This is a genomic window from Paraburkholderia unamae (assembly GCF_003268775.1).
In the GTDB taxonomy this organism is placed as follows: domain Bacteria; phylum Pseudomonadota; class Gammaproteobacteria; order Burkholderiales; family Burkholderiaceae; genus Paraburkholderia; species Paraburkholderia unamae.
The window spans coordinates 172,063-287,087 of record NZ_QLSU01000011.1 but is presented as its reverse complement, the minus strand read 5'-3'; the positions used below and the strand labels follow the sequence as shown (position 1 = coordinate 287,087).

The 115,025-nt window shown below is 64.9% G+C and carries 103 protein-coding genes (1 of these 103 running past the window's edge); 31 read left to right on the top strand and 72 right to left on the bottom strand.

Features of this window, described 5'->3' with window-relative positions; translation table 11 throughout:
• Positions 1-87 precede the first annotated feature (87 nt).
• The 3 genes from C7401_RS20230 to C7401_RS20220 are packed head-to-tail and all read right to left on the bottom strand — an operon-like array spanning position 88 to position 2,717.
• Positions 88-1,008: an aldose epimerase family protein gene (locus C7401_RS20230; protein ID WP_112173166.1), complete on the bottom strand. Its 921-nt coding sequence runs from the start codon at positions 1,006-1,008 to the stop codon at positions 88-90.
• Between the two features lie 21 nt (positions 1,009-1,029).
• Positions 1,030-1,968 (bottom strand): SMP-30/gluconolactonase/LRE family protein, encoded by a 939-nt coding sequence (locus C7401_RS20225; protein ID WP_373864448.1) that lies wholly within the window; start codon positions 1,966-1,968, stop codon positions 1,030-1,032.
• Positions 1,969-1,982: 14 nt separating this feature from the next.
• Entirely contained in the window at positions 1,983-2,717 is a 735-nt protein-coding gene (locus tag C7401_RS20220) for a ribonuclease activity regulator RraA (protein ID WP_112173165.1), read from the bottom strand.
• 524 nt (positions 2,718-3,241) lie between these two features.
• On the opposite strand from C7401_RS20220, the gene C7401_RS20215 reads away from it, so the two are divergent.
• From C7401_RS20215 to C7401_RS20185, 7 genes are all read left to right on the top strand, one after another.
• Entirely contained in the window at positions 3,242-4,549 is a 1,308-nt protein-coding gene (locus C7401_RS20215; RefSeq protein ID WP_373864447.1) for an MFS transporter, read from the top strand.
• Between the two features lie 69 nt (positions 4,550-4,618).
• Positions 4,619-5,443 carry an NAD-dependent epimerase/dehydratase family protein gene (locus C7401_RS20210; RefSeq protein ID WP_112173164.1) on the top strand — a complete coding sequence of 275 codons (825 nt, stop codon included), beginning with the start codon at positions 4,619-4,621 and terminating at the stop codon, positions 5,441-5,443.
• A gap of 276 nt (positions 5,444-5,719) precedes the next feature.
• On the top strand, positions 5,720-6,871 hold the full coding sequence (locus C7401_RS20205) for a branched-chain amino acid ABC transporter substrate-binding protein (protein ID WP_112173163.1): 1,152 nt from the start codon (positions 5,720-5,722) through the stop codon (positions 6,869-6,871).
• A gap of 228 nt (positions 6,872-7,099) precedes the next feature.
• The gene (locus C7401_RS20200; protein WP_181565633.1) at positions 7,100-7,654 is read left to right on the top strand and encodes an RNA polymerase sigma factor; all 555 of its coding nucleotides are present in this window, start codon (positions 7,100-7,102) and stop codon (positions 7,652-7,654) included.
• A gap of 19 nt (positions 7,655-7,673) precedes the next feature.
• Positions 7,674-8,720 (top strand): FecR family protein, encoded by a 1,047-nt coding sequence (locus tag C7401_RS20195; RefSeq protein WP_181565632.1) that lies wholly within the window; start codon positions 7,674-7,676, stop codon positions 8,718-8,720.
• 95 nt (positions 8,721-8,815) lie between these two features.
• A complete protein-coding gene (locus C7401_RS20190; RefSeq protein ID WP_112173160.1) occupies positions 8,816-11,242 on the top strand; it encodes a TonB-dependent siderophore receptor in 2,427 nt (808 codons plus the stop codon).
• An 8-nt stretch (positions 11,243-11,250) separates the two neighbouring features.
• The gene (locus C7401_RS20185; RefSeq protein ID WP_181565631.1) at positions 11,251-12,285 is read left to right on the top strand and encodes an alpha/beta hydrolase; all 1,035 of its coding nucleotides are present in this window, start codon (positions 11,251-11,253) and stop codon (positions 12,283-12,285) included.
• A 95-nt stretch (positions 12,286-12,380) separates the two neighbouring features.
• Here C7401_RS20185 and C7401_RS20180 read toward each other — a convergent pair whose 3' ends face one another.
• The 8 genes from C7401_RS20180 to C7401_RS20145 all read right to left on the bottom strand — a co-directional run bounded on the left by C7401_RS20180 (position 12,381) and on the right by C7401_RS20145 (position 22,476).
• On the bottom strand, positions 12,381-13,580 hold the full coding sequence (locus C7401_RS20180) for a porin (RefSeq protein WP_112173158.1): 1,200 nt from the start codon (positions 13,578-13,580) through the stop codon (positions 12,381-12,383).
• 136 nt (positions 13,581-13,716) lie between these two features.
• On the bottom strand, positions 13,717-15,468 hold the full coding sequence (gene araD, locus C7401_RS20175) for an L-arabinonate dehydratase (protein ID WP_112173157.1): 1,752 nt from the start codon (positions 15,466-15,468) through the stop codon (positions 13,717-13,719).
• Positions 15,469-15,512: 44 nt separating this feature from the next.
• On the bottom strand, positions 15,513-16,439 hold the full coding sequence (locus C7401_RS20170; RefSeq protein ID WP_112173156.1) for an ABC transporter permease: 927 nt from the start codon (positions 16,437-16,439) through the stop codon (positions 15,513-15,515).
• The gene (locus tag C7401_RS20165; RefSeq protein ID WP_112173155.1) at positions 16,439-17,320 is read right to left on the bottom strand and encodes an ABC transporter permease; all 882 of its coding nucleotides are present in this window, start codon (positions 17,318-17,320) and stop codon (positions 16,439-16,441) included. Before C7401_RS20165 ends, C7401_RS20170 begins: the two co-directional genes overlap by 1 nt.
• Positions 17,317-18,408, bottom strand: coding sequence for an ABC transporter ATP-binding protein (locus C7401_RS20160; protein WP_112173154.1), 1,092 nt, complete (start codon positions 18,406-18,408; stop codon positions 17,317-17,319). Before C7401_RS20160 ends, C7401_RS20165 begins: the two co-directional genes overlap by 4 nt.
• A gap of 106 nt (positions 18,409-18,514) precedes the next feature.
• Positions 18,515-19,654: an ABC transporter substrate-binding protein gene (locus tag C7401_RS20155; RefSeq protein ID WP_258397169.1), complete on the bottom strand. Its 1,140-nt coding sequence runs from the start codon at positions 19,652-19,654 to the stop codon at positions 18,515-18,517.
• 261 nt (positions 19,655-19,915) lie between these two features.
• Complete coding sequence (locus tag C7401_RS20150; RefSeq protein ID WP_112173152.1) at positions 19,916-21,496, bottom strand: aldehyde dehydrogenase (NADP(+)); 1,581 nt, start codon at positions 21,494-21,496, stop codon at positions 19,916-19,918.
• A 32-nt stretch (positions 21,497-21,528) separates the two neighbouring features.
• On the bottom strand, positions 21,529-22,476 hold the full coding sequence (locus C7401_RS20145) for a dihydrodipicolinate synthase family protein (RefSeq protein ID WP_112173151.1): 948 nt from the start codon (positions 22,474-22,476) through the stop codon (positions 21,529-21,531).
• A gap of 350 nt (positions 22,477-22,826) precedes the next feature.
• On the opposite strand from C7401_RS20145, the gene C7401_RS20140 reads away from it, so the two are divergent.
• The 4 genes from C7401_RS20140 to C7401_RS20125 all read left to right on the top strand — a co-directional run bounded on the left by C7401_RS20140 (position 22,827) and on the right by C7401_RS20125 (position 28,027).
• Positions 22,827-23,561: a gluconate 2-dehydrogenase subunit 3 family protein gene (locus tag C7401_RS20140; RefSeq protein WP_112173195.1), complete on the top strand. Its 735-nt coding sequence runs from the start codon at positions 22,827-22,829 to the stop codon at positions 23,559-23,561.
• The gene (locus C7401_RS20135) at positions 23,562-25,337 is read left to right on the top strand and encodes a GMC family oxidoreductase (protein WP_112173150.1); all 1,776 of its coding nucleotides are present in this window, start codon (positions 23,562-23,564) and stop codon (positions 25,335-25,337) included.
• An 8-nt stretch (positions 25,338-25,345) separates the two neighbouring features.
• The gene (locus tag C7401_RS20130; RefSeq protein ID WP_112173194.1) at positions 25,346-26,701 is read left to right on the top strand and encodes a c-type cytochrome; all 1,356 of its coding nucleotides are present in this window, start codon (positions 25,346-25,348) and stop codon (positions 26,699-26,701) included.
• A gap of 132 nt (positions 26,702-26,833) precedes the next feature.
• Positions 26,834-28,027, top strand: coding sequence for a porin (locus C7401_RS20125; RefSeq protein ID WP_112173193.1), 1,194 nt, complete (start codon positions 26,834-26,836; stop codon positions 28,025-28,027).
• 108 nt (positions 28,028-28,135) lie between these two features.
• Here C7401_RS20125 and C7401_RS20120 read toward each other — a convergent pair whose 3' ends face one another.
• Both C7401_RS20120 and C7401_RS20115 read right to left on the bottom strand, forming a co-directional pair.
• Complete coding sequence (locus C7401_RS20120; RefSeq protein WP_112173149.1) at positions 28,136-28,354, bottom strand: hypothetical protein; 219 nt, start codon at positions 28,352-28,354, stop codon at positions 28,136-28,138.
• A 67-nt stretch (positions 28,355-28,421) separates the two neighbouring features.
• Positions 28,422-29,228, bottom strand: coding sequence for an AraC family transcriptional regulator (locus C7401_RS20115; RefSeq protein ID WP_112173148.1), 807 nt, complete (start codon positions 29,226-29,228; stop codon positions 28,422-28,424).
• A gap of 113 nt (positions 29,229-29,341) precedes the next feature.
• Here C7401_RS20115 and C7401_RS20110 point away from each other — a divergent pair, with 113 nt between their 5' ends.
• Complete coding sequence (locus C7401_RS20110) at positions 29,342-30,292, top strand: DMT family transporter (RefSeq protein ID WP_112173147.1); 951 nt, start codon at positions 29,342-29,344, stop codon at positions 30,290-30,292.
• A gap of 60 nt (positions 30,293-30,352) precedes the next feature.
• Here the strand turns inward: C7401_RS20110 and C7401_RS20105 are convergent, their stop codons facing one another.
• Together C7401_RS20105 and C7401_RS20100 are read right to left on the bottom strand one after the other, a co-directional pair.
• Positions 30,353-31,351 (bottom strand): fatty acid desaturase, encoded by a 999-nt coding sequence (locus tag C7401_RS20105; RefSeq protein WP_112173146.1) that lies wholly within the window; start codon positions 31,349-31,351, stop codon positions 30,353-30,355.
• 49 nt (positions 31,352-31,400) lie between these two features.
• Entirely contained in the window at positions 31,401-32,444 is a 1,044-nt protein-coding gene (locus C7401_RS20100; protein ID WP_112173145.1) for a sugar ABC transporter substrate-binding protein, read from the bottom strand.
• Between the two features lie 187 nt (positions 32,445-32,631).
• Between C7401_RS20100 and C7401_RS20095 the strand changes: the two genes are divergently transcribed.
• A complete protein-coding gene (locus C7401_RS20095) occupies positions 32,632-33,666 on the top strand; it encodes a LacI family DNA-binding transcriptional regulator (RefSeq protein ID WP_112173144.1) in 1,035 nt (344 codons plus the stop codon).
• A 105-nt stretch (positions 33,667-33,771) separates the two neighbouring features.
• Positions 33,772-34,359: a flavin reductase family protein gene (locus C7401_RS20090; protein WP_112173143.1), complete on the top strand. Its 588-nt coding sequence runs from the start codon at positions 33,772-33,774 to the stop codon at positions 34,357-34,359.
• A gap of 74 nt (positions 34,360-34,433) precedes the next feature.
• Here C7401_RS20090 and C7401_RS20085 read toward each other — a convergent pair whose 3' ends face one another.
• Both C7401_RS20085 and C7401_RS20080 read right to left on the bottom strand, forming a co-directional pair.
• Positions 34,434-35,738: an MFS transporter gene (locus C7401_RS20085; protein WP_112173142.1), complete on the bottom strand. Its 1,305-nt coding sequence runs from the start codon at positions 35,736-35,738 to the stop codon at positions 34,434-34,436.
• Between the two features lie 43 nt (positions 35,739-35,781).
• On the bottom strand, positions 35,782-36,555 hold the full coding sequence (locus C7401_RS20080; RefSeq protein WP_112173141.1) for a putative hydro-lyase: 774 nt from the start codon (positions 36,553-36,555) through the stop codon (positions 35,782-35,784).
• A 190-nt stretch (positions 36,556-36,745) separates the two neighbouring features.
• Here C7401_RS20080 and C7401_RS20075 point away from each other — a divergent pair, with 190 nt between their 5' ends.
• From C7401_RS20075 to acuI, 4 genes are all read left to right on the top strand, one after another.
• Positions 36,746-37,678, top strand: coding sequence for a LysR family transcriptional regulator (locus C7401_RS20075; RefSeq protein ID WP_112173140.1), 933 nt, complete (start codon positions 36,746-36,748; stop codon positions 37,676-37,678).
• Between the two features lie 158 nt (positions 37,679-37,836).
• Entirely contained in the window at positions 37,837-38,853 is a 1,017-nt protein-coding gene (locus C7401_RS20070) for an SLAC1 anion channel family protein (protein WP_112173139.1), read from the top strand.
• Positions 38,854-38,911: 58 nt separating this feature from the next.
• Positions 38,912-39,547 (top strand): acrylate utilization transcriptional regulator AcuR, encoded by a 636-nt coding sequence (acuR, locus tag C7401_RS20065; RefSeq protein WP_112173138.1) that lies wholly within the window; start codon positions 38,912-38,914, stop codon positions 39,545-39,547.
• A gap of 46 nt (positions 39,548-39,593) precedes the next feature.
• Positions 39,594-40,577, top strand: coding sequence for an acrylyl-CoA reductase (NADPH) (acuI, locus tag C7401_RS20060; protein ID WP_112173137.1), 984 nt, complete (start codon positions 39,594-39,596; stop codon positions 40,575-40,577).
• 15 nt (positions 40,578-40,592) lie between these two features.
• On the opposite strand, the gene C7401_RS20055 is transcribed toward acuI, so the two are convergent.
• The gene (locus C7401_RS20055) at positions 40,593-41,489 is read right to left on the bottom strand and encodes a helix-turn-helix transcriptional regulator (RefSeq protein ID WP_112173136.1); all 897 of its coding nucleotides are present in this window, start codon (positions 41,487-41,489) and stop codon (positions 40,593-40,595) included.
• 191 nt (positions 41,490-41,680) lie between these two features.
• On the opposite strand from C7401_RS20055, the gene C7401_RS20050 reads away from it, so the two are divergent.
• Positions 41,681-42,565 (top strand): NmrA family NAD(P)-binding protein, encoded by an 885-nt coding sequence (locus tag C7401_RS20050; protein ID WP_112173135.1) that lies wholly within the window; start codon positions 41,681-41,683, stop codon positions 42,563-42,565.
• A gap of 66 nt (positions 42,566-42,631) precedes the next feature.
• Here C7401_RS20050 and C7401_RS20045 read toward each other — a convergent pair whose 3' ends face one another.
• Positions 42,632-44,335 carry a hypothetical protein gene (locus tag C7401_RS20045; protein ID WP_181565630.1) on the bottom strand — a complete coding sequence of 568 codons (1,704 nt, stop codon included), beginning with the start codon at positions 44,333-44,335 and terminating at the stop codon, positions 42,632-42,634.
• A gap of 457 nt (positions 44,336-44,792) precedes the next feature.
• On the opposite strand from C7401_RS20045, the gene pstS reads away from it, so the two are divergent.
• A complete protein-coding gene (gene pstS, locus C7401_RS20040; RefSeq protein ID WP_258397168.1) occupies positions 44,793-45,809 on the top strand; it encodes a phosphate ABC transporter substrate-binding protein PstS in 1,017 nt (338 codons plus the stop codon).
• 66 nt (positions 45,810-45,875) lie between these two features.
• Here the strand turns inward: pstS and C7401_RS20035 are convergent, their stop codons facing one another.
• Positions 45,876-46,070, bottom strand: coding sequence for a hypothetical protein (locus tag C7401_RS20035; RefSeq protein WP_224038810.1), 195 nt, complete (start codon positions 46,068-46,070; stop codon positions 45,876-45,878).
• A gap of 130 nt (positions 46,071-46,200) precedes the next feature.
• On the bottom strand, positions 46,201-46,443 hold the full coding sequence (locus C7401_RS20030; protein WP_112173132.1) for a hypothetical protein: 243 nt from the start codon (positions 46,441-46,443) through the stop codon (positions 46,201-46,203).
• Between the two features lie 475 nt (positions 46,444-46,918).
• Between C7401_RS20030 and C7401_RS20025 the strand changes: the two genes are divergently transcribed.
• Entirely contained in the window at positions 46,919-47,758 is an 840-nt protein-coding gene (locus C7401_RS20025) for a class I SAM-dependent methyltransferase (protein ID WP_146757957.1), read from the top strand.
• Between the two features lie 35 nt (positions 47,759-47,793).
• Positions 47,794-48,972 (top strand): GNAT family N-acetyltransferase, encoded by a 1,179-nt coding sequence (locus C7401_RS20020; protein ID WP_146757956.1) that lies wholly within the window; start codon positions 47,794-47,796, stop codon positions 48,970-48,972.
• A 26-nt stretch (positions 48,973-48,998) separates the two neighbouring features.
• On the opposite strand, the gene C7401_RS20015 is transcribed toward C7401_RS20020, so the two are convergent.
• From C7401_RS20015 to C7401_RS19900, 25 genes are all read right to left on the bottom strand, one after another.
• The gene (locus C7401_RS20015; RefSeq protein ID WP_112173129.1) at positions 48,999-50,351 is read right to left on the bottom strand and encodes an MFS transporter; all 1,353 of its coding nucleotides are present in this window, start codon (positions 50,349-50,351) and stop codon (positions 48,999-49,001) included.
• A gap of 125 nt (positions 50,352-50,476) precedes the next feature.
• Positions 50,477-50,917, bottom strand: coding sequence for a hypothetical protein (locus tag C7401_RS20010; RefSeq protein ID WP_112173128.1), 441 nt, complete (start codon positions 50,915-50,917; stop codon positions 50,477-50,479).
• A 94-nt stretch (positions 50,918-51,011) separates the two neighbouring features.
• A complete protein-coding gene (locus C7401_RS20005; protein ID WP_112173127.1) occupies positions 51,012-51,242 on the bottom strand; it encodes a hypothetical protein in 231 nt (76 codons plus the stop codon).
• A gap of 103 nt (positions 51,243-51,345) precedes the next feature.
• Positions 51,346-51,729: a hypothetical protein gene (locus tag C7401_RS20000; RefSeq protein WP_112173126.1), complete on the bottom strand. Its 384-nt coding sequence runs from the start codon at positions 51,727-51,729 to the stop codon at positions 51,346-51,348.
• A gap of 48 nt (positions 51,730-51,777) precedes the next feature.
• Positions 51,778-52,599, bottom strand: a complete 822-nt coding sequence (locus C7401_RS19995) for a hypothetical protein (protein ID WP_112173125.1) — start codon at positions 52,597-52,599, stop codon at positions 51,778-51,780.
• Between the two features lie 61 nt (positions 52,600-52,660).
• Positions 52,661-53,401: a lytic transglycosylase domain-containing protein gene (locus tag C7401_RS19990; protein WP_181565629.1), complete on the bottom strand. Its 741-nt coding sequence runs from the start codon at positions 53,399-53,401 to the stop codon at positions 52,661-52,663.
• Entirely contained in the window at positions 53,398-54,792 is a 1,395-nt protein-coding gene (locus C7401_RS19985) for an OmpA family protein (protein WP_181565628.1), read from the bottom strand. The genes C7401_RS19990 and C7401_RS19985 overlap by 4 nt, the downstream gene beginning before the upstream one ends.
• Position 54,793: 1 nt before the next feature.
• The gene (locus tag C7401_RS45020; protein WP_181565627.1) at positions 54,794-55,384 is read right to left on the bottom strand and encodes a hypothetical protein; all 591 of its coding nucleotides are present in this window, start codon (positions 55,382-55,384) and stop codon (positions 54,794-54,796) included.
• 3 nt (positions 55,385-55,387) lie between these two features.
• Positions 55,388-56,128 (bottom strand): TadE/TadG family type IV pilus assembly protein, encoded by a 741-nt coding sequence (locus C7401_RS19980; protein WP_258397164.1) that lies wholly within the window; start codon positions 56,126-56,128, stop codon positions 55,388-55,390.
• Positions 56,128-56,481 (bottom strand): DUF192 domain-containing protein, encoded by a 354-nt coding sequence (locus C7401_RS19975; protein ID WP_112173123.1) that lies wholly within the window; start codon positions 56,479-56,481, stop codon positions 56,128-56,130. Before C7401_RS19975 ends, C7401_RS19980 begins: the two co-directional genes overlap by 1 nt.
• On the bottom strand, positions 56,478-57,365 hold the full coding sequence (locus C7401_RS19970) for a type II secretion system F family protein (RefSeq protein ID WP_112173122.1): 888 nt from the start codon (positions 57,363-57,365) through the stop codon (positions 56,478-56,480). Before C7401_RS19970 ends, C7401_RS19975 begins: the two co-directional genes overlap by 4 nt.
• Complete coding sequence (locus tag C7401_RS19965) at positions 57,365-58,213, bottom strand: type II secretion system F family protein (protein WP_112173121.1); 849 nt, start codon at positions 58,211-58,213, stop codon at positions 57,365-57,367. Before C7401_RS19965 ends, C7401_RS19970 begins: the two co-directional genes overlap by 1 nt.
• A gap of 13 nt (positions 58,214-58,226) precedes the next feature.
• A complete protein-coding gene (locus C7401_RS19960) occupies positions 58,227-60,170 on the bottom strand; it encodes a TadA family conjugal transfer-associated ATPase (RefSeq protein ID WP_112173120.1) in 1,944 nt (647 codons plus the stop codon).
• A gap of 18 nt (positions 60,171-60,188) precedes the next feature.
• A complete protein-coding gene (locus tag C7401_RS19955) occupies positions 60,189-61,865 on the bottom strand; it encodes a type II and III secretion system protein family protein (protein WP_112173119.1) in 1,677 nt (558 codons plus the stop codon).
• A 67-nt stretch (positions 61,866-61,932) separates the two neighbouring features.
• The gene (gene cpaB, locus C7401_RS19950) at positions 61,933-62,952 is read right to left on the bottom strand and encodes a Flp pilus assembly protein CpaB (RefSeq protein WP_258397163.1); all 1,020 of its coding nucleotides are present in this window, start codon (positions 62,950-62,952) and stop codon (positions 61,933-61,935) included.
• 21 nt (positions 62,953-62,973) lie between these two features.
• Complete coding sequence (locus tag C7401_RS19945) at positions 62,974-63,186, bottom strand: hypothetical protein (RefSeq protein WP_112173118.1); 213 nt, start codon at positions 63,184-63,186, stop codon at positions 62,974-62,976.
• Complete coding sequence (locus C7401_RS19940; RefSeq protein ID WP_146757955.1) at positions 63,170-63,862, bottom strand: hypothetical protein; 693 nt, start codon at positions 63,860-63,862, stop codon at positions 63,170-63,172. Before C7401_RS19940 ends, C7401_RS19945 begins: the two co-directional genes overlap by 17 nt.
• A 5-nt stretch (positions 63,863-63,867) precedes the next feature.
• Complete coding sequence (locus C7401_RS19935) at positions 63,868-64,686, bottom strand: hypothetical protein (protein ID WP_112173116.1); 819 nt, start codon at positions 64,684-64,686, stop codon at positions 63,868-63,870.
• Positions 64,683-66,179 carry a TadE/TadG family type IV pilus assembly protein gene (locus tag C7401_RS19930; protein ID WP_112173115.1) on the bottom strand — a complete coding sequence of 499 codons (1,497 nt, stop codon included), beginning with the start codon at positions 66,177-66,179 and terminating at the stop codon, positions 64,683-64,685. The genes C7401_RS19935 and C7401_RS19930 overlap by 4 nt, the downstream gene beginning before the upstream one ends.
• Positions 66,180-66,212: 33 nt before the next feature.
• Positions 66,213-66,515 (bottom strand): Flp family type IVb pilin, encoded by a 303-nt coding sequence (locus C7401_RS19925; RefSeq protein WP_112173114.1) that lies wholly within the window; start codon positions 66,513-66,515, stop codon positions 66,213-66,215.
• 682 nt (positions 66,516-67,197) lie between these two features.
• Positions 67,198-68,004: an alpha/beta fold hydrolase gene (locus C7401_RS19920; protein WP_112173189.1), complete on the bottom strand. Its 807-nt coding sequence runs from the start codon at positions 68,002-68,004 to the stop codon at positions 67,198-67,200.
• A gap of 9 nt (positions 68,005-68,013) precedes the next feature.
• Positions 68,014-69,231 (bottom strand): pyridoxal phosphate-dependent aminotransferase, encoded by a 1,218-nt coding sequence (locus C7401_RS19915; RefSeq protein WP_112173113.1) that lies wholly within the window; start codon positions 69,229-69,231, stop codon positions 68,014-68,016.
• Positions 69,228-69,872, bottom strand: a complete 645-nt coding sequence (locus C7401_RS19910; protein ID WP_112173112.1) for an RraA family protein — start codon at positions 69,870-69,872, stop codon at positions 69,228-69,230. The genes C7401_RS19915 and C7401_RS19910 overlap by 4 nt, the downstream gene beginning before the upstream one ends.
• Positions 69,872-70,552: an RraA family protein gene (locus C7401_RS19905; protein ID WP_112173111.1), complete on the bottom strand. Its 681-nt coding sequence runs from the start codon at positions 70,550-70,552 to the stop codon at positions 69,872-69,874. The genes C7401_RS19910 and C7401_RS19905 overlap by 1 nt, the downstream gene beginning before the upstream one ends.
• 29 nt (positions 70,553-70,581) lie before the next feature.
• Entirely contained in the window at positions 70,582-71,241 is a 660-nt protein-coding gene (locus tag C7401_RS19900; RefSeq protein WP_112173110.1) for an RraA family protein, read from the bottom strand.
• A gap of 127 nt (positions 71,242-71,368) precedes the next feature.
• Here C7401_RS19900 and C7401_RS19895 point away from each other — a divergent pair, with 127 nt between their 5' ends.
• On the top strand, positions 71,369-72,334 hold the full coding sequence (locus tag C7401_RS19895) for a LysR substrate-binding domain-containing protein (protein WP_112173109.1): 966 nt from the start codon (positions 71,369-71,371) through the stop codon (positions 72,332-72,334).
• 34 nt (positions 72,335-72,368) lie between these two features.
• Here the strand turns inward: C7401_RS19895 and C7401_RS19890 are convergent, their stop codons facing one another.
• From C7401_RS19890 to C7401_RS19845, 10 genes are all read right to left on the bottom strand, one after another.
• The gene (locus tag C7401_RS19890; protein WP_112173108.1) at positions 72,369-73,352 is read right to left on the bottom strand and encodes an NAD(P)H-dependent flavin oxidoreductase; all 984 of its coding nucleotides are present in this window, start codon (positions 73,350-73,352) and stop codon (positions 72,369-72,371) included.
• A 40-nt stretch (positions 73,353-73,392) separates the two neighbouring features.
• Positions 73,393-75,204, bottom strand: coding sequence for an acyl-CoA dehydrogenase family protein (locus C7401_RS19885; RefSeq protein ID WP_181565626.1), 1,812 nt, complete (start codon positions 75,202-75,204; stop codon positions 73,393-73,395).
• A 41-nt stretch (positions 75,205-75,245) separates the two neighbouring features.
• Positions 75,246-77,153 (bottom strand): acyl-CoA synthetase, encoded by a 1,908-nt coding sequence (locus C7401_RS19880; protein WP_181565625.1) that lies wholly within the window; start codon positions 77,151-77,153, stop codon positions 75,246-75,248.
• Positions 77,154-77,232: 79 nt separating this feature from the next.
• Positions 77,233-78,021: a crotonase/enoyl-CoA hydratase family protein gene (locus tag C7401_RS19875; protein WP_112173105.1), complete on the bottom strand. Its 789-nt coding sequence runs from the start codon at positions 78,019-78,021 to the stop codon at positions 77,233-77,235.
• Between the two features lie 41 nt (positions 78,022-78,062).
• Positions 78,063-78,845, bottom strand: coding sequence for an SDR family oxidoreductase (locus C7401_RS19870; RefSeq protein ID WP_112173104.1), 783 nt, complete (start codon positions 78,843-78,845; stop codon positions 78,063-78,065).
• A gap of 14 nt (positions 78,846-78,859) precedes the next feature.
• Positions 78,860-80,035 (bottom strand): acetyl-CoA C-acyltransferase, encoded by a 1,176-nt coding sequence (locus tag C7401_RS19865; RefSeq protein ID WP_112173103.1) that lies wholly within the window; start codon positions 80,033-80,035, stop codon positions 78,860-78,862.
• 29 nt (positions 80,036-80,064) lie between these two features.
• Positions 80,065-82,143, bottom strand: a complete 2,079-nt coding sequence (locus C7401_RS19860; RefSeq protein WP_112173102.1) for a 3-hydroxyacyl-CoA dehydrogenase NAD-binding domain-containing protein — start codon at positions 82,141-82,143, stop codon at positions 80,065-80,067.
• A gap of 37 nt (positions 82,144-82,180) precedes the next feature.
• Positions 82,181-82,954: an enoyl-CoA hydratase-related protein gene (locus C7401_RS19855; protein ID WP_112173101.1), complete on the bottom strand. Its 774-nt coding sequence runs from the start codon at positions 82,952-82,954 to the stop codon at positions 82,181-82,183.
• A gap of 156 nt (positions 82,955-83,110) precedes the next feature.
• Positions 83,111-83,743 (bottom strand): response regulator, encoded by a 633-nt coding sequence (locus tag C7401_RS19850; protein WP_112173100.1) that lies wholly within the window; start codon positions 83,741-83,743, stop codon positions 83,111-83,113.
• Positions 83,740-84,873 (bottom strand): PAS domain-containing sensor histidine kinase, encoded by a 1,134-nt coding sequence (locus tag C7401_RS19845; protein WP_181565624.1) that lies wholly within the window; start codon positions 84,871-84,873, stop codon positions 83,740-83,742. Before C7401_RS19845 ends, C7401_RS19850 begins: the two co-directional genes overlap by 4 nt.
• 76 nt (positions 84,874-84,949) lie before the next feature.
• Here C7401_RS19845 and C7401_RS19840 point away from each other — a divergent pair, with 76 nt between their 5' ends.
• Together C7401_RS19840 and C7401_RS19835 are read left to right on the top strand one after the other, a co-directional pair.
• Positions 84,950-85,516, top strand: a complete 567-nt coding sequence (locus C7401_RS19840) for a TetR/AcrR family transcriptional regulator (protein WP_112173098.1) — start codon at positions 84,950-84,952, stop codon at positions 85,514-85,516.
• 237 nt (positions 85,517-85,753) lie between these two features.
• Positions 85,754-87,430: an MFS transporter gene (locus tag C7401_RS19835; RefSeq protein WP_112173097.1), complete on the top strand. Its 1,677-nt coding sequence runs from the start codon at positions 85,754-85,756 to the stop codon at positions 87,428-87,430.
• A gap of 66 nt (positions 87,431-87,496) precedes the next feature.
• On the opposite strand, the gene C7401_RS19830 is transcribed toward C7401_RS19835, so the two are convergent.
• Both C7401_RS19830 and C7401_RS19825 read right to left on the bottom strand, forming a co-directional pair.
• On the bottom strand, positions 87,497-87,964 hold the full coding sequence (locus tag C7401_RS19830) for a MaoC family dehydratase (RefSeq protein ID WP_112173096.1): 468 nt from the start codon (positions 87,962-87,964) through the stop codon (positions 87,497-87,499).
• An 81-nt stretch (positions 87,965-88,045) separates the two neighbouring features.
• Positions 88,046-88,792 carry an enoyl-CoA hydratase-related protein gene (locus C7401_RS19825; protein ID WP_112173095.1) on the bottom strand — a complete coding sequence of 249 codons (747 nt, stop codon included), beginning with the start codon at positions 88,790-88,792 and terminating at the stop codon, positions 88,046-88,048.
• 497 nt (positions 88,793-89,289) lie between these two features.
• On the opposite strand from C7401_RS19825, the gene C7401_RS19820 reads away from it, so the two are divergent.
• The 3 genes from C7401_RS19820 to C7401_RS19810 all read left to right on the top strand — a co-directional run bounded on the left by C7401_RS19820 (position 89,290) and on the right by C7401_RS19810 (position 92,855).
• Positions 89,290-89,709, top strand: coding sequence for an ester cyclase (locus tag C7401_RS19820; RefSeq protein WP_112173094.1), 420 nt, complete (start codon positions 89,290-89,292; stop codon positions 89,707-89,709).
• 115 nt (positions 89,710-89,824) lie between these two features.
• On the top strand, positions 89,825-91,408 hold the full coding sequence (locus tag C7401_RS19815; RefSeq protein WP_112173093.1) for an alpha/beta hydrolase family protein: 1,584 nt from the start codon (positions 89,825-89,827) through the stop codon (positions 91,406-91,408).
• A 271-nt stretch (positions 91,409-91,679) separates the two neighbouring features.
• Complete coding sequence (locus C7401_RS19810; protein ID WP_112173092.1) at positions 91,680-92,855, top strand: DegT/DnrJ/EryC1/StrS family aminotransferase; 1,176 nt, start codon at positions 91,680-91,682, stop codon at positions 92,853-92,855.
• Here the strand turns inward: C7401_RS19810 and C7401_RS45960 are convergent.
• From C7401_RS45960 to C7401_RS19790, 4 genes are all read right to left on the bottom strand, one after another.
• Positions 92,836-94,368 (bottom strand): methyl-accepting chemotaxis protein, encoded by a 1,533-nt coding sequence (locus C7401_RS45960; RefSeq protein WP_112173091.1) that lies wholly within the window; start codon positions 94,366-94,368, stop codon positions 92,836-92,838. The two genes, C7401_RS19810 and C7401_RS45960, sit on opposite strands and share 20 nt — an antisense overlap.
• Positions 94,369-94,540: 172 nt before the next feature.
• Complete coding sequence (locus tag C7401_RS19800) at positions 94,541-95,674, bottom strand: lactonase family protein (RefSeq protein ID WP_112173188.1); 1,134 nt, start codon at positions 95,672-95,674, stop codon at positions 94,541-94,543.
• A gap of 372 nt (positions 95,675-96,046) precedes the next feature.
• A complete protein-coding gene (locus C7401_RS19795) occupies positions 96,047-96,991 on the bottom strand; it encodes a helix-turn-helix domain-containing protein (protein WP_112173090.1) in 945 nt (314 codons plus the stop codon).
• 678 nt (positions 96,992-97,669) lie between these two features.
• A complete protein-coding gene (locus C7401_RS19790) occupies positions 97,670-98,695 on the bottom strand; it encodes a porin (protein WP_112173089.1) in 1,026 nt (341 codons plus the stop codon).
• A gap of 683 nt (positions 98,696-99,378) precedes the next feature.
• Here C7401_RS19790 and C7401_RS19785 point away from each other — a divergent pair.
• The 3 genes from C7401_RS19785 (at position 99,379) to C7401_RS19775 (ending at position 103,356) form a co-directional block, all read left to right on the top strand.
• Entirely contained in the window at positions 99,379-100,335 is a 957-nt protein-coding gene (locus C7401_RS19785; RefSeq protein ID WP_146757954.1) for a hypothetical protein, read from the top strand.
• Positions 100,336-100,515: 180 nt separating this feature from the next.
• Entirely contained in the window at positions 100,516-101,952 is a 1,437-nt protein-coding gene (locus C7401_RS19780; RefSeq protein WP_112173087.1) for an aldehyde dehydrogenase (NADP(+)), read from the top strand.
• Between the two features lie 129 nt (positions 101,953-102,081).
• Complete coding sequence (locus C7401_RS19775; RefSeq protein ID WP_112173086.1) at positions 102,082-103,356, top strand: MFS transporter; 1,275 nt, start codon at positions 102,082-102,084, stop codon at positions 103,354-103,356.
• Between the two features lie 56 nt (positions 103,357-103,412).
• Here the strand turns inward: C7401_RS19775 and C7401_RS19770 are convergent, their stop codons facing one another.
• The 10 genes from C7401_RS19770 to C7401_RS19725 all read right to left on the bottom strand — a co-directional run.
• A complete protein-coding gene (locus C7401_RS19770) occupies positions 103,413-105,308 on the bottom strand; it encodes a hypothetical protein (protein ID WP_258397162.1) in 1,896 nt (631 codons plus the stop codon).
• Positions 105,309-105,433: 125 nt separating this feature from the next.
• A complete protein-coding gene (locus tag C7401_RS19765) occupies positions 105,434-106,327 on the bottom strand; it encodes a type 2 periplasmic-binding domain-containing protein (protein ID WP_112173084.1) in 894 nt (297 codons plus the stop codon).
• A 64-nt stretch (positions 106,328-106,391) separates the two neighbouring features.
• On the bottom strand, positions 106,392-107,936 hold the full coding sequence (locus C7401_RS19760; protein ID WP_112173083.1) for an acetolactate synthase large subunit: 1,545 nt from the start codon (positions 107,934-107,936) through the stop codon (positions 106,392-106,394).
• Positions 107,937-108,794, bottom strand: a complete 858-nt coding sequence (locus tag C7401_RS19755) for an HpcH/HpaI aldolase family protein (RefSeq protein WP_112173082.1) — start codon at positions 108,792-108,794, stop codon at positions 107,937-107,939.
• A gap of 35 nt (positions 108,795-108,829) precedes the next feature.
• The gene (locus C7401_RS19750) at positions 108,830-109,813 is read right to left on the bottom strand and encodes a DODA-type extradiol aromatic ring-opening family dioxygenase (RefSeq protein ID WP_112173081.1); all 984 of its coding nucleotides are present in this window, start codon (positions 109,811-109,813) and stop codon (positions 108,830-108,832) included.
• A 189-nt stretch (positions 109,814-110,002) separates the two neighbouring features.
• Entirely contained in the window at positions 110,003-111,283 is a 1,281-nt protein-coding gene (locus tag C7401_RS19745) for an MFS transporter (RefSeq protein ID WP_112173080.1), read from the bottom strand.
• A gap of 89 nt (positions 111,284-111,372) precedes the next feature.
• Entirely contained in the window at positions 111,373-112,224 is an 852-nt protein-coding gene (locus tag C7401_RS19740) for an amidohydrolase family protein (RefSeq protein WP_112173079.1), read from the bottom strand.
• 44 nt (positions 112,225-112,268) lie between these two features.
• Positions 112,269-113,294, bottom strand: coding sequence for an amidohydrolase family protein (locus tag C7401_RS19735; protein ID WP_112173078.1), 1,026 nt, complete (start codon positions 113,292-113,294; stop codon positions 112,269-112,271).
• Between the two features lie 16 nt (positions 113,295-113,310).
• Entirely contained in the window at positions 113,311-114,288 is a 978-nt protein-coding gene (locus C7401_RS19730; RefSeq protein ID WP_112173077.1) for a PhnD/SsuA/transferrin family substrate-binding protein, read from the bottom strand.
• Between the two features lie 326 nt (positions 114,289-114,614).
• Positions 114,615-115,025 carry the 3' portion of a hypothetical protein gene (locus C7401_RS19725; RefSeq protein ID WP_112173076.1) on the bottom strand. It continues 3 nt past the right edge of the window, so 411 of the gene's 414 nt are visible here — the last part of the coding sequence; its start codon lies beyond the right edge, outside the window; it ends in the stop codon at positions 114,615-114,617.

Sequence of the window (115,025 nt, the reverse complement as noted above, 5' to 3'; positions counted from 1 at the left end):
ATTGTAAGTCATATGGCGAGCCGGTAGCGCGCCCGCGCCCCCGTCCAGCCCCGTTTTACGCCTGTTGCAGCCCGTTCGGGCGTGTTTTTAAGCCGCTTTACCAATTTGCGCGCTCACGCGCATGCGCAGCGCCGCCGTTTGCGTCTCGCCCGGCGCGAGCCAGCGCAGGCCAAGCCCCGTGTGAATCGCGTCGGGCAAGCCAAGCCACGGCTCGACACAGTAGAAGTCCGAATCGGGCGCGAGCGTCCAGGTCGTGACCGCATACCACGACGTCGAACCGGGCCGCCGCAGATCGATTTCGATCGCGCGTTGCTGCGCAGGCATGTCGATGCGCACGGGCGCATCGGGCTCGCCGTCGAGGCAATGAAAGCGGTCGATGATCTGCGGGTCGTCGAAACGGTAGTGCGTTGCGCCCGGTGCGGGCGCGGTCGTCGCGCCGTCCGGCAACTGGCGGCGATGGACGTTGCGCGGCAGCGTGATCGTCGTCTCGCCGCGCTGGCCGTGCGGCAGCGCGAAGTAGAAGTGATGGCCCGCGTAGTACGGCAAAGGCGTGTCGCCGGTGTTTGTCGTGGTCAATTCCACGTCGAGCGTCGATTCGTCTTCGAGCCGGTAAGCGGCCTCGAAGCGAAAGCCGAACGGGTAGACCTCACGCGTCGCGGCGTTATCGGTGAGCGTCATGCGCACGCCGTCGCCTTGCGGCGCGACCTGGGCGGCAAACGGCAGGTCGCGCGCGAAGCCGTGCAGCGGCACGTCGCGCACGACGCCTTGCGCATCGCGCCACCGGCCCATGCGGCCGTCCACCCAATGCCGCGCGATGAAAGGAAACAACAGCGGATTGCCGCCGCGGATCAGGCCCGGCCGGCTCCAGTCCGGCGCATCGGGCCAATGGATGATGTGCGCGCCGCCAATCGTCCACGAGAGCAGACGCGCGCCCGCCTGCGGCGCGACGAGCAGCCGCGAAGCGCCGCGCGCGAGTTCGATGACATCCTGGTTCTGAAACTGCGGCATGGTTCGCTCGATCGGAAGGAATCAGACAGCCGCGCGCAGCGCGCCCGCGAAATCGGGCTCGGGCAAGCCGCGCACGCCCGCGTCGATGGCGAACACCAGGCCGTCCTGCGCGCCGGGTTGCGGCGGGCAGATCGTCGTGACGTACAGCACGTCGAGGTTCGCACCGCCGAACGCACACATCGACGGCTTCGCAACCGGCACGGACACGCTGCGCTCCAGCCGCCCGGCGGGCGTGAAGCGCAGCAACCGGCCCGCGTCGTTCGCGCAGATCCAGTAGCAGCCATCGGCGTCCACCGCCGCGCCGTCGGGCCGACCCGTGTAGTCGTGCAGGTCGGCGAACACGCGCCGGTTTGCCGGCACGCCGTCGTCGATGTCGTAATCGAACGCCCAGATCACGCGGCTCGACGGATGCGAGTCGGACAGATACATCGTGCGGCCGTCCGGCGACCACGCGAGGCCGTTCTGCGTGCACAGGCCCTCGACCACGGGAGCGGACAAGCCCTCTTGCGCCGTGTAGCGATAGAGCTTGCCCGCCGGATGCGGTTGCGCGGCGTCCTGCACCATCGTGCCCGACCAGAAGCGGCCCTGGCGGTCGCAGCGGCCGTCGTTGAAGCGCATGTTCGCGGCGTCGTGCGCCACGCCCGCGAGCGCATGCACGCTCACCTCGCCCGTCCGCGCGTGGGCTGCCGGCTCGTGCAAGGTGACCGCGAAGAGTCCCGTTTCGAGCGCCGCGAGCACAGCGCCGTCACGCGCGAACGCGAAGCAGCCGATGCGCTCGGGCAGCGCCCACTCGGTGCGGCGCGACGTATCGAGCGCGTAGCGCACGAGCGTTTGCGCAGGTATGTCGACCCAGTAGAGCGCGTTTTCCCCGGCGCGCCACACGGGGCACTCGCCCACCGAGGAGCGGCGCGCATCGCGCGTTTCCAGCGCACGCGCCGCCATCGTCCCCACGTCGCTCATGATGGCTTGCGTGCTCAACGTTGTGCCTTCTTCCAGTCCTGATAGGCGGCGAGGGTCGCCTCGTTCGGCGGATACGTGCCCGGCAGCGCCGCGCCTGCCTCGATGCGCTCGGTGATGAAGCGTTCGAGCGTTTCCTGCTCGGTCGCGTCGCGCGCGACTTCCTCGGCCAGATGACGCGGAATCACGACCACGCCATCGGCGTCGCCCACGATGATGTCGCCCGGATACACGGCCACGCCGCCGCAACCGATCGGCACGTTCAGATCCACGGTGTGGTGCTTGCACAGATTGAGCGGCGCGGAGGCGCCCGCGCAAAAGACCGGAATGCCGAGCGCGGCGATGGTCGCGCTGTCACGCACCGGGCCGTCGGAGACCATGCCCGCCACGCCGCGCACCTTCATGCGCGTGGCGAGGATCGAGCCCATCGAAGCCGCATCGGTCACGCCACGGCAGTCCTGCACGAGCACCGCACCCGCGGGCACGGTCTCGACGCCCTTGCGCTGCGGATGCTCCGGGTTCTGGAACGCGCTCAACTGATCGAGGTCCTCGCGCGCCGGGATATTGCGCATCGTGAAGGCCGGCCCGACCAGGTTGGGCGCGCCCGACGCCGGTGCGGCGAGCGGCTTCACGCCATGCAGGAAGACGTTGCGCAGGCCGCGCTTGAAGAGTTGCGTGGTGAGCGTGGCGTTGGAAACGTGGCGCAGTTGTTCGAGCGCGGCGTCGCTCACGGGGATGGCGGGGGAATTCATCGTGTCTCGTCCGTTGTCGTGTGTCGTGGTGCGCGTGGCGCAAGCAGGCGGCTCGAAAAACTGTCGAGCAGATGGATCGCATTGTTGTAATACAACACGAAAATTGTCAACCAGCCATTGCGCTGCGGGCGAGCCTCGGATGTATGACGACTCGGTGCCGAAACGACCGGACGCGCCAGCCGCACCATCGTAAAAATCGTCCGCGAAAAACGTGCGATAGATCAATAAACATCGAGCCAACCCGAGCAGAGGCCGCGCCGGGCGTCCGACCCCGATCCGGCACCAGGGAAATCCCCAGCGCATCAGGATTTGCTTTACAACTTTACCGCAAATAGAATGATGTCTTACATGAAGGGTCCGGTTCACGCGCGGCACGACCCTTCCTCGCGGCCAGCAGGAGACCAGCGGCACAAGCAGCCAGCGGCCAGCACGGGGCGCCACGCACAGAAACACATCCATTCGGGCTCCCCTTCCGGCACGGCCACGCGCCGGAAGGGGAGCCCGCCAACAGCAGGAGACGAGCAGTGCAACGCAAGACAATCAAGGGGGTGCGGTGGTGGATCATCGGCCTCATCATGATCGGCACCATCTTCAACTACCTCGCGCGCAGCTCGCTCGCGGTGGCCGCACCCACGCTGACTGAAACGCTTCACATGACCACGCAGCAGTACTCGTACGTGGTCACGGCCTTCCAGGCCTGCTATGCCCTCGCCCAACCCATCGCCGGCTTCGTGCTCGACTCCGTGGGCATCAAGATCGGCTTCGCGATCTTCGCGTTCGGCTGGGCCATCGCCAACATGCTGCACGGCCTCGCCGGCAGCTGGCCCGCGCTCGCCGCGTTCCGCGGCATGCTCGGCCTGACCGAAGCCGCGATCTTCCCGGCCGGCATGAAGGCCATCAGCGCATGGTTCCCGGCCAAGGAGCGCTCGGTCGCGACCGGCTGGCTCAACACCGGCACGTCGATCGGCGCGATGCTCGCGCCGCCGCTCGTCGTGTGGTGCATTCTCAAGTTCAACTGGCAGTTCGCGTTCGTGCTGACGGGCGGCGTCGCGCTGATCTGGGTGGCGCTGTGGCTCGTGTTCTTCAAGATGCCCGCCGAGCACCCGCGCCTCTCGCAGGAAGAAGCCGAGTACATCCGCGAAGGCCAGACCGCAGCGCAGAAGTCCACGCAAGGCCGCCGCGCCTCGTTCAAGGAAGTGCTCAAGACGCGCCGCTTCTGGGGCATCGGCATTCCGCGCATGCTCGCCGAGCCGGCATGGCAGACCTTCGGCGCGTGGATTCCGCTGTACATGGTCACCGTGCGACACATGAACCTGAAGGAAATCGCGCTGTTCGCGTGGATGCCGTTCCTCGCCGCCGACCTCGGCTGCCTCGTGGGCGGCTACCTCGCGCCGCTTTTCATCCGCTGGTTCGGCTGCTCGCTCATCACTTCGCGCAAGCTCGTCATCACGACCGGCGCGGTGCTGATGGTCGGCCCGGCCTGCGTGGGGCTCGTGGCAAGCCCGTACGCCGCCATCGCCCTCTTCTGCGTCGGCACGTTCGCACACCAGACGATTTCGGGCGCGCTGTTCACGCTCGCCTCCGACGTGTTCGGCCAGCACGAAGTCGCCACCGCCACGGGTCTCTCGGGCATGTTCGGCTACCTCGGCGCGACGGTGTTTTCGCTCATCGTCGGCGCAGTGGCCAGCACGATCGGCTATAACCCGTTGTTCGTATGCCTGATGCTGTTCGACATCATCGGCGCCTGCGTGGCGTGGCGCCTGATCTCGAACGAACAGAAGGACAACGCGGCCAGTCCCGCACTCCAGCCCTCGCATAACGTGAAGGCTTGATCGACATCATCACTGGCCGGCGCCCGCGAGGGCGCCGGCTTTCGGCATTTCCATGTGAGGACAATCACCGTGAAGAAAGTTGCATTGACCGGCGCGGCCGGCCAGCTCGGCACCGTGTTGCGCAAAGGCCTGCACGAGCGCGGCGTGAACCTGCGATGCGCCGCCGGCTCGAAGCCGCTTGAACCGCTCTTCGCGGGCGAGGACGTGATGCACGGCGACCTGCGTCAGCCCGACGTGGTCGACCGCCTGCTCGACGGCGTCGACGTGCTGATCCACATGGCCGGCACGAGCGTGGAACGCCCCCTGCCCGAGATCATCGAAAACAATCTGCGCGGGCTCGTCGAAGTCTACGAAGGCGCGCGCCGCCACGGCACGAAGCGCATCCTGTTCGCGAGCTCGAACCACGCGATCGGCATGTACCCGGTGGAAGACAAGCTCACGCTCGACTGCGCGTTCCGCCCGGACGGCTTCTACGGCCTTTCCAAGGCGTGGGGCGAATCGCTCGCGCGCCTCTACTGGGACAAGCACGGCATCGAGACCGTGAACGTGCGCATCGGCAGTTGCCTGCCGAAGCCCACTGAGTTCCGCCACCTGAGCACGTGGTTCGGCCACGAGGACCTGTTCCATCTCGTCGATCGCGTGATCAACGTCGATGAGATCGGCTTCGCCGTGGTATGGGGCGTGTCGAACAACACGCGCAGCTACTGGATTCAGGAAGGCGCGCACGACGACGCAAAGCGCCTCGGCTACGAGCCGAAGCAGAATTCGGAAGACTGGGCAGCCGGGATTCTCGCGAAAGACAATCCGCTCGACGCGGTGGCGCAGCGCTACCAGGGCGGCAGCTTCGCGAGCTTCGATTTCACGCCGCCGGACCAACGCGGCAAGCGCGCCTGATCGCCCGCCTTCCAGCCTGTATGCAGAAGCGCCCATTGCGGGCGCTTTTTTTTCGCCTCGCAAAGCCCCGCCACCAGGATTGCCGGACAAGCCGGCGGCTGTCCGACTATGCCGAATTCGGCATCGCCGCTGTTTATTTCCTGCAAGACCCGGCAGCTTTTGGACTCTTATATTGCTCAAAGCCGACCGCGAGAACCGGAACGCGAGGGGCAGGTGCCCGCAGAACCGTCAGGGGTGCAGGTACTGCACGATCCATCATTGAGGAGCACAAATATAATGAAGTTCCGTACCACAGCCATAGCCGCCGCCGTCATCCTGGGTACAACCCTGGCAGGCGCATCGAGCGCCTTTGCCGCCGCGCCGGTCGAAGTGAAGATCGGCTTCGCCGCGCCGCTCACCGGCGGTCAGGCTCACTATGGTGCCGATTTCCGCAGCGGCGTGCAGCTCGCGATCGAGGACATGAACGCGACCAACCCGGTGATCGGCGGCAAGTCCGTGCACTTCGTGCTCGACGCCCAGGACGACCAGGCCGACCCGCGCACCGGCACGACGGTCGCGCAAAAACTCGTGGACGACGGCGTGGTCGCCGTGATCGGCCACTACAACTCGGGCACGAGCATCCCGGCCGCGCCGATCTACGCGAAGGCGGGCATTCCCGAAATCGCCATGGCCACGGCCCCGACCTATACGCGCCTCGGCCTGCCCACCACGTTCCGCCTGCTGACTTCGGACACGCAGCTCGGCAGCGTGCTCGGCGACTACGCCGTGAAGGGCCTCAAGTTCAAGCGCCTCGCGATCGTCGACGATCGCACCGCCTACGGCCAGGGCGTGGCCGAAGAGTTCACCAAGGCCGCGAAGGCGGCGGGCGCCACCGTGGTCGCGCAGGAATACACGAGCGACAAGGCCGTGGACTTCCGCGCGATTCTCACGAAGATCAAGGAGGCAAACGTCGACGCGGTGTTCTACGGCGGCGCGGACACCCAGGCCGCGCCCATGCTCAAGCAAATGCGCTCGCTGGCGATCAAGGCGCCGCTGCTCGGCCCGGACATGGTCCAGTCCGCCAACCTGATCAAGGTCGCGGGCGAGGCGTCGGAAGGCACGCTGGCCGCGTCCGAAGGCAGCCCGCTCGCCCAGATGCCGGGCGGCAAGGCGTTCTCCGACCATTACACCAAGCGCTTCAGCCAGCCGGTGGAACTGTACGCGCCGTACGCCTATGACGGCACGATGGCCGTGTTCAATGCCATGAAGAAGGCAGACTCGACCGATCCGAAAGCCTTCCTCGCCGCACTGAAGGCGACCAACATGAAGGGCATCACCACCTCCGAACTGTCGTACGACCAGTATGGCGACCTGAAGTACGGCGGCGTCACGGTGTACAAGGTCGTGGGCGGCGAGTGGAAGCCGTTGCAGACCGTGGGCACGAAGTAAGGGGTTCCGGTCAATCGCGCGCGGGCGGAGGTGGGTTCTCCGCCCGCGCGGCCGTTTACGGCCGGAACGTCGCGGCCAGAACCTTGCGGCCCGAATCCCGCCGATCCGGCAGGAATCACGCCGCTGGACTTGCACGAAAACGCATAAACGATAATAATTCTCATTCGTAAAAATCGTAAGCGACCTGAAACCCGCGCCCGGACAGCGGCGGCTTTCTGCCAACCATTCGTGCAGCCATCCTCCAGCCTCGCCCACGCGTTCGCCGCGCATTACCGTACGCTGCTTGCGTTCGCGCGGCGGCGCATGCGCTCGGCGGAAGCGGCCTCGGATCTCGTGCACGACGCGTTCGTCAAGGTTGCCTCGCTGCAAGACTCAGCCGAGATCCGGCAGCCGCGCGCGTTCTTCGTGCGCGTGATCGAAAACCTGCTGATCGACCGGTTTCGGGAAAGCCGGACGTCCTCGCACCTGCACGTCGACATGCTTGCGCACGACGACGATAATGACGCCTGCCCGGAGCTGGCCGTCGATCCGGTCGACCCCAGCCAGTTTGCCGAAGCCTCGCAAACCGCGCGGGCGCTCGAACAGACGGTGAACGCCCTGCCGCCGCGCTGCCGCGAGGTCTTTCTGCTGCGCAAGGTGCACGGGCTTTCGCACGAAGCTATCGCGCAGCGTCTGCAAATCAGCAAGAACATGGTCGAAAAGCATCTGCGGCGCGCGCTGCTGGACCTGCTCGAATTCGATCGCGACGCGCATGGCGCAGGCACGCCGTCCGACCATGACTAAGGATCATCAGCACGCGGGTATGCCCGATTCATTCCCAGCCGACCTCGCCGCCGACGCGCAAGCGGCCGCGCGCACGCGCCGCATTCGCGCGCAGGCCGCCGTGTGGATCGTGCGTATCGACGCGGGCCGCGCCCGGATAGACGACGCGCGGCTTGCACGCTGGTGCGCGCGCTCCCCGCAGCATGGCAAGGCCTTCGAAGCGGCGCTCAGGCAGTGGCGCGAGGCCGATGCGCTGCGCGCGACGGCGAATGCAAAGTGCGCCCCTGCGGGCAACATCGCGAAGCCGCGCACGAAGGCGGCTTTCCCGCGCTTTGCATTCACCGTGCCGCGCGCCGCGTTTGTCGCACCGTTTGCCACCGCGATCGCGGCGATCGGCATAGGCGCCGCGCTCTATGCGCACGCCCCCGACTACGCAACCGCACCAGGCGAATTGCGCACGCTCGCGCTCGCAGACGGCACCATCGCGAAGCTCGACGCGGACTCGGCCATCGACGTGCGCTACACGCCGAACGAGCGCAGCATCGTGCTCGCGCGCGGCCGCGCGGCCTTCGAAGTCCGGCACGGCGACCCGCGCCGCTTCGTCGTGCATGCGGGCGGCGGCGAGATCGTGGATATCGGCACGGCCTTCCAGGCGAGCACGCCGTCGCTCAATCCCGCGCGCACCGGCGACGTACTCGTGACGGTGACGCAGGGCCGCGTGGCCGTGCGCAACGCGGCCGGCAGCAGGGAAGCCGTGGCCGGTCAGAGCGTGGCGTTCGGCGACGGCGACCGTGCGCCCGCCACGGTGGGCGTGGACCTTTTCGCCGCCACGGCATGGCAGCGCGGCCGCATGGTGTTCACCGACGCGCCGCTCGGCGACGTGGTCGCCGCGCTGAACCGCTACTGGAACGGCCACTTCGTCTACGTGCGCGGCAGCGCAGCCGCCCTGCGCGTGTCCGGCAACTTCGCCATCGGCGCGCCCGCGCGAGCGCTTGCCACCCTCGCTGAAACGTTGCGTCTGCAATCAACGCAGATCGCGGGCCGCATCGTCATTCTCTCCGCGCCGGAGGCAGCGGCAACGCAGTAGCACGCACCGCGCAAAAAAATATTTTGCGCGAGACATCCGGTTTCCTGGCGCTCAAACGTCTATTCCCCCATCAGTAACAAAAACGGGGAATTTCGTTGTACTTACCACCATCATTCAAACCGCTCGCTATCTGCGCGGCGGCCCTCGCCCTCTTCGCCACCCTGCCCGTCACGGCTCAAAGCCAGACAGCCGGCCAGCAGAACACGGCCCACGGCAGCCCACGACTCGATTACCGCATCGCTCCCTCGGACCTCAACACGGCGCTCAACCAGTTCGCCGAAACGAGCGGCATTCAGCTTGTCTACACGAGCGCGCTCGTGGCGGGCAAGCGCTCGCCGGGCTTCGCAGGCCACGCCGATGCTTCCGGCGCGCTCGCACAACTGCTGCGCGGCAGCGGCCTGCGCGCCGTGCGCGGCCAGAACGCCGCGTTCGTGCTGGAGGCCGAACCCACGCCACCCACGGAAACCGGCGCGCTCAACGAGACCTCGCTGCCCGCCGTGACAATCAGCAAGCGCAGCATCGTCGAGCAAAACGACCCCACCGTCGCGAGCGCGGCGCTGAAGTCGAGCGTGCCGCTCACCCGCACGCCGCAATCGGTTTCGGTCATCGAACGCCAGCAGATGGACGTGCAGAACGTGCAGTCGGTCGCGCAGGCGTTGCGCTATTCGGCTGGCATCGTGCCGGAAACGCGCGGTATCGGCGACCGCTACGACAGCTTGCAGATGCGCGGCTTTGGCGGCTTCGGCGGCAACGCCGTCTACGTGAATTTTCTCGACGGGCTCAACCTGGGCCGCGGCCTTTCCTACGCCGTGCCCCAGATCGAACAATACGGACTGCAACGCATCGAAGTGCTGCGCGGGCCAAGCTCGATTCTCTATGGCCAGGCGAACCCCGGCGGCGTGGTCGTGCTGGAGAGCAAACGCCCCGAAGCGGATCACGTCAACGAGGTGATGCTCGGCGCGGGCACGCACAACCGCTGGGAAGGCGCGTTCGATCTGGGCGGTGCCGTGGACGCCGACCAGCGCGTGCTTTACCGCTTCGTCGGCCTCGCGCGCAACACCGACACGCAAGTGGACGGCACGAAGGAACAACGCATCTACGTCGCGCCCTCGCTCACGCTGCGCCCCGACGCGAACACGGAGCTCACGCTGCTGGCCAGCTACCAGTACGACCCGAACAACGGCTACTACGGCTTTCTGCCGCGCTATGGCACCGTCTCGTACAACCCGAACGGCATGATCGGCACCGGCTTCAACGACGGCGAGCCCGATTTCGATCATTTCCGCCGCGAGCAGGCTTCGCTCGGCTATGCGTTCACGCACCGCTTCAACGACACCTTCACCGTCCGGCAGAACACGCGCTACATGCATATGTGGAGCGACTACCAAACGGTCTATTCGAGCGGTTACACGAACACGACCAATCGCTACCTGAATCGCCTGACGACGGCTTCGCTCGAACATCTCGACGCGCTTTCCACCGACACCCAGCTCGAAGCCGACTTCGCGACCGGCGCGGTGCGCCACGCGGTGCTCATGGGTCTCGATTACCAGATGACGATGTCGGACCGCCGGCTCGCGTCGGGCAAGGCCCCCGCGCTCGACATCACGGCGCCCGTGTATGGCCAGGCGATCGCCACGCCCACGCTTGCCAGCTACACGCGCCAGCGCACCGACGACCTCGGCCTCTACTTGCAGGACCAGATGACGCTCGGCAAGTGGTCGTTCGTGCTCGGCGCGCGCGAGGACTTCGCAACGACGAGCGCGAACGAATACGTCAAGCACACCTCCACGTCACAGTCCGACCGCGCCTTCACCTGGCGCGCGGGCCTGCTCTACGCGTTCGACAACGGCCTTTCGCCCTTCGCAAGTTTTTCGCGCTCGTTCCAGCCCATCACCTCGGGCACGACGGCCGACGGCAGCCCGCTCAAGCCTTCCACGGGGCGACAGTTCGAAGTCGGCCTCAAGTATCAGATTCCGGGCACCACGAGCTTCACGACGCTCTCGCTCTACGACCTCGAACAGCACAACGTGTCCACGCCCGACCCCAGCAACGCGAACTACCGCGTGCAGACGGGCGCCGTGAAGAGCCGCGGCGTGGAGCTGGAAACGCACTTGAACGTCACGCGCGATCTCTCGCTGATCGCCGCGTACACCTATACGAGCGCATGGGTCGCGAGCGCGAACGACTCGTCGCTCGGCCACACGCCCGCCGCCGTGCCCAAAAATACGGCTTCGCTGTGGGCGGATTACACGCTGCATCGCGGCCCGCTCAAGGGTTTCGGCATGGGCGCGGGCGTGCGCTATATCGGCAGCACCTATGGCGCGGCCGACGACTCGTTCAAGGTGGGCTCCTTCACGCTCGTCGATCTCGCGCTGCACTACGAATTGCGCAACTGGCGCTTTGCCGTCAACGCATCGAACCTCTTCGACCGCCAGTACGTCGCCGCCTGCGCAAGCAGCACGCAATGCTTCTGGGGCGTTCGCCGCGAGGTGATCGGCACGGCGCGATACCAATGGTGAGGTTGAGGATGAAACATCGTCGCACTTTCTCCCGCCGCGCGGCTGGCGTGCTCTTTGCCCTGGCGCTGGCGCATACGGCCGTTGCCCAGGCGCAGGTTCCGCATGCATCGGCCAAAGCCGATTCACCCGTAACTCATTCGGATACCGAATCAGCTGCCTGGCCACGCGCCCTGCTTCCCGACACCGAATCGTTCGTGCTCGAAACGGGCGCGCAGGGGCCTCGCTACCGCGTCTGGCTCTATCGGCCCACGCCGCACGGGCAAGCGCGCGCCGAAGGCGAAGCCGCCAGCGCGCCCGCGCAAAGCGCTGCGCCGCCATTGCTCGTGCTGCTCGACGGCAACGCGACATTCCCTCTCGCCGTGAGCGCCGCGCGCTTGCAGGAGCGGCTGATCGGCCCCGTGGTGATTGCCGCCATTGCCGCCGACAACGACGCGCTGTTCTGCGAACGCCAGCGCTTTCGCGACTTCACGACGCCCAATCGCGACGGCTGGGGCGTGCCGCGCAACGCACACGGTGCGCCGCTCGATACGGGCGGCGCGCAGGCGTTCGAAGCCGTGGTCAACGAGGCATTGCCGCGCGCCATTCAGGCGCGAGTCGAGATATCGGCGCAACGGCGCATGTTGTTCGGGCATTCGCTGGGCGGCTTCTTCGTCCTGCACGACGCGCTCGCGCATCCGGGCGCGTACTCGCGCTATATGGCGGCAAGTCCTTCGCTCTGGTGGAACGCGGGCGAACTGCTTGCGAGCACTCGCGCGGCTGGGGATGCCGGGCGAAACCGTGCGCCGGGCACGCGGATTCCGCTCGCGATTCGCGTGGGCGGCGACGAGCAGCGGGTCGCGGCCGATGCAACGCCGGCGCGCATCGAACGCGTGACCCATGCCGCGATGCTCGACAACGCCCGCGCGTTTGCCGACCTGCTGAACGCGACGCCCGCGCTCGGCTTCGACGCGGATATGCGGGTCTACCCCGGCCAGAATCACGTGTCATATCTGCCTGCCGCGATCAGCGAAGCGGTCGTGCTGGCGAGCGGACACGCGCGGTAGCAAAAAAACGGCGGCGCAGGATCCCCATCGACCCGGCACCGCCGAACATACTGCTTTCGGAGCGTGAAGACTTCTAAACGACCCTGAACCCCGCCTTAGAAGCGGTGAACGATGCCGATCGCGCCCGCCACCTGGCTGCGCGACGACGAAGGCGCGCTGTTCTGGCCGTCGCCGATGTCGGCCGTCGCGTTGATGATGTTGCCCGCACCGTTGTTGCCGAGCGTCTGACCGCCCGCGCGCTGGAACGCCTCGACGAAGTAGATACCCGTGCGCTTGGACAACGAGTAGTACTGCGAGAGGTTGTACTGCTGGTACGAAGCTGCGCTCTGCACGCCGTTGGCCTTGGTCGCGCGCGTGTAGGCGAAACCGGCCGCGAGATCGAGCGTGGTGAACGGCTTGTAGTGCAGCACGACGCCGCCCGTGTTCCAGATCTGCGTGTCGAAGAACTTCGAGTTGATGCCCGGGATGTACTGAACGTTCGAGTACGCCGCCGAAATATCCCACTGCGAATTGAACTGGTAGCCCGCCGTGACGGCGAGGCGCTGCTGCGCCTGGGCGGTCTGGAAGCCGTTGGTGATGGCCGACACGCCCGGCTCGCCGTTGCTCGACGCCGTCGAGTTCGCACCCCACGCGCCGCCGCCGCTCGCCGAGTTGTTCAGACGCTCGAAGCCCACGGCGATGCCCGCCGGACCATGCAGGTATTGCGCCGCGATGCTCCACGACTGGCCCGCGCCGGTGCTGCCCGGCACGCCGCCCAGCGCGTACATGCCGCTCACGGTCAGGCCCGCGAAGTTCGGCGACGTATAGACGAGCGCGTTGTTGATGCGATAGATCGTGTCCATCGAGTCGAGGTCGCCCGGGTGCGCGCCGTATGCGCCGGTGAGCCACGTGGTCGGGCTGTACGGCGAAAGCAGCGTGTAGTACGGGGCGTACTGGCGGCCACCCGTCAAGGTACCGTAGTTCGCGTTCGCCACGCCCACCCATGCGGCGCGGCTGAACATCAGGCCCGAGGTCGATTGCGCGCCGGTTGCCGAGTTGTAGCCTTGCTCCAGCTGGAAGATCGCGCGCGTGCCGCCGCCCAGGTCCTCACTGCCCTTCAAGCCGATGCGCGAACCGGCCCACACGCCCTGCACCATCTTGACGACCGAGCGGCCGCCTGCGTTGCTGCCAAGCGCAGCCGAGCTGCTTTGATAACCAATGCCGGTATCGACGATACCGTACAGCGTGACACTGCTTTGCGCGTGAGCGCCGAGCGCGGCGAGTCCAAGCGTGGACGCGAGGATAGTCTTTTTCATCTGTAGTCCTATCTTTAGTCGTTGTGGTTTGAAACTGGTTAAAACCCTGATTGCAACATTTCCTCCTGTACAGCAGAGGGCGCAACACCCCTGAAGCGCCCCCTGCCGCGCCGGCCTTTGCGGCCGGCTCGTCTCCTTAGTGAATCTCGGGCTCGCCGCCCGCACTGGCGCACGAACCGCCCGCGCCGTCACGCTGCATGAAATCGAATTCGCAGCCGTTGTTGGCCTGCATCACGTGCATCTGGTACATCGCGCCATAGCCGCGCGTGAAGCGCGGTTCCGGTGCGACCCACTCGGCCTTGCGGCGCGCCATTTCCTCATCGGAGATCAGCACGTTCAGGCGACGCTCCGGCACGTTCATCTCGATCAGGTCGCCGTCCTTGACCAGTGCGAGCGGACCGCCGATGAACGATTCCGGCGCCACGTGCAGCACGCACGCGCCATAGCTCGTGCCGCTCATGCGGGCGTCGGAAATACGCAACATGTCGCGCACGCCCTTCTGGAGGATCTTTTGCGGAATCGGCAGTTGGCCCCACTCGGGCATGCCCGGCGCGCCAACAGGACCCGCGTGCTGGAGCACGATCACGCTGTTCTCGTCGCAGTCGAGGTCTTCGCTGTCGATGCGTGCGGCCATGTCGTTGTAGTCCTTGAACACAACAGCCTTGCCCGTGTGGACGTGCAGGTGCTTTTCCGCCGCGCCCGGCTTGATCACGGCGCCGTCCGGCGCGAGATTGCCGCGCAGCACGGCGAGGCCCGTATCCGGCATGAGCGGCTTCGCACGGCGATAGATCACCTCTTCGCTGTAGATTTCCGCATCGGCAATGTTCTCGCCGAGCGTCTTGCCGTTCACGGTCATCTGCGTGCCGTCGATCAGGTCGCCCAGTTCCTTGAGCATCGCGCGCAGACCGCCCGCATAGTAGAAGTCCTCCATGAGGTACTTGCCGGTCGGGCGGATGTTCGCGAGCACCGGCGTGCGGCGCGCGATTTCGTCGTACTGCGCGAGCGAGAGATCGACACCGGCGCGGCGCGCGAGCGCGATCATGTGCACGATCGCGTTGGTCGAGCCCGAAAGCGCGAGACACGTGGTCACGGCGTTATCGACTGCCTTGCGCGTGATGATGTCCGAAGGCTTCAGGTCTTCCCACACCATCTCGACAATGCGCATGCCCGTTTTCGCCGACATCTGCGCGTGGCGCGAGTCCGGCGCGGGAATCGAGGCGAAGCCCGGCAGCGTGAAGCCGAGCGCTTCCGCCGCGCTCGTCATCGTCGATGCGGTGCCCATCGTCATGCAGTGGCCCGGCGAGCGCGCGATGCCGCCTTCCACGCCCTTCCAGTCCTCTTCGGTGATCTTGCCCGCGCGCAGGTCGGCCCAGTACTTCCAGGTGTCCGAGCCCGAACCGAGCGTCACGCCGTTCCAGTTGCCGTTGAGCATCGGGCCCGCGGGCAGGAAGATCGTCGGCAGGTCCATCGAGATCGCGCCCATCAAGAGCGCGGGCGTGGTCTTGTCGCAACCGCCCATCAGCACGACGCCGTCGGCCGGATACGAGCGGATCGTCTCTTCCGCTTCCATGGCGAGGAAGTTGCGGTAGAGCATCGTGGTGGGCTTCTGGAACGGCTCGGAGAGCGTTTGCACCGGCAGCTCGATCGGGAAACCGCCTGCTTGCCAGATGCCGCGCTTGACCTCTTCCACACGCTGCTTGAAGTGCGTATGGCAAGGGTTCATCTCGCTCCACGTATTGAGGATGGCGATCACCGGCTTGCCCGCGTATTCTTCGCGGCTGTAGCCCATCTGCGCGGAGCGCGAGCGATGGCCGAACGACCGCAGGTCGTTCACGCCATACCAGCGGTGGCTGCGCAGTTCTTCGGGGGTCTTTCGCTTCTTGCTCATCTTGCGTTGCTCCAGGTGTTTCCAGTAAAGCCGCCGGCGGCGCGCTAGCGTTGTTCCTTCACGCGCGACACGAGCTGTGTCGGGCTGACGAATTGCAGGGCGACCAGCACCCACGCAAGCGTGATGGCCATATAGATCATGGCCATCGCGTCGATGGATTGCGGCGCACGCACGCCCGTCGAGAAGACGGCGTAGTACAGCGCAACCACCAGCGTTTGCGTGTCGGGTCCGGCGGTAAAGAAAGTGAGTTCGAACATGCCGATCGTGCGCACGAGCACGAGCAGCCCCGCCGCCAGCATCCCGGGCACGAGAAGCGGCAGCAATACATAACGGAAATAGCGCAGCGTGTTCGCGCCGAAAATGCGCGCGGCCGATTCAAGGTTCGGATCGATCTGTTCGATGAACGGCGTCATCACGAGGATCACGAACGGCAGTGCGGGGACGAGGTTCGCGAGAATCACGCCGGGCAGCGTGCCCGCGAGGCCGATCTGGTACATGGCAGTGGCCATCGGAATACCGTACGTGACGGGCGGCACCATGAGCGGCAGCAGGAACACCAGCATGGCAATGCGCTTGCCTGGGAACTGCGCGCGCGCCAGCGCGTAGGCGGCGGGCACGCCCAGCGCGATGGAGAGCAGCACGACCGAGCCCACCACTTCGAACGTCACCCACAGCACGCTCGAAAGCTGGAAGTCGCGCCACGCCTGCGCATACCAGTGCAGCGTGAAGCCTTGCGGCAGCGGCGTGCCGAACCAGCGGGTAGCGATGGAGTTCACGCCGACGGTGGCGATCAGCAGCAGCACGTTGAGCAGGAAGAACACCACGCCGCCCCAGACGAATACTTTCCAGAGCACCTCGGGCAGGCGCGAAGCGGGCCTGGCCTGCTCGACGTTGGCGGCGGACGTGGAACGCTCCTCGCTCGTCGTCGCTTCCGTGCTGAGGCCGGCCGCGTTGCGTTGATGTGCGGTCATCAGCCTTTCCCTCCGCTCACCGGGCCCGAGTAGAAGAAGCGCCTGGCGCTCAACATCGCGGCCACGACGATCAACTGCACGAAGCCCATCACGATCGCGATGGTCGAGGCGAGCGAGTAGTCATAGCTCTCGAACGCCGCCTCCGCTGCCGCGATGGAGATCACGCGCGTGGGACCGGCGGGCGCGCCGAGCAGCACCGCCGAAGGGAACACCGAATACGCCTGCACGAACGAAAGACACGCGGCCATCGTGAGACCGGGCGCGAGCAGCGGCAGATAGATTTGACGGAACTGCTGCCACGGGCCCGCACCGAGCGTGGCCGCCGCGCGCGCGAGCGTCGGGTCGATGCCCGTGATGTACGAGAGCGTGAGCAGGAAAGCGAACGGAAAACCCGAAACGATCAGCGAGATCAGCACGCCCCAGTAGTTGTGCGTGAGGCGGATCTCTTCGCTCGTGTACAGATGCAGCGCGTGCAGCGCCTGCGGGAACCAGCCGTTCGGGCCGAAGTAGCTGAGCATGCCGTCGGCGATCAGCACCGTGCCGAGCGTGACGGGAATCACGAGCAGCGTGGTCACGAGCTTCTGGTACGGCGACTTGCGGCGCAGCGCGAACGCGACCGGCAGCGAGAGCCCGACATTGATGATGGTCGCGGGCACCGCCAGTTTGAGCGTGACGAACACCGTGGGCCACAGCGCGAGGTCGTGAATGAACTGGAGGTAATTCGCGAACATGCCGCCGCCGTTCATCGGCTTGAACGACAGCACGAGACCGTAGGCGAACGGATAGAGGAACATCGCGATGATGAAGCCGAGCGCGGGCGTGACGAGCCAGCCGCGCGAATCGCGCGGCGCGCGGGTCAGCGACGGGATGAGCGTGCTCACGACGCACGCTCCGCGTAGGCCAGCACATGCGAAGGCGCAACGCGCAGCGTGGCGCGCTCGCCCGCTTCGAATTCGCCTTCCACGCGCGCCCACAGCTTGCCGAACGGCGCGTTGGCGAGCAGCAGCGAATCGCGGCCGCCGTATTCGACCATTTCCACTTCGACGTCGAACGCGTTGGCGTCGCCCGCGTTGGCACGCTCGAAGTCTTCGGGGCGCATGGCCACCGAGATCTCGTTGCCGCCGCTTTTGGCTGCCATATCGCCCATCGGCACGCCGGTCAGCGTGATGCCCGACGACGACATCGCAATGTGGCCGCCCTGCTCGCCGGTAATGGCGAACGGCAGCACATTGCGAAAGCCCATGAAGCGCGCCACGTGCAGATTCGAGGGGCGGCTATACACTTCCTTGGGCGTGGCCACCTGCTGCACGACGCCCTCTTTCATCACGACGATGCGGTCCGCCATCGAAAGCGCTTCGTCCTGGTCGTGCGTCACGTAGATCGTCGCGCGCTCCAGTTGCCCGTGAATGCGGCGGATTTCCGCGCGCATTTCAATGCGCAGCTTGGTGTCGAGGTTCGAGAGCGGCTCGTCCATCAGCACGAGCGGCGGCTCGATCACGATGGCGCGGGCAATGGCCACGCGCTGCTGCTGGCCGCCCGAAAGCTGGCCCGGTAGCTTGTTTTCGTGGCCCACCAGTTGCACGAGTTGCAGTGCCTCGCGCGCGCGGCGCTTCGCGTCTTCGCGCGGCACGCCCTGCATCTTCAGGCCGAAGCCCACGTTTTCCAGCACCGTCATGTGCGGGAACAACGCGTAGTTCTGAAACACCATGCCGAAGCCGCGCTTCTCGGGCGGCAGCACGTCGATACGCAGGTCGTCCAGCCAGATGCTGCCGCTCGTGAGCGGTTGCAGACCCGCAATGCAATTGAGCGCCGTGGATTTCCCGCAGCCCGAAGGCCCGAGCAGCGCAATGAATTCGCCGCGGCGAATGTCGAGGTCGAGACCGCGCAGCGCCGCGAGCTGCGTCCCCTCCGCGTTGGTGAAACTACGGCACACCGAGTCGAGGCGCAGACGATCGAAAGAATGCTTCATGACACGTTCCTGACCAGCATAGTCAACTACACGAGCATGGATCGCGAACGGCGTTCAACACTGAAGCCCATGAGCGCCGTCCGTCCATCGCTGACTCTTCCTCGCGTTACTGGGACTTCTGCGAGCCGACTTCGCGGTCCCATTTCTGGAACGCCGCCACCATCGCCTGCGCCGAAAGCGGCTGGACATGCGGATAGGCCGTGAGCCATTTCGCATACTCGGGGCGGCCGTACTTCGCGATCACATCCTGGCTTTCCTTCGGCGCCATTTGCAGCGTGACGTCCTTCACCGCCGGGCCCGGATAGAAGTAGCCGTCGTCATACGTCATGGCCTGCTGCTGCGGTTCGAGCATGAAGTTCATGAGCTTGAACAGCACCGCGAGCTTCTCTTTCGACACGCCCTTGGGCACGACCATGTAATGGGCGTCGTTCACCCACGTCATGTTGTTGAACGCCTGAACCTTGAAGTCGGCGGGCACGATGCCGAGCGCGCGCGGGTTGATGTCCCAGCCCGTCACGGTCACGGTCATGTCGCGCGTGCCCTCGCCCAGTTCCTTCATCACCGCCGAGGTGCCGCCGGGGTAGTACGGCACGCACGAGTTCAGCTCCTTCAGGAACGCCCAGGTCTTGTCCCAGCCGTTGATCGGGTCTTGCGGGTTCTTGTCGCCGAGCAGATACGGCAGGCCCATCAGGAACGTGCGGCCGGGGCCCGAGTTGGCCGGACGCGCGTAAATCAGCTTGCCGGGGTTCGCCTTGCACCACGCCAGCAGTTCCTGCGGCGTTTGCGGCGGCTTGGCGACCTTGGCCGGGTTGTATTCGATCAGCGGACCGGCCGGCATGTACGACACTTCGAGGCCGTAGCCTTGCGCGAGGTCCTGCATCTTGCGCGGGCCCGGCGCGTACTTGTCGAGCACGCCCGGCAGCGCCGCCTGCTGGTCGGGCAGCAGCTTCATCCACAGGTTCTGTTCGATGCCCGCGGCGAGCGCGTCGGTGCCCGTGAGCACGAGATCGATGTCCGCGCGGCCGGCGGCCTGCATCGCCTTGATCTTGCCAGGCAACTGCGGCGCGGGCGCGTTGGTGTAAGTGATGTTGGAGACGAGGTTCGGATTCTTCGCCTTGAACGCCTCGAAAGCCTTTTGCGTGAGCTGGAGGTTCCCGGCCACGTCGACAATGTTGAGCGAAACGGGATCGGCCTTTGCCGCGCTCATGCCGAGCGCCGTGGCGGCCGCCACACACACGGCCAGCATCCTGGCCTTCAAACGTCCATCGAACATCGCATCTCCTCGCATCTGTCTATGGAATTGTTTTCTCGCAACCCGTTGATTCTTTTATAACTGGGCCACGTTAAAGGATGCCGAACCACGCACCAAGTTGTCAAGCAACGTCAAGCTTTTTGCGAGACTGTTGTGAGAATGCTGTGAGGCGGTTGTTGGCCTGCTGTTGGCCCGGTGTTGGGCAAAGCGCCTGCGGGACTGCCGCAGGCGCTTCTCCGGCCCGCTTTCGCGGGATTACTTGCGCACCAGTTCGCCGTCGCGCAGACGCCACAGCGCGAGCGGATTGTCGTTCTGGAGTGTGACCGGCAGAAGTTCGGCCGGCAGATCCTGATAGCAGACCGGGCGCAGGAAGCGCTCGATCGCCATCGCGCCCACCGAGGTCGTGCGCGCGTCCGACGTGGCCGGGAACGGGCCGCCGTGAACCATTGCGTACGACACTTCGACGCCCGTCGGGAAGCCGTTCGCGAGAATGCGGCCCGCCTTGCGTTCGAGGATCGGCATGAGGCGCGCGGCCATCGCGTAATCGTCGCGGTCGATGTGCAGCGTCGCCGTGAGCTGGCCTTCCAGGTGCTCGGCCACACGCGCGAGTTCGGCTTCGTCGCGGCACGCCACGACCACCGAAGTCGGCCCGAAAATCTCGTCCGACAACGCGTGCTGCGCGAGGAACTGCTCGGCGCTCGCCTTGAAGAGGACCGGCAGCGCGTCGCAGTGCGCGCCCGTCTTCGTGCCTTCAGCCAGATTTTCGATGCCCGGCAACTGCTTGCGCGCCGCAACGGCTTCGCCATACGTCGAGGCGATGCCCGCCGTCAGCATGCTTTGCGAGGGCTTTTGCGTGAGCGCCGCGCTCGCCGCCTTCACGAAGCGGTCGAGTTCCGGCGAGTCGATCGCCAGCACGAGGCCCGGGTTCGTGCAGAACTGGCCCACGCCCATCGTGAGCGAATCGACGAAGCCCTGCGCAAGCGCTTCGCCGCGAGCGGCCAGCGCCGCGGGCAGCACGAGCATCGGGTTGATGCTGCTCATTTCCGCGTAGACGGGGATCGGCTCGGGGCGCGCGGCCGCGATGTGCGACAGCGCGAGACCGCCGCGACGCGAACCCGTGAAGCCCACCGCCTTGATGGCCGGATGCGCCACGAGCGCTTCGCCCGCTTCGTTGCCGCCGCCGAACACCAGCGAGAACACGCCTTCGGGCAGACCGACGTCAGCCACGGCCTGCTGAATCGCGCGGCCCACGAGTTCCGACGTGCCGGGGTGCGCCAGATGCGCCTTCACGACGACCGGGCAACCGGCGGCCAGCGCCGAGGCGGTATCGCCGCCCGCCACCGAAAACGCCAGCGGGAAGTTGCTCGCGCCGAACACGGCCACGGGGCCGACCGGAATACGATGCGCGCGCAGGTCCGAGCGCGGCAGCGGCTTGCGCTCGGGCAGCGCCGAGTCGAGCACGGCGCCGCACCAGCGGCCGTCGCGCACGAGCGACGCGAACAGGCGCAGCTGACCGACCGTGCGGCCGCGCTCGCCTTCCAGGCGCGCCTTGGGCAGCGCCGACTCAAGGTGCGCACGCTCGATCAGCGCTTCGCCGATGCCGAGAATGCGTTCGGCAATTGCTTCGAGCAGGCGCGCACGGGTCTCGTGCGGGGCGGCGCGGAAGGCGTCGAACGCCTGCGCCGCGAGTTCACAGGCGCGCGCGACTTCGGCCTTGCCGCCGAGGCCGAACGACGGCTCGATCTCCTGGCCGAGCGCGGGCGCGAAGGCGCGCATCTCGCCCGCCTCGCCGCGCACCGCTTGCGCGCCCAGCAGCATTGCTCCGTTAATCTGCATGTTCGCTCCGTTCAAGTGCTTGTTGCCGCCGCTCAGGCGTTGGCGGTTTGTGCCGAGGCGGCCAGCTTCTGCTCGAATGCGAGCAGCGCCTTGGCCGCGTCGCCGATGGCCGGCAGGGCTTCGGCCGGCGACTGCGAGAGCAGCGGCAGGATCGGACCCATGTCGGCGATGCCCGAAAGCGTCACGGCGTCGTGCAGCACGCGGATGAGCGAGATGTCGTCGCGCAGCGTTTCGAGCGGCATGAATGCATCGTAGAGGCGTTGCGCTTCTTCTGCACGGCCTTCCTTCGCCGCCTTCAGGAGCGCCATGATGGCGTTCGACGCGATACAGCCCGAGCCCGTGGTCCAGGCGGCCAGGCCGAAGTCGCGCACATGCACGAGCGCCGGGCGCTCGCCCATGCCCGACACGACCTTCGAAGCCGGCACGCTTTCCAGCAGGCGGCGCAGATACGGGTCGTTCGCCGGGTCCTTGCGCACGATGGCGTACTTGACCGCAATGAGCGTGCCCCGGTCGATCAGGCGCACGAGCGTGTCGACGTCGACATAGTCTTCGCTCTTGATATAGAGCGTGAGCGGAATGCCCGCGGTGTCGGCGATGCGCGTGAGGCCCGTTTCCACGCCGGCGGGCGTGGTGAAGCCCGACAGCGGCAGCACCATGGCCGTCTGGTATTGCGTTTGCGCGAGGATGCGCGCCTGGTCGAGCATCTTGCCGTAGTCGGGACCGATGGCCGGAATCACGCGCGTTTCGGGCGCGGTGAGGTCGGCGAGCATGTCAAGCAACTCGCGGAATTCGCTCACGGCGACGTGGTACAGATTCGCATTGCCGCCGTACAACAGCGTGCGGATACCGCCCGCTTCCATATGGCGGATCAGCTTGCGGTTCTGTTCGACGTCGAGGGAGAAGTCAGGGCGGCGTGCGAGCGGCGGCACTGCCATCACGGTCGAGGCGAATTCGCTCTCGAGAATCGGGGACACGTTCATGAGGCCTCGTGCTGGGATGGTGGGTTGTCAATACAACGCACAGTAGCATTCGCTCGTCGTAGTTGTCAAACAACTTATTGCATTTGTTAGGGTTTGTTCGGAGAGCGCCTGAACGCGACCCGCAGTGACCCGGAGCCACCCCGAACAGCCCGAGGCCGCCCCACTACCCTTTGCGCGATCGGTACAGCCCTGGTAACGGATTATTGTAAAATCACCGCCGAATCATGGAACCGGTTCCATTTAATATGCCCGGACTGATGGCCGCTGCGGCGGCATGCATGCGTAGCGGCGAAGATCGCTGCGCGGACACGGTGGATTCACGCCGTGCCGAACTCATACAGAATCCTACAATGCCCGAATCTCCTCTCACGACACGCCGGGGCTTCCTACGTACGGCCGCCGTCCTGGTTCCCGCCAGCGCGCTGGCCGGCTGCGAGGGCGGCTCGAAGCCGTCGAGCGCACCGACCGCCGCCAGCGCGGACTCCGCGCCCGGCGCCGCGCAGGCCGCCGCCTACAAACCGCGCTTCTTCGACGCGCGCGAGTGGGCCTTTGTCGAAGCCGCCGCCGACCGCCTGATTCCCGCCGACGCCGAAGGCCCCGGCGCGCTGCAAGCCGGCGTGCCCGAATTCATCGACCGCCAGATGGACACGCCCTACGCGCACGGCGCGCTCTGGTACATGCAGGGGCCGTTCCAGCAAGGCGTGCCCGAACTCGGCTACCAGTTGAAGCTCGTGCCGCGCGACATCTACCGGCTCGGCATCGCCGCCGTGAATGCGTATTGCACGAAGGCGTACGGCAAGAACTTCGACGCCCTCGACGCCGCCACGCGCGACAGCGTGCTTGCCGCGCTCGAAGCGGGCAAGGTCGAACTGGACGGCGTGCCGGCCACGGTGTTCTTCGGCCAGTTGTTGCAGAACACGCGCGAAGGCTACTTCTGCGACCCGATCCACGGCGGCAACCGCGACATGGCCGCGTGGAAGATGATCGGCTTTCCTGGCGCGCGCGCCGACTTCATGGATTTCGTGAACCAGAACGGCAAGCCCTACCCGTATGGCCCGGTCTCGATCAACGGGGAGCGTACGTAAATGGCGATCAAGAAACCTCATGTCGATGCCGTGGTTGTCGGCTTCGGCTGGACCGGCGCGATCCTCTCGAAGGAACTGACCGAAGCGGGCCTGAACGTGGTCGCGCTCGAGCGCGGCGAGTATCGCGACACCTACCCGGACGGCGCGTACCCCAACACCATCGACGAGCTCACGTACAACATCCGCAAGAAGCTCTTCCTCGACCTGTCGAAAACGACCGTGTCGATCCGCCACGGCGTGAACGACACGGCGCTGCCCTACCGCCAGCTTGCGGCCTTCCTGCCCGGCGAAGGCGTGGGCGGCGCGGGCCTGCACTGGTCGGGCGTGCATTTCCGCATCACGCCCGAAGAGTTGCGCCTGAAGAGTCACTACGAAGAGCGCTACGGCAAGAAGTTCATCCCCGAAGGCATGACGATCCAGGACTACGGCGTCACTTACGACGAACTGGAGCCGCACTTCGACTTCGCCGAGAAAGTGTTCGGCACCTCGGGCCAGGCGTACAAGGTGAACGGCAACGTGGTGGGCGACGGCAACGTGTTCGAAGCCGCGCGCAGCGATAATTTTCCGTTGCCCGCGCAACTGAATACGTATTCGGCGCAGCGCTTCCATGACGCGGCGAAGTCGATCGGCCTGCATCCGTACCGCCTGCCTTCGGCCAACACGTCGGGTCCGTACACGAACCCGTACGGCGTGCAGATGGGCCCGTGCAACTTCTGCGGCTTTTGCAGCGGCTACGCGTGCTACATGTACTCGAAGGCCTCGCCCAACCTCAACATCCTGCCCGCGCTCAAGCAGGAAAAGCACTTTGAACTGCGCTCGAAATGCCACGTGCTGCGCGTGGAACTCGACGACACGAAAAAGCGCGCCACGGGCGTGACGTACATCGACCCGGCAGGCCAGGAAGTGTTCCAGCCTGCCGACCTCGTGATCGTCTCGGCATTCCAGTATCACAACGTGCACCTGCTGCTGCTCTCGGGCATCGGCAAGCCCTATGACCCGGTCTCGGGCGAGGGCGTGGTGGGCCGCAACTTCGCGTACCAGAACCTCTCGACCATCACGGCGTTCTTCGACAACGACACGTACACCAATCCGTTCATCGGCGCGGGCGGCAACGGCGTGGCCGTGGACGACTTCAACGCCGACAACTTCGACCACGGCCCGCTCGGCTTCGTGGGCGGCTCGCCGCTGTGGGTGAACCAGGCCGGGGTGAAGCCGATCAGCGGCATCGCCACGCCCGCGGGCACGCCGAACTGGGGCAGCGCGTGGAAGAAGGCCGTGAAGGACCACTACGCGCACACCATTTCGATGGACGCGCACGGCTCCAACATGTCGTATCGCGACGTGTACCTCGACCTCGACCCGACCTACCGCGACTCGTACGGCCAGCCGCTTCTGCGCATGACCTTCGACTGGAAGGACAACGACATCAAGATGGCGCAGTACGTGACGGGCCAGATGCAGAAGATCGCCGAGGCGATGGGCCCGAAGGCCATCAACGTGTACACGCGCCAGTTCGGCGCGCACTTCGACTCGCGCCGCTATCAGACCACCCACCTCGTGGGCGGAGCCGTGATGGGCAACGATCCGAAGACGAGCGTCATCAACCGCTATCTGCAAAGCTGGGACGTGCCCAACGTGTTCGTGATGGGCGCCTCCGCGTTCCCGCAGGGGATCGGCTACAACCCGACCGGCCTCGTCGCCGCCCTCGCCTACTGGAGCGCGAAAGCCATTCGCAACCAGTATCTGAAGAACCCCGGTCCCCTGGTGAGCGTGTGAAGAGCCGCATGAAGCAGACCCTTTTCTCCACGTGCGCGAACGTTGCACGCACAACCGTTGCGGGCGCGGCCTTCACAGCACTCACCGCCTTCGCGTCAATCGCCGCGCATGCGGCAGACCAACCGGATGCGGCGCTCGTCGCGCACGGCGAGTACCTCGCGCGCGCCGGCGATTGCATCGCCTGCCATACGATGCAAGGCGGCAAGCCCTTCGCGGGCGGCCTGAAGTTCGACACGCCGATCGGCGCGATCTATTCGACCAACATCACGCCCGACGCGAACACGGGCATCGGCAAGTGGAGCTACGACGACTTCGCCAGGGCCGTGCGCCAGGGCGTGCGGCCGAACGGCGAGACGCTTTATCCGGCGATGCCCTACCCGTCGTACGCCCGCCTCTCCGACGACGACATGAAGGCGCTTTACGCGTACTTCATGCAGGGCGTCGGGCCCGTGCAGGCGCAGAACCGCGCCGTGGACATTCCGTGGCCGCTCTCGATGCGCTGGCCGCTCGGCATCTGGCGCACGCTGTTCGCGCCCAAGGTGCAGGCGTTCGACGCGTCTCACTACAACGACGCGATCGTCGCGCGCGGCGCGTATCTCGTGCAGGGTCTAGGCCACTGCGGCGCGTGCCACACGCCGCGCGCGAGCACGATGCAGGAGCTCGCGCTCACCGACCTCGAAGGCGACGACTTCCTCGCGGGCGGCGGCCCGATCGACGGCTGGGCGCCGTCGAGCCTGCGCGGCAACCCGCGCACCGGCCTGGGTAGCTGGAACGAGGACGACATCGTGCAGTTCCTCAAGTCGGGCCGCAATCTGCACACCGCGGCCTTCGGCGGCATGACCGACGTGGTCCAGCACAGCATGCAGCACATGAACGATGCGGACCTGCTCGCCATCGCGCGCTACCTGAAGACGCTGCCTTCGAACGACGCGAAGGAGACGGGCTACGCCTACGACGCCACGGCTGCCGGCAAGCTGCAAAGCGGCGACGCGAGCGCGCGCGGCGCAGCCGTGTATCGCGACAACTGCATGGCCTGCCACCGCAGCGACGGGCGCGGCTACACGCGTGTGTTCCCGGCGCTCGGCGGCAACCCGGTCGTGCAGGGCAAGGACCCCACTTCGCTCATTCACGTGCTGCTCTCCGGCAGCGCGCTCGAAGGCACGAAGTCGGCACCCTCGACGTTCACGATGCCGCCGTACGGCTGGCGTCTGTCCGATCAGGAAGTGGCCGACGTCTCGACCTTCGTGCGCACGAGCTGGGGCAACACCGGCGCACCCGTGAGCGCCGAAGACGTCGCGAAGGTCCGCAAGACCGTCACCGTGAGCGCCCCCGAGCTGCCGCCCGGCGCCTCGCTCAAGCGCTGACGCTTCCCCGAAGGACACCCCCTTTTCCTTCCCGCGCAAACCGCCGGCCGCCTCGTTCGCGAGGCGGCCGGTGCGTGCGTGCATAACTAGAATCGCCGACGAGGCGATCCGTAGACAATGAAACAACAAATGATGAGAAAACACCTGCTCGCAGCACCGGTCCTGTTGTCCTTCGCGGGCATCGCCTCGGCGCAAGGCTCGATCACGCTGTACGGCATCGCCGACGCCGGCATCACCTATCGCAGCAACGAGCGCACCGGCACGACCGGCGCGTACACGGGGCATTCGAACGTGGCCCTCTCGACCGGCAACCTCTCCGGCAGCCGCTGGGGCATCAAGGGCAAGGAGGATCTGGGCAATGGTCTCGCCGCGATCTTCCTGCTCGAAGACGGCTTCGACATCACGAACGGCACCTCGGGCCAGGGCGGACGCCTGTTCGGCCGCCAGGCGTTCGTGGGCCTCGCGGACCAGCGCTACGGCTCGTTGACGATGGGCCGCCAGTACACCTCGCTCGACGACTTCGTCGGGCCGGTCGCGCCGGTCAACTACATCGGCGGCTTCGGCGCGCATCCGGGCGACATCGACGATCTCGACCAGACCACGCGCGTGGACAACTCGATCAAGTACACGAGCGCGAACTACGGCGGCTTCACGTTCGGCGCGCTGTACGGCTTCGGCGGCCAGCCGGGTAGCCTCAAGCGCAAGAACACCTGGAGCGTGGGCGCGGGCTACGCGAACGGCCCGCTGCGCATGGGCGTGGGCTACGAGCGCTCGGACAACAGCAAGACCGGCCTCGACGACGCCACCTATGGCAAGTGGCAAGGCACCTACGACGGCACCTTCAACTCGTCGATCAACGAAGGCTACGCGAGCGCGCAATCGCAGCAGGTGGTGGCGGCGGGCGCGACGTGGGACTTCGGCCAGGCCGTGGTGGGCGTGAACTACAGCAACGTGCAATACCGCTCGGGCGCAAACTCGCTGTTCGCGGGCAACGCGATCTTCAATATCGCGGGCATCTTCACGCAGTGGACCGTGCAGCCGCGCACGCACCTGTTCGCGGGGTACAGCTACACGCGCGGCAGCGCCGTGCAAGGCGTGGACGAAGACGCGCAATACCACAACGTTTCCGTTGGCGCGACCTATGATCTCTCGACGCGCTCCACCGTGTACCTGCTCGCGGGCTACCAGCACGCATCAGGCATGACGCTCGACGCGGCGGGCAACCCTGTCGCGGCCACGGCGTCGGTGTCCGACAAGGGCAACGGCCACTCGTCGGCCACGCAGTCGCAGGCGATCGTGAGCGTGGGCTTGCGTCAGAAGTTCTAAGCAATCCACCGCTTCGTTGCAGACGCAACAAAGCCGCGGGCGCTCATGCGATGAGCGCCCGCGGCCTGAAAGCTTTTGCACCACCCGGGTGCATGAATGCATGCACGCTCAGTGCAGCACCTCCGGCCGCGCAAGCAAACCGTAAAACTCGTCGATCGTGACGGTCGGTGCGAACTGGGAGAGCGTGGCGACGATCACGTCGTCGCAAATCGCCGACCCCGCCGCCGATTCCAGCCGAACGCCGGCCGCAGCGGCCTGGTTCCCGGCCAGCTCGAGAGCGATCGACAGGATGAAGCGGGCGTCGGACTGGGTGAGTAGGGTTTTCATGCCTGCTCTAACGGCGCGCAGAGGGGAACCTTTAGCGATTTCGTCGCGGGGGCGCGCCGCCCCATGCTCAACGCGTGCGCGCGACGAACTGGCCGGGGCTCGTGCCCGTCAAGCGTCTGAACATGGCGATGAACGCCGACGACGTGGCGTAGCCCAGATCCAGCGCCACCGCCTCCACGCTGCGCCCCGCACGCAGCATCGGCAACGCGTTCACGAGCCGCACGCGCTGGCGCCATTCCGTCAACGACATGCCGAGGCCGCGCTGCGCGCGCCGCATCAGCGTGCGCTCGCTCATATGAAACGCATCGGCCAGTTCGGCGAGCGAGCGGTTGTCGGCGGGGTTCTCGCGCAGCACCTGGAGCACGGCGTCGAGGTCGGCGTCGTCGGTGTGGGGCACGAAGCTGCCCGTGGTGGCGCAGGTCGAAAGCTGATCCACGAGTACGCGTAACAAACGCGCGCGCTGCGGCTCGCCCTCTTCGTCCGCCGGCGTTTCGCGCAGATGCTCGAGAATCGCGCGCACGAGCGGCGACACCATCACCGCGCAACTCGTTGCAGGCATGCGCGTGCACAGGTCGCGGCTGATGTACACCGAGCAATGCACCGTCTCCTGCTCGTTGAAGCCCACATGCGCGGTGCCGGGCGCGATCCACAGGCCGAGATGCGGCGGCGTGATGTAGTGCTCGTCGCCCGCCTTCACCTCCGTCGTCCCGCTAAACGCATAGACGAACTCGCCCCACGGGTGGCACATCTCGGGATACGTGGCGTGCGAAGGCATGTGCTCCATGCGAAAGAACACGGGCGTGGGCAGCACGTCGGTGAACGGCGGCAGACGCAGATGGCGCGCCGGGCGGGGGCGCAGAGGCGTTTTGGGCATGGCGGTCCAGGGCTATCGATTGTCAATTTTGCGCTATATGCGCGCAACCCGACGCATCAATACTACGCTCGCTCCCGCATCTTCAGCGAAAATTTCGAGTCAGTGAGACAGCCATGAGAAAGCAAATCGACGCAGCGGCCGTGGCCATCATGGTGACGCTGTGCCTCGCGTGGGGTCTGCAACAGGTCGCGCTCAAGGCCGTGGCCGGCGACATTCCACCCGTGCTGCAAGTCGGGCTGCGCTCGGGCGTGGCCGCCGCGCTCGTGTGGCTCTTCAACCGGCTCGTCGCGCGCGAGCACTGGCTGCCAGGCGTGGCGCGCGGCGCGGGGCTCGCAACGGGCGGTCTGTTCGCGCTCGAATTCATGTTCGTGGCCGTCGGCCTGCGCTGGACCAACGCCTCGCACATGGCTGTGTTCCTCTATACCGCGCCGATGTTCGCGGCCATCGGCCTGCATCTGCGCCTGCCCGACGAACGCCTCACGCGCTTCCAGTGGAGCGGCATTGCGCTCGCCTTCGCGGGCATCGCCGCCACGTTCCTCGGCCCCGCGTTGATGGGCGGCGGCACGCCCGCCTCGCCGCTATGGTTGCTCGGCGACTTCATGGGCGTGTGCGCGGGCGCGGCCTGGGGGCTCACCACCGTCGTCGTGCGCACGAGCCGGCTGAGCGACGCGCCCGCCACGCAAACGCTTTTCTATCAACTGGCCGGCGCTTTCGTCGTGCTCGTGCCGGTCGCGCTCGTCACGGGGCAGATGCGCTTTCACGGCACCCCGCTCGCCTGGGCGAGCCTCGCGTTCCAGACGCTGCTCGTCTCGTTCATCAGCTATCTCGCGTGGTTCTGGCTGCTGCGACGCTATCTGGCCGCGCGCCTCGGCGTGCTTTCGTTCATGACGCCCATGTTCGGCGTGGCGATGGGCGTGGCGCTGTTGCACGAACGCGTGGAGCCCGCGTTCCTGTTCGGCTCGGCGATGGTGCTGCTCGGGCTGCTCGTGGTGAACGCGCAAGGCTGGGTGCGCCAGGCCTTCGGCCGCCGCGCGCAAGACACGCGCGGCGCGCAGGCTTCGTGAAGTTGCGAGGCCGCGAGGTCGTCAAGCGAACACGGACGATACGCTGACTACAGGCCTGCCTTACGCCACCGCATCGCCGCGCTTGCCCACCGGCAACTCGCGCACGACGACATACTCGGGATCGCGTTGCTGGCGCGCGAAGATGGCGAGAATCTCGCGCCACGCGGGCCACAGTCCCGCATAGGGCTTCGGCATTTGTGCAGCGACCGCAGCGTGGAAAGCGGGCAAGGCATGAAACGGCACGCTCGGAAACATGTGATGCTCGATGTGGTAGTTCATGTTCCAGTACAGAAAGCGCACGAGCGGATTGAGCTTCACGGTGCGGCTCGACACGCGATGATCGAGCACGTTCTCCTTGAGCCCCGTGTGCTGCGTGAGCGCACACAGCTCGTGCAGCCAGGTGCCATAGGCTCGCGAAACGAACAGGAACAGGATCGGCAGCCAGCTATGCGCGATCAGCGCCCAGGCGAACACGGCCACGTAGCACGCGAGCAGCACGCGTGAATTCGCACACATCTTGCGATACTCGGCTTCGGGCACGACCGCTTTCGCGCCCTTCGTGACAATGCCGAAGCTGTGCAGCACGATCGCACCGAGAAACTGGATGCCATGCGAAATGCGCAAGAAGTCGGTCACGAGCTTGACATAGCTGAGCGGCCGCTTGAACGCCAGTTCGGGGTCCTGATAAGGCTCGGCGGTCAGATGCGTGAAGGTGTGATGCCGCGCATGCAGCCAGCGGCTGTACACCTGCTCGCGCCACGACATGAAGCAGATGATCCAGTAGGCGGCTTCGTTGAGCCAGCGCGTCTTGAACGCCGTGCCGTGCCCCAGTTCGTGCGCCGCGGCCTCGCTGAAGGCGAACACCGTGCCATACAGGAGGAAGGCGGGCACGGCCCACGCCGTGCCGAGCGAGAACCACGCGAGCCCGCCAGTCGCCACGACGAGCGCGAGAAAGCCGCCCACCTGGACGAGCCCGCGCGCGTCGGTGCGCGTCGAGAATTCCTTGAGGCGCTTGCGGTCGATCTCCACCCTGTACCACGCGTTCATGTCGATATTCATTACCGTGCTCCGCGAGAGGCTGTCTGTGTTGTCCAGTCGTGCTTGACACTCAACGATACGAACCGGCGTACTTCTGCACGGGCGCAAGGTTGTCGCGCGTGACGAAGCTCGGACCGGAACTCACTGTCGAGCCGGTATAAACGGGCTTCAGATCGTATTTGGCGAGGCGCGCCGCGACCTTCTTGTCGTCCTTGAGCGCGGCGACGATATGCGCCGGGTCGGTGGTCTTGTCGCGCACCGCGATCGCCATGGCCGCGACGGAGAGATAGCCCTGAAGATAGGGCTGCTGATCAATGGCGAACTGGATCTGCCCGGCCTGGATCGCCTTGAGGATATCGGGCGAGAGGTCGAAGGTCGCGATATACAGCTTGCCCGCCTTGCCGGCGTCGTTCACGCCGCGCAGCACGCCCATCGCCTGGTCGGGTCCGAGCGCGAGCACCGCCTGGGTGTTGGGATGCGAGCGCAGGTACGCGGCCACCTTGCTTTCGATGACGGTGGGGTCTTCGCCGCTGTCCATCGTGGACTTCTTGTAGTCGGCGCCAATGGCGTCGGCAAAGCCCTTGCAACGGTCCCAGAGCGCCTGGATATCCGCGCCGTGATTCACGCAGAGAAAGTCGTGGATGCCCGCCGCCTTCGCGCGCTCGCCCGCGGCCTTGCCCGCTTCGTATTCGGCCTGCCCCACGTGCAGGATCGCGCCGAGCTTCATGCCGGACTCAGGCCCGCCGTTGATCGTAATGATCGGAATATGCTTGGCCTTCACGCCCGCCAGCCCCTTCTGGATCATCTCCAGATTCGGCACCGTGGTGATGACGCCGGCGTAGTTGCGCGCCGAGGCCTGCTCAAGAATGCGGACCATGTCGCCGGTGTCGCCCGTGGGCGGATTGCGGTAATCGACCGGCACGCCGAAGTCCTCGCTCGCGTCGCGCATGCCGTTTTTCACGGTGTTCCACCAGACATTCGAATCCGAGCCGTGACTCACCATCACGAATCGTTCCGCCGCGCTCGCCGTATTTGCCGCGAAACCGCTGCACAACGCAACCGCCGCAAGCGCAGCGGCGCAAACGCGGCCCACGCGAAATCTGGTCATGTTCATGACGATGTCTCCGATATATGTGATGTCGTTGCCCGCCCGGAATGGCCCGCTCAGGACGATTAGAATGTAGTTGAATGAATTTCCGCTCTCAAACGGAATATTGAGGATAATTCCTCAACGCTCCTCAACCCGCCCCTCAACGTATCCGGCAATCGCATTCCTCTAACGAAAGGCACGGAAGCCGCGCATGAACACGAGACGCAAACCCACCATGGAAGACGTCGCGAAAGCCTCGGGCGTGAGCTACTCCACCGTGGAGCGCGTGCTCAACGGGCGAGGCGGCGTGGCGCGCGACAAGGAAGCGCGCGTGCTCGAATGGGCGCGCAAGCTCAAGATGGATCGCGCGCTCGACGAAGTCTCGGTGCGCTGGCTGCGTATCGCCATCGTCACGCAGAAGCCCGACTCGCCCTACTACCTCGCCTTGCGCCACGGCTTCGAGCTCGCGCAACAGTCGTTCGAAACGTACCGCGTGGTATGCCAGCTCACGTTCTTCGACGACCTCGAACCGCAGTCGCTCGCGCGCGTGATCGAGCGCGCCGCGCAAAAGGCGGACGGCATGATCGTCGTGGCATATGAACATCCCGTGGTGGTGGACGCGCTCTCGCGCGTGGCGCGCAAGATGCCGCTCGTGACCATCGCGAGCGATCTGCCCGACACGGGCCGGCTCGCCTACGTGGGCATCGACAACCGCTGCGCGGGCCGCACGGCCGGCGAACTGATGGGCCGCTTTCTTGGCGAGACAGGCGGCCAGGTCATGGTAATGGCAGGCCTGCGCACCTACCTGGGCCACGAGGAGCGCGACGGCGCATTCCGCTCGGTGCTGCGCAGCCGCTTTCCGGCCTGCGAGGTGGTCGCCACGCTCGAAAGCCACGAAAATGCCGCATCGACCGAACGCCTCACGCGCGACGCCTTCAGGAAATATCCGGCGCTACGCGGCATCTACAATCTGTCGGTTGGCGACGAAGGCATTGCGCGCGCGCTCAAGGCACTCAAACGTGAGCACGCAACGGTATTGATCGGCCACGAACTCACCGCGATCAGCCGCTCGCTGCTGGCCGAAGGCGTGATGGACGCCGTGCTCGACCAGAGCCCGTTCGTCGAAGCCGTGCGCGCCGTGGAAGTGATCCTGGGCCACTACAAGCGCGGCGCGGCTTCGAGCCTGCCGCTGCAAACGCCGATGTCGATTTACTTGCAGGCGAATCTGCCGCCGGCAACGCCTTGAGCGCCGTTGCCGCTTCCCGAGTTCGGCACAGGTCCGCGCGCCGCAGACTTCGGGTTTCTGTTGTAAAGTCGCTCGGGTTCCGACTCACAGCGAATCCAACGCCTCATGGAAACCCTCCCGACTTTCGCGCCCGTAGCGCTTGAGCATGCCAGCCGCCTCATCAATCACGGCCCCACCGTGCTCGTCACGAGCAGCGACGGCAAACGCCGCAACGTGATGGCCGCCGCGTGGTCCATGCCTGTGGAATTCACGCCGCCGCGCATCGCCATCGTCATCGACAAGCGCACGTTCACGCGCGAACTCATCAACGCGAGCGGCACGTTCGGCGTGATCATTCCGGGTGCCGCCGCGATCGACCTCACCTACGCCGTGGGCAGCGTGAGCGGCCGCGACACCGACAAGTTCCAGCGCTTCGATATCGCCGCCGTCACGGGCCCGAAGCTCGGACTGCCGTTGCTCGAAGCCGGTTGCTCCGCGTGGATGGAATGTCGCCTGATTCCCGAGCGCCACACCGAAGACGCCTACGACACCTGCTTTGCCGAAGTGGTCGCCGCCGCAGCCGATCCGCGCGCGTTCCGCAACGGCCACTGGGAACTCGACAGCAGCAACGCCGACCTGCACACGATCCACCATCTCGGTGCGGGCAATTTCGTGCGCGCCGGCGATACGATCAAGGCGCGCGAACTCGCGTAGCGGCGCTACCAGCGCTAACGGCACATTACGCGCCGTTAGCGTGGATTACGTTATTTGCGGCGTCATTGGCTTCCTCAAGCCGATTCGAGTTCGCGTCCACGCGTTTCCGGCAGCGTGAGCGCGGCCACGATCAGCACGCCGTAGGCGATGATCGCGAAGATGCCGATGCTCGGCCCAAGGCCGAACTGCTTCGCGAGCGCGCCAATCAGGAACGGGAACAACGCGCCGACGGCGCGGCCCACGTTGTAGCAGAAGCCCTGCCCCGAACCCCGCACGCGCGTGGGAAAGAGTTCCGTGAGAAACGCGCCCATACCCGAGAAAATGCCCGACGCGAAAAAGCCAAGCGGAAAGCCGAGCCACAGCATCGCGGCGTTCGTGAACGGCAGCGAGGTATAAGCGAATGCAATCGCCATGGAGCCCGCCGCGAACAGGATGAAATTCGGCTTGCGGCCGAGCCGGTCGGTGAGCCACGCGCTCGACAGATAGCCCACGTACGAGCCCGCGATGATCATCGCGAGATAGCCGCCCGTGCCCATGACGGTGAGATGGCGCTCGTTCTTGAGAAACGTGGGCAGCCAGGTGGTGATCGCGTAGTAGCCGCCTTGCGCGCCGGTTGTGAGGAGCGCCGCGCGCAAGGTCGTGGAAAGCAGCTTCGGCGCGAAGATTTCGGTGAAGCGCGGCCGGTCGCCCGCCTCGGCCTGGGCGGCCTTCGCTTGCGAGAATACTTCGGGTTCCTTGACATATCGCCGGATCACGAGCACCAGCAACGCGGGCACGAGACCGACGAGAAAGAGCGAACGCCAGGCGAGCCCCGCGGGCAGCACCGAAAACAACACGGCGTAAAGCATCGCGGCAAGGCCCCAGCCGAGCGCCCAGCCCGATTGCACGAGCCCCACCGCCTTGCCGCGATCCTTCGCGCGAATCACTTCACCGATCAACACCGCGCCCGCCGTCCATTCGCCGCCAAAACCGAAGCCCATCAACGCGCGCGCGGCGAGCAACTGGCCGTAGCTCTGCGCGAGTCCGCACAGCCCGGTGAAAATCGCAAACCACAGCACGGTAATTTGCAGCGTACGCACGCGGCCGATGCGGTCAGAGAGTATGCCCGCCAGCCACCCGCCCAGCGCCGAGGAAAGCAGCGTGAGCGTGCCGATGAACCCGGCGTCGCCAAGGCTGATGCCCCAACTCGCCACGAGCGTCGGGATCACGAACGACAGCATTTGCGTATCCATACCGTCGAGCATGTAGCCGACCTTGCAACTCCAGAACGCCTGGCGCGCCTGCGGCGACGCATCCACATACCACGAGCGCTCCCGCACGGCTGCGTCGGACGAAGGCGCGGATTCGACGGCGGACGCCGCGAGTGTCTTGCTGTCCATCTGTGGCTCCTGTTGATAGACGTACTAATGAATTCAGCGGGCGCTAGAAAACGGCCAGCGAAGCGTTGGTGATATCGGTCATGAGCATGTGGCCCGGCGCGTGCGCGATAGCAAGCGGCAGCTTCGCGTCCATCAACGCCGTTTGCGCGGTGACGCCGCAGGCCCAGAACACGGGCAGCTCGCCCGCGCGTATCGCGACCGCGTCGCCGAAATCGGGCCGCGCGAGATCGGCAATGCCCAGCTCCGCCGGGTCGCCGATATGCACCGGCGCGCCATGCACGGCCGGAAAGCGGCTCGTGATCTGCACCGCGCGTATCGCGTCGGGCCCGCGCATGGGGCGCATCGACACCACCAGTTCGCCGCCGAACACGCCCGCGCGCCGGTTCTCACGGCGCGTGCGATACATCGGCACGTTGCAGCGCGCCTCGACATGGCGCAGCGCAATGCCTTCGAGCGCAAGCATGTGCTCGAACGAAAACGAGCAGCCAATCGCAAACACGACGAAATCGTCCTGCCAGATCGCTTCGAGCGAGCCGACGCGCTCGCTCAACTCGCCGTATCGATACACGTTGTAAGCGGGCACGTCGTTGCGGATATCGATATCGCGTCCGAGCATGGCCACGTGAAAATCGCCGGGCTCACCCACGCCGAGCAACGGGCACGCCTTCGGATTCGCATGACAAAAGCGCAGGAAATCGTGCGCATGCGACTCGGGCAGGATTGCCAGATTGGCTTGCGCATACTCGCCGCAATGGCCCGCGGTGGGACCGCGAAAATCGTGGGTGCGCACGGCAAGTCGGAATTCGTATGGAGTCATGGTCTCGGGGCGTGACGTGAAATTCAGGGCGGCGCGGTGCTACGCCGACTCGTTAGGGCGAAGCATAGAAAAGACAGAAAATTGACGCCAACTAGTTTTTCTTCGGTCTCGCGAATAGAATTTCTTAACGGATTTACGGGTTTTCCCGCAGTTTTTTTGACCGCCCTCGCCCTCTCCACTCACGCGCGCCATGAATACGCGATTTCTGGAAACCTTCGTCACGCTTGCGAAGCTGCGCAGCTTTCGCACGACGGCCACCGCGCTGCACGCCACGCCCGCCGCCATTTCGCAGCGCCTCAAGGCGCTCGAAGACGAATTGCAGACCGTGCTGGTCGACCGCGAGAGCCGCGAATTCCGGCTCACGCCCAACGGCGAATATCTGCTCGGCTACGCGAAGGCCGTGGTCGACGCCACGCGCCAGCTTCAGGCCGCCGCCTCCACCGAAGGCGCGATGCGCGGCAAGCTGCGCCTGGGCGTGATCGAAACGGTGGTGCACAGCTGGCTTGCCGACTACATGCGCCGGCTCAGCCAGGACTATCCGCAACTCGAAGTGGAACTGGCCGTGGACGTGAGCGTGGTGCTGCAACGCCGCCTCATGGCGGGCGAGCTGGATCTGATCATTCGCGTGGAAGGCAGCGACGAAACCTCCGTGGTGTGCAACGCGCTCGCGAACTACCCCGTGCACTGGATCGCGCGCGCGGGCTTGCTGCCGCCCTCGCGCAGCGGCCTCGCGCGCCGCGTGCTCCAGCATCCCATCCTCACGTTCGGCCGGGGCACCGCGCCGCATCGCGCGCTCGAAGACATCGTGAGCAAGCTCGCGCTTGCCAACGGCGTGAGCCTTTCCGACACCCGCATCACCGGCTCGCCCTCGATCTCGGTCATCGTGCAACTGGTGCGCGACGGCTTTGGCGTAGCCGCCATTCCGCGCCTTTTCGTCGACGACCTGATCGCGCGCGGCGAAGTGGTCGAATTGCCATTGCAGCCGCTGCCGCCCTCCATCGTCGTCTCCATGTCACGCCGCACCGATGCGCCGCTCGTCGTGCACGGCGCCGCCAACGCCGCGCGCGCGGCCTGTCACGACTATTGCGCGCACAGCGAACCGCGCTTGATCGAGCGGCTTTGAAGCGTGGGCACATGCGCAACGATTGTCGGGTCAAACCGGCTATGATCGCTTCGTGGGCAAAACCGCGATGCCTGTTTCGCACACCCAACATTTGAAAACATTCGACGGCGCGCACGCCGTTTTCTCACCGCGCGTTTCCATCCGGCGAGGAGCCACGCATGAGCGAACGCATCGATACGCCGGCCGCCTATGGCAGCCCGGTCGCCACCGCCCAGGCCGGCCGCCTCGGCTACCTGCCCGTGGCGTTGTTCGGATCGGTCATGGGGCTCTCGGGCCTCTCGTCGGCGTGGCGTCTCGCGCATCGTGTGTATGGCATGCCGCTATGGATCGCCCAGGCCATTGGCGCGCTCGCCGTGCTGGCCTTCCTGCTGATCGGCTTCGGCTACGCCACCAAATGGCTCACCGCGCCCCAGGCCGTGAAAGCCGAATTCGACCATCCGATCGCGGGCAATCTGTTTGGCACGTTGTTCATCAGCCTGTTGCTGCTGCCCGTGTCGCTCGCCGATGTGAGCGTGCCGTTCGCGCGCGCCGTCTGGATCGTCGGCGCGATCGGCATGACCGTGTTCGCGTGGTTCGTCATCATGCGCTGGCTCAGCCAGCGCCAGCATCCGGCCCACGCCACGCCCGCGTGGATCGTGCCCGTGGTGGGCCTGATCGATATTCCGCTCGCCGCGCCCGCCGTCCAGATCACGGGCATCCACGGCTTTTTGCTGCTCGCGCTTGCCGTCGGCCTCTTTTTCGCGGTGCCGCTCTTCACGCTCATCCTTTCGCGCCTCATGTTCGAGGAGCCGATAGCGGCGAGCTTGCAGCCATCGCTGCTCATTCTGCTCGCCCCGTTCGCCGTGGGCTTTTCCGCCTACGTGACCGTGGTTGGTGAAGTCGATCGCTTCGCCGACGCGCTCTACATGCTCACGCTCTTTCTCCTCGCCGTGCTCGCGGGCCGCTTGCGCTATCTCGCGAAGGCCTGCCCGTTTCGCCTCGCCTGGTGGGCCGTGAGCTTTCCGCTCGCGGGCTCCGCGGTCAGCGCCGTGCGCTACGCCGATCACGCGCCGGGCGTCGTCACGCACGGCATCGCGATCTTCCTGCTGGCCAGCGTGACGGTGCTGTTGCTCGCCATGGCCGCCCGCACGCTCTGGGGCGTATTGCGCGGAGAACTGGAAACGCTCGCCCACTGAACAGACGCCTGAAGCAGCGGGCTTGAATTTTATAGACGATCGGTCTAATATCGCCGTCATGGAACCCAACATCGTCAAGCCACGTCGCGGCAGGCCGCCCAAAGATCCGCGCGCTCACGCCGACACGCGCGAAACGCTCATTCGCGCGGGCATGGAAATGCTGACCGAGCAGAGCTTCGCGGCCACGGGTCTCGAAGCACTGCTCAAGCGCGTGAATATTCCCAAGGGCTCGTTCTATCACTACTTCGAGAGCAAGGAAGCGTTCGGGCGCGAACTCATGGCCGCGTACGACACGTACTTCTGCGCGAAGCTCGACCGCTGGCTGCTGGACGACACGCGGCCCGCGCTGGAACGCCTCGGCGCCTTCGTCGAAGACGCGAGCAAAGGCATGGCGCGCCACGGCTACACGCGTGGCTGCCTCGTGGGCAACCTGGGCGTGGAGGTCGATATCCTGCCGGAAGACTTCCGCGAAACGCTGGAGCGCATTCTTCAGGGCTGGCAGGCGCGCGTTGTCGCCTGCCTGCGCGAAGCACAGCGCGAGGGTGTGCTCGCGAAGCGCATCGACCTTGCCGCACTGGCCGCTTTTTTCTGGATCGGCTGGGAAGGCGCGGTGCTGCGCGCGCGGCTCGTGCGCAGCGCGGCTCCGCTCGGCACATTCTTCAATGGATTCATTGCCGGGCTGCCTCGCGCATAACCGGCCGAAACGTCAACCGATCATTGCTTCAGGAGCGAAATACATCATGTTCAAAGCCATTCTCATTGATAAGGAATCCGGAACGTATGGCGCGAGCGTCGCCGAAATCGACGAGGCACGGCTGCCGGAAGGCGACGTGCTCGTCGATGTCAGCCACAGCACGCTGAACTACAAGGACGGACTCGCCATCACCGGCAAAGGGCCGGTGGTGCGCAGCTTTCCGATGGTGCCCGGCATCGACTTCGCTGGCACGGTCGCCCAAAGCGCGAACGCCGCGTACGCAGTGGGCGACAGGGTCGTGCTCAACGGCTGGGGCGTGGGCGAGCAGCACTGGGGCGGCCTGGCGCAAAAGGCGCGCGTCAAGGGCGAATGGCTCATTCCGCTGCCCGCCGGCTTCACGCCACGGCAGACGATGGCGGTCGGCACCGCCGGTTACACGGCCATGCTTTGCATTCTCGCGCTGGAGCGGCACGGCCTCACGCCCGCGCATGGCGAAGTGCTGGTGACGGGCGCCAACGGCGGCGTGGGCAGCTTCGCCATTGCGCTGCTCACGCGCCGCGGCTATCGCGTGGTGGCGTCCACCGGCCGGTTGCAGGAAGCGGACTATCTGAAGCAGCTCGGTGCTGTAGAGGTCATCGATCGCGCCTCGTTTTCCGAGCCCGGCCGCCCGCTGCAAAAAGAACGCTGGGCTGCCGCAATCGATTCGGTCGGCGGCCATACGCTCGCGAACGTCTGCGCGAGCCTGCGTGCGGACGGCGCCGTTGCGGCCTGCGGCCTCGCGCAAGGCATGGATTTTCCGGCAACGGTCGCGCCGTTCATCCTGCGCGGCGTGAGCCTCTTTGGCATCAACAGCGTTACGCGTCCGTTCGCCGAGCGGGAGAAGGCGTGGCAAGCGCTGGGCGAAACGCTCGATCTCAAGCAACTGGACACCATCACGCGCGAAATCGGGCTTGCCGAAGCCATTCCGGCCGCTGGCGAGTTGCTCGCCGGGCACGTGCGCGGGCGGCTCGTGGTCGATGTGAATCGCTGACGCTACGGCCGACGATCACGCCGGCAAACGACGCGCCCCGCCCCGCCGATCCTGCATCTTCACGAGCGCGCGGGGCGCGACGCCGACAAGCCGCGTCATCCAGTGCGCCATATGGCTTTGATGCGCGAAGCCGGCCTCCAACGCGACCTGGCTCACGCTGAGCCGGCCTTCGAGCAATAGCGCCTTCGCGCGCTCGACGCGTCGCCGCACGACGTATTGATGCACCGGCATGCCGAGCGTCTGACGAAACAGCGCCTTGAAATGCGGCACGCTCATCTCCGCCAGCGCGGCGAGCTCGGCAAGCGTGAGGCGTTGATCGAGATGGCATTCGATATAGTCGGTCACGCGCGACGCCTTGTGCGGCGCGAGCACGGCGCTGCCGCCGCGCCGCGAATCCACGCAACCCAGCAGCCGCACGACCATCGACGTGCCAACGCTTTCCGCAAACAACGGATCGGAGGCCGCGCCCGACTCCAGTTCCGCGAGCAGCGCACCCGCGAGCGCATTGATGCGGGGATCGCGCAGTTGCAGATGAGGAAGGAGCTCGCGCCGCCCCGCGCTGCCCTCCATTTGTTGCGCGATCGATCGCACGAAGGCGTCATCGAAGCTCACGCGCAGGATCGTGCAGTCCGCGTCATCGGTCCATTCGCCATCGGTTCCGGCAGGCACGACATCGGCGTCGCCGTGCGCCTGGAGTCTTGACTGACGCCGGCCGTCGCACGCGCAACGCGCACGCACGGGCGCGCCGATATGGATGCCAATTCGATGCTGCGCCATCGCGGGCAAGCGATGCTGCCCCGCACTAATGCGCAACAGTTGCGCGCCGCCGCCGTGCCAGCCCAACCCCTCGCTGGAACGCAGGCTGCGGCTCGCGCCAGCCTGCCGGTTCGAATCTGCAATCACCGCGCTCATGGCAATCCTCTCCCGGCGTAAGAGCCGTTTGGGCATCGCGGCCAGTCTACTGGATTCGCGCGGCGCGCGTGCGGCGTCGAGAACGTCATATCGAATCATCCGTTTGCGCGCGGCGTCATCCTTTCCTGCGCGCGTTGCCGTGCGCGTGCGCCTACGATGAGGCACACCACGCCAACCTGGAGAAACGAAACATGTTCGTGATTTTCGGAGCATCGGGCAAGGCCGGCCGCGTCACGGCCGCCGCATTGCGCCGCGCGGGGCAGCCGGTGCGCGCCGTGGTGCGCAACGCGCGTCATGGAGACAAGCTCGCGGCAATCGGCTGCGAAATCGCACTGGCCGATCTGACCGACGCCGCCGCGGTGGCCGCAGCGCTTCGGGGCGCGCACGCCGTGCAGTTGATCTGCCCCGTTCCGGTCAATGACAAGCACCCCGAATCAACCATGCGCGCCATGATCGACGTCGCGACCGACGCCTTGCGCGAGAACCCGCCCGCGCGGCTGCTCGCCATCTCCGACTATGGCGCGGAATTGCCGCTCAATACCGGCATCACGCGGCTTTTTCACCATCTCGAACAGCGCCTGCGGCCTGTCGAGACCCACCTGACCGTGCTGCGCTCGGCGGAGCACATGCAGAACCTGGCCGCGTTCCTGCCCACGGCGCTGGCAAGCGGCGTGCTGCCGAGCCTGCATCTGCCGCTGGAGCACCGCTTTCCCACGGTCGCCGCGCAGGACGTGGGCGCGGCAAGCGCCGAACTGCTGCTCGATGCGCCGCAGGCCGGCACAAGTCGCCTCGTGAGCATCGAAGGGCCGCAGCGCGTGAGCGTGAACGACATCGCCGCGACACTCGGCGAAGTGAGCGGGCGCACGATCGCGCCGCTCGCCTTGCCGCGCGAGTCATGGTCGCCCACGCTCCTGAAGGCCGGGCTCAGCGAGGAGCACGCGCGGCTCATCACTGACCTCTACGATGTTCACAACACCGGCAAGATCGACGTGCAAGCAAACAGCGAGCGGCGCTTCGGCGCGACCGGCTTGCGCGAGGTGCTCGCTTCGCTCGTGTCGAAACTCGCGACCCGGTAAAGCGCACTTCCCGAAAGAAAACGGCCGGGCATCGCACCCGGCCGTTCTTGCCTCACTACGCGATGCTTAGAACCACTTACCAGACGATGCTCCCGGCGCGAGCGACACGCCGCGCAGCACTTCGCCAAAGGCGGCGTTGCGCAGCGTGACGAAATGCTCCTGCGGCGCGGCCGTGGTGTTGCGCAGCACGTCGCGCACGGCGACGAGACGGTTCGGGTCCGCGCCCGTGTCGCCGTTGCCGCTCACCGTGGAGGTGATCGCCCAGATCGTGACCGTGCCATCCGGTTCGACATGGCCCGCGATATTGCGCAGGCCGTCGGTGGCGGGCGACCACGACAAGCCGGTCGCGCTATTGATGCCCTCCGGATAGTGCGCCACGCTGTACGACGTGCCCAGGTTCAGGCCGTTCTGCACCGTGTACGCGAGCTTCCACGACTTCGTGCCCGCGTTGTACACCCACTTTTGCAGGCCCGCGCCGGTCTGCTGCGCGGCGTGCGTGTACAGGTCGGCGCCGCCCGCGTAACCGTCGCCTTCGTCGGCCACGTAGAGCGTATTCGCATCGGCGAACCAGAGTCCGAACGGATAGGCCACTGTCGTCGCCGACTTGTTCGGCGTCGCCGGGAAGCCCGCGAGCACGCACACATTGCTCGGCAGGCCGCTCGTCGCCACTGTCGTCGAGTCGTACGCCAGCGGATTGGCCGGCAGCTTCGCGCCGGCCACGGGCACGCCTACGCCGCCCGAGGGGCAAGCCTTGCCCGTCGTGTCGACGAAGTACACCGTGTTCACGCCGTTGCTACCGCTGCCCTTCGTGAAGTACACGACGTTGTTGAATACGGTCAGGCCGCGGTAGTTGTCATCCTTGCCCACCTTGTCGGCCTTCGCGCCCAGTTGCGTGACCGAGAAGCTCGCGAGCGGCGTCGGCGCGCCCGGCGTCTGTTGCGCCTCATGCTGATTGCTCGCTTCGATGAACTGCGCGCCCGCGCCGAGAATCAAGCCCACGGGCTGCGGATTCGCGCCGTTGCCCGCGTTGCCCACGGTGTAGTAGAAACCGTTGCCCTTGCCGTTGTCGTTGCCGTTGTTGAGCAGCGCGCTACGGCCGTTATTGCCGCTGTATGCGTTGGTCTCCGTAAAGCTGAAGTGCCCTTCGGCATCGAGGCGCGCAACGGCGCGATAGAACGTCTGGCCATCGGGGTTCGTCGGATCAATCGCGCCAGGCGTGTTCGAGTTCGACACGTCGATCGTGTCGACCGGTGCGACGTAGCCCATGAACGTCAGGAAGCGGCCGTCGCTCGAAAGGTTCAGCGCGAGTTCGGACTTGGAGCTGAAGCTCGTGACGAGCTGGTCGTGGCTATTGCCCGGATTCAGGCTGTTCGGTACCTCCAGCGTGCGCACGACCTGTCCCCACGGCGTGATGGTGTCGATGAAGATTCGCGCCGTGAGGCCGAAGCTCGGGTCGTAAAGCACGTTGTTCCACACCGCCGGATAGGTGCCGTCGTACGGCGCGCCGCCCGTCGGGCAGCTTGCCTGGGCGCTATTGCAGTGGGGCGGCAACACCATGCCCGGCGTGATGTTGCTCGACGCGTTGTCGTACACGCTGCGGCTCACCACGAGCACCCCTTTGCCGCCGAAGAACGGATCGGCGTTCTGCGCGAACGCGCCGGCGCTCGCGCAAGCCAGCGCGAGAGCAAGGGAAAGACGTGAAGGTTGTGCCGCGAGTCGTGCCTTGAAGCTCGGGCGGCAAAGTGCGGAGCAAACGGTGTTGATGGCCATCTGTAGCATCTCCGTAAGGAATTAGAAGCTTTTTGTCAAGAGAAACTCGAGGTCAACCGTAGTACCGTAGCGGCACTTCATGAAGCTTTCGTTGCAGCTATGTGCGCTACCGCACACTTCTTTCCTCGCTGAAATCGTCATGCTCAATCATGCGCGGCCCGAAATGCTTCTCGATTATTTCGTTTGCTATCCTCATTATTCTGCCGATCGACGAGGTCATGCATCGCGAATAGCGAAGCGCACGATAGCCGGATTCAACTTGAATCCCGGCCGTCACCGTCCTGTAATGGCTATGAGGCGGAGCGTTCAATACGAGGAGGCAGGTGCAGCCGGCAAAGGCGCGGGACCTCGCCTGATCGGCCGCCTGGAAGAAGCTTTATTGCCCTGGCCAATCGGGCTCCGCGATTTTCCCCAAGCGTTTAAACGGGAGAGCCTTGTGAGACCATTGCGCCCCCTCATCGTCGCGCTCATCTGCGGCGTCTGTGCGGTCACGACCCGCGCCGAAGGCGTGAACGGCGCCGGCAGCACGTTCGCCGCTCCGCTCTACACCCGTTGGGCCGCGGACTATCAGAAGTCGGGCGGCGGCAAGGTGAGCTATCACGGCACCGGCTCTTCGGACGGGCTCAAGGCCGTCGAGGCGCATACGGTCGATTTCGCCGGAACCGATGCCCCGCTGAGCGCCGAGCAATTGAACAAGGAAGGCTTGCGGCAGTTCCCCACCGCCATCGGCGGCGTGGTGCCGGTCGTGAATCTTCCGGGCATCAAGGCCGGCCAGTTGATGCTGACGGGAGAAGTGCTCGGCCAGATCTTCCTCGGCAAGATCCTCTACTGGGATGACCCGGCCATCGCGCGCCTCAATCCGAAGATCAAGATGCCCGACACGCCCATCGCCGTCGTGCGGCGGCTCGACGGCTCAGGCACGACACTGATCTGGACGCACTATCTCTCGCAGGTCAGTCCCGAATGGAAGCGCAAGGTGGGCGAAGGTACAAGCGTGCACTGGCCGCTCGGAATCGGCGGCAAGGGCAACGAAGGCGTCGCGACCTTCGTGGGCTATCTGCCGGGTGCGATCGGCTATATCGCCTGGGACTTCACGAAGCAGAACCGATTGACGTACACCGCCATGACGAATGCGGCGGGCGTGATCGTGCAGCCCGGCGCCCAGTCGTTCAACGCGGCGGCGGCCAACGCCGACTGGTCCGGCTCGCTTTATCAGGTGCTGACCAATGAACCGGGCAAGGATGCGTGGCCCGTGATGGGCGCGACCTACGTGCTGCTACAGGCAACGCCCGACAAACCGGCGCGCAACGAAGAAACGCTGAAGTTTTTCGATTGGGCGCTCACGCATGGCGAACCCAGCATTCAGGCGCTGGATTATATTGCGCTGCCAGCCCCGGTCGTCGCGACGATCCGCGCGCAATGGAAGGGTGACAAAACCGATGTCGCCGCGCGCAAGCCCGTTGCGGGGCAGTAGCGGCACGTTTCGCTCAGCAAGGAGCGTTTTTTGTGGACAATGAAGATAGTGCCGGGGCGAACAGATTCAGCGCTTGCCGGCCTTGCGCTTGCGGGAGTCGCATTTGCGGCAGAGATCGGCCAATAGCCAGCGCGCGACCGTTTCGGGGCGATTCGCGCCGTACTGCGCAGACCGTGTTTCGTTGTCGTAGCGCACGATGACGCTTCCCGTCATCACGCGATAAGAGCCCGCGTAGTTCACGCCATCCAGTTCGATACTCAAGGAGTGGGCGGTTTCGTATTCTGCAAGAGCCAAGATAAACGCGGAAATGTCTAAATTATGACAATATCGTTTCGCGCCGCAATTGGTCAATTAAATATGCGTTTTGTTTCATATTAATGCTTTCGCGCCCTTACTGGGGCCGGTGCGCGTGCCCCCTGAAATCAGGTCGCGCCATTGTCGCATGTCCCAGGTTGCCATAGGCGGTGACCGCAAACCATCGCTCCCCAACGGCGCCGCTCCACGCATTCACCCAGCGCGTCGCCATCATTCTCTCGGTTGCGCCTTCGGCGTTCATCAGCCGTTTCATGGCCAGGCTGACGCGGTGAATGGCGTAGCGCCTGCGGCGCGCTTCGGTGTCAACTCGCGCGATCATCGTCTCGCCTCTTCCAGTTGGGAGTATTGGACAGACCAGGTCCGGAAAACCCATTCACACCGATATGTCGCCAAGGCACCGCATCCCACACATGGCATCGAGCGATGAGCGCTCATTAAGACACGAAAATATCGGTGGAGAAATCCGGGAGACTATCGAGGGCGCAATCCATAAGAAAGCCGCTTCGGAGTGAAGTGAAAGCTCCCACACGACAACGCCCCTAGTTTCCTGTCACTCACAATAAAACGCGCATGTGACAGTCGTTGTGACGCTTCACCGCGATACCTGCATGTCGTCTGGATTTGCCCCGGTTTTGTCGTGTTTTTGTCCTAATTCAACCGAGGATTGGCGGCGTCGCCCCGCCTTGCCGCGCGAACATAGCCCGATGACCAGCCCTTCCCCGGGAACGTTCATGGCGCACCATTCCATGCGAACGACGACACACCGCGGGCCGAGAATGGCGCTCGGACGTGCATTGAAGCAACCATTGCTAAACGCCGTGGCGCGACTGCCCGACAGCGTGCAGCGCGCCATGTTCAAGCCGCCCGTACGTCGTATCTGCATCCGCGTGCCGCTGCTGCGCGCGGTGTACTCGGGTTGCCTGCGACGCCATCCCATCGACTTGCAATACGGCACGGACACGAGCGGCCTTGTCGACTCGTCGACGTTACAGCGCGACGCGCGCCTCGTTGACCAGTTGAGGCCGTACATGGGGTCGCAGCCGACCATCATCCGTCGCGCGCTCGACACGCTCGGCGACATCGCCGGCTATACCTTCATCGACATCGGCTGCGGAAAAGGCCGCCCGATGATCGTCGCTTCCGAATATCCCTTCGCGCTGGTGCTGGGCTACGACATCAGCGCGGACCTCGTGAGAACCGCGAACGCCAACGCCGTGGTGATGGCGCGGCGTTTTCCGCAACGCCCGCCCATTCGCGCGCTGCACGCCAATGTCGCCGATCTCCAGGTGCCCTCGGGCAACGTGGTCGTGTTCATGTTCAATCCGTTCGGCGTGGAGCTGATGGCGGCGTTGCTGGCAAAACTCGAAGCGGGTCTCGCGAGCGGCGCGATCGATCATCTCTTCATCGTCTACGACAACCCGGTGTGCGGCGAGGCACTCGACCGCTCGCCACTGTTGAGACGCTGGTTTGCCGGCGTACTGGCCTACGATCACAATGAAATCGGCTTCGGCCCGGAAGATGCCGAGAGCGTCGTCATCTGGCAAAGCGTGCGCGGCGCGCGCCCCGATTCGTACGCCGACCGCAACCGCCGCATTGCGGCAAAAGACGGGCTCAGCGCTTCGCTCGAGGCCTGACTCACACGTTGGGCGAGTTCATTCAGGAGACGCCTGTGCCGACTTCCGTGCTCGCGATGTACGAGTCGTCGTCCCCGCTTGCTGACTTCCGCTACGCAGTGCACGCCTGCAAGCGCATCGATGCGTTTCGTGCATTCGAGCCGTCATGGCGGGCGCTATGCGCCGCCGCCGAGGCGCATTCGCCGTTCATCGATTTCGCTTACTGCGAGGCCGCGGCGGCAGAGGCTCTCGCAAGCGGCGCGACCATCGAAGTCGCGACCGTGCACGACGCGCACGAACTGGTGGCGCTCTGGCCAGTCGCGATCGTGCGCAAGGGCGTATTGCGCAGCGCGCAAACGCTCGGCTGCGGATGCGGCGAAGAATATGGCGGCCCGCTCATCGCAGACACGCGGCGCACCGAGCTTTACGATGCGGCGCGCGAGGCGATCCGACGCATTCACGCCGACGTGCTTCATGTTCCCATGCTCGAAAACGGTGGCGCACTCCAGCGCGCACTCGACGCGGCGCCGCAGTCCTGGGTGCAAACGTCGCTGCCCGCACGCTGGCGCGTGATGCCCGGCTATGCGATCGGACTGCGCGCGTATGCGTCATGGAACGATTACCTCGCCACGCGGCCTTCCACGTTGCGCTCCGCGCTGCGCGCAAGCGGCAGACGCTTGCGCCGCGAGGGCGACGTGCGTATTGGCTGGTGCGAAAGCGCGGAAGACACCGAACGCGTGCTGACGTGGCTATTCGCGAACAAACGGCAATGGGCGCTCAAGCGCGGAATCGACTCGCGCTATTTGATGGATGACCGCGTGCGCGACTTCTTCATCGACCTCGCGCGGCGAGTCGATTTGCACAGCACGCCGCTCGTGGCCCGCATCGAGGTCGACGGGCGGCCCGTGGCGGCCTCGGTCAATCTCGTGGGCGCGCGCGCCGTCGAATATCTGATCACGACCTACGACGAAGCGTTTGGCGTGTTCTCGGTGGGCAACCTGCTGGTCGAATACATCGCGCAATGGGCGCATGCGCATGGCCGCGACTTCGATTTCCGGCCGCTGCATGGCGACTACAAGGCGCGCTGGGCCGATCGCGAAACACGGCATGAATCGCGCATCATCGTGCTCAACGCGCGCGGGCGCTCAATTGAATTGCCGTTGTCGTGGGCCCAGGTGAAGCGCGTTTATCGCAAGGCGGCGGCCGTCGCCGCCACGCGCCTGAAATCGGCTTGAAAGCGGGTTTCAGCAGCTCGGGCCGCTCACGGCCGCACCACCCCGCCCGCCTCGTGCGTGTCGCCATGCGCGGATTCGTCGAGCGATTCGAGCGCCGGGTTGTGGTGAAGGAGCAGTGCCGCGGCCGCGCCGATCAAACCGGCTCCTGCAAGACATAGCAGGCCCGCACCGAAGCCGCCCGTGCTGTCCTTGATCCAGCCCATCGCATAAGGGCCGAAAAAGCCCGCGAGATTGCCGAGCGAGTTCACGGCGGCGATGCCGCCTGCCGCCGCCGCGCCCGAGAGAAACGCGGCGGGCAGCGTCCAGATCACCGGCAGGCAGCCGAAGATCCCAAAGCCCGCAATGGAGAGCGCAAGCATCTTGAGCACGGGATTGTCGAGCCCGGCGGCCGCCGCAATGCCGGCCGCCGCGACAACCAGCGCGAACGCGACATGGCGCTTGCGTTCGAGCCGCCGGTCGGAATGGCGCGCCCAGAACACCATCGAAACGACGCCGACCGCATAAGGCAGCGCCGTCACAAAGCCGGTTTGCAGGTTGGTGAGCCCGAATGCCTTGACGATCTGCGGCAGAAAGAAGCTCAGGCCATAATTGGTTGCGTTCGCACCGAAATAGATCAGCGCCACGGCCAGCACACGCGGATTGATGATCGCCTCCAGCACGCTGAACGTACGCACCTTCTCCCGATGCCTGCGCTCCTGCGCCTGACGATCCACGAGCCAGCGGCGCTCGTCGTCGGCAAGCCACGTTGCGTCCGCGGGCTTGTCGGTCAAGTAGAACAGCACCGCCAGCGAGAGCACGAGCGCGGGCGCGGCCTCGATCAGGTAGACCCACTGCCAGCCGGCCAGGCCGCCCCTGCCGTCGAGCGAAAGCAGCGAACCGGAAACCGGGCCGCCGATCACGGTGGACAAGGGAATCGCCGCCATGAAATAGCCCACCACGCGCGCGCGGTATTTGGCGGGAAACCAGAGCGTGAGCAAGAAGATGATGCCGGGAAAGAAACCGGCCTCGGCAATGCCGAGCAGAATGCGCAGCGCGTAGAACACATGCGCGTTCGACATGCCGGTCATGGCGGCAATGTGCGGAATGAACGCCATCGCGCCCGCAATGATGCCCCACGTGAACATGATGCGCGCGATCCAGCGCCGCGCGCCGAAGCGCTCCAGCAGCAGATTGGAAGGCACTTCGAAAAAGAAATAGGCGATGAAGAAAATGCCCGCGCCAAAGCCGAACGCGCTCGCGGAAAGATCGAGCGCCTTGTTCATTTGCAGCGCAGCAAAGCCGACGTTGACCCGATCGAGGTAAGCCACGAAATAGCAGACGATCAGGAACGGGACGAGCCTTGCCGTCACGCGCCCCATGGTGCGAGTTTCGAGCTCCATGCATGTCTCCTTCGGGGCCGTCGCGACCGGCCGGTTCGTTTGATGTCGTTAAAGACTAGTCGGTCGCGGCGCGATACAAAAGATCGGTTCACATGGTGGGATTCGTCCGCGGCGAGTGGCGAGCGCTAAAGCTTCGGACAGGAAAGCACCGGCACCGCTTGCGTCATGACGCCCGGCGACGCGTTGTTCGCAGGTCTGCCTTGCGGCGGCGTGGAAACGAGGCGCACGCTGTTCGTGTCAGCGCCTGTGCCTACGTTGGCGAGCGCGTACTTTTCTTCGCTGCCTTGAGGTTGCCAGTAAGCGCGAAAAACCGGCCCGTCGATGAAAACGAGCAGCGTGCCGTGCGTTCTTTGCCCGCCGGATACGAAATCGACGGGCTCGCCGTTGCGAACCGCGAACCCCGCATCGGCGCCAGCGGCGTTCGAACCGACGAGCTTGCCGCATGGCGGCGCGGCATCGGGAGCGGGAGCGGCGTTGGGAACGGGTTCGGCGGCGCTAGCGGGCTGGAGCGTGAGCCATGCCGCGCTGAAACACGACCACAACGCGAGCGTGAGCGTCGTTTTCATGCGCCACCTCGGAAACTCGTCATCGACTGGCGAGCGTCGCGCAAGGCGCGTTCCCGCATGCGCAGCGCCAATGCCGGAGGGCCGGTGGAGGCGCTTACGCCTCGTCCGCGTCGTGGTCCAGCGCGTCGATATCGATTTCGAGCACGCGGCACACGTCGCGCACGAACGCGTCCATGGCGGCAGCGCACTCCGGGCTGCCCGCCGGGAAGTCTTCGGGATTCTTTTTGCCCTGCGCGCGACGGATCGCCCGAATGCTGGCTTCGAGCGCACGCGCCTCCAGCCAGATGGGATGATTTTGCGGATATTCGGGATGTTCGCGCGCCATGGCTGTTATTTCGGCAGGCTTTGCGCGAACTTTAGGCATTTTTCACGCAAATCGTTCCGTCGACGCAGGCGAGCCGGTAAAAGCTCCCAGCCCGTCTGTCCCATTACGACTTCATCTGCTGCTGTAAGTCGCCGCAAATCGCGGCTTTTTGCTGGTCGAATTCCTTGGGATTGCTTTGCTTCATCTGGCGCATGCCATTGACGGTTTGCGCCGCATTCTGCCAACCCGCGTCCCAGTCCTTCGCGAAGTCCTGGTCCTGGGAGAACTTCTTGCCCGCATTGCTCTTGTAGTTCGACACGGTGGATGCATCGACGCCGCAAACCTCGGAGGCGACGCGCGCATTATTCGCGGCGAATTGCGCGCCCGACTTCGCGAGCTTTTGCATCTGGTCCTGGCTCTGCGCGTGCGCGACGCCCGCGCCGAGCGTCAATGCGGCGGCGCATGCCATCACGGAAAAGCGAAGGAACGAATAAGAACGAATTTTCATTTACGGGTCCTCAAATGCGCTTTGGAAAACAATGGAAAGCAATCCGAATCAATGCAATGCGCTCACAGTGAGCGTGACCGCATGACCGTTGGTGACGGTGTCCTGGCGCATCACGAGACCGGTGGCCGGGCAAAAATGATCGACCACATGTGACTTCATCGCGAGGTTCGCGGTATGACCCATGAGCTGCGCGTCGTCGGCCTGCATGCTGCGGTCATAGGTGACGGGCCAGCACGCGAATGTGCCCGCCCCGGTCTGGAGTTGCTCCTGCTTGCCGACCGCCTTGTCGCTCGTGGTCGTGACGAACTTCGGCACGTTCATGGTGCCCACCGACTGACCCATGTTGGCCGCCGTGCCCGACATCGACCCTTGCGTGCGCGTGCCGGCAATGCGCTGCCCTTCGCTCGTGATCTCGCCCACGTAGCTCAGGATGCCGCTCGTCTGCGCCGACATCATGCCGTTGAGGCTGGCCGCGCCGCTGCTGCCGTGCATCGAGCCGTTGCTCGTCTGCTCGGGCTGCGCCGCCGCCTTGCCGTCGACGATCGTGAAGTGGACATCCGATTCGCTTTGCATCGGTTGTCCGCCCATCGACATTTTCATCGCCGCATGGACCTGGCCGTTACAGTTGTTACCGTCGCGTTTCGAAAACTGCGTGACCGTGTACGTCACCGTACGTTGACCCGGCGCGAGCGTGGCGGTGAAGCCGCCGCCCTGGTGCATCCACGGCGCATCGCAGGCCGCCGCCGCCCAGGCTTGCGAACCCGCCGTCGCACAGGCAGCCGCAAGGCCCAGCGTCAGCGCGAAACGCAGCGCAGCGCGAGTGCCGCGACGGTCCGCTCCCGCATTGGGGCGGTAAGTGTCATGCATCATCGATCCTCCGCTTGCCATGTCAAAAGCCGAATCCTGGAGACCTCGCGCGCGAGCGTCAAGGCTAGCGATACTCACTGAGCATCATATGTAACGGCGGCGAAACCGTTGCGGACGCCTCGTTCGATGTGCCGAAGCGCGCCCGGAACGCCGCATAGCGCGAAAGCACGCGCGGCACATAGGCCTGCGTTTGCGCGAATGGCGGAATGCCGCCATAGCGGCTCACATTCCCTTCGCCCGCGTTGTACGCCGCCAATGCGTAGCGCAGGTTGCCCGAAAACTGTTGCAGCAACTGGCTCAAATAGAGTGCGCCTGCCGCCACGTTCTGCACCGGGTCGTTTGCATCAGAAACACCGAAGCGCAGCGCGGTGGCCGGCATCAATTGCATCAAACCGCGCGCGCCCGCAGGCGAAAGCGCACGATGGTCGAAGCCCGATTCGACGTCGATCACGGCAGCGACCAGCGCCGGATCGACGTTCGTCGCATGCGATACCGCGCGGATCACCGGCTCCACCGTCGCGTAGTTGCAGTCCGCGCACGAAGCCGCGCGCGCGGGTGCCGCGAAGCGTGCAACGCGCGTTGGCGTCGTTGCGAGCCGTGTGCCGCTCAGCACGACGCCGCGCGCCTTCGCAAGCTCCTCGACAGGCGTCGTCGATGGCGCAGGCGCGCTCTTTATGGAAGCGCGCACGGCACCCGCCTGCCCGCCGACGATATAGATCACGCCGCCCGCATGAGCGGGTGCGCCCAGGCACGCCAGCCCGAAGGCGAACCCAAGCCCTGCGACGGCGGCGTGCCCGCGCATCATGGCTTCACGAGTTCGACGCGACGGTTCTGCGCGCGCAGCACGTCGGTCGTATTCGGCACGAGCGGCTGCGTCGAACCATAGCCCTTCGCCGTGAGCGTGCCCGTCACACCGGCGCTCTTGAGGTACTGGGCGACCGATTCGGCCCGCGCTTGCGACAGCGTCATGTTGTGCGCGTCGCCGCCGCTCGAATCGGTGTGCCCCGCCACTTCGATCTTCCAGTCGGCGTGCTGCTTGAGCAGCGCGGCCATGCGATCGAGCACGGGCTTCGCATCGGCGCGCAGCGTGCTCTTGTCGAGGTCGAAGTTCACGCCGTAAAGCTGCACATGCCCCGTCTGTTCGAGTTGCGAGGCCGTCGCGTCGCCCGCCTTGCCCGACGCATCGCAGGTGAGCTGGCTCGCGCCAATGCGCTCGCCCGCGCTTTCCTCCACGCCCGAAAACGTATGCGCGTCCGCCTTGAAGAGTGCCGAGAACACCTGCTTGCCGTCCGGGCTGAACACCATGATGCCGGGCGTGCTCGTGTTCGACTGCTGCTCGTTGCGCGTGAGCCTGAGATAACCGCCCGCGTCGATGCCGCCTACGATCGTGCCGAGCACCTGCGCCACGCGCACCGGATCGCTGCCCTGCGATTCAAAGTAGCAGCCTTCCACCCCGGCGCCATGCTGCTCCAGCAGCACGTAGCCGCTGGAACCGAAGTTGAGCGGGAAGTGATAGAGGCCCGCCACTTGCCGGACCGACGCCGCCGCACCCGGCGTGCCATAGGCGGAAAAGCGGCTAAGGCCGATGCCATACGGCGCCTGGTCCGCCGACGACGACAAGGTCAACCGCAGGAAGCTCGCCTGCACGGACTGCTGCAACGGCCCGCGCAGCACGACGCCGGGGCCCACGCTGTCCGCGCCGGGAAAATCGGCGTCATAGGCCGTATTCCACGGGCCATTCGCGCTCGACGCCGTTTCGACCTTCACATGATGCGGCGTCACTTGCCGCTGCGGACTGCTCACGAACGCGAACGAGTCGATCCGCGCCTCGCCTGGCAGCGCGAGCACCAGTTCGTACTGGTTGCCGTTGACCTGAATGCCGGGCGAATCGGGCACGCCGTCAACGAGACGGAACCAGTCCGCGCCGCTCTTGCCCACTGCGAATGCGCCCTCGCTCAGACTCGCGACGTCGACAGGCTCGACGCCGGTTGCAGAGGCGGCGCTGGCAGGCGCGGCCGCAATGGGAAGCGCGGGAGGCGCCGAGGCCGCTGCATCGACAGGCGCGGAAGCCGCCGTCTCGCTGGCCGTCGCTTCATGCTTGCGATGGCACCCCGCAACGAGCAGCACGCCGGCCGCCAGCAGCGTGAGTGCGATGGGTCGTCGATGTCGAAGAATCCTGCCTGACGGTTGGGTCAATTCACTGTACTCCTGATTGCTGCGCATGGGTAAGGATGTGGATTTCGTCCAGATTGGTGCGAATGCGCGCCTGTAGCGCATTGAGCTTCGCGCGGCTCGCGCCATTGCGTTTGGCGGCGTCGAAGTCGGCGAGCGCGTCCTTGAGATCGGCCTGCGCCTGCTCGCGCTGTCCGTTGACCAGCCGATGCGCGCCATTGTCCGCCTGCTCGTTGGCGGTGCCGTCGGCGTTGAGCAGGTTCGCTCGCAGCCGGTGGTCGCCGCGCACGTCGTCCGCGAGCGCACCGGGGTCGCCGGACGACAGGGTCGCATTCATCGGAGCATGCCTGCGTGCAAGGCGCGATTGCGCGCTTCGGGCGACGTCCGGCGTATCGGCGCTCACGGTGGCGTTCACCACGCCGCCCGAGGCCGCCACGGGCGTGCTTGCGGGCTTCGCAGGCGCAAGCGAACGCGACGAGATGATCTCCACGCCGTCCTCGTGCCGCACGGTGAGCGCCGTCAGCGGTGCGTCGCCGCTCTGTGCGCCCGCGTGGCCGCCCACGGCAAGCAAGGCCAGCAGCAAGGCTTGCGTGATGGCTCGATTGCGCTTGTCCATCGCTCAGCCTCCGCGAAACGGCGACTGCATCCGCACGATCGCTTCGGACTCGATAGGAATACGAAAATCGCCCGACGCCGACGAATAGGCATAGCAGCGATTCATATTGCCAGGCAGCCCCAGGCCACCGCTATTGCCGGTCGAATAAATATTGCTGATGCCGTTCACCAGATAGAAGATCACACGATTGATGAACGGCACGTAGAGATCGTAGCAATACGTCACGCTGATTTTCAGCAGGTTCGCGTCCTGGATCGACAGCCCCGAACTCGCGCCCGGTTGCGTGTTCCGGTACATCAGCGTGTCGTTGGGAATCTCGGTCACGCTCGTGCCCGCGTAATAGTTGGAGCGGCCAAAATCCGAGAGCGCCGCAGTTGTCGGGTTGATGACCGTAAGCGACGTAATGCCCGGATTGCGCGCTTCGACCGTTGCCGTGACCACCGCCATCTGCTGCGTGGCGAGACCGTTGGCATGCGCGAAAAGCGGTGCGATACCACGGCCGAATCCATTGAGCATCGCGGCTTTGCGGCCGTTTTCCACCGCCCCCGCGCGCGCCGCCTGGAGCGTTGCATAGTTCACCGTGCTCTTGGCCTGATACAGCAGTGCGAACTGGATCATGCCGAGGCAAAGCAGCAAAAGCACCGGCATCACGATGATGAACTCCGTGGCCGATTGTCCGCGCTGCTTGCGCGGTGCGCCCGCGCGCGAGCGGCCGGCAAATGGAGAACGTTGCGCCCGCATCATCACGCGCCCCCGGCTTCGATTTCGAGCTGCATGCCGGGCGTGAGACCGAGCGCCAGGCGGCGGCCTGCCTGGAGTTCCAGCACCGCCGCCGCGCGCCAGTGCGCGCACAGTCGCCGCGGCCCCACGTTGTCGCGCACGCTCACGATGCGGCGCGCGCGGTCCATGAAGACCACGTCGATCGGCGCGTGCATGAACCAGGTGTGCACCGAATTGCACGGCTCGATCAGCAGCGCGTCGCGCTCCGCGATCGAGCGCCGGCCCATCCATCCCTTCAGGCGGTCGAACATGCCCGTGGTCACGTCGAGGTCGAGGGCGAGCGGCTTGCCCGCCGCGGCAATGCGCGCGGTCTTCACAGCAGCCCCTCCTGCATGAACTTCATCACAATCGGAAAGCCGAGCACGATGAACGTGACCGGAAAAATAAACACCACGAGCGGAAAGATAAGCTTCACCGGCGCTTCCATGGCCTGCTTCTCCGCGCGCTGGAAACGCTCCGTGCGGCGCTGCTCGGACTGGAAACGCAGCGTGGTCGCGATGCTGCCGCCCATGCGTTCGGACTGCACCACCGAGCTCACGAAGTTGGTCACCTCGCGAATCTGCAAGCGGTCGTCCATGCGGCGCAACGCATCGGCACGCGGCAGGCCCGACTTCAGGTCGCGCAACACATGTTCGAACTCGCGCTTGAGCGGCCCGCCCGGACCCTTGCTCACGGCCTGCGTGAGCGAGCCGTTCAGGTTCAGCCCCGCTTCCATGCTGAGCGTGAGAAAGTCGAGATACACGGGCAACTGCTTTTCCACCTGCTTGACCGTGCGCGCGCGAATATCGCGCAGCCACAAGCGCGGCAAGAGCGAGCCCAGCAAAGCCGCCGCGAGCGGAAACATCAGGCTGCTGCTGCCGAGCCAGCGCGCGACCAGCAACGCCATGGTCAGCGCAATGGCCGCTGCCACGAGCGAGAGCGAAATGAACTGGCGCGCCGAAAGCAGATAGCTTCGGCCGGTCAATTGCAGTTGCAGTTCGACGCGTTTGACGATGCCCGGCGGGTACAGACGCCCGAAATGAAAGTCGAGAAAGCGCACGAGCGGCCACAGCACGCGCAGCGGCGTGGAAAGCGGATCGAGAAACTCGCGGTCCTCGCCGGGCACCCGCTTGCCGAGCATGGCGAGCGAACGCGCGATGAGACCGAGAAATACGATCAGGCCGAGAAAGAGGCCGAAGGCCAGTACGATGGATAGCGTCATCACACGTCGATGTTGGTTATCTTCTGAATGGCCTTGTAGCCAAGGAACTCCATCACCGCGATCACCGCCAGCGTGGCCCAGCCAATCGGCTTGTTGAAAAGCGGCTCCATGGCGGTCGGCTCCATATGGCTGAGCACCAGCATCAGAAAGACGGGCAGGAGCGTCATCACCCAGCCCTGCGCCTTGCCCTGCGCCGTGAGCGAGCGGATCTTGCCTTCCATCTGCTGCTTGTCGCGCAGCGTGCGCGCCACCGTCTCCAGCGTTTCAGCGAGATTGCCGCCCACTTCGCGCGAAATCGAAATGGCCGCCGTCGCCATCAGAAAGTCCTGCATCGGAATGCGCTTTTCCATGTGCGTGAGCGCATCGGCCATATCCACGCCCAGGCGAATCTCGCGAATCAGCAGCGCGAGTTCCTGAGAAATCGGCGGGCGCGATTCCTGCGCCGCGCTTTCGAGCGCCACGGGAAAGCTCGCGCCGGCCCGCAACGCGCTCGCCACCATCAGCAGCGCATCGGGCAACTGGCGGTCGATCTGCTGCAAGCGGCGGGTCTGAATGCGCCGCACGATGAAGCGCGGCGCGAGCAGGCTGGCCGGCACGGCGATCACCGTCATGACGATGCTCTGCGACACCACATAAACCGCGAGCGGAATCGCGACCACCGCGAGCGCGCTCATCGCCGCCACCTGCTGCGTGTTGATGAAGATGAACAGGTCGGCGAGGTTCGAGCCCACCTCGTCGCCCACGCGGGCCGTGCGGCGCACGAACCACGTCTTGCCCTGCGAGACGACACACCACATCACCACGGTCAGCAGCACGAACACCGTGCCCAACATCCATGCAGTACTCATCGGCAGACTCCGTTCACTCCTGGAAGATGGAGGTATCGACCTGGATGCCGCGACGGATCAGATCCTGGTAGAAGTCGGGGATATACCCCGTGGAATGAAACGTGCCCTGCACCTTGCCTTCGCTGTTGTAGCCGCTCTGGCGGAACACGAACACATCCTGCATCTGCACCGTGCCCGACTCGATGCCGCTCACCTCGGTCACGTGCGTCACGCGGCGCGTGCCACACGAAAAGCGCGTTTGCTGCACGATCAGATCGACGGCCGACACCACCTGCTCGCGAATCGCATGCACGGGCAAGTCCAGACCGGCCATCAACGTCATCACTTCAAGACGCGAAAGGCAGTCGCGCGGCGAGTTGGCGTGCGCCGTCGTGAGCGAGCCGTCATGGCCGGTGTTCATGGCCTGCAACATGTCGAGCGCTTCGCCGCCCCGGCATTCACCCACCACGATGCGGTCGGGGCGCATGCGCAACGTGTTTTTCACGAGATCGCGAATGTGCACCGCGCCCTTGCCTTCCATGTTGGCGGGCCGCGCCTCCAGCGAAACGAGGTTGCTTTGCGAAAGCTGGAGTTCGGCCGCGTCTTCCACAGTCACGATTCGTTCGTTATCCGGAATGAAATTCGACAGCACGTTGAGCAGTGTCGTCTTGCCCGAGCCCGTGCCGCCCGAAATGACGATATTGGCGCGCCGCTCCACCGCCACGCGCAGAAACTCGATCATGTGCGGCGAAAGCGAGCCGAAGCGCACGAGGTCCTCGCCTTGCAGCTTGCGCTTCGAAAACTTCCGGATCGTGATATTCGGCCCCTTGAGCGCGAGCGGCGGGATCACTGCGTTGACCCGCGAGCCGTCCTTCAGGCGCGCGTCGACCATCGGCGAGCTTTCGTCGATGCGCCGGCCAAGCGGCGCGACGATGCGCTCGATCGCGCCGAGCACCGCCTGATCGTCGGTGAAGATCGTGGAGGAGCGCGTGAGCTGGCCACCGCGTTCGACGAAGATTTCGTTGTAGCGGTTGACCATGATTTCCGTGATCGACTCATCGGCGAGCAACGATTCGAGCGGGCCGAGGCCGATCACTTCGTCGAAGATGCTTTTAAAAAGCGCCTCTGTGGGAATACCGGGCCGCGCGAAGGTCGGATCCGACGAGAGCACCGTGCGCAGCAGGCCGCCCACAGTCGTGGAAAGCTCCTCTTCGCTCATGCGCGCGACATTCAGGCGCCGCAGGTCGATTGCCGCGATCAGCCGTGCGTGACCGCTCTTGCGCAACTCGATCCCTTCGGGGGTGTTGAGCCACTGAAGTTCCTGTGCGTCCTCGGGCGCGGCGCGCATCGCGCCGGACACAGGCGAAGCCGTCGTGCTCACGGCAGGCTGCGGCGCACGCATGACGGGCGGCGGCGCCGGGCGCTCGCGCGGCATCGCCACGACGCCCTTGGGCATCGCACCGGCCATGGCGAGCCCATCCGTGCCCGTGCGCAGCATTTGCGCCGATTCGACGGACGTGGCGGAATTGGCCTCGATGGTTTCGCGCGCAACGTTTTGTGCCTGAACCACCGGCATGGCCGCCGTATTCATCGACTCGCCCGCGGCCTTGGCATCGCTCACGCCTTCGCGCGCGGCACCGGCCTCCACCAGATGCAGCGCCTGCGACGCGCCTTGCTCGCCACGCGCGACGGCAATGCGAAACGAGGCGATCTCGATCGAGTCCGCGCCAGTGAGCGGACCATACGACGTGATCGGCGCGCCGTTCACGAGCGTCGAGGCAAGGCCGCCCTTGTCCTCGATATACCAATGCCCGTTACGCGGTTCGATGATGGCCTGCACCCGGCCGATCAACAGTCCCTTGAGCACGATGTCACAGGCCGGGTCTTTCCCGAGCGTCGCGCGCTTCGTCAAGGCATGCGTCTGCGCCCGGCCGTCACGGCCCGTGATCGATACCTGCAATTGCTGATCGTCTTCCATCGCTCACCGCCTTTCGCGTCAATGTCCGTACATCGCCCGATTGGTCTCGTCCGGAGCGGGCAAGACCGCGCTGCGGCGCGCGCGCTTCTCCTCTTCCTCGCGCAGCGCCTGCTCGCGCCGCGCGTTGGCGTCCGGCAGCGGGCTCGGGTTGCCGTATTCGCTGCGGTAATCGGCCTGAATATCGGAGCCGTTCGTCGTGAGTTCGGTCATCTTTTCGCTGTCCGCGTCCACGATATACGGCGTCACGAGCACGATGAGATCGCTCTTGTTGTTGCGGAAATCGGTGGACTTGAACAGGTGCCCGAGCACGGGCAGGTCGCCCAGCAACGGCATCTTGTCGATGGCCGTCGACGCGTCAGCGTTGATGAGCCCGGCCAGCGCCAGCGTTTCGCCCGGCCTCACCGAAAGCTGCGACGTGGTGCGCCGCGTGATGAACGCCGGATAACCCTGCACCTGCACGGTGGGATCGATCTGGCTGATTTCCGTGAGCAGGTCCGTGGAAATAATGTTGTGCGCGTCCACCGTGGGCGCGATCTCCAGACGGATGCCGTACTCCTTGTAGATCACGTCCTGCGCGCCGAAGCCCGCCGAAACAGGAATCGGCACTTCGCCGCCCGAGAGGAACGTGGCCTTGCCGCCGCTGCGCGAATTCAATTCCGGCGAAGCGAGAATGTACGCGTCGCCGTCGTCAACGAGCAGATTGATCTTCGAGAAGATCGACGTCGCGATGCCGAGGAAAGCTCCGCTCGCCGCGCCCCCCGCCATGCTCGGCGCGTTGTCGAACACGGCCGTGCCGGTGTCGGGCAACGGCTTGTAGCGGCCCGTGCGGATCGCATTGCCCGCGACCGACGCCTGCGGGCCGTTGATCTGCTGGTCCCACGCAATGCCGAGATTGCGCTCGGCCGTTTTCGAAATTTCCAGAATGTCCATCTTGAAGTGAACCGTCTTCTTGAGCGACGCGCCGTCGTCGGGCTCGATCAGGTTCACGACATCGGGCAAGCCCGCAAGCGCGGCCTTCACGAGATCCTTTTGCTCCGGGTGCACCTTGCCGCGCACCACGAAACGATTGCCGTCGGCGTCGATGCGCAGGTCCTCGACGAAGCCAAGCGAATGCTGCAAGCGCGACAGCGTGGTGGCGCGATCCTGCTCGGACACGGAGATCTTGGTGCGCAGCGCTATGCCCGATTCGTTCCAGACCACGAGCGACGTGTCGCCTGATTGTTGCGCGAGCAACAGCAATTGATGATCGACCACCGAGGCGTTCACCACGTCGCCGTTGCCCACGGCCACGCGCTTGACGCGGCCAGGCACCGGAATCACCTTGACCTCGCCCTTGTACAGATAGAGCGTGGACGGCGCGCCCTGCGCGTACTCCACCACCGCGTCGTCCGCGTCCGGCGCGGCGGCTGCGGGCCGATACTTCACACGGCGCATGGTAGCCGGGGGCAACGCGGGCGCGGGCGGCCTGGCCGCTTCGGGCGCAACATCGCTTTGCGCGGCTTGCGTCGCTGACACCGCAGAGGCGGGCACGGCCGACGCGGGGCTTGCCACGGCGGCCGAAGCGAACACCGGCCCGGACGCCACGGCTTCCCCCTCGGCATGCCCGTGAATGGACGGCACGACGAGGCTCATGGCGCAAAAGAGGCGCATTCCCCGGGCGATATGCCTCGTTCCGCGTTTTCGTTCGATCGTCATGGCTGTTTCACTTCTTCTGACTTCTTTTGATTGGAATGGAGGACCGCGCGCCCGGCCGGCTCGCGGATCACTTCGTGCGGCCGGTTCCGCTCACGGCGTCCTGAATCTGTTGCATCGCGCGCTGCTGGGCGTCGGTGAGCGCCGCCATGCGCTGCTGGACGTCGGCGACATTGCGGGCCGCCGCCGGTTCGCCAGGCAGCGTCTTTGCGTCGAGCGCGGGCCGCGTCGAGACGTTGCTGTCGCCCTTGCCGCCCACGATGTACTGAATGCCGCCGTTGTCGTCGTCGCCAAAGAGCGCGGCCTGCTGGACGGCGACCGGCGGCGTGGCCGCCTTGTCCGCGCGATTGCGCAATACCGCGCGCAGCGTGCCCACCTTTTGCGCGAGCGCGATCCGGGCGGCCTGCTCGGGGTTCACCTGGAGCGTCACGCTGTCGTAGCCCGAGCGCTGCTGGCCATCGTCCTGGCGCGACATCGCTTCGCCATAGTCGCGCGGGCGCGTGTCGCGGCCCGTGGCGATGACCGTGAGATCCGAGAGCAGGAGGTGCGCCGACTGGCCCGGATCGCCCGAGCCCGAATTGCTCGTGGACGGCGCAACGAGAAACAGGTCGATGCGGTTGCCCGGCTGAAGCATGTTGTCTGCCGAATTCGTAGCGTCGATATCGATCGTCAGCGCGCGCATGCCGGGCTTGAGCATGTCGCTGAAATCGCGCACGTTGTACGCCGAAACGTCGGCCCGGCGTACGGGCGTGCCGCGCTTCACGGGGCGCACGAGCGTGAGGCCCGACATCGAGTCGAAGTCTTTCGCGCGCACGGTGTCGTCGTAGACGAAATCGGCGGGCACTTCGCGCGCCGCGAAGTTTTCCGACGTGAGCGGCGCGCCGGGCTTGAGATCCGCGACCGGCACGACCACGGCGACCTGGTTCTGCGTCTGCATGGATTCCATGAGCGATTCGCGCATGGCGGCCTCACGCCCCGACATGTAGCGGAACATCCACCACGTGAGCAAGCCGGCCGCCACCACGGCTACGCCGAGCAGAACCCACGGGTTATTGATGAGCGTGCGAGTTTTAATTCTTTTCAACATCATGATGAGCCACGTTTGACTGGTTCAGGGCATGGACAACGCGTACGAGTACGCGGAATAGAACGACTTGAATGCCGCGAGCAATTGCGCCATGACCGAGTGGTCGCCGCCGATCAGCGCGACGACGATAAGCAGTACGATCAACACGTATTCGACATACGCCTGACCGGCCTCGCGGGCGCGCGGCGCGCGGCGTCGAACCCCACGGCCTTTGCCCGCCTTATTCGTAAGAGACATTGATCACCACCGAAGTCGAGCCTCGCGCCTGCGTGAACGCGGCGTCAAGGCGATAAGCGTCCTTTTGCATGGCGAGCGCATACCCAAACGGCGCACTGCCCGCACTGCCCACCGCAGCGCCGCCCGCGACGGCATGCCAGCCGGCGCGCTTGAGCAACTGCGCGTAATCCGCGCTCGCCTGCGCGAGCGACGGTTCGGGCAAGGACATCTGCACGGTGCGCGCGAGCTTTCCTCCGTCGCTGCTCGTCATGTCCAGCAGGATCCGGCCCGAGGGCAACGGGTAGTTCGCGGGCCGCAGCATGCGCGGCAGCGCCGCCGCCTCGCCCAGGCGCATCGCGCTATAGAGGCCGCGTACCGGCGCCGACTGGTCCAGCGGCAATTGCAGTGTGTAACTGCATTGCGCCGATAGCGCGCTCACCAGCAGCATCGACTTGTCCTGCATGCGGTGCGTGGCCACGCCGCGCCGCTGCCAGTATTGCGTGAAGGCGCCGGCCACCTGGTTCGACGTGAGGTTGAAGGTGATGAGCGCCGCCTGCGTGGGCGTGCCGTTGACCACCATGTCGTGGCCGATCCATTCGACCTTCTGTCCGGCCACCGGCATCTCGCCGCACGTGTCATCCGCCCTGGCGTGTGCCGCCGCGCCGGCCAGCACGCACGCGAAGATCGCTTTGACCATGCGCATCACCGGCTCCCCAGGCGGTCTTTCGGCACCACGTCCGGTTCGATGCGCCCGAGATCCAGATGGGTGATGTCGATGCCGAGCGGCGCGAGCACGTCGAGCCCGTAGGCGAGCACGGAGCCCTTCGCCGTCGGCACGGCGTTGGCGATCATCGCCTTCGCCTTGTCGCTGCCGTCCGGCGTCCACGTATTGGTTAGCACTGCGTTGTGATCCGCGAACGTCACACCTTGCCATGAGGGCCAAAGCTTTGAGAGCGTCGGGCTGTTGTAGCCCAGATGCAGTGAAACGTTTGCGCGCTGCTGGTTGTTGACCGGCAGATCGAAGCCCGCGCCGATGCCGCTCACGAACCCGAGCGCGTTGAGCGCCTTGTCGGCGGCCGTGCCCGTGCTCCCGCTGGATGAACTCATCTGCAAGTCGTTGTAGCGTTGCAGCATGTCCTTGCCCGCCACGTCGCGCCACAACGGCTCGGGCGCCGACGCGAGCGCGTTGGCCGAGCCGTCGTTCGACGTGAGGCTCGTGTCGTGGCCAAGCACGCGCTGCGCGATCTCACTGCGGATCTGTGCGTCGCTCTTGGTAATCGCGTTGCCATACGTGGGCGCCCAGCTCGCGTCGTCGAAGTAGACGGTGCGCTCCCACGCGGCGTAGCGCGACGCCGATAGCGTGCGGTCGCGCGCGTCGCTCAGATGGCCGAGCATATGCAGCGCGAGAAACGCGATGATGAGCGCACTGCCCGCCACCACGAGCACTTCGACCATCGCCTGACCACGCGCACCGCTGCGGCTGCGCGAACGCGAGGCGTACATGTTGCGATGCGCTCTCATGGCGCCCCCGCCGATTGCGCGACGTCCGCCGCTTCGATTGCCGCGAGATTGGTGTCCACGAGCGACGATTGCCAGTAAGGGTTGAACAAGCTCGGGTATTCCCATTTGTTGTCGCTGCGCCGCCAGTGCGCGAGATTCATCAACGCGCCTGCCGCGCTGCCTGAGGCGTCGGCGGGGCGAATGAAGTACGCGCTCGCGCTGGAAACGGCACGCATCTGGTTGTTCGCGGTGCCGTCCGCAACCTGCAAGCGGCCACTCGCAATGCGAAGCTGGTCCGTGGTGGACACCGTGGACGACGCGCGCTGCACTTCCACCGTGATGGCCGGTGCGCGGTTGAAGTCCGCGCCGTCCGTGGGCGTCTTGAGCGACGCCAGTTCGCGGTAAGGTTGCAGCCCTGCTTCGCTGGACGAGAGCGAGCTGCCCGGTCCCTTGTAATACTGCTCGCGCGCGGCGATGCCCGCGAGCGCGCTGGTGAGCGAGCCGCCGAAGTTATTGAAGCCGCCATATCCGCGCTTGCCGGAATACGAACTACCGGGCCCGGTTGCCGCGCCGCCCGATCCGGCGGCGTCGATGATCGGGCCGCCTACCGCACCGATCTCGAAGTAGCAGAGCCAGCCGCCGTTCACGTCGGTCGCATCGAGACTCTCCCAGCCGCGTTTGTCCTGCCGAAGCTGCGTGCCGCCCAGGTGATTGTTGTCCGCCGCGATAAAGCTGGCGCCGGGGCACCATTCGATGATGCTGGCCACGAACGGATCGCGAATGTTCGCGCCGCGCTGTTGCACGAACTGATCGAGCGTCGTCTTGTCGGTCACGACATCGGCAAAGCGGTCCTTGCCGGTCGTACCGGCGGGCGTGTTGGACTGCGAGAAGTTCAGCGTCGAGAGCAACGCGGGCGCGCCGCGCGTGGCGAAATACGTCTTGGTGACGTGCGAGTTCGGCTCATTCGCCTGCGCGACTTCCTCCGCCACCACGGGAATTTGCAGGATGATCAGATCGTGATACGCCGCCTGCTCGAGGCTCAGGATCTTGTCCAGCCCGTCGAGCGCGACGGACGCGAGGCGCGTGCCGGTGTCGAGCGCGCTCTTCGCGACGTTGAGCACCGTGGAGCCCGTTTCTTTCGGCATGATCCACGGCTCGGAAAGCACGGCCGAGGACTCGATGAATTCATCGAACCAGTGCGAGTTCGAATAGGTGCCCGCGAGTTCGTCGACGTACGACTTGATGCTGACCATTTGCGCGACGGCCACCTGGTTGGCGATCATCGCGCGATTCGTATAGGCCGCGAAATTGAGGTCGCGCGCCTGTAGCACGCCAACGCTGTACGCGGCCGAATCCGCCGTATCCTGCTCCTTGGTTTTCGCGTGAGCCAGTTGGGCTGCGTTGAACGCCAGATACAACGCGGCCGCGCCGACCACGAGGAAAACCAGGGCGAACGGCAGCGCCTGCCCACGCTGCCTGCGTCGACCGCAATGCCGTTCGGAATGGAGTTTCATCGCTGTGCCGCACTCTAACGGATTAGTGACGGCTTAGTGGTTGCCGTTGTTATACGTGCTCAACGTCTTGTTCTGATTCGCCTTCGAGCTCGCATTGCCCGCCGACGTATCGGCGTTCTTGATGGCGTTTGCCGAATTCGAATCGCCGGCCATTTCGAGTGCGAGGCCTGCCGTCTGGTTGCGGATGGTCTGGCCGAACGCTGCGTACACGCCAATGGCGGCGACCGCGATCAGCGCGACGATGATGATGTACTCGGTCATGCCCTGACCGCGTTGGCGGCTGCGGCGGCCAGGAAGTTGACCTGCGGGCTTAACTGCGCGACTGGTTTTAATCATGATGTGCTCCTACCGTTGGTTGACAGATGACTTTTTCGTTAAAACCGCCGTCACCCTGAGTCATTGCTTTAAATAGAGCCCTTCATCTAACTCGCTTAGTAGTGCAATTTAAAAAGGCAATATTTTCCCCTGCCCATAATCAAGGCATTGAAATTACCGGGTCGCGAGACAAACAGGACTACGTGATAGCGGGGCCGCGTTCAGAGCGGGAATTATTACCGCTCTACCTGGCTCCGGCGCGCAGATCATGCAACTATTTCTTGCATGGAGTGCAACGATCGAAATCGTCGTAAGAATAACGAGAGCGATTGGCCCCGGTCAACGGAATAATTTGTAACAAATGTTAATGATCAGACGAATTTTTGCATTACGGGATGAATGTTAAATACGCCATCAATATTAAGGTAATTGAAAGGTTTGGCGGAACGGGAAATTATTTAAAGCGGAATAATTTTTTTCTTTCACTGCCGTTTAACGCGACCTTGAATGTGCAATGCGCGCTTTGAAATTCGTGACAGTTCGACTCACAAGCGCATCACGTACTATTTTTTGGTCTGCCGCTATTGCGCGGTGATGCTGAGTCCTGTCGCTTCCTTGATCGACAAGGAAAAGCGCAGCGCGGCAGTGGTTGCCGCGCAAGTGCGAGCGCCGTCGAACGCGGCGCTCGCTGTGCTCACAATCGTCAAATGCCGCGCTGGAGCGCGGCAATCGACTGCCACATCGCCACGGGATTCGAATACATCGGGAAATGTCCGCAGTTCGCGATCTCGGCCAGAACGACGCCCTGCTCGGCAATCGCGTCGAGGTACGAAAGCGATGCGTTTTGCTCGCCGTACATGAACATGCGCGGAAACGGCAAGCCGAGGAATTTATCCATCAGATCGCCGTGATCGGAAAGCGCGACCATCGAGCGGAAAATCGGCCCCACCGCTTCGGCCCTCACCTTGTGACGCAAACTCGCCGCATAAAGCGCGCTCGCGTAGGCGGGCGCGTGCCGCGTGCGTTCGATGAAGTCGCTGAAGAAGCGCTCCGCATTCTCACGCGGATAATCAGCGATCTGTCTGCTGAGAAAACAATCCTCGGGCGCGATATTGCCTTCGATATCGACGAAGCTGAGAACCCGCTCGGGACACCGGTGCGCCAGCATCAACGCCGTCAACCCGCCCATGGAATGCCCCACCAGATGAAAGCGTTCGAACCGCACGCGTTCAAGCACGGCGAGCGCCGTTTCCACGAGAAACGCGATATCGATCTTCGCGAGATTCGCACAGCGCGTTTCACCACAGCCCGGCGCGTCATACGCGACGAACGGATGGCCATCGAATTCAGCATGCCGAACGATATCGGCATAGTCCTCTTTCGTTGAGCCGAAACCGTGGAGAAACACAATGGGCGCTTTATCGCCTTCACGATGAATGGCCGAAATCTCAAGCGCCGTGCCCGCGACGGCGAATGCAAACGTCGACCCGCTAAATTCCGGTTGTGTCATGTCGCTCACTCACGCCTTCAGTACCTCGCAAAAGTTCTGGATCGCGGCGCACGCTTGCAACAGCGAGGCATCGTCCAGCGCATACGCTATACGAATATAGGGCCCCAGGCCAAACGCGCTGCCGTGCACGGTCGCCACACCGGCTTCGTCGAGCAACGCGTTCACCATGGCTTCGTCGTCGCCGAGATGCGTCCCCGCCTTCGTCGTCTTGCCCATGAGGCCCGCACACGACGCGAATGCATAAAACGCGCCCTGCGGTGCTTCGCAGTGCAGGCCCGGCGCAGCATTGAGCTGCTCGACGACAAGGTCGCGCCGACGCTGAAACTGCTCACGCGAGCGCGCGATGAAATCCTGCGGCCCCGTGAGCGCGGCGAGCGCGGCATGCTGCGAGATGGTCGACGCGCCCGACGTCTGCTGCCCCTGGAGCTTCTCCATGGCGTCGATCAACCAGCGCGGGCCCGTGCCGAAGCCGATGCGCCAGCCCGTCATCGCATACGCCTTCGAAACGCCGTTCATCGTGAGCACGCGTTCGCGCAGTCGCGGCTCCACCTGGGCGAGCGTCGAGAATTCCAGTCCATCGAAGATCAGGTGCTCGTAGATATCGTCGGACAACACCAGCACCTGTGGATGCGCGAGCAGCACTTGCGCCAGTTCGCGCAGTTCGGCGCGGCTATACACGGCGCCGGTCGGATTGGACGGCGAATTCAGAATGAGCCAGCGCGTGCGCGGCGTAATCACGGCCTGAAGCGCGTTGGCGGTCAGCTTGAAGCCGCTTTCGACGCCGCACGGCACGATCACGGATTTTCCGCCGCACAACTGCACGATCTCGGGGTAGCTCACCCAATACGGGGCCGGCACGATGACTTCGTCGCCCTCGTTGAGGGTCGCGGCCAGCGCGTTGAAAATCACCTGCTTGCCGCCGTTGCAGACGAGCGTATCGCGCCAGCCCACGTCCAGGCCGTTCTCGCGCTGAAACTTCGCGGCGATGGCTTCGCGCAGGGCGCGCAGCCCCGCTACCTGCGTGTAGCGCGTATGACCGCCGCGAATGGCGGCGATGGCGGCGTCGCATATGTGCGCGGGCGTGTCGAAATCCGGCTCGCCCGCGCTCAGCGAAATCACGGCAGCGCCGCTCGCGCGCCGTGCGGCCACTCGATCCATCACCTTGTAAGTGGCCGAAGGCTTTGCGGCAGCGAGGAAGCGGTTGAGTGCATACCCGGTTGCGCTCATCGTGCCTGCCTCCACTGCGCAAGGCCAAGCAGGTCTATCGTCGTCTTGCCTTCGCGAAGCTGTTCCATGATCACGGCCTCCTTGTCCGCCCTCGCCTGCCCCTTCGCAAGCGTCGCCTCGACATGGGCGGCGGGCAGAACGAGCACGCCGTCGTCGTCGGCCACGAGCAGGTCGCCCGGTGCAACCGGCGTACCCGTGAAGTTGATGGGCCGCCCCACCGAGGGCGCGCTGGCCTTGATCGTGCCGCGCATGGAAACCCCGCGCGTGAACACCGGAAAGCGGCGCGCCTTGAGCGCCGCGATGTCGCGCACGCCGCCATCGATGACCAGTCCGGCCACGCCCGCGGCCTCGGCGGCCACGGTCAGCACTTCGCCCCAATAGCCCGCGACGAAACCGCCTGTCGCCACCACGAGTATGCTGCCGCGCGGCGCCTGCTCCATGGCGATATGAATGGAGAGATTGTCGCCAGGCGAGCATTCGAGCGGATAGGCCGGGCCGGCGACGCTGGCGCCCGCCCAGACGGGACGAATGTCGGGATCAACCGAACTGGTTGGCAGTCCGCAGGATTCGAACAGCGTGGAAGTGCCGAGCTTGCGCGCCTGCTCCAGCCAGGCCGCGTCATAAGTGTTCATCGTTTCCATTAGCGCTTCCTTTGCAGCGTGTGGTAGCCGAGTGCGGCGCGCGCCTCGCCCAGCGTCTTGCCCTGCGCGAGCAGTTCGCGAATGCGCGATTCGGTTTGTTCGATTTCACGCGCCGTTTGCGCCACTTCGCGGGCACGCTCGCGCGGCACGATGACGACGCCGTTCGCGTCCGCCACCACGATATCGCCTGCCGCGACGCGCACCGTGCCGACTCCCACCGTGGCGTTCACCGCCTCGACCTGCACGCGGTCCTTGCCGGTGCGCATGAAGCGCCCCGCGGTGAAGAGCGGATAGCCGTCGCCCAGCGCCTTGTTCACGTCGCGGCAAACGCCGTCGATCACCGTGCCCGCTATGCCGCGCAACCCCGCGTATAGGGTCATGATGTCGCCCCAGACCGTGCAGTCGGTGCGACCGGCGTTGTCGATCACGATGACGTCGCCTTCGGCCACGTCATCGATGAAGTCGCCCACGGTGCCGGGCGGCACGCTGGCCGGTGCATAGCGCACGGTGAATGCGGGGCCGACCACGACCTTTGTGTAATCGGCGAGCGGCATGACACCCAGGACCTGACCGTGCAGGCCGAGCTTGTCCATGGCGTCCGACACGCCCGGCGTGTCGAGGCCCGCGAAGCACGCGACCAACGCCTGATCGTCCGCACTGATCTTTCGGGGATTCGTCATATAAAGAACTCCTTATTGAAATGTGCCGCTCAACGAACGGCAATCGCCTCGAATTCCTTGTCGTGCATGACGTCGGCCACCGGCCGGCCGGCGCGCACGGCCGCCACCATGCCGTCCTGGCGGCGCGCGATCCGCTCGCCCAGGTCCAGCACCGCCTCGATATGAGCGGCGGGAACGAACACCGTGCCGCAGCGATCGGCGATCACATAGTCGTCCTCATGCACGGTGACGCCCGCAACCTGAACCGGATTACCCGAGTCGATCTGGACCACGCGGTTGCGCGCGCTGATCATCGTGATGCCCCGGCCATAAACGGGGTAGCCGATCGACTCGCTGCCTTCGATATCGCGGCTCACGCCGTCGATGACCGAGCCGCGAATCTGCTTCGCGCTCGCGGCATTGGCGAGAATGTCGCCCCAGCACGAGATGCCCTGGGCGCCGCCTGCGATCACCAGCACGCGGTCGTTCGCGGTGACGGCGTCGATAACGGGCGAGATCAAGTGCACAGTGGGCTTCGCATCGGTCTTGGGGCCGAGCTGGATGGTGCTGGCGCGCCCGACGATCTTCGGGCAATCCCACAGCGGGCGCAGACCGTAGGTCGCGCCGGGCAGACCGAGAAAGTCGAGGGCGTCGGAAACCGTGTTGGTGTCCAGCGACGCGAGTCGATCGAGGGTGGAAGTCGGATTCATGGCGCTCAGTTCCGTTGAAAAGTGCGACAATCCTCGCGCTGCCCTGCTGATATGTAAATTTCGTATCAAGTATCTTGTTGATACGATTTTCGGAACAGCACCCCGCCCTTCACGCAACGAGCCCGGCATGAACAATACGATCGACTTCCGGCTGATCCGCCAGTTATGGATGTTCCTTGCCGTCGCCGAGGAGCAGCATTTCGGGCGCGCGGCGCAACGCCTGAACATGTCCCAGCCACCGCTGACCGAGCAGATCAAGGTGCTCGAACAGTCGCTCAAGATGCAGCTCTTTTACCGCTCCCGCCAGGGGACGCAGTTGAGCCCGGCAGGCGCGGCGATCCTGCCCGCCGTGCGGCAGTTCGCCGGGCAGGTCGAGCGGCTGGAGCGGGTCGTGCGCGAAGTGGCGGCGGGTCAGTCGGGCGTGCTGCATGTGGGCGCCATCACGTCCGCGATGCTCGAAACCGTGCCGCCGGTGCTGGATGCGCTCAAGCGCGCGCACCCGCAACTGACGGTGTTCGTGCAGGAAATCGACAGTGTCGATGCGATTCACATGCTGGAAGCGGGCGAACTCGATCTCGCGTTCGTGCGTATCGACGGCGAGGTGGGCGGCGCGATCGCCACGATGCCGCTTGCAGAGGATCGCCTGGCCGTGGCGCTGCCGCGGGACCATGCGCTCGCGGCGCTGCCGCGCGTGCGGCTACAGTCGCTGGCGAACGAGCAACTGGTGATGTCGTCTCGCCAGGTGAGCCCGGTTTATTTCGATCTGCTGACTTCGGTTTGCCGCTCGCATGGCTTGACGCCGCGCGTCACGCACGAAGTGCGCACGGTCACCTCGCAGATCGCCTATGTGGGCTGCGGCCAAGGCGTCGCGCTGGTGCCCTCGTCGATGCGCAAGCTCGCGCCCGAGAATGTGGTCGTGCGTCCGTTGAAGGAGAAAATCATGGTCGTCACGGCGGCGCTGCTGTGGAATACGCAACGCCATCACCCGATGGTCGATGAAGTCGTTGCGTGGTTGAAGAAGCGCAAGTCCGGTGGAAAGCAGGCGACTCAGGCAGCAGGTGCCCAAACGTCCCCGCTTTCCGCAGACAAATAGCGCGAGAAACCGCAGTGCAGCCGGGAGCTTGAGATTATCTCTCCGCCACCATGACTTCATGAAAACGCTGCCCAATAATCTGCCTGGCTTGAAGCATGATGCGGTCGATGAGTTCCTTCACGCTCGGGATATCGTGGATGAGACCCGCGACCATCCCGCAGGACCAGGCGCCGGCGTCCAGGTTACCCTCCTTCATCACACGCGGGTAGACACCGCCGACTTCATCCGCGATATCGGCAAAGGTAATCTGCTGGCCAAGCCGCTCCTCCTTCTCCAGCAAGCGTTCAACGCCCCGATTGTTCAAGACGCGCTCCGTGTTGCGCAACGAACGCATCACAAGCCGGGTATCCAGTTCGGATGCCGAAACGATCGCGTCCTTGACCTTTTGATGGACCGGCGCCTCACGCGTCGCGACAAAGCGCGTACCCATGTTGATGCCCGCCGCACCCATCGCCAGCGCGGCGACCAGCGAACGCCCGTCGGCCATGCCGCCGGAAGCCGCGAACGGAATGTCGAGTTCGTCGGCGGCGCGCGGCAGCAGAATGAAGTTGGGCACATCGTCCTCGCCGGGATGTCCACCGCACTCGAAACCGTCCACGCTCACGGCATCGCAGCCAATGGCCTGCGCCTTTAGCGCGTGCCGAACGGAAGTGCACTTGTGGATCACCTTGATCCCGGCGTCGTGGAGCACGGGCAGCCACTGTTGCGGATTATTCCCGGCGGTTTCGACCACCCTCACGCCGCCCGTGATTATGGCTCGCACATAACCCGCGTAGTCGGGCGGATTGCGCGCGGGCAGAAACGTGAGGTTCACGCCGAACGGCTTGTCGGTCATCTCGCGGCAACGCTCGATCTCGCGCGCCAGTGCCTCCGGTGTCGGCTGGGTCAGCGCCGTGACGATACCGAGCCCCCCGGCGTTCGATACGGCGGAAGCCAGTTCCGCGAACCCGACGTAGTGCATGCCGCCCTGAATGATCGGGTGCTCGATCCCGAAGAGTTCAGTCAGTTGTGTTTTCACGAATCATTTCCTCTCAACCATTGGCCAAAGCCCGCGCGAATCAGAATTGGTCGGCGGGGAGACTCATCAGGCACGCCGAGCCCGTTTTCATGCGCTGCCCCAGCGCAGCCACCACGGGCAGTTCGCGTTCGAACCAATAGCGCGCGAGCGCGAGCTTGCGATCCAGGAACGAGGGATCTGCCGTTTCCGGCAACAAGGCCAGCGCGCTATCCGCGATGCGCAGCCACATCCACCCGCAGGCAACCACGCCCATCATCGTCAGAAAGTCGTGCGACGAGCCACCGGCGTCGTAGGGATTGCGTGCCGCCTCGCGCAACCAGTTCGCGCATGACCTGATTTCACCGGTTGCCTCGTGCAACGCATCGGCGTGGGCGCGCAGCGCTTCCCGCCGCCCCGCTTCTCGCGCCGTGGTTTCCACGAGTTCAAGGAAGCCGGCCAGCGACTGCCCTTCGGCGGCCGGCAGCTTCCGCAGCACGAGGTCCAGCGCCTGAACGCCATTCGCCCCTTCGTAAAGCTGGAAGATGCGGCAGTCGCGCACGAGTTGTTCGACGCCGTTCTCGCGGATATAGCCGTGGCCGCCCATGAGCTGCATGGCGTCGTTGGCCGATTCGAACGAGCGGTCGCTGAACCACGCCTTGACGACCGGTGTCAGCAGGCTGCCGATCGCAGTCCGTTTCGCGCGCAACGATTCGTCCGGCTCGTCGAGCAGCGTTCTCACGCAAAGCGCGAGCGCTCGCGCGCCTTCGATAAACGCGGCCTGCTTCAACAGCAAGCGGCGCACGTCGGGGTGAACCACAATCGGGTCCGCCGCGTCGCCCGTGCGGTCGGCCGGGTTGGCGGCGCGACCCGCCACCCGCTCGCGCGCATAGTTCGCGGCGTGACCGTATGCGCGATTGGCCGACGAAAGCGCCTGCAAGCCGGTGCCGAGACGCGCGGAATTCATCATGTCGAACATGCCGCTCATGCCCGCCGACGACTTCCGCGCCGATACGCCCGGCTGGCTGGACTCTTGCAGCGGGAACGCCCGCGCATTCTCGAACGCCAGGGTGCAGGTGGCGCTGCCCTTCAACCCCATCTTGTGCTCGATGCCGGTCACGCTAACGCCGTTCGGCTCGCCCACTGCGCCTGTGGCGGGATCGACAGCCAGCTTGGGCACGAGGAATAGCCTGACTGTCGATAGATCGTCGAGCACGCGACCGCTTTCATCGGGCACCTTGGCGAGCACCAGGTGAATGACATTGCCGGTCAGATCCTGGTCGCCACCGGAGATAAAGATCTTCGTTCCGCTCAAGCGCCAACTGCCATCGGCTTGCGGCACGGCGCGCGTCTTCATCAGGCGCAGGTCCGTGCCGCAATGCGGCTCGGTCAAACACATCGTGCCCGCCCAGCGCCCTTCCACCATCGGCGGCACGATGTGCTTGAGCATCCACTCGTCGCCGGTGCGCCGGATCGTTGCATGCGCACCGTTCGTGAGCCCGGTGTAAAGCCCCAGCGAATTGCAGGCCGAAGCAGAGAACTCACGCACGGCCTGGCCGATCGTATCCGGCAGGCCTGCGCCGCCAAACGTCTCGGGAGCCGACACGCTGTTCCAACCGGCCTCGCACTGCGCCGCGTGACCCGCTGCATAACCGGAGGGCGTCTTGACCGCACCGTTTTCCAGCCGGCACCCCTGTTCGTCGCCGGGAGCATCGAGCGGTGCCCAGACTTCCTCGAAAAAGCGCGCGGCCTGCTCCAGGACCTGGCGCGTATCGTCTCGCGACAGTTCGCCGGTCGCATGGGGCGCGTGCGGGCCGATCACGTCATGCAGCAGGAACAGATAGTCGGCAACAGGGGCGTGGTAGTTCGTAGGCACAGCGATTCTCTCCTGATTGATGCAATTTTTTCGCCGAGGCGTCACACATTGGTGCGCCGGATCGAATAGGGAATGGTGAAACTCCGCAACGCGTCGATCAATTCGGATTCCTCCATGTTTGGATCGCTCACGCTGACTTCCGCGAAGAACCCGCCGTTGCCCCGGTCCGTCGCGCGGACCGACGCGTTCGCGCCCATGCCCGCCTTGTCGAGCGCGGCGTGGAACATCCGCTCGATCGCGTCGAGACGCAGTACATTCTTCTGGATCTTCCCCACCGAAGTCTTGGGCATTTCCTCGAGCACATAGCAATGCTTCGGGACGGCTGCGCGCTCGGGCACGTGCTCGGCGGCATACTGCAAGACTTCCTGAGCGGCCGCGAGCGCGCCGGGCTTGATCACGACGTAGGCGACCGGCACTTCGCCCGCATGCGCGTCCGGTGCGCCGATCACCGCCGCATCCTGGATGGACGGGTGGCCGAACAGCGCCTCTTCCACCATCTTCGGGTCGATGTTGTGGCCGCCGCGAATGATAAGGTCTTTCGAGCGGCCCGTGATCCAGAGCCAGCGATCCGCGTCGAGATAGCCCAGGTCGCCTGTGTCGAGCCAGTCGCCGTCCACCCAGTGCGCGCTCTGGTTGTCGCCCAGATAGCCGGGAAATACCGAAGGGCCGCGCACGATCACGAGGCCGGGCTCACCCGGCTCGCAGTCCGTTGCCGTACGCCCTTGCGCATCCAGCCGCACCACGCGCACCTGCTGGTACGGCAGTCGCACGCCGGAGCTTCCGACCTTGATGTCCTCTACCGGCGGCGTAATGCAGGTGACCGCCGTGGTTTCCGTCATGCCCCAGCTCTCGCGTATGCGCAGGCCCGTCATGCGATGGAACGCCTGCGCGACCGTGGTCGAAAGCGGCGCCGTGGACGACGCCACATAGCTCAGCGTGGAAATGTCCGCACCGTTCAACGGGATCGACAGTACCTGGTTCACCAGCGTCGGCACGAAGGTCAGCATGTTGGCCTCGAACGCCTCCACGATGCGCCAGATGTTGGGCAGCACGGTGCGATTGCGGAATCCAGCCGAGGTCATCAGCACCACCGTCGAGCCCTTCGCCAACGGGCCATAGCAGCCCACCACGGCGCCCGCCACATGAAAAACGGGCACGCCGACCAGTCTCACCTCGTCGGCGCCAAACCCGGTCAGATACTTCGAAGCCCAGATCCAGAACACCTGGTTGCGGTGCAGATGGCGCGCGAGCTTCGGTGCGCCGGTCGTGCCGCCCGTGTGAAAGAGCGACGCCGTGTCGTCGGGAGAGAACACGCGACCCGACACCAGCCTGTCTCCGGGAAAGCGCGCCATCGCCTCGTCGAAGTCGATCACCGGTACGCCGTTCACCGTCGCGGGCCCCGCTGCGCGCCCGCCCACGCGAATCAACGCGACGAGCGAGGGCACGCCGCGCGCCACCGCTTCGGCCTTGGCCCAGATCTCCGGATGTTCGTCACCCGCAAAGGCGACGAGCACCTTCGCGCCCGCCGAGCGGAACATTTGCGCCAGGATATCGGGCTCCAGCATCCAGTTGGCCGGATTGACGATGCCGGCCGCCTGCGCGCCCCACAGCACGAACTGCGATTCGGGCACCGCCGGCAACATCACGGACACTACGTCATCCTTACCAATCCCCAGATCAGCAAGCAGATTCGCGGTTTGATGGACCTTCGTGCGCAACTGTGCGAACGTGACCTGCACGGCCGTCTCCAGCGGACGCGCGCCGTCGCTGAAAAACTGGATCGCCACCTTGTCCGGGTCGATGCCGCACCCATCCATCAGCATTTCATAAGTCGACGCCGGCAGACCGCGCTCCGCCAGGGGAACGCGCTCGAAGCGCTCGACGTCGGCCTCGGTCAGCAGCAGATCCGAAGTCCAGTAAGCGGGCAAGCGGGATGACACGGAAGCCATTTGTCTCGTCTCCTGTTCCTGCATGTGTTATGGAAGCCAATGCTGGCGCGCAGGCTTGGCCCGCGCGCCGCAACCGTGTTCAACGACCCTGGAAGCGGGCCTCGCGTCGCTCGACAAAAGACTGAACGCCTTCCTTGAAATCCTCCGAGGCGAACACCTCCTCGCGCACATGCGGAATGACTTCAATGGCCGCCTTCTCGCCGTGCTCGATATAGGTCAGCGCCGCAGCCTTGGTTGCGCGCAGCCCGATGGGCGCGACCTTGCAGATCAAGCGGGCGATCTCCATCGCGCGTTCGCGATGCTGGCCGTACGGAAGCACTTCCTGCACGAAGCCGCAGCGCAACGCTTCCTGCGCCGAAAATTCGTCGCACAGAAACAAGTGGTACATCGCATTGCCCCAGCCCGTGCGGGTCAGATAGCGAAAATGCGCGCCACCGAGCGGCGCGATGCCGCGTTTCGATTCGAGCTGGCAAAAGCGCGCGGTGTCCGCTGCGATCACGATGTCCGACGCGAGCATCTGTTCGATGCCGATCGTGTAGGTAATGCCGTGCACCACCGAGATCAGCGGCTTGCGGCAGCGCTTGCGCAGGCCGAACGGATCGACCTGGTCGTCGGGAATGGGCTTGGCCGTCGCGGTCGGGCCGAAGAACTTCGGCATGTCGAGGCCCGCCGTGGTGTGCTCGCCCGCCGGATCGAGCACCGCAACCCACAGGTTGTCATCGTTGTCGAATTCGGTCAGCCGTTTGGAAAGCTGCTGCATCAAGTCGGGCGTGATGGCGTTTTTCTTGGCGACATTGTCGAGTGAAATAACGGCGATGTGGCCTTCCACCGTCATGCGGACCTGCGGCGTTTCTGCGTCGTGGCTCATGGTGTGCTCCTTCGTTTCGAATTGGGTTGTTGCTTGCGGGTTCATACCGCCGTGATGCCGCCGTCGACCGCCAGAATCTGACCGGTGATGTGCTTGCCGGCGTCGCTTGCGAACAACAGCGCCGCGCCCTTCAGGTCGTCGTCGTCGCCGATGCGCTGTAGCGGCGCGCGCTCCGAGAGTTTTTCCACGCCCATCTTTTCTATGGTCCCGCGTGTCATCTTCGAAGGAAAGAAGCCTGGCGCCAGCGCATTGACCGTCACGCCGTGCTGCCCCCACTCGCCCGCGAGCGCGCGCGTGAAGTTCACGACGGCGCCCTTGCTGGTGTTGTAGGCGAGCGTGGCTTGCGACTTCGGTCCGTTGCCTTTGAGCCCCGCGATGGAGGCGAGATTGATCACACGCCCATGGCGATTGGGAATCATCGAAAGCTTGCCGATCTTCTGCGTGAGCAGAAAGATCGAGCGCACGTTCAGGTTCATGACCTTGTCCCAGGCGGCCAGCGGATGATCCACTGTCGTCGAACCCCAGGTCGCGCCCGCGTTGTTCACGAGAATGTCCACCCGCCCCAGGCGCTGCATGGCCTCGTTGGCGAGGCGCTCGACATCCTCCTCCGCCGCGCTGTCGGCGGCGATCCAGCTCGCGTCCACGCCGAGCGCCGCCAGATGCTCCTGCGCCGCCTGAAGCGAGTCCGCCTTGCGCGCGGAAATCACCACGCGCGCGCCCTGGGTGCCCAACGCCTCGGCAATTTGCAGGCCGAGGCCGCTCGAGCCGCCCGTTACCAGCGCGGTGCGTCCCTTCAGGTCGAAGAGCTTTGCCACAGCAGTCATTTCCATCTCCTTGTCTAAAGAACTTCGAACAGGCCTGCGGCCCCCTGGCCGCCGCCGATGCACATGGTCACGACGACATACTTCGCGCCCCGGCGTTTTCCTTCGATGAGCGCGTGACCGGTCAAGCGCGAACCGGTGACGCCGTATGGGTGTCCCACCGCGATCGCGCCGCCATTGACGTTCAGGCGTTCGTCAGGAATGCCAAGCTTGTCGCGGCAATACAGCACCTGACACGCAAACGCCTCGTTCAACTCCCACAGGCCGACGTCTTCGAGCTTCACGCCCGCCCGCTCCAGCAGCCGGGGAACGGCGAACACGGGGCCGATACCCATCTCGTCCGGCTCGCATCCGGCGATCGCGAATCCGCGGAAGAGGCCCATCGGTTCGATACCGCGCTGCTGCGCGACCTTTGCATTCATCACCACGCATGCCGACGAACCATCGGAGAACTGGCTCGCGTTGCCTGCCGTCACGACGCCGCCCGGCAACGCCGCGCGGATGCGCGCCACGCCTTCCAGCGTGGTGTCCGGGCGAATGCCTTCGTCGTGTGCGATCGTCACCTCGCGGGTCACGACGCGCCCCGTCGCATCCACCACGCCCATCGTGGTGGTCATGGCGACGATTTCGTCGGCGAATTTCCCGGCCGCCTGCGCGGCGGCGGCGCGTTGCTGGCTGCGCACTCCATAGGCATCCTGATCTTCCTTACTGATGCCGTAGCGGCTCGCCACCTGCTCCGCTGTCTGCAACATGCTCCAGTAGATCTCAGGCTTCTGCTCGACTAGCCAGGGGTCGCGCCGCATGTGGGTATTCGCCTGGTTCTGCACGCAGGAGATGGACTCCACACCGCCCGCGACAATCGCGCTCACGCCTTCCACCATCACGCGCTGCGCGGCCATGGCGATGGCCTGAAGGCCCGACGAGCAGAAGCGGTTGACGCTCACGCCGCCCGTGGTCACGGGCAGCCCGGCGCGCAGGGCGATGGCGCGGGCGATGTTGCCGCCCGTCGTGCCTTCGCCGAACGTGCCGCCCATGATGCAGTCCTCGATCTCGCCAGGATCGAGCCGGGAGCGTTCCACGGCGTGTTTGACCGCGTGCGCGCCGAGCGTCGCGCCGTGTGTCATGTTGAAGGCGCCCTTCCAGCTTTTGGCCAGCGCGGTGCGGGCGGTCGATACGATGACGGCCTCGTTCATGATGTCGTTCCGTGAGAGTGAGTGAAAAATCAGGCGTTGAAGGCGCCGCCTTCGTCGGCGAGTCGATCGATCAGCGACGCGGGTTTCCAGCTCGCGTCGGCGGCGGCGAATTCGCGCAACGCGCGGCGCACGTTGTAGACGCCCACCGTGTCGGCATAGAACATGGGGCCGCCGCGCCAGGCCGGGAAGCCGTAACCGTGCAGGTACACGGCGTCGACATCGGATGCGCGCGCCGCGATGCCTTCTTCCAGGATGGCCCCGCCTTCGTTGACCAGCGCGTAGATCAGGCGCTCGACGATTTCCGAGTCGGAGAAGCGTTTGGGCGTCACGCCCTTTTCGCGCCACCACGTCTGAAGCATGTCGCGCGTGCGCGCCGAAGGCTTCGCCTTGCGCTCACCGGGCGCGTAGTCGTACCAGCCCGCGCCCGTCTTCTGGCCAAAGTGTCCGGCCTCGCAAAGCCGGTCTGCCAGTTCGAAGCGCGGCATCGACGGATCTTCGGCATAACGCCGCTTGCGAATCGCCCAGCCGATGTCGTTGCCCGCCAGGTCGGCCATGCGGAACGGCCCCATCGCCATGCCGAAGCGTTCGACCGCCTGGTCCACCTGCTCCGGCAGCGCGCCTTGCTCCAGCAACTCGCCGGCGCGCCGCGCATAGCGGGCCACCATGCGATTGCCGATGAAGCCGTCGCACACGCCCGACACCACGGCCACCTTGCCGATACGGCGCGCGAGCATCATGGCGGTTTGCAGCACGTCCGGCGCGGTGGCCGCGCCGCGCACGACTTCGAGCAGGCGCATGACGTTCGCAGGACTAAAGAAGTGCAGGCCGATCACATCCTGGGGCCGCTTCGTTTCGGCCGCGATGCGGTCCACATCCAGCGTGGACGTGTTGGTGGCGAGAATCGCGCCGGGGCGAGCCACTTCGTCGAGCGCGCGGAAGGTTCGCAGCTTGAGGTCCATGTCCTCGTACACGGCTTCGATCACGAGGTCGCAATCCGCGATCCGTTCGGGCGAAACGCCGGGCTGTAGCAATGCCATGCGCGCCTCCATGTCCGCGTTCGCGAGCTTGCCTTTCTTCACGCTCGCCTCGTAGTTGCGGCGTATCGCGTCGACGCCCTTTTGCACCGCGGGCTCCGATACATCGAGCAAGACCACGGGCATGCCCGCATTGAGGAAATTCATGGCGATGCCGCTGCCCATCAGGCCCGCGCCCACCACAGCCACCCGGTTGACGGAACGCGCCTGAGTGCTCTCCGGCACGCCCACCAGTTTACTCGCCGTGCGCTCGGCAAAGAACGCGTGACGCAGCGACTTCGAAACCGGCCCGTTCATGAGTTCGAGGAAGAAGCGCCGTTCCAGCGCCAGCCCCTCGTCGAACGGCAACTTCACGCTCGCCTCGATGGCGTCGAGACAGCGCGCGGGCGCGGGAAGATGCGCAAACTTCGCGGCAATGGCGGCGCGCGCCACGGCCAGATAGCCCTCGGGATTCGGGTGCCGCACGGTCATGTCGCGCACGCGCGGATGCGGCCCGCTGCGTTGCGCGGCCTCTCTCGCGAACGCGATCGCGGCCGGCAGCAGTTCACCGTGCGCGATCTGATCGAACAAGCCGGAATCCGCGAGCGCTTCCGATGCGACCGAAGCGCCGTGCACGATCATGTTCGTCGCGGCTTCCAGGCCGATGAGCCGCGGCAGACGCTGCGTGCCGCCCGCGCCGGGCAAGAGACCCATCGTGACCTCGGACAACGCGATGCGCGCCTTCGGCGCGGCCACCCGGTAGTGGCAGGCGAGCGCCAGTTCGAGGCCGCCGCCCATCGCCACCGAATGCACGGCGGCGACCACGGGCTTGCGGCTGTTCTCGATCGCGGCGAGCACGGTGTTGAGCCCCGGCTCGCGCCCCGTCTTCGGCGAATTGAATTCGCGCATATCGGCGCCGCCCGAAAAGGCCTTGCCTGCGCCGGTGAGCACGATGGCCTTCACGTTGGCGTCGGCGAGCGCGCGCTCGACGCCGTCGATGATGCCCACGCGCACGGCGTAGCCCAGCCCGTTGACCGGTGGGTTGGCGATCGTGATGACCGCGACGTCGTCGACGACGGTGTATTCGGTGCTCATGGAATGTCCTTTTCCGGTGGGAGACAGATGCACAGGCTCAAACGCGGCTCGACGCCGCGCCGGGCTCGCGCTGGAGGAATTGCTGGAAGATGTCCTGCGCCTCGCGCGAGCGGCGCAGCGTGTCGAACACGATGCCCTCGCGCTGCAAGCGGGCCTCGACGAGTTCGGCGGTCGATTCGCGAATCAGGCCGCGCGTGGCGAGCAGCGCTTCGCGCGGCTTCACGGCGAGGCGCTTCGCAACGGAAAGCGCTTCTTCTTCGACCATGTCGAGCGGCACGATGCGGTTCACGAGCCCGGCGAGGTGCGCTTCCGCCGCGGGAATGGGCGCGCCGAGCAGGAGCCATTCGGCGGCCTTGTTGCGGCCCACCACGTGTTGGAGCAGCAAGGTCGAAGCGAACTCGGGGCACAGGCCCAGGTCGACAAACGGAAAGCGCACGCGCGCGTCGTCGGAGGCGACGACGTAATCGCAATGCAGCAGCACGGTCGCGCCGATGCCGACGGCGTGCCCGCACACGCACGCCACCGCCGGCTTGCGCAGCGACGTCATCGCATGCAGGAACGTCGCGGCGGGCAGTTCACGATGCGCGGCCGCCACATCCGTCACGAACATGCCGATATCGTTGCCGCTGCTGAAGTTGCCGCCTTCGCCGCGCAGAAGGACGGCGCGCACGTCGTCGCGCCGGTCGGCCTCGGCAATCGCCTGGGCCAGCGCCACGTACATCTGCGCCGTGAGCGCATTCTTTTTCGCGGGCCGGTCGATCGTCACGACCAGCACGCCTTCGTCCAGACGTACCCCCACTTCCGCGCCCATCGCTCTCTCCTTCAGTACGACTGATTGAGTCGTTTCATGAGGAAACAGTGTGGACGTTGCGGGCGATTCTGGCTGTCGGAAGTGGCTCTGAGATTTGTCAGCGTTTTCTGAAGTTGCCGCTTTGACCGGCAACTTCAGCACGGCGCCCGCCGATCATCAATCGATCAACCGATGTTCGACGGCGTAGCGGGCAAGCTCGGCGTTGCTGGAAACACCGATCTTCTTGAGAATGCGCGTGCGATACGTGCTCACGGTCTTCACGCTCAAATACATCTGGCGACCGATCTCGGTCAGCCGGATGCCGCGCACGATCAGCAGCATGATTTCGTATTCGCGCGAAGACAGTTGCTGATGCAGCGCGCTTTGCGTGCCGCGCTCGAACCCATCGAGCAGGCAGTTCGCCACCGCGGGCGTCACATAGCGGCCGCCCCTGGCCACGCTGCGAATGGAATCGACCAGCTCCATCGCGTCCATGTCCTTGGTGACGTAACCGGAGGCGCCCGCCTGAAATGCCCGCATGGCATATTGCTCGGCGGGATACATGCTCAGCACGATCACCGGCATCGCGGGCCATTCGGCGCGCAGCGAAGGCAGCATGTCGAGGCCGCTGCGCCCCGGCATGTTCACGTCCAGCAACGCCACATCGACCGGCTGTTCGCGCAGCCGGCCAAGCGCTTCGGACGCGTCGCTCGCCTCCGCCACGACGTCGAATTCGCTTTGCTCCGCGAGCAGGCGCTTGAGCCCCTCGCGAAAGATCGTGTGGTCATCGACCAGCATGAGACGAATCATGGCTTGCTCTCCTCCTGTATGCCGCCCCGCCGCACCGGCACGCTGAGCTTCACGCACGCGCCCGAGCGGGGTCCGGTGCCGAGCTGCAAGGCGCCTTGCAGTTCTCTCGCGCGCTCCTTCATGCCGAGCAGGCCAAGATGCCCTTCCGCAGCAACGGCGTCCGACTCGAAGCCGAGGCCGTTGTCCGCGATCTCCAGCACGAGGCCGCCCGCCTGCCACGCGAGATCGACCGTGACTTCGGTGGCCTTCGCATGGCGCGCGACGTTGGTCATCGCTTCCTGAAAAATGCGGTAGATGCCGATTTCCGTGTTGCGGTCCAGCACCAACGCGAGACCCGTGGTCTGAAACCGCGTGGCGATGCCGTAGCGCCGCTCGAAGCGTTTCAGGTCCAGCGAAAGCGTGTCGCAAAGACCGAGATGATCGAGCGCGCCGGGCCGCAACCCTTCGGAAATCCCGCGTACCGCCTGGATGGTTTCCTGCGTGAGCTGAAGCGCCTGCGTTGCCGTCATGGCGAGCGCGGCCAGTTCCGGCGGACTCGCCTCCCCAGGCTTCGCGTCGCGCTCGAACGCACGGTCCACGGCCTCGATGCCGCGCGCGAGCCGCGAAAGATCGAACTTGATTGCCGTGAGCATGCCGCCAATCACGTCGTGCAGTTCGCGCGCCACGCGATTGCGCTCGTTCTCCCTCACGGTGTTGGCGCTCGCGACGAGTTCCTGCAAACGCTCGCTCGCCTCCACCAGTTCCGTGCGCTGGCGCTCCTGCTCCGTGATGTCGATGCCCACGCCCACAATCGCCGGGCGGCCGTGAAAAATCACCCGTGTGCCGTGAATCTCGAAGCAACCCGGCCGGCTCGACAGCGTGCGCCGGATCGTGAAGCGCTCCGAGGGCCCGGTGCCCGTGATCTTGCGCTCGTACTGCGACATCAGCGCGGCCAGTTGCGCCGGGTTGGCGACGTCCCGCAACCGCGCGCCCAGCAGTTGCTCGCGCTTGAGGCCGCACATGTGCGCGAACGTCTCGTTGACGTAGCAAAACCGCCCATCCTGAAGGATGTAGATGCCGGCGATGGATTGCTCCACGATGCCCTTGAAGGGAACTTCGTAGTCGTCGAGGTCGAAGGTGGAATCGGTCATTTCTACATGATGGTTGTCATCCACAAGAATGACGACCATAATCCAGAATGTCAATAGATCAAACCCGGACATGACCATGGGGCATTCGCAGGCGGACAAGGCGCGCAGCAGGGAACGCATTCTGGAACAGGCGGCCGGTCAGGTCAGGGAAATGGGGCTGGAGTCGGTGAGCGTCAGCAAGCTGATGAGCAGCGCCAATCTCACGCACGGCGGCTTTTACGGCCACTTCGCTTCGCGCTCCGACCTGCTGCTGCACGCGCTGGAGCGCGCGCTCGATGACGGGCGTGCCGCCTTCGAGGCAAAGAACGGCAAGGGACCGCACGATTACAGCGTGACGGTGCGCGGCTATCTGAGCCGCAAGCATCGCGACGCGCGGGCTTCGGGCTGCGCGATCGCCGCGCTCGCGGGCGATGTCGCGCGCGCCGACGAGGCTTCGCGCGAAGCCATGTCGAGCCGTATCGAACAGTTCGCGGCGAACCTCGGCGCGTCGATGAATCAAGAAGACGCAGACAAGGCCCTGTTCGCGGTCAGCGCGCTGATCGGCGCGCTGGTGGTGTCGAGGGTGATGGTCGACGAGAAGCGCTCCGATGCGGTGCTTGCCGCCGCGAAGCGGCAACTGCTCGCGCTCAACGAAGACAACTGAGCCGGAAACGCGTTGGCGCGCATCGATGATCGAATCATCGGCGCCAATCACGCTGTATTGCCGTTAAATCATCAAATAGGAAATATCCGACAAGAACTCAAGACAACGACGACAGGCTCCGGACATAGCGCGTCATAGACTAAACCGGGTTTCCTTGCAGGAACCCGACAGGTTCCAAACCCGTATCGGCAAGGAACCCCGCAACAGACGCCAAACAATCCAACACGGAGACATCGCATGAGTTCTGAATCCTCGTCCGTTGCCGAGCCGCTCGCGCACGAACGCTTCGGACACCTGATATACACACGACAGCGCAGGCTGTATGTCCTTGGCATCCTCACGGTCGTCTACGTCTTCAACTTTCTCGACCGGCAGATACTCACGATCCTCGCGCCGTATATCAAGGCCGACCTGCATATCGGCGACGCGCAGATCGGCCTGCTCTACGGCACCTGCTTCGCGCTTTTCTATGCGGTCATGGGTCTGCCGCTCGCACGCTTCGCCGACAACTGGGACCGCGTTCGGACCCTGTCGCTCGGGCTGGCCGTCTGGTCGCTGATGACGGGACTTTCCGGACTGGCCTCGGGTTTTGCAGGCCTTGCGCTCGCGCGTATCGGCGTGGGCGTGGGCGAAGCAAGCGCGACGCCGAGCGCTTTCTCGCTCTTGCAGGACTACTTCTCCGACAAGCGCCGCGCCACCGCAATCGCCGTGTATTCGAGCGGCATCTTCATCGGCTCGGGACTCGCCGGGGCCGTCGCCGCGCTCACGATAGGCTGGTGGCGCGGCTTGCAGGCGTCGGGCGCCGCGCCGCTCGCGTTTCCCGCATGGAAAATCACATTTCTCTCGCTGGGCTTGCCGGGTATCGCGCTCGCGCTCGTGCTGCTGTTCACCGTACGCGAGCCACGGCGTGCACGCACGAACGGCGCCGCCCGTATGGTGTCGTTCTCGTCGGTCATGCGCGCGGTGGGCGGCGACATCGCCTCCATGACACCGCCCTTCAGCATCGCGGCCGCATGGCGCAGTGCACGCTCGCGCCGCGGCGTACTCCAGAATCTGCTCGTGCTCGCGCTGTGCGCGGCGGCGGCGGCCACCCTCACCGCCATTACGGACAGCCTCGCCACCGTGCACCGGCACGCCGGGTTCGGCCACATCGGCCCGATCACGGTCACGACCAATCTCATTCAGTGGTCCGCGCTGGCGTTTGGCGTCTACGCAGCCTGGTGCTGGCTGCATCGGCTCACACAACGCGACACGCTCGCGAGCCAGCAGATTCTGCGCTCGCCCGTTGTGCGCGCAACGGTACTCGCGGCGGCACTGCAAAACACGGTCAATTATGCTGTGACCGGCTTCACCTTCCTCTATGGCGTGGGCCACTTCGGACTCGGCTCGCGCGACGCGTTCGCGCTCGGCCTCATCATCGCGCTTTCGGGCTTTCTCGGCACGACGCTCGGCGGCATCGGCGCGGATTTTCTCGCACGGCGCAGCGCCGCGGGCCGGTTGTGGCTCGCCATGGCCGCCGCGCTCTGTAGCGGCGCACTGTACGCGCTGCAACTCTGCGCGCCCGACAAGACGACGTTTTTCGCTGCGTTTTTCGGCGCGCAAATGACCGGCACGGTATGGTTCGGCGCGGCCTCGGCCACGGTTCAGGGACTCGTCGCGCCACGGCTGCGCGGAACGGCGATCGCGGTGCAATGGCTGGTCGTCAATCTCATCGGGCTGGGTATCGGACCGTATTGCGTCGGTCTCGTGGGCGATGTGACCGGCGATCTTCGCATTGGCATGCTGGGCGCGCTGGTGCTCATTCCGGCGTCGCTCGTGTTTTACTTCAAGGCGGCGCGCCTGCTCCCCGACGCCGATCGGCTGTTCCATTCCGTGGCCGCTCGTAGCGGCGATCGTTCAGATCAGACCGCTTGATCATCGCGTTGCGTGGTTTTGCGAGGTGCCCGGTTCGCCGGAGCACCTCGCTGTCACTTCGTATCGTTAGAAGTACAAACGGCTCAGTGTTTCAGCAACGCACACGGGCTTTTCCGCTCCCTGCATCTCCATCGTCACCGACCAGGTCAACGTCGCGCTCTTCCCCGATGGGGATTCGTCGATCTTGACTTCGCGCAGCGACGCCTGCAATCGAACGCGCGACGCCACCGGCACCGGGGCCGTAAAGCGCACGCGATTCAGGCCGTAGTTCACGCCCATGCGTACGCCCTGCACCTTGATCGTCCGGGACATCAGCACCGGCAACAGCGAGAGCGTGAGGAAACCATGCGCGACCGCCACGCCGAACGGCGACTCGCGACGCGCCCGCTCCGGGTCGGTATGTATCCATTGATGGTCGCCCGTCGCGCGCGCGAACAGGTCGATATCGTTCTGCTCGACCGGGAACCAGTCGTCGCTTTGCAGCGTTTGGCCAATCAGACCTTCGAGTTCGGCCAGGGTCGATACTTCTTTCATGCTTGAGTCTCCTGAAACGGAAGCGCCAATGCACCGCATCGGCGCTTTTTCGTCGATGTTAAAAAGCGATGCGAAAAACGCTCAGCGCACGCGCGAAAGGAAGTCGCGAAAAATGCGCTGCGCGTCCGGAGAATCGCGCAACGTGCGAAACACCTGCCGTTCCTCATCGATACGCGCCGCGACGAATTCACGTTGCGCCGACTTCAACAAACGCCGCGTTTGCACGAGGGCGTCATGCGGTTTTTTCGCCAGTACGCACGCCACGCGCCGCGCGTCGTCGAGCACCTGGTCATTGGGCAGGACCTGGTTCACCATGCCCGCGCGCAGCGCCTCGTCGGCCGGCACGGTCGCGCCAATCAGCATCCATTCATTCGCCTTGGCTCGCCCCACGGTCAGGGGCAGCAGCATCGTGGACGCGAATTCCGGGCACAGTCCAAGGTCGATGAAAGGAAAGCGAATACGCGCGTCTTCGGACACGACGACATAATCGCAATGCAACAGCACGGTCGCGCCAATACCGATTGCGTGGCCGCATACGCCCGCCACGAGCGGCTTGTCGAGTTGCGTCACGGCCTGCATGAAGCGCTCCGACGCGCGCTTTTCCGTCTCGCTGCCGTCGTCGGCAAAGTCCTGAATATCGTTGCCGCTCGTGAAAGTGGACGAGGTGCCCTGAAGCAGAATGGCGCGAACGTTGTCGTCGCGGTTGGCGTCTTCGAGCGCCAGCGCGAGCCGCAGATACATGTTCTGCGTGAGCGCGTTCTTCTTCTCCGGACGATTCAGTTTGAGAACGAGAATGCCGTCGGCGTATTCGGCATGTATGTATTTCATGGCGTGATGTCTCCTGGTGATCTCCGCAAGCCGTGCGAAGCGGATCGTTCATGAACCAGGAAAGCGTGAGCACCGACTGGCACGCTGCACGCGTGCCTGGCATGCTCGATTGAGTTTGGCATGCTGCCCGTTTGCAGCGTTGTAGGAAGGGGCTGGAGAATGCGTCGGAATATTCCGAGACTCAATCCTTACAGTTTCGATACGCTGCGGAAAACCCGGCGCTGCAAGCAAGACCGTGCGAATGTGCGCTACCGCACATTCGTGGACGACTCCGGCGCGCGCCGTCGTGATCCGTCGCGTAATCTCCAGCAGACGCGAAAGGCGTCGATCGCACTGGCGGACACAGGTGCTTGTGCGCACGACGCGAATGCGCGAAAACTTCCCGCCGTCCGTAGAATCAACCGCATCCCGTCATTTTCAAACTCCGCAGAAGCCGCAATCGAGTACGCTCATTGCGAGCGTTTCCCGATCCGGCAATAGCCACGAGGTCGTCACCCATGCACGCATTGAGTGGAATGGTTCGCGGATTTATCGAAGAGGTCTTGAATCAAGGGCTGATCGACCATGCCGACCGGTTCTTCCGGGAAGACATGGTCGAGCACGTCCCGTTTCCCGGTCAGGGTCCGGGCATCGAGGGTCTCAAGGATGTCGTGCGAGCGATGCGCCTTGCATTCCCGGACATGCACTGGCGCGTCGAGGAGCAACTCACCGAGGGCGACCGTGTGCTGACCCGCTTCGAGTGGACCGGCACGCATAGCGGCCCGTTCCTCGGTGTGAATGCCACGGGTCGATCGGTCAAAGTGTGGGGCATGGTCATCGACCGTTTTGACGAAGGCCGGATCAAGGAAACCCGCCTCATCATGGATACGCTCGGCTTGATGATGCAACTCGGCGCCGTTTCTCCACCTGGACAATGAAAGTTGAGGAATCACGCAAGTCACGGCGCGCATGCCGTGGCATTCGTTGACCTATACTCGATGCACTCTTTTATGCAGTCCCATTTTCCGAACACCAACAACTACGGAGCATGAGATGCGAGGAGCGACGCGATATCTGGGTTTTGCACTGCTGACTTTCTTTTTGTCAGGCGCCAGTTTCGTTGTGCAGGCCGGTTCGACCTGTAGCGGGTTGAGCTGCTTTTTCCGCGGTCAACTGGTCGAGCAGAGAACCAGCCTGCGCCTGAGCGCGGCGGACTTCACGAAGTTGCTGGGGGCGAACGCAACGGGTCAGCAGTTGCTTCAGGTTGCCGGCACGCCGCGTTGCGATATCGAAATCAAGTACTTCCGCTACCTCACCATAGGCGGCGCGGGCGAGCCCACGATGTCGAGCGCCGCCCTGATGACTCCCGGCGGCGGCGCATCCTGCACGGGCGCTCGCCCCCTCATGCTGTATGCCCACGGCACGACGACTTACCGCAACTACAACATTGCCGATATCACGCAAACGGACGCCGCCAACGGCGACGGCGCGGGCGAAGGCATTGCCGTCGCGGCGATCTACGCGGCGCAGGGCTATATCGTGGTGGCGAGCAACTATGCCGGTTACTCGGGCTCGCCCTTGCCCTACCACCCGTATCTGAATGGCGACCAGCAATCGGCCGACATGATCGATTCCTTGCACGCGGCGCGGCTCGCCATGGCGCTTCCGGACCCCGCCAACAAGACACGCGAGAACGGCAAGCTGTTCGTCACCGGCTATTCGCAGGGCGGCTACGTGGCGCTCGCCACGCATCGCGCGCTTCAGGCAGCCGGCATCAAGGTCACGGCGTCGGCGCCGGGCTCCGGCCCGTACGCGCTGGGCGCGATGGCCGACGCGCTGGTCCAGGGCGAGGTCGATCTGGGCTCGACGATCTTTACGGTGCTCGTGACCACGAGTTACCAGCATGCGTATGGAAACATCTATCGCAAGCCCGGCGACTTTTTCGAAGCGGCCTATGCTCCCGGCATCGAGAGCCTGCTGCCGAGTGTCGTGTCCATGGATAAGCTTTTCGCCCAGGGCAAACTGCCCGAAACGCAGCTTTTCAGCCTTCAGTCACCCGCTCCCGCGTTCGATTCGCTCACGCCACCCCATACGCCGCCTCTCGCGCCACCGCAACTGGTGCCGCTGTTCGCACTGGGATTCGGCGCTTCGAATCTCGTGCGCAACAGTTATCGTCTGAGCATGCTCGAAGACCAGATCGCCAATCCCGATGGCGCTTATCCCACGTCGACGGCCGCGATGGCCCCGGCGGCCAATCCGGCTCAACCGCTTCGCCAGGCATTCAAGCGCAATGATCTGCGCAACTGGGTGCCGCGCTCGCCGGTGCTCCTGTGCGGCGGCCACCTCGACCCGACCGTGTTCTTCTTCAACGCGGCGATCGAGCAGGCTTACTGGAAGAGCGCCAATGTGGCGCCGGGACTGACGAGCGTGCTCGACGTCGATTCCGCGGCGAGCGCGAACGATCCGTTTGCCGCCGTGAAGGCAGGGTTCGCACAGGCCAAAGCGGCGGTCGCCGCGCAGGCTATGCAGGCCGGAGCGAATGACGGCGGGCTCTCCGCCGTCCTCCAGAACTATCACGCCGATATCGTCGCGCCGTTCTGCATGGTCGCGGCGCGCGGGTTCTTCAACAACTTCTGAAGCTGGCATCGCGCCGGCGAGGGGTTTTCAAACCTCGCCGGTGCCGCCAAATTTAGATTCGAAAAATTCACGCTGAATATAATCAATTATTTGCACTTCTAATTACATGAATTCTTCTTTCCTGTCATTGTCAAAAACAGCGATTCGCCAGGACATTTGTTTTCCGAAATGACGCGATGCGCTGATCAATAACGCCGGCTCGCAACTCGTTACGTGGTGCTGTATGCTTTGCGCCTCGCGCCACCTTCAACGAGAAGAGAGCAAAGCACTCATGACACAGCCGTCCCTTCCTTTCCTGGCCTTCGTGCGTCCCGAGATCGACGAGGAAACCATCCAGGGCGTCGTCGACGTGCTGCGCTCGGGCTGGATCACGACCGGCCCGCAGAACCAGGCATTCGAAGCGGCGCTCTCCGATTATTGCGGCGGCCGCCCCGTTCGCACCGTCAACTCAGGCACGGCCACGCTCGAAATTGGCTTGCGTATAGCAGGCGTCGGCCCCGGCGACGAAGTCATCACCACGCCCGCTTCGTGGGTCGCCACGAGCAATGTGGTCTATGAAGTCGGCGCGACACCCGTGTTCGCCGACATCGACCCCGTCACGCGCAACATCGACCTCGACAAGCTCGAAGCGGCCATCACGCCCCGAACGAAGGCGATCATCCCTGTGCACCTCTCCGGTCTGCCCGTCGACATGGACCGGCTCTACGCCATCGCCCGCCAGCACAAGCTGCGCGTGATCGAGGACGCCGCTCAGGCCTTCGGCTCGACGTGGAACGGCAAGCGCATCGGCGCGATCGGCGACATCGTGTCGTTCAGCTTTCACGCCAACAAGAACCTCACGTCGATCGAAGGCGGCGCGCTGGTGCTTAACGACGAGGCCGAAGCCGTGCTGGCCCAGAAGTACCGCCTGCAAGGCATCACGCGCACGGGCTTCGACGGTATGGACTGCGATGTACTTGGCGGCAAATACAATCTCACGGATGTCGCGGCGCGCGTGGGACTCGGCCAGCTCAAGCATGTCGAGCGCTTCACGCGCCAGCGCCACGTGCTCGCGCGGGCCTACTTCGCGGGCTTCGAGGGCAGCGCGGCCGTGAAGCTCGGCGTGGGCCTGCCGCTCGCCGATTTCGCCAACAGCAACTGGCACATGTTCCAGATCACGCTGCCGCTCGAACAGCTCGCCATCGACCGCGCAGGCTTCATGGGCGAGCTGAAGGCGCGCGGCATTGGCTCGGGCGTGCACTATCCGGCCATTCATCTGTTCACGCTCTATCGCGAGCGCGGTTTTCAAGCGGGCATGTTCCCGCACGCGGAGCGCTTCGGCGCGAGCACGGTCACGCTGCCGCTATTCACGCAGATGACCGAAGCCGACGTGGCGCGCGTGTGCCGGGCAGTGAACGAGATCTGCGCTGAATTTGCCGCGCGCTCCATCAAATGCGGAACTTCGTGACCGACTCGACAAGCGACGCCGCCTGCTGCCTCAAACTCTCGGCGGCGGCGGCGCTCTGTTCGACGAGCGCGGCATTCTGCTGGGTCGTCTGATCCATCTGGCCAACCGCCGCCACCACCTGCTCGACGCCCACGCTCTGCTCGGCGCTGGCCCGGCTGATCTCACCCACGATCACCGAGACGCGATGAATCGCTTCGACAACGCGGCTCATCGTGGCGCCCGCCTCGCCCACCAGCAGCGAGCCCGACCCGACGCGCGCCACGCTGTCCGCGATCAGCGCCTGGATTTCCTTCGCGGCTTGCGCACTGCGCTGGGCGAGGCCGCGCACTTCGCTGGCGACGACCGCAAAACCTCGGCCCTGCTCCCCCGCGCGCGCCGCCTCCACGGCCGCATTGAGCGCGAGGATATTGGTCTGCGCGGCAATGCCGTCGATGATGCCGATGATGTCCGCGATCTTGCGCGCACTCTCGTCAATGCCCTTCATGGTTTCCACAACCTGATTCACGACCTTGCCGCCCTGCGCCGCGATTGACGACGCGCCGGCGGCCAGCTCGCTCGCCTCGTGCGCGTGATCGGCGTTCTGCCGTATCGTCGCGCTGAATTGCTCCATCGAAGCCGCCGTTTCCTGCAAGGCGCTGGCCTGCAATTCCGTGCGCTGGCTGAGATCGGCATTGCCCGTGGCGATCTGCGTGGAGCCGCTCGCAATGGCCTCGCTGCCATGGCGCACCTGTTCGACGATCCCGGTGAGCGAGGCGACCATCGTATGCATCGCGGCCATGAGGCTGTCGGTGTCGCCGGGCCGCACATGCAGGTCGATATCGAGCTTGCCCGTGGCGATCTCACGGGCGGCGGCGCGCGCGTCGTCGGGCTCGCCGCCCAGCTTGCGCGTGATCGTGCGCGAAAACATCACGGCGCCCGCAATGCCCGCGAACAGCGTGAGCGCCATGGCAACGACGCTTGCGAGCATCGCGCGGCGCTGCAAGTCCCTCGCGCGGGCGGCCGACGCGGCCGTTCGCTCGACGATCTTGCCACCGGCTTCGCGCAGCAGGATCACCGGCTCGCGATCGAGGCCGTCCATTGCGAGGTCGCCCACCGCCGTATCGAAGCCTGAAGCCTTGAACCGGTCGATGGCCTTGCGGTAAGCGGCGCCCATTTGCGCATGCAGCGCATTGAAGCGCTCGATCTTCGCGCGCGCCTCGCCGGGCGGCAGCACGCGCGCGAGCGCTTCCGTCGAGTCCTGGCAGGTCTGCTCGAACTTCTGGAACGCCCCCCAGTACTTCTCGAACAACTCGGGGTTCTTGCCGCGCAGCACGATGTCCTTGCCGTTCTGCACCTGGTTCTTGAACGCGACCAGTGCTTCGGAGACCTGATGTGACTGCGCGCCGTCAACGCGAATCAGCGTCGCGTAGGCATCGGCCGCGCTGTTCATTTCGGCAATGCCAAATGCGCCCGCCGCCGCTGCGGCGAGCAGCGCCGCGCCCAACGCCAGCGGGAGTTGATGGACCAGTTTCATGGATCACCTTTTCGAATGGCGCGGAAAAGCCATGCGCGCGCGATAGCGACACGCGTTGCCGGCGTGTCGCGTCTCCTGAATTTTTTTGGTGAAAGGTACGGGCCGCCCGTACCGAAGCGCAAAGGCGCTTGTTTTCAGGGGCGACGGGTTGCGCCGCCCTGTTGCACTCGCGTCACTTGACGAATGCGATAGCGACCGGCGTCGGCACCTCGACCGATTGCCCGGTATCCGACACCATGCCCGTGGCGGTATCGACGCTGAACACGTTGACCTTGCCGCTGCGCTGATTGGCGACCAGCAGCCACTTGCCCGACGCGTCGATGCCAAAGCCCCAAGGCTTCTCGCCGCCCGACGACGTGCGTTGAATCTGCGTCAGCTCACCCGAGGCCCGATCGACGCGATAAACGATCAGCGCATTTTCCGCGCGATTCTCGACATAGATAAAGCGCCCGTCGGCGCTCGCGGCCACTTCGGCCCCGCTCTTCACACCCTGGAATTCGGCGCTCGTGGTTTCCACCGTTTGCACGGGCGTCAGTTGCCCTTGCGTGGCGTCCCAGCGCAACACCAGGACCTGCGCGCTCAATTCGGTCAGCAGATAAACATACTTGCCATCGGGGGCAAACACCAGATGGCGCGGACCGCTGCCCGGCGGCAACGCGAATTGCCGCGCGCTCGCACCGTCGGCGGGCGTCAACGTGCGCGTGCCGCGATCGAAGGCATACACGAACACGCGGTCCGCGCCGAGGTCCGGCACGAGCGCGTAATGGCCTGAAGGATCGACCACGGCGTTGTGCGCATGGGCGCTCGCCTGGCGGCGATTCGGTCCGGAGCCGGTCTCCTTGACTGTCGAGGTGCGCGCGCCGAGACTGCCGTCCGCGTTCACCGCGATGCTCGATACGGAACCGCCGCCGTAGTTGGCGGCAAGCAGCGTCATCGAGGGCAGGTCCAGCGAGAGGTTCGTCGTCCCGCTGCCGCCCGTGGCGACTTCGTTGACCTTGGTGAGCGCGCCGCTGTCGCGATCGACGGCATAGGCCGTCACGCTGCCTTCGCGCGAGTTGTCGTCATCGACCGCGTAAAGCACCGGCAGCCTGGGGTTCGTCGTGACCCACGTCGAGCGCGGACCCGCGCCCACCGGGCCGATCGCCGTGAGCTTGCCGCTCGACGTGTCGAAGCGCAGCGCCCGCATCTCGCGCTCCTGCGTGCCGACGTAGACGAGCTCCGTGTGGGCGTCGACAGTCGGCGTCGCGGCGCTGCCTGGCATGCTGTAAAGGCCGGTCGAGATCGCGAGCGGAATCAACGCCGCCATGAAACGGAACCGCGAGGGAAAACGCTTGGAAAAGCACTGAACCATAGTCGGTGAACAGGACGATTTGAGTGTTATTGTGCGAGGCGCGCCGACACGCGGCCACGTTGCGCGTGCCGGACTATCGTGGCGAGCGGCGTCTCCTGGCCGCTCACGCGCTCGCCACGCCACGATGGCGTGGAAGGCCCCCTGTCACGGCAGGTCCCCAACAAAGCGAGCACGCACACCAAGGGTAGCCGACCCGGTCGTGTTCGTCCCTGTACAAAACACGGGTTCGCCAGCACTTTTTTGATGCGCACCCGCAAGCCGCCGCGTATTGCGGCAAGCGCCGTGCGGGATGTGCTCTTGCGGCGGCGGCTACTGTGGCTGTTGCGGCTATTGCGCCTGTTGCGGCGTCTGCGCCCGCGCGGCGACGCGGAACTGGCTCGGGGTCTGGCCCACTTCGCGGCGGAAAAACCGCGTGAAATAGGCCGCATCCGCAAAGCCGAGCCCGAAGGCGATCTGTTCGACCGACATTTCGCCGAAGATGAGATTGCGCTTCGCCTCGGTAATGATGCGCGTGCGGATCATCTTCGTGGGGCTCTGTTCGCCTGCCGACGTGCATGCCGCCCGGAGTTGCACGAGCGACACCGCCATCATCGAGGCGTAGTCCTGCAACGGCAGGTTCTCGCGGTAGTGCTGGTCGATCAGCTTGCGAAAACGGTCGACGAGCCGCACGTTGTTGCGCGATTCGCCTTCGTTGCCGGTCTGGTCGAGGCGCGCCTCGCGCACGAGCATGAGCAGCAGCGTGGTCAGCAAGGCCTCGGTGCCGATCACGTGACCCACGGCGTTGGATTCCGACTCCTGCTTGAGGCTTTGCACCAGACTGTAGAAGCGCTCGCCGCCGTCGGCCATGTCGCCGAGCGGAATCATGCGCGGCGCGGTCCACAGCTGAATGAAGTCTTGCAGCTTGCCGTTCACCTGCGCCAGATAGGCCACTTCGATGGTGACCACCCAGCGGTCCACGTCGATCTCGTAGTCTAGACCGTGGACGCATTCGGTCGGCAGGAGCAGCGCGCACGGGGCTTCGAACGGGAGCGCGCTGCCTTCGAGATTGATCACGCCGCGCCCGCTGCGCACGAAGATCACCTGGCCATAGGCCGGGTGCGCGTGGGGCTCGGTGCGCCAGCGGCCCCGGTCGGTCACGTGCCCGACGTGCACGAACCAGTTCTGCCGCTCGGTGCGTTCCACGTACAGGCGAACCTTGGGTACCGTCGTTCGCTTCGCCCTCGCCTTGCCATCGCGGCTGCGTGGTTCATTTGCCGTGGCGGTGTGTGTCATAAGGTCTCCTTGGCAGCCGCGCCGGTGCGCGCCGGCCGCCATTGAAATTCCGGGTTCGCGCCCCGGTTTGCGGGCGCGGGTGTCCGCGTGAATTTCATTTTTGCCGGGCAAAGGCACGACGTCTTCGCCAGGCGCATATCGATTTTGCGTGGGGCTACGCCCCGTCTTGCCGCAACCGCTTCGACTGATTTCACGGTCGTGGAATGCGCAATATATCGCAAGCCGGTGCGGTCGGACAAAAGCATAACGCGCCCATGCGAACGCCGTGGCGCATTCGGGGCGGTCAATCAAGCGGGGAAACGGCTGGATCGTTGTCGAGACAACCAGATTGGCGCAAGCCCGGGCGCAAGCGCTTGATGTGCGCGGGAGCGCGCACGACCGGCGCGCCGCCTTGAGCCGCGCGAGCGCACGCGGCGCGGGTCCGGCCCAATCTCACTGCTGCTCGCCCTGCTGCGAAAAACCGTGTGGATCTCGCTGCCAGGGTCGGCCGCCCCCTTTGTCAGCATGCTGTCTCGCTAAAACCGCCCACAAGATCGCGGACGATCATTGCGCCCTCAGCGGTCCTGGAGGAAAGAGGCCGATTCTTTCATACCTTTCTGCAAGCCGCGACCTGCGGCTTACCCGAATCCGGGCACGGGCGCGGGTGCAGGCGGACAAACGCCCGCGCCCGTGCCGTCGTCAGAACATATGGACGAGCCCCACCACCGCGCCGCGCGTGTTGGCGCCCGGCACACCCGCAACGCCGCCGTACGCGGTGCCGTTGAGCGTAAACTGGGCCTTGTTGCGGTTCTGGATAAAGCCCGCCGACGCGTACAGCGTTGTCGCCTTGGAAAAGTAATACTCGTAATTCAGGCCGATCTGCTGGGCGTTATTGCCGTTTCCGGTGCGGTCGTGCGCGTAGCCGTAAAGCAGCGCGACCTGGTTGGCCGGATCGATGCGATACGACGTGGAAGCTTCATACACGTCGCGCTTGACGCTGTTGTCCGTCTGCCGTTCCGTGTGATAGGCCAGATAGAAGCGCGCCGCACCCACGCCCAGCGACGTGCCCGCATTGAACACCTTCAACGTGGACGTGCCCGCCGCATTGGCGGCCTGCTCGTAGCCGGCCGCCGCGCGGAACGTGCCGTTCGTATAGCGCACCGCCGCGTTATAGAACTGGAGCCCGTTGCTCGGCTTGGTCGTCGAATCGCGCATGGCAACCATGAATTGCGCGGTCAGGCCATACACCGTTGGCGTGAAATACGAAATTGCATTGTTGACCCGCACGGTCAGGCTGTTGAAGTTGTTCATCGGCGACGCGATGCTCATGACCGCGAGCGGGTCCAGCTCCGGGTTCATGAAAATATACTGCGGCGTGTTTTGCAGGCCAAAACGCGTTTCGCCGAATGCGCCGGAAAAGCCCACCCACGCCTGGCGATTGAACGCTGCCGCCGCGTTCGACGCCGCACCCGTCACACCGTTAAAGCCCTGTTCGAGCTGGAAATTGACGTGTACGCCGCCGCCAATGTCCTCGCTGCCTTTCAGGCCGTAGCGGCTCGCGAAAAGGCCGCCCGACACCGCGCGCACGACCGAACCGGAACCCGCGTTCTGGTATTCGATTCCATTGTCGATGACGCCGTACAGCGTAACGGACGATTGCGCATGCGCGACGTTAATGCAGCCTGCCGCCGCTACGCCCGACAAGGAAATCACTAGCCTTTTCATTTTGTCTCCATGAGGAATTGTTATTGGTTGCACGCGCGTCATCGATTGCGCGCTTAAAAATCAGTTCGTATACCTGACTGATTTGGTCAAATCGCCACAACTCGTCGTGTTGTGTTGTTCGGCGTTTCACCTCCTTTTGCGCCAGTGCGAGTGAAGGACGAGCCGCGGGATTAAGGCTGGAATGGGGCTTGAGAAGATCGCAACGGCGCGGCGCAGGCGCAGTTGGCCGCGCAGTTGGCCGACGAAAGAACAGCGGGCGGACATTGCATTCCGTACAACGGTGTCTCCTTCTATCGCCATGCCGCGCCATGACCGGACAAGAACGTCCGGCCGCGCAAGCACGGTCTGTCTTATGGGTCAAGCGTAGGGGAGGATGGGCCGCGCGTCCCTACACATGACGCAGGTTCGCTGGCATTTTTGTGATCCCGTTGAGCACAAAGACACGATCTCGTCGCGGCAAAAACTTTCGCCTTGTCAGCAAAAAGTGCCAGCGAATCTCATTTTTGTGTAAAGGCAGGCGCCGACGCGCCCACTAAGATTCTTCACCACCGTGACAGCGTTTTCTGCGCCGGATGGTTCAACCATGCGGCCAGTGCGGACGGTGCGACCGCATCACGAGTCGTCGGGGTATCCCCAAGCGACCACGTCGAAGACATCAACATAAATATAGTCCGGATGGAGACATGAAAAGCCTAACGCTAGCCTTGCGTGCGCCAGCCCTTGGCGCGGCCCTCTTTTGCTGCCTTTCGCAATTCGCCCACGCTGAAGTCATTACCGCGCCGAACTCTTCCGCGCCGCCGCTGCGCCAGGAAGTCCCGAACGGCGCCGCGCCGCCTCAGACCATCGGCGAACCCGACGCGCCGCCCGCCATCTGGAACGACACGTTCATCGGCTATCGCTGGGGCACGGATTTTCATTATCCCGGCATCAACTCTTCGGTGATGCAGAACATCGGCTACCTCACCACGATCGGCGGTTTCCGGTTCGGCAGCTACGCGTTCAACGTCGACTATCTCGTCTCCAATGCGGCCAACCCGGAGTCCGGCGGCCCGAAAACCGGCGGGGCGCAGGAGGTGTATAGCGTCGGCCGCGTCCAGTTCAGCGCGGGCAAGATCTTCGGCCGCTATCTCGGCTTTGGCCCGATTCGCGATTACGGCCTGACGATCGGCTATGAATTCGGCGTGAAGAACGATTCGTACTCCGAGCGGGCGCGCATGCTCGTGGTCGGCCCCACGATCGAGTTCGCGATCCCGCGCGGCTACTGGAACTTCACGGCCGGTCTGCGCACGGAAAGCAATCACAACGGCATCTCGGGCGTGGACGTGCGCTTCAACACCGCATGGCACCTTGAAAGCTCGTGGCTCTATCCGTTCCGCGTGGGCCCCGTGCCGCTCGTGTTCCGCGGCTTCGCGGGTATAACGGGACCGAAGGGCCGCGACGGCTTCGGCGTGGAAACCACGACCGAATTCCTCACGCGCATGGCGCTGCTCGCCGATCTCGGCTCGTTCGCGGGGCACCCGCGCGTGGTCTACGCCGGTGTGGGCTACGAATACTGGTATCACATGTACGGCACGCCGACGCACGCCGCCCCGGGAACCATCACCTCGGTGCCGATGCTTCAGGCCGAAATTCACTTCTGATCCGTTTGCCGCGCAAAGGAGCGGTCATGGGGAAACCACCACGTGGTTTCTTCATGACCGCTCGATGCGTTTCAAGGCGCTCATTGTCAACGGCCCGCACCGCCCGCATGAATGGCCCGGCTCTCAGGATCGCAAACGCTCGACCCTTCTTTCCCTTCTGCCTTTTTCTCTGGAGTCCCCATGCAGATTCAAGACCATAGCGCCGCGCACATTCACGCAACCGTCACCGCGGCGGCGGCGATAGCCGATGACTGGGCACAGTCGTCCGCCCGCACGCGCGCAGCGCTATTGCGCGCACTGGCGAACGCGCTCGACACGCAACGCGACGCGCTCGTGCGTATCGCCGATGAAGAAACCTCGCTCGGCGGCGCGCGCCTGAATGGCGAGATCGACCGCACGCGCTTCCAGCTCAACGGCTTCGCCGATTACGTCGAGGCGGGCCATGCGTTCGCCCTGACCGACGACCCGGCCATTGCCCAGGCGCCGCCCGCCGGGCGGCCTCATCTGAGCCGCGTGCGGATTCCGCTCGGGCCGGTCGCCATGTTCTCGGCCAGCAACTTCCCGTTCGCGTTTTCCGTGCTCGGCGGAGACACCGCTTCCGCGCTGGCGGCCGGCTGCCCCGTGGTGGTCAAGGCCCATCCGGGCCACCCCAGGCTTTCGCGCAGCGTATTCGAGCTCGCGCGCGCCGTGATCGCCGGACAAGGCCTGCCCGCCGCGATCATCGGCATGGTGGAAGGCGCGGGCGTCGAGCCGGGCATCGAGCTCGTCAATCATCCCGACATCGCGGCGGTCGCGTTCACCGGTTCGTTCAAGGGCGGCGCGGCGCTCTGGCGTCTTGCGAATGCGCGGGCGCGGCCCATTCCGTTCTATGGCGAACTGGGCTCGATCAATCCGGTTGTCGCGCTTCCCTCGGCGCTCGAAACCCAGGCGCGCGTGCTCGCACAAACCCTCGCGGCATCGATCGAATTCGGCTGCGCTCAGGTTTGCACGAGCCCCGGCCTCGTCGTGCTGCTCGAAGGCGCGCCCGCGCAACGCTTCGAAGATACGCTGCGCGACGAGCTGCGCGAAAAGCCGACGCATCGCATGCTCACGCCCGCCATGAAGCGCAACTTCGACGAAGGCGTCGCGCGCCTGCTCGGCACGCCCGGCGTGCAGACCATCCTCGCAGGCAGCGACGACCGCGACGAAACCGCCGCGCCGCGCCCCGTGCTCGCGCGCACGAGCGCAAAACAGTTCGTCGCTACGCCCGCGCTGCACGAAGAGATTTTCGGCCCGGCTTGCCTGATCGTGCGCGCCGGTTCGATCGACGACATCGTCGAGGTGCTGGGCGCGGTCGGCGGCAGTCTCACGGTCACGCTGTGGGGCGCGGACGAGGACACGCCCGACGTGCGCCGCGTCACGCGCCGCGCCACGCAGATCGCCGGGCGCGTGCTCTTCAGCGGCGTGCCCACAGGCGTAGCCGTCACGCGCAGCCAGCAGCACGGCGGCCCGTGGCCCGCCTCCACACAGCCGTTCACGACTTCGGTGGGCTACGAAGCGCTGGAGCGCTTCCTTCGGCCGGTTGCGCTGCAAAGCGCCCCCGCGTGGCTTGGCGCGCGTGAAGGACAGCCGTGCTGAGCACGCGGCACGCCCTCTGAAGCAACCTGACTCGCCGGACGATTACGGTCGCCGCGACACTCGCCTGCGCACTCGCGCGGCGACCGCGTTCGGTTCCCGTGATATCGCAGTGAGAAAGGAGCCACACCCATGGACATCTGTCCAGTCAAACAGCGGGCCGCCGAGAATCCGTGGGGCATTCTCGTCCTGCTCTCGCTCGGCCTGCTGATTTCGTTCGTCGATCGAACGAGCTTGTCCGCCGCGCTGGCCGACAAAGGTTTCGTGCACGAGTTTTCGCTGACGAGCGTGCAGCGCGGCTGGCTCAATTCGGCCGTATTCTGGTCCTATGGTCTCGCGCAGATGCCCATGGGCTGGCTCGTGGATCGCTACGGCGTGAAGCGGCCCTACTCGATCTGCTTCGCGATCTGGTGCCTGGCCGCCGCGGCCACCGGCCTCGTCACGACGCTCGCGGCGCTGATCGTCATGCGCCTGCTCATCGGCCTTGCCGAAGCGATCGTTGTGCCCGCAACCTATCGTTACCTCGCGAACAACTTCGAGGAAACCCGGAAAGGCACCGCGCTCGGCATCTTTTCCATTGGCGGAAAAATGGGGCCTGCGCTCGGCGCGCCGATTGCGGCGTGGATGATCGTCGCGTGGTCGTGGAAAGCGATGTTCGTCATGACGGGGCTGATCGGCCTGATCTGGCTCGTGCCCTGGCTGCTGATGGTCAGGAACGATCACCCTTCGAGCGCGGAACTCGCGGCGGCGGTCAGGCGCGCGCGGACGGTGCCGCTCAGCAATCTGCTCGCGAGCCCCGTTGTCTGGGGCGGACTCATCAACAACTTCTGCTACAGCTACTTCGCGTTCTATTGCATGACGTGGATGCCGGCCTATCTGGTCGAACAGCGCGGCCTCTCGCTGGAAAAGTCGGGCATCTATACGTTCTTCAGTTTCGCCGGCATCGCGATCGTCGCCGCTTTCGCGGGCTGGCTGGCAGACCGCATGATCGCGCGCGGCAAGGATGCCGTACTCGTGCGCAAGGCGTTTGTCGTCGCCGGGTTCATTGGCGGCACGACGGTGCTGCTCGGCGCTTATACGCCTTCGCCCGGCCTGGCGCTTTTCTGGAACGTGCTCTCGCTCTCGCTGCTGGGGCTCGCAACCGCCAACAATCTGGCGTTATGCAAGCTCACGCTGATCCCCAAGCCCGCAGTGGGACTGAACACGGGACTCCAGCAGGTCGCCACGAGTCTCGCGGGCGGCGTCTCCGCCAGCCTCTCGGGCTGGTTGCTCTACCTTGGCAAGGGCTCCTACACATTGCCCATGACGGCGATCTTCGCATTCCTGCTGCTGGGTGCAACGAGCACGGTGGTGCTGTTTCAGCGGAAGTGGGCGCCCAGGGTCAACGACCTCGGGACCGCCCAATAGAAAAAGGCACCGCGCCAAAGCGCGGTGCCTTCGTCATTTCAGCCTGCCAGGCGGGCTTACTGCTTCGGGATATAGAGCGGCATCGAATCTTCCCAGACCGTGTCGGTGATCGCGTGCCGGTCGCTGCCGTCCGCGTTCATCACCCAGTTCTGGCCGTCGGGCTGGAACGTGTCGTCATAGAGCGAAAGCTCGTCGCGGAAACCATACTCGCCGGAGCTGTACGCAATGCGGCCGTCCCAGGTCCAGGTCGCGTGGGCCTGGTTCGAGCCCTGCGGCGTGAGACGCTGCGCATCCGAGCCGTCCGGGTTGATCGTGTACACGTCGAAGTGGAACTTGTTCGGGTCGGTCGGATTGACCTCCTTGCGCGTGAACACGATCTTCTTGCCGTCCGGCGACCAGCCCGGCAGGTTGTCCGGCTCGGTGGTCAGCACCGTGGTCTTGTGCGTGTCCAGGTCGAGAATCCGCAGACCCTTGTCCGTATCGCTCCACACCCGGTAGACAACCCGCGTGCCGTCCGGCGAATAGCTCGGGAAACCCGCGTTCTCCTTGCCGTCGGTCAGCATCTCCGGCTTGCCGTTCATGCTGCCGTCGGCCTTGATGCGCATGATGCGGCCCGGCATGTGAGCGCGCGTGAAGAACCAGCCGCCCACGCCGAATGCCACCCACTGCTTGTCCGGCGACCAGGTCGGCTGGAATGCGCCCGCGAGGCCCATCTTGATCATCTTCGGATCGAGGCCGCTGGTGAGCGGATCGTAGATATGGCGCGCGTCGCTGAAGTCCGTATTCGCCACGACGATCGACGAGCCGACCGCTTTCTCCGTGTACACGAGCGATTTGCCGTCACGCGAGAGTTGCGGGAACACGTCGACGAAACGGTAGTTCCATTGCGGATCGAAATTGTAGAGCGGCGTGCCGTTCGGGTGGAACGGCTTGCCGTACACCACCTTCTCGTAGACGACCTTCTTGCCGTCCGCCGAGTAATGCGGCGAGCGGATACCGCTTCCCGCCGTGGCATGCGAGGCGCCGTCCGTCGTATAGAGGCCTTCCTGTTCGCCGTTCTTGATGTGATACGCCACGTTGGTCGCGCCCACATACTGCGGGAACACCTTGAATCCCGGCGTGCTCGTCAGATCCTTGCGCTCGCCCGTCGCCACGTCGACCTGCACGATCTGCGTGCTGACCTTGCCGATCGCCTCGGGGCGGTGCGCGCCCCACGTCGATTCGACTGGCGTCTCATAGAACACCACGTTCTTGCCGTCCGCCGACCACGACGGCGAACCTTCGGCGAAGCCCGCGCGCGTGGTGATCGGCCTGAAGCCCGTGCCGTCCGGATGGATCTCGTAGATGCCGGTTTCCTGCGTGCGCTCCCAGCCGACCGGCAGGTTGTGGCCTCGCCAGTCGGTGCCGATATCGGACGACAGCGCGATCCACTTGCCATCCGGCGACCACGAGGGGCGGAAGAAACTATGCGGCTTGTCCGGATCGAACTTGATATCGCCGGTCACGTTGTGCAGCGCGCCGGTCTTGATGTTGAGCGTCCAGATGTTGGTCGTGCCGAAGGTCGTCTTGTCGCGACGCGACGAAACGAAGGCGATCACGTTGGGGTCGGCCGGGTTGTAGACCGCGCCGTCGCTCACCCCGGTCCAGTCGGTCAAACGTTGCAGCCCCGTGCCATCCACACGCACGCGGTAGAGGCTGGCGTGACCCAGGCCATCGCGCTCCGAGGTAAAGACGATCCATTTGCCGTCCGGCGAAAAGGAACCGTGGTAATCGAAGCCATCGGACTGAATCAGCCGATGTTCATCGCTGCCGTCGGCATTGGCGACATAGAGTTCCGAGGTCGTCGGGCCGATGCGATAGATCAGCAAATCACCCCTGGTCGCCGTCGCGGCGCCCGCTCCCGGCACGAACGCGGCGGCTGCGGCGATCATCAGGCACGACAGCACTTTCATTTTCAACTGAGGCGAAGAACGCACAATACTAGTCTCCATTTTTTATTCGCATCACAGCACATGCTTTACGCCGGCCCGGCATTCGGGCCGACGTACACGGGACAAACGCAAGACAAACTCGACCATCAGCCGAGGCTGCCGGTCACATCGTCGAACAGCTCATCCACGGAAAGGCGGTGCGGAATGATCTTCTGATCGAGCGCCCAGTCGATGGCGAGCTGGATGCCCTTGCGGTTCGCTTCGAGACCGAGCGGCGGAAACACGGCGGGCACCCCGCCTTCCGTTTGCGCGCGGCTTTGCGCGACCATGCGGTAGATCTCGCGCACGACATCCGGACGCTCGCGCGACACCCGCTCGTGCACCACGAACATATGGTTGATCGGCACCACGCCCTCGCGTGCGAACCAGCTTTTCGCCGCCGCCTGCGCGTCGGGCACGAGCGTGCGCACGCGCGGATCCTTCGGCATGTCCTCGCCTAGCAGCGCCGCGGCGAGTTCGCCGTCGAGCATCATCTGCGGGATCGATGAACCTGCGGGCAAGCGCTGGCAGTTGTTCGGATCGCTGTACTCGGCGAGATGGCCGTCGCCGAGCGTCATCCACGTCACCTTGTCGAGATCGACGCCGTATTCGTGGCGCAGGATGCCGCGAATCCAGAGCGCCGTCGTCTGGCTATAGGTGCGCACGCCGACCTTCTTGCCTTCGATGTCCTTCGGATCGAGATGCCCGAAGTCGATGTTGAAGCCCGCGCAATGATGCTGGAAGCGGCCCGAGATCGGCGCAGGCAGCAACACATAGGGCTTGCCGTAAGCCTTGGCCTGCAAGAACGTGACGATCGCCAGTTCGCCTGCGTCGAAGGCGCTCTCGCGCACCATCGCCTTGAAGCCGTTATGGGCCGGCGTGGGCCCGCAAAAGTCGAGCGTAACGAGATCCGATTTTACCCGGCCGTCGCGCATTGCCTTCGTTACCGCATATTCGGCCAGATTGGTGCGCAATGTCGGCACCCCGGTCAGCGTAGTCATTGATGCCACTCCTTGTGCATGATTTTGCTGGTGTTACTCACCCTGTTTCCTTGCTTGAACAGGACTACAGACGAACTTCGATCAGACACGGGCCGGGCTCGCGCACCGAGTCGGTCATGGCCTTGCGGAAGGCCTCCGCCGTGTCCACCGAGACCGAGCGCACGCCCATGCTCGTGGCCATCGCCCGCCAGTCGATGCGGGGGCGGTCGATGTCGATCATCGAGAGCGCACGCTCGCCGGGCGTGCCCGCGCCCATGTTCGAATACTCGGCCTTGAGAATCGCGTAGCTGTTGTTCGCGAAGATGATCGTCGTGACATTCAGGCCTTCGCGGGCCTGGGTCCAGAGCGACTGGATCGTGTACATCGCGCTGCCGTCGCCCACCATGCAGAACACGCGGCGCTCCGGGCAAGCCAGCGCCGCGCCGGTGGCCACGGGCGTGGCGTAGCCGATCGAGCCGCCCATGTTGTTGATGAGATCGTGCGGCGCCGCGCCCATCGTGTAGCCCATCGTCTCGCGGCCCGTGGTGAGCGATTCGTCCACGACGATGCAGTTCTCGGGCAGCGCGGCGGCGAGCGCATGCGCGATGCTCACCGGATTGAGCGCGCCGGTCGGCGCGGCGGTTTCCACGCGCGGCTGCACGAGCGGCGCCGTTGCCGTGGCGCCCAGCGCGTCGAGCAGCATTTCGAACGCGAGCGCACTGTCTTCGTCGGCTTCGACGAGTGGATGCACCAGCGTGCCTTCCTGCTTGAGCAGGCTCGGCTTGTCGGGGTAGCTGAAGAACGCCACCGGCTCGCTCGTTTCGACGGTGATGATGTGCCTGAAGTTCTTCAGAAACGCCTGCGCCGGCGCGACCGCATACGGAATGCGCTCAAGCGGCACACGCCCCGCGCCGCGCTCGATGCGCGCGGTGAAGAACTGCGAGCCCAGGCGCGCGCCCGTGGCCGCGGCCACCTTGCCCGCGCGTTCGAGCGCAACGCCGCGTGTGGCCTTGTTGCCGAGAATGATGAGCGCGGGCTCGCCCGAGCGCAGCACGCGCGCCACGTGCTCGATGCGCGCGGCATCGGGCGTACGCCGCGCCGCCGTTTCGCGCGGCGGCACGACGGTCGTCCCCGTCTCGCGCCACGACGTGTCGCCCGGCAGGATCAGCGTCGCGATCTGGCCCGGATGCTCCGACGCCTTGTCGACCGCCTTCGCCGCATCCCACGCAATCGCACTCGCCGAATCGGCGCGCCGCACCCAGTGGCTCAACGGCCGCGCAAGCCCTTCGATATCCGAAGTCAGCGGCGGATCGTACTTCAAATGCGAGGTCGAATGCTCGCCGATGATGTTGACCATGCCCGACGACGCGCGCTTCGCGTTATGAATGTTCGCGAGCCCGTTGGCAAGACCCGGCCCCAGATGCAGCAGCGTGGAGGCCGGCGTGTCCTTCATGCGGTACCAGCCGTCGGCGGCGCCGGTCGCCACGCCCTCGAAGAGGCACAGCACGCTGCGCATCTTCGGGTTTTCGAGCGCGGCGAGAAAGTGCATCTCCGACGTGCCCGGATTGGCGAAACAAATGTCGACGCCCCGATCGACGAGCGTAGCAACGAGACTTTCTGCGCCGTTCATTTAGTACCCTGCCATCTCGCGCGCGAGGCCCACGACACCGTAGCTGCGCGACGGCGCCGACATCAGCATGCGGTAGCCTTCCTCGATCAGGCGCTTGTGATTCTTCGCCGTCACGTGCGGATGGCCGACCACGACGTTGTGCTTGTGGCAGGTCTCGACGATCTTGCGCATCGCGTCGATCACGATGGGATTCTCGTAGTCGCGCGGGCAGCCCAGTTCCTGGCTCAGGTCGCCTTCGCCGATCAGGATGAAGCCGATGCCGGGCACGTTCGCGAGAATGTCGTCGAGATTCTCGATCGCCGCCGTGCTTTCGCACATCAGGCCGACGAGAATTTCACCCTGCGGCGCGAGCGGCCACACGTCGGCCTTCTTGTAGTAGTCGGCCATGCTCAAGCCCCAGTAGCGCGAGGCGTTGGCCGGGCCGTCGCCGCGCACGCCCTTCGGCTCGTAGAGCGGCGCGCCCTTCGGCCGCGCATAGCGGCACGAGGCCACGGCGTTGTACGCCTGTTCGACCGTCGAAACGTGCGGCCAGATCACGCCGTAAGCGCCGCGATCGAGCACCTGCTTCGCAAACGACTGGTTCATCTCCACGCCATTGGCGGGAATGCGCGCGATCGGCGTCACGCGCGGCGCAACCGAGCCCGATTCGGCAATCTGCTTGCGGCTGAGCATGTATTGCAGCGCGTCGCCGAGCGCGGCCACGTCGTAGGGGTTGTGCTCCATTTCGAAGACGATGCCTTCGTACGGCGCGTCGCTCATTTCAATGGCGTTTTGCTTGTCGAGCTTCGAGAATGCGGTGAACGCCGGTTTGCCGGATTCGAAAGCGCGAATGATGCTGTTCAGACGGGTGTCGCTCATGATCTTTTCTCTCGTTGAATGGGGTTGAGTGCGGCTCAGTCGGCTTTCCAGTACATGAAGCCCATGCCCTCGCCGGTTCCGGCGGGCGTGCGCCAGCACGGCACGTAATCCACGAGCGTCATTTCGGCGCCGGTTTCCTGGAGCGCCTTCATCACGCTCGCGTAGAGCTTGATTTCCGAAGTGCCCGACTGGTAGGAGCGGTTGTCCACGGCGGCGAGCCCGTCGTAGTCGTACGCCGCCAGCATCTTCATGATGCTGTGATCGAATTCTTCGTCGTTGACGAAGTGGGACAGGCCGCCCGAGGCGAAGATGCCCACGCGCACGTCCTGCGGCCACGCGTTGATCGCATCGCGCAGCACTTCGCCGAACTCGATGCAGCGCGCCATGGAAGGCTGCGTGGGCGGATAAAAGCAGTTCATGATGACCGGCACGTGCGGCGGCGGGTTGTCGCCCATGATCTGGTGATAGACGAAGCTATAGGCGTGCGGCACCACCGGGTACTCGGGCAACGGTTTCATCCACACGTTGTCGGGCCATGCGAACAGATCCGTGATGTCGAAGCCTTCGTTCTGGAAGCGTTCGATCAGGTACGTCGCAAGCTGCGGATGGCACGGGTGCGTGACGTGATGGTCCGGCGCGTAGACGGCGCGCTGCGGCGGCCCGTTGTGCACTTCCTCGCCCGTGTAGATCGCGATCGAAGGCGAGAAGTCGGTGAAGATCTCCTTCTGGTCCTTGCCGAGAATGATCGCGACGTCGATGCGCGCTTCGCGGTAGGCCTCGGCCATCTTGTCGAGCGCCGCGCGGCAGCGCGCGGCGCGCGCGGTGCGCTCCTCGATCGTCAGGAACGGCTCGAACGCCGCTTCGCGATGGGCTTCCAGCTCCGGATACGTCCAGGTGCGATTGCGGAACCACAGTTCCGGGTTATTGCGGTCACGCTCGCCGTTTTTCAGCCAGTCCTCAGGCGCCTGCCCGAGCATGCCGCTGTGCGGCACGGCCATTCCGAATACGATCTTCGCCATGTGTGATTTCCAGTCAATTACCACCGGCCATGCCGGTTGCCTTAAATTGGGTGCGCCCTGAAGCTCTTTTCATGCGGCCTTGGCCGCTCATTAATTCGGAATGCAAAGCAAACCGGGGATATCCTTCGATCGGAGTCGTGTTCGATGTCCCGACGCGGCCGGCATCGGCTTGCGGCCGCGTCGCGGCGCTCAGGCCTCCTGAAGCGAAGGTTTCGGGTCCGAAACCTTCGGGGCCCATTGCGGACGGAACAGCACTGCGGTCGCCGTGGCGCCGATCAGCAGGAACACCAGGATCACCATCATCGGCAACTGGTAGTTGTGGCTCACGTGCAGCAGCCAGCCCGAGAGGCTCGCCGCCACGCCGCCCGCGAGGCTCGTCGCGACTTGCTGCACGCCGGTGACGAGGCCGATCGCCTGCTTCGGAATCAACGTGAGCCGCGAGAGCACGAGGTTGTTCGCCGTCGTCAGGCCGAGCAGGGAAAGCGAGAGCACGTTCCAGAACAGCGCGCCTTCGAGCGTATGAGCATAGGCGCCCAGCAGCACCGTGCAACCGCCCACGAATCCCGCGATCGTGAACGACTTGCGCACGAGAATGGCGTTGTACCCTGCCGCGACAATCCGGTCCGCCGCCCAGCCCGCGAGCGCCGCGACGATCGCGATGCCGGCGAAGCTGAAGAACGTGTAGACACCCGAGCGCTCCAGCGACAACCCGCGCTGCTCGACCAGATACGCGGGCATCCAGGTCATGCAGTAGAACGTGAAGTAGCCGTAGCAAAAGTTCGTGATCATGCCGCCCCACACGACCGGGCTCGACAGAATGCTGGCAAGCGTGACGGTGCGCGCGCTGCCGCTCGCGCGTTTCAACTCGGCGCGTGACGGAAAGTCGTTGCGCACCAGCAGCAGCCAGGGCACGAGCCAGACGAGGCCGACCAGACCCGTCACGATGAACATCATCTTCCACGAATAGTTGACGATGAACCACGCGCCCACCGGCGCGCCGAATGCCGGGCCGAACTTGTTGCCCATGGCGAGGATGCCCACGGCGAGCCCGTTCTGGCGTTCGTCGAAGTTGTTGCGGATCCAGCGATAGCTCGCCGGAATCACGATCGCCTCGGTGAGGCCGACAATCAGACGCATGGCGATCAGGCTTTCGAGCGCCGTGACCGCGCCCATCAGCGTCGTGGCGAGGCACCACAGCGCAAAGCAGATCGCATAGGGCCATTTCACGCCATAGCGGTCGGCCACCCAGCCCATCGGCACCTGAAAGACGCCATAGGACCAGAAGAAGGCCGCGTTGATCCAGCCGCGATCCACGCTGCTCAGATCGAATCCGTGAATGAAGCCCGTGTCCGCCAGCGCGCTGGAGATGCTCGTACGATCGACAAACGAAATCAGCACGCCAAGCGCCAGAAGCGTGAGAACGCTCCATCGGCCCGCTGTCGCGCTTCGCTGTGGTTGGGTTGTCTCCATCTGCTTCTTCTTTCTTGATCAAGCTATCTGTTACACAGCCACCGCAACGCCTGCATGCGCTGCGGCGGCTGTCCGGGTGAATCGCGATCTCAGGCCAGCGCGGGATACAGCGCGAGCGCCGTTTTGCCGAAGATCCACTCGCGGTCCTGCTCGCTCAGACTTTGCAGCCCGGCTTGCGCGGTCGCGAGAATCTCCTCGAGCTTGCCCGGCGAGGTCGGATAATTCGAGCCCCACGCCATACGCTGCGCGCCGAACGCCTCGACCACGCGCGGGAAGAACGTTTCCGCACTCGCCTTTTCCTTTTTCACGTCGCCGAAAATGCGCGGCGTGAGTTTCAGGTAAATGTTCTGGAGCGGCGCGAGGTCGAACAGGCTCTGCGCCTTCGCGTAAGGCGCGCCGTCCGCGACCTCGGGACGGCCGAGGTGATCCAGAATGATACGCACGTTCGGAAAGCGGCGGGCAAGCGTCGTGATCTGCGGCAGGCCGATCGGGCCGGTCTGGATGCACATCGGCAGGTTCAGCTCGGCGCACAACTCCCAGGCCGGGAACGAGCGCGGGTCATCCAGCTCGCTCGGATCGAACTCCTTCGTGCTGCCGCCCGTGAACAACCGCAAGCCCGCCAGGCCTCGCTGCGCCCACTCGCGAATGCGTAGCGGCGCATCCGGTTGCAGCACGTCGACCGAGCCGACCGCGACGAGCCGGTCCGCGTACTTCGCGCAGCCGTCGACGACATAGCTGTTGTCGAAGCCATACGTGGTCGACGAATGCACCACCGCGGCCTTGGCGACGCCCGCCTCGTCCATCGCGGCGATCAGCGTCTCGACCGTGGTCGGACGCTCTTTCGACCACTCCGAGCGCTTGCCGAACAACGGCGCGGGCGGATAGCGCGTTTCGTCGTCCGAGATGATGTGAGGATGAATATCAACGATTTGTGAAGCCATCAGTGCCTCTGTACGGGTCTGTTTCTTCGCGGCTCGCGCCGTGCTTATTTGCCGCGCGCCTTCAGGCGTGCGTCCAGGCGCGGATACACGCGGCGTGCGTTGCCTTCGAAGATCTTGTAGCGGTCTTCGTCGCTGAGCGCCGGGCACGCGTCGATGTAGCGCTTCGTGTCGTCGAAGTACTGGCCCGTGACCGGGTCCTTGCCGCGCACCGCGCCGATCATTTCCGAGCCGAACAGCACGTTGTCGGCCGGGATCACCTTCGTGAGCAGCTCGACACCCGGCTGGTGGTACACGCACGAGTCGAAGAAGATATTGTTAAGCAGTCCTTCGAGCGGACGCTCGCGCATTTCGAGCGACATGCCGCGATAACGGCCCCAGTGATACGGCACCGCGCCGCCGCCGTGCGGAATCACGAGGCGCAGCGTCGGGAAGTCCTTGAACAGGTCCGATTGCAGGATCTGCATGAACACCGACGTATCAGCATTCAGATAGTGCGCGCCTGTGCCGTGGAAGCACGGATTGCAGGAAGCCGCCACGTGAATCATCGCGGGCACGTCGAGATCGGCCAGCGCTTCGTAAAGCGGATACCACTCGCGATCGGTCACCGGCGTGCCGGTCCAGTAGCCGCCCGACGGGTCCGGATTCAGGTTGCAGCCAACGAAGCCCAGTTCCTCGACACAGCGGCGCAGTTCGGCCACGCTGTTCTTCGGCGCGACGCCCGGCGACTGCGGCAACTGGCACACCGGCGCGAAGTTCTCGGGATAAAGCTCGGTCACGCGGTGCACGAGGTTGTTCGACACTTCGGCCCATTCGAGGCTCGTGCGCTCGTTGCCGAGGTGATGGCTCATCAGGCCCGCGATCGGCGAGAACAGCGTGAGGTCGCTGCCGCGCTCGCGTTGCAGCTTGAGCTGACCGTTGCCGATCGCGTCGCGGATCTGGTCGTCGCTCACATGCGCGCCGTCGAGCGACGGCGCATTGGCCGGATCGTCGGCGAATTCAACCTGCTTGGCGCGCCAGTTGCGAAACGACGCGGGCACGGTCGTGAAGTGGCCGTGGCAATCGATAATCATGATGTCTCCGTTCTTGTCAGCGGGCCTGCGGATCGACGAAAAGCTCGTCGATCGCCATGCGGCGCGGCGTGAGGCCTTGCTTGAACGCGGTCTGCTCGAGCGCCTCGATCGTCTTGAGGTTTTCCTTGAGGCCGTACGGCAGCGGATCGTGGCCGACGACGCTGCGCAGCGCGAGGTACTTCTTGTCGCCCGCGGTCGTCGCTTCGCCCGCGTCGAGACGCGCGAGCCACTGCTTCTTCGCTTCGTCGAACGCGTCGTAGATGGACTTCGCGATCCACGGATGCTCGGCGAGCACCGAGTCCTTCACGACGATCGTGCCGTGCATCGGGTAGATGCCGGTGCGCGCAAAGTATTGCGCTTCGAGCTCGGCCGCGTTCGGCAGCAGATCGGGGTAGTCGGCTTCGACTTCCTTCCAGCCGCCCGTGGGCGCGCCGGTGCGGCCGATACCCGCGGCGGCGGCGAAACCGCCGACCAGCTCACCGCTTGCCATCATGTCCGCGAGCGACTTGCCGGCCGGCGCGTGAATCACGTTGGCAGGCAGCTTGAGTTGCGTGACGTGCTCTTCGTCGTCCACCACCCAGGTCACCTTCGACGAATCGAGGCCGAACTCGTCGATCAGGACCTGGCGCGTCCACACGCCCGTCGTGACCGAGTAGGCGCGCACGCCGACCTTCTTGCCTTCGAGATCCTTGGGGTGACGGATGCCGGCTTCGGGGCGCACGAGCAGGCCGCTGTGGTGGAAGCGGCGCACCACGAAAATCGGCAGCGCGACGAACGGCGCGCCGTAAGCACGCGCGATAATGTAGGTGGTCGGCGCCAGTTCGCACACGTCGAACTCGACGTCGCGCACCATGCGGCGGAATGCGCCGATTTGCGGTTGAACGGTAATGAATTCGGCGTCCACGCCCTCGATGGGAATGGAGCCATTGCGAATGGCCGACGTATGCGGATGCTCAGCGATTGCGATCTTGAGCGGGACTTTCCTCTTCAACATCCTCTCCTTTGGATTGCCCGGCGCGGCTCATTCGATGAGTTTCGCTGCGCCGGATGTATCGTCTCGATGGAGTAAGAATATGGGAGGCGCCTGATGCCGTCCCTATACAAAACGCACATTCACTGGCACTTTTGTGGAGCGCGGCGCGCGTTGCGGCGAGGGCTCGGGCGGCAAGCCGGGGAGCGAATCCGGGAGGAAGAACGGGCGCAGACTGGGGGAACCGGCTCGGCCGGAACGGTGGAGCCGATGGCTGCCTGACCTGGCGGCCAGGAGGCCGGCCGGGCGCGGCTATCGGCGCGGCGAGCGCGGCAGGTGCGCCGGCGCCACTACGTTTCCGGCACAAAAAACGCGCTGGCCGGCATTTCGGTCAGGACCGCCGTCGTACACGATTTCAATAGCCGTGAATTGGCGATCTTGTCGGGACTGGAAATATCGATGTGGCGCTGCCGTTCGAGCGCACGCAAGAAGTCCGACTTCAACTCTTCGTCGTAAATCCCGCGCTGCTCGATTTTGCGGCGGATCGTTTCGAGGTCGTATTCGAGGGCTTGATAAGCGCTGATCGTCGTTTCGTATGCTTTAAGCGTCCTTCTGAACTGGATGGCCGGGCGAATGGCCGCAACGAAGGCGGCAAACGTGCCGAACGCTTGCCAGACGTGCTTGCCCATATCCGTCTTGAAGAACCACAGGCCGGCCACCGCCGAGGTGGGCGCCGCAATAACCAGCGCCACGTCCATCGC

What these genes read in the sequence shown, in the direction of transcription:
- C7401_RS20230 (WP_112173166.1), bottom strand. Translation starts at nt 1,008, where the DNA reads ATGCCGCAGTTTCAGAACCAGGATGTCATCGAACTCGCGCGCGGCGCT.
- C7401_RS20225 (WP_373864448.1), bottom strand. Translation starts at nt 1,968, where the DNA reads ATGAGCGACGTGGGGACGATGGCGGCGCGTGCGCTGGAAACGCGCGAT.
- C7401_RS20220 (WP_112173165.1), bottom strand. Translation starts at nt 2,717, where the DNA reads ATGAATTCCCCCGCCATCCCCGTGAGCGACGCCGCGCTCGAACAACTG.
- C7401_RS20205 (WP_112173163.1), top strand. Translation starts at nt 5,720, where the DNA reads ATGAAGTTCCGTACCACAGCCATAGCCGCCGCCGTCATCCTGGGTACA.
- C7401_RS20195 (WP_181565632.1), top strand. Translation starts at nt 7,674, where the DNA reads ATGCCCGATTCATTCCCAGCCGACCTCGCCGCCGACGCGCAAGCGGCC.
- C7401_RS20185 (WP_181565631.1), top strand. Translation starts at nt 11,251, where the DNA reads ATGAAACATCGTCGCACTTTCTCCCGCCGCGCGGCTGGCGTGCTCTTT.
- C7401_RS20180 (WP_112173158.1), bottom strand. Translation starts at nt 13,580, where the DNA reads ATGAAAAAGACTATCCTCGCGTCCACGCTTGGACTCGCCGCGCTCGGC.
- araD (WP_112173157.1), bottom strand. Translation starts at nt 15,468, where the DNA reads ATGAGCAAGAAGCGAAAGACCCCCGAAGAACTGCGCAGCCACCGCTGG.
- C7401_RS20170 (WP_112173156.1), bottom strand. Translation starts at nt 16,439, where the DNA reads ATGACCGCACATCAACGCAACGCGGCCGGCCTCAGCACGGAAGCGACG.
- C7401_RS20160 (WP_112173154.1), bottom strand. Translation starts at nt 18,408, where the DNA reads ATGAAGCATTCTTTCGATCGTCTGCGCCTCGACTCGGTGTGCCGTAGT.
- C7401_RS20155 (WP_258397169.1), bottom strand. Translation starts at nt 19,654, where the DNA reads ATGCTGGCCGTGTGTGTGGCGGCCGCCACGGCGCTCGGCATGAGCGCG.
- C7401_RS20150 (WP_112173152.1), bottom strand. Translation starts at nt 21,496, where the DNA reads ATGCAGATTAACGGAGCAATGCTGCTGGGCGCGCAAGCGGTGCGCGGC.
- C7401_RS20145 (WP_112173151.1), bottom strand. Translation starts at nt 22,476, where the DNA reads ATGAACGTGTCCCCGATTCTCGAGAGCGAATTCGCCTCGACCGTGATG.
- C7401_RS20140 (WP_112173195.1), top strand. Translation starts at nt 22,827, where the DNA reads ATGCCCGAATCTCCTCTCACGACACGCCGGGGCTTCCTACGTACGGCC.
- C7401_RS20135 (WP_112173150.1), top strand. Translation starts at nt 23,562, where the DNA reads ATGGCGATCAAGAAACCTCATGTCGATGCCGTGGTTGTCGGCTTCGGC.
- C7401_RS20130 (WP_112173194.1), top strand. Translation starts at nt 25,346, where the DNA reads ATGAAGCAGACCCTTTTCTCCACGTGCGCGAACGTTGCACGCACAACC.
- C7401_RS20125 (WP_112173193.1), top strand. Translation starts at nt 26,834, where the DNA reads ATGAGAAAACACCTGCTCGCAGCACCGGTCCTGTTGTCCTTCGCGGGC.
- C7401_RS20120 (WP_112173149.1), bottom strand. Translation starts at nt 28,354, where the DNA reads ATGAAAACCCTACTCACCCAGTCCGACGCCCGCTTCATCCTGTCGATC.
- C7401_RS20115 (WP_112173148.1), bottom strand. Translation starts at nt 29,228, where the DNA reads ATGCCCAAAACGCCTCTGCGCCCCCGCCCGGCGCGCCATCTGCGTCTG.
- C7401_RS20110 (WP_112173147.1), top strand. Translation starts at nt 29,342, where the DNA reads ATGAGAAAGCAAATCGACGCAGCGGCCGTGGCCATCATGGTGACGCTG.
- C7401_RS20105 (WP_112173146.1), bottom strand. Translation starts at nt 31,351, where the DNA reads ATGAATATCGACATGAACGCGTGGTACAGGGTGGAGATCGACCGCAAG.
- C7401_RS20100 (WP_112173145.1), bottom strand. Translation starts at nt 32,444, where the DNA reads ATGAACATGACCAGATTTCGCGTGGGCCGCGTTTGCGCCGCTGCGCTT.
- C7401_RS20095 (WP_112173144.1), top strand. Translation starts at nt 32,632, where the DNA reads ATGAACACGAGACGCAAACCCACCATGGAAGACGTCGCGAAAGCCTCG.
- C7401_RS20090 (WP_112173143.1), top strand. Translation starts at nt 33,772, where the DNA reads ATGGAAACCCTCCCGACTTTCGCGCCCGTAGCGCTTGAGCATGCCAGC.
- C7401_RS20085 (WP_112173142.1), bottom strand. Translation starts at nt 35,738, where the DNA reads ATGGACAGCAAGACACTCGCGGCGTCCGCCGTCGAATCCGCGCCTTCG.
- C7401_RS20080 (WP_112173141.1), bottom strand. Translation starts at nt 36,555, where the DNA reads ATGACTCCATACGAATTCCGACTTGCCGTGCGCACCCACGATTTTCGC.
- C7401_RS20075 (WP_112173140.1), top strand. Translation starts at nt 36,746, where the DNA reads ATGAATACGCGATTTCTGGAAACCTTCGTCACGCTTGCGAAGCTGCGC.
- C7401_RS20070 (WP_112173139.1), top strand. Translation starts at nt 37,837, where the DNA reads ATGAGCGAACGCATCGATACGCCGGCCGCCTATGGCAGCCCGGTCGCC.
- acuR (WP_112173138.1), top strand. Translation starts at nt 38,912, where the DNA reads ATGGAACCCAACATCGTCAAGCCACGTCGCGGCAGGCCGCCCAAAGAT.
- acuI (WP_112173137.1), top strand. Translation starts at nt 39,594, where the DNA reads ATGTTCAAAGCCATTCTCATTGATAAGGAATCCGGAACGTATGGCGCG.
- C7401_RS20055 (WP_112173136.1), bottom strand. Translation starts at nt 41,489, where the DNA reads ATGAGCGCGGTGATTGCAGATTCGAACCGGCAGGCTGGCGCGAGCCGC.
- C7401_RS20050 (WP_112173135.1), top strand. Translation starts at nt 41,681, where the DNA reads ATGTTCGTGATTTTCGGAGCATCGGGCAAGGCCGGCCGCGTCACGGCC.
- C7401_RS20045 (WP_181565630.1), bottom strand. Translation starts at nt 44,335, where the DNA reads ATGGCCATCAACACCGTTTGCTCCGCACTTTGCCGCCCGAGCTTCAAG.
- C7401_RS20030 (WP_112173132.1), bottom strand. Translation starts at nt 46,443, where the DNA reads ATGATCGCGCGAGTTGACACCGAAGCGCGCCGCAGGCGCTACGCCATT.
- C7401_RS20015 (WP_112173129.1), bottom strand. Translation starts at nt 50,351, where the DNA reads ATGGAGCTCGAAACTCGCACCATGGGGCGCGTGACGGCAAGGCTCGTC.
- C7401_RS20010 (WP_112173128.1), bottom strand. Translation starts at nt 50,917, where the DNA reads ATGAAAACGACGCTCACGCTCGCGTTGTGGTCGTGTTTCAGCGCGGCA.
- C7401_RS20005 (WP_112173127.1), bottom strand. Translation starts at nt 51,242, where the DNA reads ATGGCGCGCGAACATCCCGAATATCCGCAAAATCATCCCATCTGGCTG.
- C7401_RS20000 (WP_112173126.1), bottom strand. Translation starts at nt 51,729, where the DNA reads ATGAAAATTCGTTCTTATTCGTTCCTTCGCTTTTCCGTGATGGCATGC.
- C7401_RS19995 (WP_112173125.1), bottom strand. Translation starts at nt 52,599, where the DNA reads ATGATGCATGACACTTACCGCCCCAATGCGGGAGCGGACCGTCGCGGC.
- C7401_RS19990 (WP_181565629.1), bottom strand. Translation starts at nt 53,401, where the DNA reads ATGATGCGCGGGCACGCCGCCGTCGCAGGGCTTGGGTTCGCCTTCGGG.
- C7401_RS45020 (WP_181565627.1), bottom strand. Translation starts at nt 55,384, where the DNA reads ATGGACAAGCGCAATCGAGCCATCACGCAAGCCTTGCTGCTGGCCTTG.
- C7401_RS19980 (WP_258397164.1), bottom strand. Translation starts at nt 56,128, where the DNA reads ATGATGCGGGCGCAACGTTCTCCATTTGCCGGCCGCTCGCGCGCGGGC.
- C7401_RS19970 (WP_112173122.1), bottom strand. Translation starts at nt 57,365, where the DNA reads ATGACGCTATCCATCGTACTGGCCTTCGGCCTCTTTCTCGGCCTGATC.
- C7401_RS19965 (WP_112173121.1), bottom strand. Translation starts at nt 58,213, where the DNA reads ATGAGTACTGCATGGATGTTGGGCACGGTGTTCGTGCTGCTGACCGTG.
- C7401_RS19960 (WP_112173120.1), bottom strand. Translation starts at nt 60,170, where the DNA reads ATGGAAGACGATCAGCAATTGCAGGTATCGATCACGGGCCGTGACGGC.
- C7401_RS19955 (WP_112173119.1), bottom strand. Translation starts at nt 61,865, where the DNA reads ATGACGATCGAACGAAAACGCGGAACGAGGCATATCGCCCGGGGAATG.
- cpaB (WP_258397163.1), bottom strand. Translation starts at nt 62,952, where the DNA reads ATGATGTTGAAAAGAATTAAAACTCGCACGCTCATCAATAACCCGTGG.
- C7401_RS19945 (WP_112173118.1), bottom strand. Translation starts at nt 63,186, where the DNA reads ATGTCTCTTACGAATAAGGCGGGCAAAGGCCGTGGGGTTCGACGCCGC.
- C7401_RS19940 (WP_146757955.1), bottom strand. Translation starts at nt 63,862, where the DNA reads ATGGTCAAAGCGATCTTCGCGTGCGTGCTGGCCGGCGCGGCGGCACAC.
- C7401_RS19935 (WP_112173116.1), bottom strand. Translation starts at nt 64,686, where the DNA reads ATGAGAGCGCATCGCAACATGTACGCCTCGCGTTCGCGCAGCCGCAGC.
- C7401_RS19930 (WP_112173115.1), bottom strand. Translation starts at nt 66,179, where the DNA reads ATGAAACTCCATTCCGAACGGCATTGCGGTCGACGCAGGCAGCGTGGG.
- C7401_RS19925 (WP_112173114.1), bottom strand. Translation starts at nt 66,515, where the DNA reads ATGATTAAAACCAGTCGCGCAGTTAAGCCCGCAGGTCAACTTCCTGGC.
- C7401_RS19920 (WP_112173189.1), bottom strand. Translation starts at nt 68,004, where the DNA reads ATGACACAACCGGAATTTAGCGGGTCGACGTTTGCATTCGCCGTCGCG.
- C7401_RS19915 (WP_112173113.1), bottom strand. Translation starts at nt 69,231, where the DNA reads ATGAGCGCAACCGGGTATGCACTCAACCGCTTCCTCGCTGCCGCAAAG.
- C7401_RS19910 (WP_112173112.1), bottom strand. Translation starts at nt 69,872, where the DNA reads ATGGAAACGATGAACACTTATGACGCGGCCTGGCTGGAGCAGGCGCGC.
- C7401_RS19905 (WP_112173111.1), bottom strand. Translation starts at nt 70,552, where the DNA reads ATGACGAATCCCCGAAAGATCAGTGCGGACGATCAGGCGTTGGTCGCG.
- C7401_RS19900 (WP_112173110.1), bottom strand. Translation starts at nt 71,241, where the DNA reads ATGAATCCGACTTCCACCCTCGATCGACTCGCGTCGCTGGACACCAAC.
- C7401_RS19895 (WP_112173109.1), top strand. Translation starts at nt 71,369, where the DNA reads ATGAACAATACGATCGACTTCCGGCTGATCCGCCAGTTATGGATGTTC.
- C7401_RS19880 (WP_181565625.1), bottom strand. Translation starts at nt 77,153, where the DNA reads ATGGCTTCCGTGTCATCCCGCTTGCCCGCTTACTGGACTTCGGATCTG.
- C7401_RS19875 (WP_112173105.1), bottom strand. Translation starts at nt 78,021, where the DNA reads ATGAGCCACGACGCAGAAACGCCGCAGGTCCGCATGACGGTGGAAGGC.
- C7401_RS19870 (WP_112173104.1), bottom strand. Translation starts at nt 78,845, where the DNA reads ATGACTGCTGTGGCAAAGCTCTTCGACCTGAAGGGACGCACCGCGCTG.
- C7401_RS19865 (WP_112173103.1), bottom strand. Translation starts at nt 80,035, where the DNA reads ATGAACGAGGCCGTCATCGTATCGACCGCCCGCACCGCGCTGGCCAAA.
- C7401_RS19860 (WP_112173102.1), bottom strand. Translation starts at nt 82,143, where the DNA reads ATGAGCACCGAATACACCGTCGTCGACGACGTCGCGGTCATCACGATC.
- C7401_RS19855 (WP_112173101.1), bottom strand. Translation starts at nt 82,954, where the DNA reads ATGGGCGCGGAAGTGGGGGTACGTCTGGACGAAGGCGTGCTGGTCGTG.
- C7401_RS19850 (WP_112173100.1), bottom strand. Translation starts at nt 83,743, where the DNA reads ATGATTCGTCTCATGCTGGTCGATGACCACACGATCTTTCGCGAGGGG.
- C7401_RS19845 (WP_181565624.1), bottom strand. Translation starts at nt 84,873, where the DNA reads ATGACCGATTCCACCTTCGACCTCGACGACTACGAAGTTCCCTTCAAG.
- C7401_RS19840 (WP_112173098.1), top strand. Translation starts at nt 84,950, where the DNA reads ATGGGGCATTCGCAGGCGGACAAGGCGCGCAGCAGGGAACGCATTCTG.
- C7401_RS19835 (WP_112173097.1), top strand. Translation starts at nt 85,754, where the DNA reads ATGAGTTCTGAATCCTCGTCCGTTGCCGAGCCGCTCGCGCACGAACGC.
- C7401_RS19830 (WP_112173096.1), bottom strand. Translation starts at nt 87,964, where the DNA reads ATGAAAGAAGTATCGACCCTGGCCGAACTCGAAGGTCTGATTGGCCAA.
- C7401_RS19825 (WP_112173095.1), bottom strand. Translation starts at nt 88,792, where the DNA reads ATGAAATACATACATGCCGAATACGCCGACGGCATTCTCGTTCTCAAA.
- C7401_RS19820 (WP_112173094.1), top strand. Translation starts at nt 89,290, where the DNA reads ATGCACGCATTGAGTGGAATGGTTCGCGGATTTATCGAAGAGGTCTTG.
- C7401_RS19815 (WP_112173093.1), top strand. Translation starts at nt 89,825, where the DNA reads ATGCGAGGAGCGACGCGATATCTGGGTTTTGCACTGCTGACTTTCTTT.
- C7401_RS19810 (WP_112173092.1), top strand. Translation starts at nt 91,680, where the DNA reads ATGACACAGCCGTCCCTTCCTTTCCTGGCCTTCGTGCGTCCCGAGATC.
- C7401_RS45960 (WP_112173091.1), bottom strand. Translation starts at nt 94,368, where the DNA reads ATGAAACTGGTCCATCAACTCCCGCTGGCGTTGGGCGCGGCGCTGCTC.
- C7401_RS19800 (WP_112173188.1), bottom strand. Translation starts at nt 95,674, where the DNA reads ATGGCGGCGTTGATTCCGCTCGCGATCTCGACCGGCCTTTACAGCATG.
- C7401_RS19795 (WP_112173090.1), bottom strand. Translation starts at nt 96,991, where the DNA reads ATGACACACACCGCCACGGCAAATGAACCACGCAGCCGCGATGGCAAG.
- C7401_RS19790 (WP_112173089.1), bottom strand. Translation starts at nt 98,695, where the DNA reads ATGAAAAGGCTAGTGATTTCCTTGTCGGGCGTAGCGGCGGCAGGCTGC.
- C7401_RS19785 (WP_146757954.1), top strand. Translation starts at nt 99,379, where the DNA reads ATGAAAAGCCTAACGCTAGCCTTGCGTGCGCCAGCCCTTGGCGCGGCC.
- C7401_RS19780 (WP_112173087.1), top strand. Translation starts at nt 100,516, where the DNA reads ATGCAGATTCAAGACCATAGCGCCGCGCACATTCACGCAACCGTCACC.
- C7401_RS19775 (WP_112173086.1), top strand. Translation starts at nt 102,082, where the DNA reads ATGGACATCTGTCCAGTCAAACAGCGGGCCGCCGAGAATCCGTGGGGC.
- C7401_RS19770 (WP_258397162.1), bottom strand. Translation starts at nt 105,308, where the DNA reads ATGAAAGTGCTGTCGTGCCTGATGATCGCCGCAGCCGCCGCGTTCGTG.
- C7401_RS19765 (WP_112173084.1), bottom strand. Translation starts at nt 106,327, where the DNA reads ATGACTACGCTGACCGGGGTGCCGACATTGCGCACCAATCTGGCCGAA.
- C7401_RS19760 (WP_112173083.1), bottom strand. Translation starts at nt 107,936, where the DNA reads ATGAACGGCGCAGAAAGTCTCGTTGCTACGCTCGTCGATCGGGGCGTC.
- C7401_RS19755 (WP_112173082.1), bottom strand. Translation starts at nt 108,794, where the DNA reads ATGAGCGACACCCGTCTGAACAGCATCATTCGCGCTTTCGAATCCGGC.
- C7401_RS19750 (WP_112173081.1), bottom strand. Translation starts at nt 109,813, where the DNA reads ATGGCGAAGATCGTATTCGGAATGGCCGTGCCGCACAGCGGCATGCTC.
- C7401_RS19745 (WP_112173080.1), bottom strand. Translation starts at nt 111,283, where the DNA reads ATGGAGACAACCCAACCACAGCGAAGCGCGACAGCGGGCCGATGGAGC.
- C7401_RS19740 (WP_112173079.1), bottom strand. Translation starts at nt 112,224, where the DNA reads ATGGCTTCACAAATCGTTGATATTCATCCTCACATCATCTCGGACGAC.
- C7401_RS19735 (WP_112173078.1), bottom strand. Translation starts at nt 113,294, where the DNA reads ATGATTATCGATTGCCACGGCCACTTCACGACCGTGCCCGCGTCGTTT.
- C7401_RS19730 (WP_112173077.1), bottom strand. Translation starts at nt 114,288, where the DNA reads ATGTTGAAGAGGAAAGTCCCGCTCAAGATCGCAATCGCTGAGCATCCG.